The following is an 81,064-nucleotide window of genomic DNA, read 5'->3' as shown; positions in this document are numbered from 1 at the left end:
ACAGTTGGCAGCTGATGGCCTTCCACGCGAAGACCGATGCCGACGTCCACGCCGACCGCTGGGAAGTCCACCCCGCGGAGGAAGAGGTCAGGCTGGTGGCCGGCACCGCTGCCATCGTCTCGCGCGGACTGTGGCACCACGTCGAGCTGGACGTCCCCAACAACATCATGGCCGTCACCCTGCCGCGAGGCAGCCGCCTGGAGATGCGGACCGGAGCCTGGAAGCCCAGGCCGGCCCGCTCGCACCCTGCCCCTTCATCCACCGCCGCCCCCTCATCCACCATCGGCTCGGCCACGGGCCGGGTCGTGACGAGATCGACGCAAACCGGAGAACGATGACCAGCACCACCGACCTCGCTCAGACGATTGAGCAACCCGATGCCGATTCCGCGGCGGGACCGAGCATGACTCGGCTGTTGCGCCCTCATTTGCGGAGTTTCGTGGCTGTGGCGCTCCTGCAGGTCATTGGCGCGCTCGCGGGTCTGGCCCCGCTGCTGGCGGTCGTCGAGCTGGGCCGTACCCTGCTGTCGCCCGGCCCGATCGACCACACGCACGTCTGGACCGTCGTGACCGCGGGTGCGGCCGGCCTGCTCGTCCGGCTGCTGTTCACCGCCGCGTCGGCGGGAATCGGGCATCTTCTCGACAGCCGGGTGCAACTGACGTTCCGCCGGCAGCTGGCCGCGTCGCTGGGACACGTCCCGCTCGGCTGGTTCTCCCGGCGCCGCACCGGCGAGCTGGCCAAGGTGGTGAACGAGGACGTGAGTGCCGTGCACCCGTTCATCGCCCACGCCCCCGGCGAGCTCGTCGCCGCGTTCGTGGTGCCCCTGGTGTCGCTGATCTACTTGTTCACCGTCGACTGGCGGCTCACGCTGATCACGCTGATCCCGGTGGTGCTGGCGATAGCGCTGGTCCCGCTGCTGATGCTGCCCGCCAGGACGCGCGAGCAGGAGGCTTACGACGCGGCCATGGGACGGATCGCCAGTTCCGTAGTCGAGTTCGTGCAAGGCATCTCGGTGGTCAAGGCGTTCGGCGGCGGCGAGCGCGCCCACCGCGCGTTCCTGACGGCCGCCGACGACTTCGTCAGCATCTTCTCCCGCTGGGTGCGCGGCATGTCCGCGGTCGCCGCCGGGATGCAGCTGGCGCTGTCGCCGCCGTTCGTGCTGCTCGTCGTGCTGATCGGTGGCTCGGCGCTGATCGCGTCTGGTGGCCTGGCCCCGGCGGATCTGCTGCCGTTCCTACTCCTCGGGCTGGGACTGACCGCTCCGGTGGCGGCGCTCGGCCACGGCTTCGACGATCTGCAGAGCGCCGGCCGCGCGGTCGGCCGGATCAAAGACGTGCTCGCCGTTCCGCCGCTGCCCGAGCCTGCCCACCCGCGCCCGCCGCAGGGGCACCGGGTGGAACTGCGTGACGTCCGTTTCGCCTATGACGCCGATCACGAGGTGCTGCGCGGCATTGACCTGGTGCTGGAGCCGGGGACGGTCACCGCGGTCGTCGGGCCGTCGGGAAGCGGCAAGTCCACGCTGGTTCAGCTGTTGCCACGGTTCTTCGACCCCACTCACGGCTCGGTCCTTCTCGGCGGCGTCGATCTGCGTGAGATCGGCAGCCGGGAGCTGTATCGGCGGGTGTCCTTCGTCTTGCAGGACGTCCGTCTGCTGCACGCCTCGGTCGCCGACAACATCGCGCTGGCGATGCCACAGGCCGGCCGCGACGACGTGGTCCGCGCCGCCCGGTTGGCCGGCATCCACGACCGCGTCCTCCGGTTGCCGCGCGGATATGACACGGTGCTCGGTGAAGAGACCAAGCTGTCCGGAGGCGAGGCGCAGCGGATCTCGATCGCCCGCGCCCTGCTGGCCGACGCGCCCATTCTGGTGCTGGACGAGGCGACCTCCTTCGCCGACCCGCAGACCGAACAGGCGATCCGCCGGGCTCTGGCGACGCTGAGCGGCGACCGCACGATCGTCGTCATCGCCCACCGGCTGGAGACGGTCGCCGACGCCGACACCGTCGTGGTGCTGGAGGACGGAGCGATCGTCGAACGCGGCAGGCCCACTGACCTGCTGGAAAGAGGCGGGAGACTCGCCGCGTTCTGGCGATCCCGCCAATCCGCCGAGATCGAAACCCATGGTGGCGTACTGCGAGGAGACGAGCCCCGATGATCCGAATGCTGCTGCGCGTGCTCGGGGACGAGTACGCCTGGGCAATGCGCCGCACCGTGATCCTGATGACGGTCACCGCGGTGGTCGAAGGTTTGTCCTACGCGCTGCTGGTCCCGGTGCTGCGGGCGCTGCTCGGCAGCACGCCCGCGGACGCCGTGCCCTGGCTGGTCGCGTTCGGGGCCGCGGTCGCCCTCTACGCCGTGCTGCGCTACATCAGCGACTTGTCCGGCATGCGGGTCGGGACCACCATGTTGCGCGGCATGTATCACCGGCTTGGCGAGCACCTGGCCCGCCTCCCTCTCGGCTGGTACAACGCCGGTCGCATCGGCGAGGTGTCCGTCCTGGCCGGCCGCGGCCTCCTGCAAGCCATGGGCGTGGCCGCGCATCTGCTGGCACCGTTCATCTCCGCCCTGGTCACGCCCCTGACCATCGTGGCCGTGATGACCGCCTTCAACTGGCGGATGGGACTGGCCGCGTTGCTCGCCGCACCCGTGGTGGCGGCGATCCAGGCCCGGACGGCACGCGCGACGGCCGCCGCCGACGCCGAGCGTCACGAACGCGACCAGGAGGCCGGCGGACGCGTCATCGAATTCCTCCGGGACCAGCCGCTGCTACGGGCCGCCGGTCGGACCGGCGAACGCTTCCAACTGCTCGATGACTCGCTCCTGGATGTCCAGCGTGCCTCCCGCCGTACCGTGCTGGCCACGCTGCCCAGCGCCGTGGGACTGACGCTCACCGTGCAGGCGATCTTCACAGCGTTGCTGGTGCTGGGCGCCCACCTCGCGCTCGGCGGGAACATCGGCGCGGCGGAGATCCTGGCGATCCTGGTGCTGGCCGCCCGCTGCGCCGACCCCCTGCTGTCGCTGTCGGACATCGGCGGCAAACTCCGCGGCGCGCGTTCGGAGCTGGCCAGACTCGAGGCTGTGCTGCGCACCGAGCCGCTGCGGGAACCGCGCGAGCCGATCCAGCCGGCGCACCACGGCCTGGAGTTCGACGCCGTCACCTTCCGGCACGGCCAGCGCACGGTGTTCGACGAGATGTCGCTTACCGTCCCTGAGGGACAGCGGCTCGCGGTCGTCGGGCCGTCCGGCGCGGGCAAGAGCACACTGCTGCAGCTACTGGCACGCTTCTACGACGTGGACGCCGGCGCGGTACGCGTGGGAGGCGTGGACGTGCGCGCGATCAGCACCGAAGGGTTGATGGCGCGGATCGCCATCGTCTTCCAGGACGTCTATCTCTTCGACGGCACCATCGAGGAGAACGTACGTCTGGGCCGCCCCGACGCGGACGTCGCCGAGGTGCGGGCGGCGGCGACCGCGGCGCGGCTGGACGAGGTGATCGAGCGACTGCCCGCTGGCTGGGAAACCAATGTCGGCGAGGGCGGCACACTGCTGTCAGGCGGTGAGCGCCAGCGTGTCTCGATCGCGCGGGCGCTGCTGAAGAACGCGCCCATTGTCATGCTGGACGAGGTGACCTCGGCGCTGGACCCGATGAACGAGGCAGCCGTCCACGAGGGGATCGAGCACCTGATGGCCGGCCGGACGGTGGTCATGGTCGCGCACCGGATGCGGACCGTCCAACGCGCCGACCGCATCGCCTTTCTGGACGGCGGCCGGATCGTGGAGGAAGGCAGCCACGCCGACCTGCTCGACCATGGCGGCCGCTACGCCGACTTCTGGAACCTCTCCATGGCTCCCGCCGCGCGGGAATGAGCCCGCCAGGCCCGTGTTCCGGACTTGGGGACCTCGGTACAGCCGTTATGGCCACGGCCGCCGGTCTTCAACTCCACGGGAACATTTGTCCAAGACCGACGCTCGGCCGCCCGTGCATAGTCTCCGCATGAGTGAATACGACATTGAGCACTCGCATGGGATGCACGTGGTCCATGACGGCCCGCGGCAGGCGCCGCCGTTGTTGCTCATCCACGGGTCGGGGGCCTCGGGCGGCTTCTGGGGCCCGGTGGTCCCGGCGCTGGCCGGCCACCATCACGTCATCCGCGTTGACCTGCCGGGTTGCGGTCAGTCCCCGCCCGCGCCGTCGTATGACGTGCCCGCGCAGGCGGGCCAGGTGGCGGCGCTGCTGGACGACCTCGGGCTTCGTCACGTCGCCGCGGCCGGGCACTCCAGCGGCGGCTATGTCGCCACCGCGCTTGCCGAGCAACGTCCCGACCTCGTGGGTTCGCTTGCATTGATCAGTAGCGGCCCGAGTCCGGATGCGCTCCTCCGGCAGCCGTTCATCCTGCGGGCCCTGCTGGCCCCGCCGTTGGGCCCGCTGCTGTGGCCGAGGCGTTCGGATGCGATGATCCGCAAGGGGATCAGCGCGACGGCCGTTCGCCCGGTGGACCTCCCGGACGACGTGGTCGCCGACGTACGGGGCATCACCTACCGGGTGATGCGGGCGGTGCTGCGCCGCAACACCGCCTACATCGCCGAGCGGAGCGTGCCCGAGCGTCTGGCCGCTCTCGATGTCCCCGTGCAGGTGATCTTCGGCGCTGCCGACCCCCGTTGGGAGCCGTCGTCGGCGCACCGGTACGACGCGGTGCCGGACGCGCGGGTCGAGCTGCTGCCCGGCGTCGGGCACCTGCCCATGCTGGAAGCGCCCGAGACGGTCGGCGAACTGCTGCTGAGCTTCACGGCGACGGGCCGCCGACGACCGGTGATCCCCTGATGCCTAGACTGGCCGTGTGTTGTCGGCCGGTACGCCACCTGACCAGGCGTGGGTGGACGTCGCAGTCCCCCGCCCGTCGGTTCGGCTGCCGGGGGTCAGCATGGCCGGGTTCCGCCATCGTGCCCCGGCCTTGGTGGACATCGCCATGGTCGCGTACCCGTCCGTCACCCTGCTCGTCGATCTGAGCGAGGGAGAAGGCGTCGTCTACGAAACCCATGGCCGGCACGAGCGCGGCAGTGTCGTCGTCGGGCTCCTCCCCGGCGATCTCCGGGCGGCTGGCTGGGGAGCCGGCCAGTGCCTCCAGATCCGGCTGGAGCCGGTCGCGGCGGCTGCGTTGTTCGGCGCATCGACCGAGCTCAGCGGGACGGTGGTAGCCCTTAAGGAGGTCTGGGGCCGCGACGCCGAGCGAGCCGAGGACAGGCTGCGCACCGCCGCGTCGTGGGACGAACGATTCACGATCGCGGTGGACATCCTCGGCCGACGGCTGGGCGCCCACCCACCGGTCGATCCGCAGGTCGCCTACGCCTGGCGGCGGACGCTCACCAGCCGGGGACGGGTGCGGGTCGACGGCCTGGCGGACGAGGTCGGCTGGAGCCGCAAGCGCCTGTGGTCCCGCTTCCGGTCCCAGCTCGGCATCACCCCCAAACGCGCCGCCCGGCTGGTGCGCTTCGACCACGCCGCCCACCTACTCGCGGCGGGTCACGCCGCCGCCCGCGTTGCCGCCGAGAGCGGCTACGTCGACCAGTCCCACCTCCACCGCGAGGTCACGACGTTTGCCGGGCTCACGCCCACGGCCCTGGCCGTCGCGCCGTGGCTCGCGGTCGACGACGTCGCGTGGCCGGCTTCATCGCCGACCCAGCGCCCGGCGAAGGATGGCGAACGCATCCCCGACCTTCGTTGAACAGCTTGCCTACACGATGCGGCTGCCACGCGCCGCGCAGGTGGAGAGACCCGCCGCGTCAGGGCGGTTTCGTCAAAGTCCCCGCGGAAGGTTCGCTGGTCGTGGCCGCATCTCGAGAACTTCCGGCTGAGCCGGCGCGATCGTGAGCTGCCAAGCCGTGGCCAGGCCGACATCGACGCCTGGCGCCTACCTGGGGTGCCACCGGAAAACGAAACGGGCCGCGGGCTGATCACCGGTCGTTAGTATCTGGTGGTTCGCGCTGGTTGGTAACGGTTTCCGGGGGGTCGGGTGGCGTCGATCGATCGGACGGCCTATCCGAGGTTCGCGAGGGCGGTGTCTGCTCGGGACTCACCCTCCGGGTCATGACACCACCCGTGCTCGACGAGCAGGATGCTCATACCGGTGTGCGCCGGCTTCGCGTCGGGGGCGGTCTTGCACAGCCGCCGATATGGCCGCCCAGGCCGGTTCAGGCACGAAATCCGGGGAACATCACGGCCTCCAAGAAACCCGGCGCAGTTCACCGCCGCCTGGTCCGACAGTGGTGGACGTACCCGAACCGGCCAAGCCGCCCGAGGACGAGCAAGGAGATCCGGGACCTGGTAGCGCGGTTGGCGTGGGAGAACCCGGCTTGGGGATACCGCAGGGTGCACGGTGAACTCGTCCGACTCGGCTACCAGGTCAGCGAAGCGACCGTGCGGCGGATCCTGCGGCGCCGGCGGTTCGGCCCGGCTCCCCGGAACGTGACCTGGTCACCTCGGCGATCAGGCCGCTGCTGAACGTGCTCGCTGTCACGCTTCTCCACACACCGAGCGCTCGCCAGGAGCGACGGCACGCTCGCCGACATCCCCGAGCTGTGTCCGGCTCGACGGCGTCGATAAGTCGATGGCGAGGGTGGAACCGGCTATGGCACGGTGTGGGGGTGTCTGAGCAGTTCTCCCCGCCGCAAAGCATGGACGAGGCGATCGCCGCGGAACGGACCGGGCATCTCCTGCGCTACCTCTATTTCTGGGGGCATCGCCCGCCCAGGGGCGGCGGCGTCGGTCCCGGCTGCCTGTCGCAATGGTGGCCGGTCACCTTCACCGAGAACGGCCGCACCTTCGCCTCCGCCGAGCACTACATGATGGCGCACAAGGCCTGGCTGTTCAGCGACGCCCCAACCGCCGAACGAATCCTCACGGCCGGCCACCCGGGTGAGGCCAAGACGCTCGGCCGGGCCATACGCGGCTTCGATCAGCGGGTCTGGAACGCCCACCGTTTCGACGTCGTCGTGCGCGGCAACACCGCCAAGTTCGGCCAGCACCCCGAGCTACGGCGTTACCTGCTGTCCACCAGGAACCGGGTCCTGGTCGAGGCCAGCCCGAACGACCGTATCTGGGGCATCGGCCTTGCCGCCGACGACGACCGCGCCGCCTCCCCCGCCACCTGGCAGGGCCTCAACCTGCTCGGATTCGCGCTGATGGCGACCCGCGGCGCGCTGGAGACGGGGGCATGAGCTTCGGCACCTACGCCCGGCGCGTACGTGACCGGAATCTTCCGTACGGCGCGCGGTATTCCGCGCTGCGCTGCGCGGTCGAGCGGTATATGCCGCTGGGGTTCAACGCCACATGGGCCTACATCACCGGTCGCGCCGGCAACGTCCGCACCGACGAGGCCGCGCTCATCCGCGCCCTGAACGTATTGGAGGTCAGCCGGAAGGCCCGGCAGGCGGAGCTGGCCGAGTTCGCGTGCCGCCGCGGCGCGGACAAGGAACAACGGCACAGCCGTACGGTAACGGAGGAGGAGATTCGCTACCGATACGGCTACCGCTGGCCGGGCCCGGACGCGCACGAGGCGACGCTGCGGACCGTCACAGCGCTGTGGGACGAGCACACGCGCCTGCCGTTCCCCGACGTCCCGCCGGGCCCGAAGGGTGGCCTGGTGGAACTGGATACCTCCATCGCAGGCATGATCTGGACCTACCTACAACGCGAAGGGAACCTGCACCCCGACCACCGGCGCCTGCTGCGGGACTGCCTGGCCGACCTTCGGGGGCTTCGCCTCAGCTTCCCCGTCCCCTCTGGTTTCTTTCGATTGCGAAAGATGGCGGAACTGATCGCGCATGACGCCCTGCCGCTGATCCGCCTCGCATGGGCGGGCGATGCCGCTCACATCGCCGAGGTCTTCCTCGCCGCCCGCGCCCAGATGACCGGCCTGCCCCACCTGCGTTCCGACGAGCAGACCCGGGCCTGGGTCAGCGACGTCATGCTTCCGGCATCCGTGGTATGGGTCGCCGAGCTACACGAACGGGTTGTGGGTTTCGCCGCCCTGCGCGGCGACCTGCTGGAGCACCTGTACGTCACGCCCGACGCCCAGGGAAGCGCCATCGGCACCGCACTGCTGGACAAGGCCAAGAAGGCTCGACCGGGTGGGCTCGGCCTTTGCGTGTTCCAGCCGAACACCGGCGCCCGCCGCTTCTACGAGCGCCGCCGCTTCACTCTGATGGAGGAGGGGGACGGCAGCGGCAACGAGGAGAACCTGCCCGACGCCCGCTACCGGTGGCGGGAGATCGACGAACCCCGGCAGGTGGAGCCGTCCGGGCTCAACGAGGGTCTCACCTGCGCCTTCCCTGACGTGCTCGCACACGATGTCACCGCCGTGGTCAACGCCCTCCCCACCGCCAGGCACACCCCTTCTGCTTCCTTCCGCGCGATCGTGGGCGACGACAGCCTCACCATCCCGGCACGGATCTACAACCCCGAACCCGCCCCCTAGGCGCTCGGCGGTCTTTCTCCGCTCCGCCGGACGATCCTGCACTGCATCTACACCCGCCACCACGACGGCTACGTCCGCCGGCGCCACCTCCGGCAGATCATCGGCTCGCTCGAGCCATGGGTCCTCCCCTACATCGTGTACCTGATCGGGGAGTACGTCGTTGAGATCGTGACCGACATCCAGACCTCGCTCGGCGACCTCAGCACCGCGGGCTCCCCGACCCACCGCGCCTTCGGGCGCTTCCTCGCCGACAACCCCGGACTCCTCGCCCTCATCGACCAGCGCGTGGCCAGCTACTGGTCCTGCTACCACCGGTGGGATTTCCCCCGGCTGGCCGACTATCCCGGACGCCTGCTCGTCACCGCCATGCGCGCCGCCGCAACCTCTGCTGGATCCGCGCCCGTAGCCGGACCCACTCGCCTTCGTCGGCCACAGCCTCCACGAGCAGCGGCGACAATCCCGCAAACACCACCCTCATGAACTGGGAAAGACCATGCACGGCTCACTGCGACGCAGCAGGGTCCCCTCGCCACCACCCAATACCTGTGACAGAGCCGGAAGAGAGCCCCAGAGCCGTTGGCGCTGGACAGCCCCTTCGTTCGTGGGGTCTGTCCATCCAGGGCCAAGACCCGTACAGTCCCCGTCCGTCGAATCCAACGGGCCACCACTCGTGGGCCTGGTTCCTGGCACGGTGAGCGCTTCGCTGGTCCCGTAGGAACTTCTCGCTACGACCGAGGGCGGAGGGTCGCCCCCTCCTTGGAGATTTCCCGGACTCCTTCCAACGCGATAAGCCGTGGTGAACTCGGACTCGTAGGTGTCGAAATCTCCTGGATGGACGATCGCTCCCGAGTATTGAGCAGGCAGTGGCATCCGTTCGGCGGTCGCCGACCGCCCCCTCCGCTCCGGGAGAATGCAGGCATGGTTGAACAGAGCATCTGGATGCAGAAGGTCGCGGCCGACCCCGGTCACTCCACGTGGTTCATTGAGCGCTTCCGTTCCATGTCTCGCGCTGGTGACGACCTCGCCGGGGAGGCCCGCCTCGTGGACGCCATGGTGCCGCGCCGCGCCCGCGTCCTCGACGCCGGCTGCGGATCCGGCCGGGTCGGCGGCATGTTGGCCGAGGCCGGCCACGACGTTGTCGGCGTCGATGTCGACCCGGCTCTGATCGAGGCCGCCGAGCAGGACCACCCCGGGCCGCGCTGGATGGTCGGCGACCTGGCCGAACTCGACCTTCCTGCGCAGGGCATCACCACGCCGTTCGATGTCATCGTCTGCGCCGGGAACGTGATGACGTTCCTCGCGCCGAGCACCCGTCGTGAGGTGCTGAGACGGTTCCGTGCGCACCTCGCGCCGGAGGGCCGGGCCGCGATCGGCTTCGGCGCCGGCCGCGGCTACGAGTTCAGCGAGTTCTTTGCGGATGCGGCAGCCAGCGCGCTCGAACCCGACCTGCTGCTGTCCACCTGGGACCTGCGTCCGTTCGGGGACGACTCGAGCTTCCTGGTTGCTCTCCTCCGCCCTGCCTGACACGGCGGCTGAGGGCGGATGAGCAGGGACTGCGTGGAGGAGCAGCTTGGGCCTGCCTACCGTCATGCCCGGACGTGTGATGCGCCTCAACCGCTCGACATCGGCCCAGCTCACTTCGAGGGCGAGAATCTCGGCGTTGGTCCGCCATGGCTTCCCAGCCGGCGCCGGCCGCGGTAGCGGCCTTCGGCTTCCGCCGCGGTGATCCCCTCGGCGGTCAGCTCGTTTTGCGGGTCGCGCTGGAACTGCCCGACGGCGGCGATCAATGCGCACTGCTATGACCTCATATCGGGGGTTTTTCATGTCCGGCATCCATGTCCGAACCCAGCTCGTCCGTCCAGAGCCGCCCGCCCCGGGCGCCGGCCCGTATATGGGCCGCCTATCACGGCGAAGGCTCAGTCGGTACCCGCGAGGCCGTCGGCGTACGGCATCGGCGGCCCGCGTCCCGGCGCGGGCCGCACAGAAGGGAGGTCTCCTGGTCACGGCCTTATCGGCACGCCATCTCGGCCGGTACGTGAGGCTGCGGCTAGAACAACCGGCTGGCCCGTGCCTCGGCCGGCTCCTCAAGGTCCAGCAGGGTCTGCTTGCGCTCGAGCCCGCCGCCGAATCCCGTGAGCTTCCCGCCCGCGCCCACCACCCGGTGGCAGGGGATGACGATACTCACCGGGTTACGCCCCACCGCCTGACCTACGGACTGCGCGAGCCCCTTGCTCCCCAGCTCAACCGCGATATCGCCGTAGGTGATCCGCTCACCGTACGGGATCTCCCGCAGCAGCGCCCAGACCCGCTCCTGGAACTCGTCGCCGTTCGTCACCGCCGGGACATCGAACACCTGCCGGTCCCCGGCGAAGTACTCGTCGAGTTCGCTCTGCGCCTGCGCCAAAACCGGATCCGCCGATGCGGCGACGCGGCGGCCCCACGCCGACTGCGGGGGCGTGTACCGGTAGCGCGGAAAATACAGCCCCACCAGCGCGTCACCGTCGGCGACGACCAGCAGCCGCCCCACCGGGCTGTCCACATAGGCGTGTCGGACGTCCATTCTGATCTCCTGCCTGCAACCGCTGCCTGTCCACAACGTAGACGCGCGAGCGGCCTGAAACGTGAGACGCGTCCTGACGGTGAAGCGCTCCGGCTTCAGTGGAGGCTCACGCCGCTGACACTGTTGTGGCACGCGGGGGTGCGAGGTCTGCAGTAGCCCACCGTACGGAAAGCGGGCGCTGCGCGGTTCCGAGGGTGCCCGCCGTACGGAGACCCGTACGGCGGGCGCGACTCAGGGTGGGTCAGCCCAGCGACCGGCCTTCGGCGGCGTGCAGGCGCCGCCGGTGGTCGGCGAAGACCTCGTCATTGGAGGCCACCGTCGCCCCGGGCACCGTCGGCGAGACGAACGTGGGCAGCTCCACCCCGCGCCCGGCCAGCACCTTCGCAGTGCGGGTGACGATCTCATGGCTGACCACGCACGCGACCACGGTCGAGGCGCCGCCGACTGGCCGGTCCCAGCCCTCCACCGCGACGATCGCGTCCTCGACGGGCACGCCGGTGTCGACGGTCACGTCGCAGACCTCGGCGATGCGCTGCCCGCTGGAGTGCTCGGCGGGCCGGTCCAGGTTGGCCACCGAGGTCACGGCTACTGTGAACAGCCCGCGCTTGGCGCCGTACATGGCCGCCTCGACCGGCGCCGCATTCCGGCCGCCGTGCGAGTAGACGACCATCACGTCGCCGGGGCTCAGCGGCTCGTGGTCCAGGTACTGCTTCACGTAGCCCTCGGTGCGCTCAAGCCACAGCAGCTCGCGCACGCCGCCGGGCCCCAGCACGTTGTGCCACATCAGCCGGGGATCCGTCAGCGGGTGCAGACCGGAGAAGCTGCCGTAGCGGGGAAAGGCGTCCATGGTGGGGATGACCGAGTGGCCGCTGCCGTACAGGTGGATGAGGCCGCCGTTAGCGACGGCGTCGGCGCAGCGCTCAGCCACGGTGTCGAGCGCCGCACCCTGGGTGGAGTCAAGCCGGTCGAGCAACTCGATGATTTGCCGGGTGTAGGTCACAGAACCTCCTGGTTTCTTAGTGCGAGTCGCACCTGGTAGCGGTCGCCGCGCATCACGCTGCGGACGTATTCGAAGGGCCCGTGCGCATCGAAGGTGAGCCGTTCGACGTAGAAGGCGTGCGCGCCGGGCTCGACCCCGAGCGTCGAGGCGTCTTCGGCCAGCACTCCCCCCACGGTGAAGGTCTCCAGCGCCTCGCGCGGCACCAGGCCGTAGGTCTCCCTGAGAGTCTCGTAGAGGGACCGGCCGCCGAGGTCCAGCTCGTCGAGCCCGGGGAAGCGATCGAGCGGCAGCAGCGCCGTCTGCACACCGACGGGTTTGGCGCTGTCGGTGCGCAGCCTGCGCAGGAGCAGCAGCCGGTCGGCGGGACCCAGGCCCACCTCCTTGGGCAGGTCGCAGGCCGAAGCGCTGACGACGCGCTGCTCCAGGATCTGCGAGCCCGAGCGGTGCCCGAGCCCGGCCAGTTCGGCAGTGAAGGAGGTGACGCCGCGCGTGCCCGCCGTCAGGCTGGTGTCGCGGACGAACGTGCCCCTGCCCTGCTCGCGGACGAGCATGCCGCGGTCCACCAGCCTGGCCAGCGCCTGGCGGATGGTGACGCGGCTGACGCCGTACACCTTTCCGAGCTCGCCCTCGGTGGGCAGCTGGGCGCCCGGCAGCCACTCGCCGTCGTCGATGCGTTGCTGTAGAGCCCGCTCCACCTGCAGGTAGAGGGGCAGTCCAGAGGAGGGGTCCAGCCCCTTCACGATCACCATTCCGCTCCGATCCGGGCGGCCAGCAGCGCGCCCACCACCCCGGCGTCCGAGCCGAGTCCTGTCGCGGCCACCGGCACCAGGCCGCCGTCGGGGGAGGCGAACCGGGCAGTGTCCAACAGCGGCCCCAGCACGTCCATGGCGTCGGCCATCCCTCCGCCGATGAGCACGATCTCCGGGTCGATGACGCTGGCCAGAGCCGCGAGCCCGCGCGAGAGCCGTACGGCGTAGCCGCGCAACTCCTCCACCGCGGCGCTCTCCCCCGCCCTGGCGCGGGCCACCAACCCGGGGCCGCGGCCGCCGAGCGCGGAACCCGACGCGGCCGATTCGAAGTCGGGATGGTCTGGCATCGGCAGCCAGCCCCAGGAGCCCGCGCTGCCGTGCGCGCCGCGCCACACCCGGCCCTCGACCAGCAGCGCGCCGCCTATGCCCGTGCCGACGGCCACCAGTACGGCCGAGCGCCGCCCCTTGGCCGCGCCCTCGGTGGCCTCGGCCAGCAGGGTGAGGTGGCCGTCGAGGCCGAGCCGTACGGGGGCGTCGAGCAGTTCGGACAGGTCGTCAGCCAGTGGGCGGCCGGCCAGCCAAGGCAGGGCGGGCACGAAGCGCGGGACCCCGGCCGTGGAGGTGCCGGGCAGGCCGATCATGACCGCGTCGGCGTCGCGGCCGAGGCGAGCCAGCAGCGCCAGCAGGTCCTCGTAGTCGCCGGGGACGGCGTGCCGGACCACCCGGCCGCGTTCCCGGCCCGTCTCGGCGAGCGCGCGGACGGACGTGCCGCCGACGTCGATGCCGACGTGTCTCATCCCTTCACCCCTGTCCGCGACAGCGAGGCCACGAACACCCGCTGGGCCAGCAGAAACACCACGATCGTCGGCAGCGAGGCGATGAGCGCCCCCGCCATGACCACGTTCTGGTAGTGCACCGAGGTGCTGTAGCTGAGCAGCTGCGACAGCGCGAGCACGACGGGAAACTTGGCGTCGTCCTGCAGGATCGATAGCGGCCAGATGAAGTTGTTCCAGTAGAAGACGAAGGAGAAGATCGCCAGGCTCACCACCGCGGGACGCAACAGCGGCGTCACGACGCTCCATAGGATCCGCAGCTCGCTGGCGCCGTCCAGGCGAGCGGCCTCCAGCAGCTCGTCGGGCACGTCGGCGATGAACTGCCGCATGAGGAAGATGCCGAAGGCGTTGGCCAGCCACGGCAGCAGCACGCCAAGGTAGGTGTCGGCCAGCCCCATCGAGGAGACGAGCCAGTACAGCGGCACCAGCGTCACCACCGGCGGCAGGAACATGGTCGCCACCACGCCCCAGAACAGCACCTCGCGCCCGCGGAAGGTGTACTTCGCGAACACGTAGCCCGCCAGCACGCTGGTGACCAGCACCGACAGCGTCGCGACGCCGGCCAGCAGCAGGCTGTTGAGGAACGCCTGACCGAACTTCACCGTCTCGAAGACCTCGCCGAAGGCGGCCAGCGAGGGCGAGCTCGGGAACCAGGTCGGCGGGATGCGCTGCAGCTCCTGCGGCCCCTTGAGGCTGGAGGCGACCATCCAGTAGAGCGGGAACAGCGCCGGGATCAGCACCAGCGCGAGCCCCAGCTGGGCGAGTCTTCTCATGCCGATCGCCTCCGCACCACGGCCAGGAACGCCCCGCCCAGCGCCACCAACAGGAGCAGCAGGCTGAACGCCATCGCGCTGGCCTGGCCGGCCAGGCCGTGCTGGAAGGCGGCGCGCTGGATGGCGAACGACAGCACGGTCGTGCTCTCTGCAGGTCCACCCTGGGTGAGGATGTAGACGGGGTCGAAGACCTGGATCGCGTTGATGATCGCCACCAATCCGATGAAGATCGTGGTACGGCGCAGCAGCGGCAGCGTCACGTGCAGCGTCTGCCTCCACAGTCCGGCGCCGTCGATGCGGGCGGCCTCGTACAGGTCTCCGGGGATCTGGGTGAGCCCGGCGATCACCAGCACGGTGTAGTAGCCGGTCATCTGCCACAGGTGGAAGATCACCAGGGAGACCAGCGCCGTGTCGGGGGCGCTGAGCCAGGTGGGGTGCCAGGCGCCGAACAGCTGCGACAGCGGGCCGTACTCTGGGGCGTACAGGCCGCCCCAGACGATCGAGATGGCCACGGTCGGGATCACGTACGTTGAGAACAGGGCGGCGCGCACCAGGCCCTTGCCCGCCACGCGCGGGAAGTACAGCAGCATGCCGAGCGCAATCGACAGCGGCACGGTCACCACGACGACCAGCGCGACGTAGATCGCGGTGTTGGCCAGGGCGTTGTAGAAGCTGGAGTCGGCCAGCAGGCCCGCGTAGTTGTCCAACCCTCGCCAGGCCATGTCGCCCAGCGCGGTGTACATCGACCAGTCGTGCAGGCTGATCCAGAACGTCAGCCCGATCGGTACCACCGTGAACAGGCCGATGACCAGCATGGCGGGCGAGAGGAACGCGACCGCCGCCGCGCCCCTCCCGCGCCCGGCTACGCTCACGCGCCGGCCTTGGTCAGGATGTCGGACGCCTCTTTCTGCGCCGCGCTCATCGCCGCCTCCGGAGTCTCCTTGCCGAAGACGACGCTCTCCAGGTGCTTCTGTACGGCCTGGCTCATCGCCTCACCGCCGAGCACGGAGGGGAAGGGGACCGCGTTGGGCAGTTCCTTGATGTAGCCGGCCAGGAACGGGTCACTGTCGGCCGCGGCGTGCGCCTTCAGATCGGCGTTGCTGCTGGGCAGGATGCCCATGGAGGACAGGATGTCGCCAATGGCCGAGGAGCCGCCCATGCCGCTGGCCGAGCCGTTGAGGTAGTCGAGGAACTTCCACGCGGCCTGCTGCCTGGGCTGGTCGGCCTTGCCGTTGACGATGGTCAGCCAGGAGTAGGAGACCGGGGCGCTCTTGCTGCCCTGCGGACCGACCGGGATCGGGGCGACACCGACGTCCTGGTACTTGTCGCCCATGGCGTCCTTAAGGGCGCTCTGCCACCAGTTCGCCATGATGATCATGCCGGTCTTGCCGTTGACGAAGTTGTCCAGGTAGGGGCCGGTGGTGTTGGCGTTGGCGTTACTCATCTCCGGCTTGGTGGAGCCGGAGATGACCAGCTTGGCGTACAGCTGCGCGGCGGCGAGGGTCTTGGGGTCGTCCAGCTTGGGAGTGTTGCCGTCGAGGAGCTGCCCGCCGTTGGAGGTGACCAGGGACAGCCACGGGTGGACGGAGCCGGCGGGCCAGCTCGTGATCACGCCGAAGCCCTGCTTACCATTGCCGCTCAGCTTGGCGGCCGCGGCCTCCAGCTCATCCCAGGTCTTCGGCGGCTCGGCGATGCCCGCCTGGGCGAACAGCTTCTTGTTGTAGTTGAGCGCGTACAGGTCGACCTCGTTGGGGTAGCCGCGCGGACTGCCCTGCTTGGTGACGCCCTCGACGAGATTGGCCGGCCAGCCGGCGGTCAGCTTGCCGGCGGCGTCCTGCGGCATCGGCGCGGCCAGCCCGTCGCGGACGAGCTCGGGCAGCCACAGGTCGTAAATGCTGGCGATCGTGGGGCCGCTCGGGCTGGCGCCCTGGGTCCGCAGCGTGCTGAGCAGGTTACCGAACGGCACCGCCCTGATGTCCACGGAGATGCCCGGGTTGGCCTTCTCGAAGGCCGTAGCCGCAGCCTCAAGGGCCTTGACCTGTTCAGGACCCCAGTGGGTGAGGAACGAGATCTTGGTATTCCCGGATGACGATCCGCCGCCGCCACACGCGGCGGCCACCACCATCAGCGCGGCACCGGCCGCGGCTATCCGTATCGATTCCAAAGGGGGGCCTCCTGATTCATCAGGTCGTTAGGTTGTTATAACGAATATTTCGCCGCAAGGGAACCCCTCCGGATGAATCACCCAATAACCCACCACACCTGGTGTACCGGTCAGACCAATAGCCAAAGTGCCTGGTATGACATACGAGGGACCATTCCGGCTGGGGGACACCACACCGGACGGTATGCAGCATCTGCTGTCCCGGGCGGTCTGGGACGCCGACACCGTCCGCGATGACCTGCGCGACCATGTCGTGGAGGCCGGGGTCGGTGCGTGCTGGGTGGCTGGGGATGAGGTGTACGGGCAGAGCCCGCACCTGCGTGCTGAACTGCAGGAGCGCCAGGTCGGCTACGTGCTCGCCGTCGCCTCCAGCCATCGTGTAACCACCGGCGCCGGCGCCGACCGCGCCGATCAGGTGATCTTCGATCTGCCGGAACGGGCCTGGCAACGGTTAACGGCCGGTCCGGGCGCCAAGGGCCACCGCTGCTACGACTGGGCGTTGGTGAAGATCGACCCGAAACAGCCCGGACGCCACTGGTTGCTGATCCGCCGCACCCGGCGCACCAGCGAACTGGCCTTCTACCGCTGCTACGCCCCCGGCCCGGTCCCACTGCCCGTTCTTGTCCAGGTGGCGGGCCGCAGGTGGACGATCGAGGAGTGCTTCCGGACCGGCAAGGGGCTGACCGGCCTGGATGAGCATCAGGTTCGCCGCTGGAGATCCTGGTACCGGTGGACCACCCTGGCCATGCTGGCCCACGCCTTCCTCGCCGCGGCGGCTGTCTCCGAACGCGCGGCACAGCCGGCCGGCCCCGGACTGACATCGTTGACTCTCGGCGAGATCCGGCACATGCTCGTCCACCTGATCAACCGCACTCCCCGCGACGTGGCGGATGTCCTGTGCTGGTCCCTGTGGCGACGCCGGCATCAAGCGCGCCCAGACAGCAGGGTGGCTTTGAACGAGGGATACAGCACCAGCTTCCCGAAACTGTCCCCGGGCGTGAGTACTTTGAGCTGGTGACCGCCGACACTCTGCCCTCCGAATCCCCTGAGCGGCTGCGCGCCGCCATGGTCACGACGCTGACCGAGCAGGGATACATCCGTTCCCCGGAGGTTCAAGCGGCGTTCGCCGCAGTCCCGCGGGAACGGTTCGCCCCCGAAGCATCGCTCACCGCCGCCTACTCGCCCCAGGACGTGGTCATCACCAAGCGGGACACGACAGGGAGGGCGACGAGTTCGGTCTCCGCGCCGTGGCTCCAAGCCGAGATGTTGGAAGCCGCCCGCCTCTTTCGCGGAGCACGCGTTCTCGAGGTCGGGAGCGGCGGGTACAACGCAGCTCTGATCGCCGAGATCGTCGGCCCCGAAGGGCTGGTGGTCACCGTCGACATCGACCCGTACGTCACCGAGCGCGCAGAACGCTTTCTGGCCGAGACTGGCTACCCGCAGGTGAAGGTCGTCCTCGGAGACGCCGAACACGCCGCCGAAGAGCATGCCCCGGAGGGCGGATACGACGCCATCATCGTGACCGTGGGGGCCTGGGATTGCCCGTGGCGGCACCTGCTCGCCAAGAGCGGCCGCATGATCATCCCGCTCCGCTTCTCCACGATCACCCGATCGTTCACCTTCGTCCATGACGGCGACCGGTTGCGGGGCCTCGACCCGACCGTGTGCGGGTTCGTCGCGATCCAGGGCGCCGGCGCCCACCTCAATCAGGAGGCCGTCCTTGCGGACGGGGCCGTGACGCTGACCGTCGAGGGCGGCCCCACGGTCGACGTCGCCGCCCTCGATCAGGCTTTGATGGGGGAACGAGCCCAGCTATGGACCGGCGTGACGATTGCCCGCGGGGAACCGTTCGACTCGATGCACCTACGGATCGCGACGGTCGACGACAGGTTCGGCATGATCTGGCGAAACCCGGACCGGGGCGGTGACCTCGTCGACCTGGCGATGCGCTGGTTCTGCCCAGTTCTCGTCACCCCGAACAGCTTCGCCTACCTCACCCTCCGCGATGTTTCTCGCGATGAGGAGGCCGGGGAGCGCAGGTGGGAGTTCGGCGTCTACGGGCACGGTCCCAGCCGCACCGAGCTCTCCCGGCAACTCTGTGACCATGTGCAGAGCTGGGACCGCGACTGGCGCGACCACTCCGGCCCTGACTTCTCTCTCTATCCCGCCGACGCCACCGTGCCGGAACCCGCCGATGGCCGGATCTTCCGCAAACATCACACCCAACTGGTCATGGCCTGGACGTGACGATCGCATAGAAACAACGCCGCCTTTCATGCAACAGGAGCAGTGACGGGCCGGGCTCCCCTCCGTCGACCGCGTGCGGTCGGCGGAGGGATCCCCGCCGACCGCGTCGCCATTACTCGGACGAAGCCTTGGCACCTTGCAGGATGTCCAGCGCCTCGAGGAGGTGAACCCGGAACCGTTCGTGGTTCTCACTCATCGGGAAGTGCCCGATCTCCGGCATCGTGATGAACCTGCCGTTCTTGATCTGCCCAGCGGTGCGTGCGCTGTCCTCAGGCGTGGTGAGGTAGTCGTACTCGCCGGTGAGCATGACAACCGGACACCGGTCGCCGTCGATCTCGCCCAGTCGACCCCTCAGATCGTGGTCGACCGAGTAGAAGTGCAGGTCGCCCTTGAACGCCTCGGAGCCCTGGGAATAGTAGAACCAGGTCTTCCAGCGATCCGACTCGGGCGATTGCGGTGCCATCAGGTCCCAGACCCCGCTGGCGCAGACCTGCGCGGCGTTGGCCTGCGGATGCTGCCACCAGTCGAGGTAAAAGCCCGGCGAGTAGTCGGCACCCTCGACCGCGAGCACACCGGCGAACCGGTCCGGATGGCGCAGCGCCAGTTGCAGGGCGATGGTCCCGCCGAAGGACGACCCCATGAACAAGGGGTTCTCGAGTTCCAGGGCGTCACACAGAGCCACGATGAAGTTGGCGTAGTGGTCCGCAGTGAGCTTGTACTCCTCCTTCCACCACTCGGTGTTCTCCGGCGGATCCGACTTACCGTGTCGCGGCAGGTCATAGGCGATGACGCGGTACTGAGAGGTGATCTCTTCGTCCTCCAGCAGCCCGCGCCACTGGTGATTGTGACATCCGGCGGTGTGCTGGCACACCAGCGGCTGACCGGTGCCGTTCTCGAGGTAGAAGACCTTGTACTCGAGGCCGTCGACCTCAAGAGTGACGTAGTGCCCGGTGACCGGGGAGATCCTGCTCATGTCACTTCCCTTCTCAGACCGGCGAGCCGATGACGCGGAGCAGCTCGATCTGGCGCGTGATGCAGCGGAGGTTCTGCATGAGAACGAGCAGATCGCCCTCCAGTCGCATGTCGCGCTGGAAGCTGGCCGCCCAGATCCCGTGATACATGGGCGCCGGCACCGGCTTGCCGAACTCACGCCAGGTCTCCGCGCTCGCCCGGATGGCGAACTGGTAGGGCACGTCAAGCGGGCCCGGGTCGACCGCGACCTCCGTGACCTTCCCGGACTCGACCCGCACCACGAACGTGTGTTCGGTGGCGTCGATCAAGTACGAGCAGTTGAAGTACTTGCCATGCGCCTGGATCTCGGCGTCACTGTCGCTGGCATCGGCGAAGGCCTCGGCCCACGCCTGTCGCGACGGGGCACGAGTGGACACCGTCATCGGCTGCTCCTCTCAGGGGAAGGGATTGACCGGCTACCGACGTCTCACGCGGCGGCCTGTTCTCAATCCAAAGCCCCTGTCGGGCCAGCGGTCTAATACCGCTCATCAACCGATCGATAGGCCGGACGAATTGGTTAGAAGTACGTCACACGACGTAACATCGACGCGTGGTCGAACCGCCCGAGCTGCGCCTGCTGCGTTACTTCGTAGCTGTCGCTCAGGAGCTGCACTTCGGGCGCGCGGCAGCCCGGCTCCACATCAGCCAGCCGTCCCTGAGTGTGCAGATCCGCAAGCTTGAGCACCAGCTCGGCGCCCAGCTCCTGGAACGCAACAGCCGGCACGTGATGCTCACCCCCGCCGGCGAGGTCCTGCTGGACGAAGCCGAACGGCTCCTGACCAGTGCCGAACGCCTCGCCGTGGTCACCCGCCAGGCCGCGGACAACGGCGGCGGGGGCAGCCTCATCGTCGGATTCCAGGCCAATGCCGCAGCCGAGCTGACGCCGAAGATCCTGGCCGCCTTCCAGGCTCGGTATCCGCGCGTTCAGGTGGAAATGCGGTCCCACGACTTCGCGGATCCCTATGTCGGGTTGTCCAACGGAAGCACTGACGTGGCGTTCGTACGACCTCCCATCCTCTTGCAGGACTGGCTTTGCGTGGAGACCCTGTTCGTCGAACCCCGCGTGCTGGTGACGTCCGCAAACTGCCATCTCGCCGGGCGAGAACGCGTCTCGATCGAGGACGTTCTCGACGAGCCCTTCGTCGGGCGCCGCGCCCCCGAGTACTGGCGCGACTTCTGGCTCGCCGTCGACTGCCGTGGCCCACATACCGTCCGCCTCGGAGCCGAGGTCGGCAGCGTCGACGAGTGCTTCGAGGCGATTCTGTCCAGCCGCGGCGTGGCGTTCACGCAGGCCTCCACCCAGCGTTTCTACTCCCGCCCCGGGTTGGCGTTCGTCCCTGTGGACGGGCTACCCCCGTCCCCTCTGGCGATCGCCTGGCGCAACGACATGAACGCGCGGCCCGTGCAGCAGTTCGTCGAGACCGCCCGTATGCTCGCCACTCTCGATCTCGTTCCCGCCGCCACGCCCAGCTCGACGTCGGCCATGCCGGAAACAATCGCCAACATAACCCGATAGGGGCCTCCCCTTGATCGGGGGACAGCTCGAGACCGTGGTCTTGCTGTTCGAACCCTCCAATGCGCTCAGCCTCCGACCTCCTGTCCTCATCGCCCCTACGAAAGGCCTCGATCGGCACGGTGTGCGATGCGGCCGCGTCCACCCACGCCGCCGAGGAACTATCGCCAAGGGCACGCACGGCACGCGGGCGTCCTCCAGCCTCCAGTGGTGGGACAGCGACGTTCGGCCGCGCCCTTTACAGCGTAGATTTCCAGGTTCGTTTGAACACGGGCCACTCCTCTGGCTGGAGGACGGGCGAATGCGGCGACACGCCGGCCAGACATCTGTCACCGGCTGGCACTGTCCGACAGGGCGAGTCTTGGTGACACCTGGGTGACACAACGGAAGAGCCACGAAATCCGATCATGGACTCCGTGGCTCTGACCTGCGAAAACGCGGTCGGGACGACAGGATTTGAACCTGCGACCCCTTGACCCCCAGGCAAAACCGGTGGGGGCGGGACCATAGGCCATACCTACGGTCCACGTAGATGACGGGGGTGACGACCGCCTCCGGGTCGGGCCGCCCGCCGGCCCGCCCTCGCCGCCGGCAGGAGTTCTCGGGGTCGGCAGGGCGAGCCCGAGGGCGGGATCGCCGCCCGTCAGTGGTCGGTGCGCAGGGCCTCGGCGGAGAAGCCCGCAATCTCCTTGTACCGCTGCGAGATCTCCGCCAGCTCCTCCACCTTGATCACGTCGTCGATGGAGTCGAACGGCCGGTCCCCCGTCCGCTGCCACACCTCATGGATGATCACGTCCGGTGGCATGCTGCGGTTGGCCAGCACCACCTGGGCGGTCGCGGGCAGCCGCTCGGCCTCGTAGGCCCGCAGGGCGCTCATCGGGTCCGGCGCGGTGCTCAGATGATTGCGCAGCGCGCGGGCGTCGAGGATCGCCTGGCCGGCCCCGTTGGAGCCGCGCGGCACCATCGGGTGGGCGGCGTCGCCGAGCAGGGTGATGCGGCCCACGCTCCAGTGGTCGAGCGGGTCCTGGTCGACCATCGGGTACTCCAGGACGGTCTGCGAGCCGCGCATCATCGCCGGCACGTCGAGCCAGTCGAAGTGCCAGTCCTCGAAGGCGCCGATGAAGTCTTCCAGGTGGCCTCGCCGGTTCCAGTCGCGTTGCAGGTGGCGGGGGGTCTGGATCTCGACGACCCAGTTGAGGAGCTGGTCGCCGTCCGGCAGGTTCCTGATCGGGTAGGCGACGAGTTTGCCACGGTCGATCCAGCCGGCCCGCACCATGCTGGCCCCGGACAGGAACGGCCTGCCCTTGGTCACGCCCCGCCACATGTTGATGCCGGAGTAGCGCGGCTCGCCCTCGTCGGGGTGGAGTTGCTTGCGCAGTGCCGAGTGGATGCCGTCGCAGGCGACCAGGGCGCGGGCCCGTACGGAGGGCAGGTCGTCGCCGCCGGGGCCGGTGAAGTGGGCGGTGACGCCGTGTTCGTCCTGTTCGGCGCGGACGCAGCGGTGGCCGAGCACGACCGCGTCGTGGCCGAGGCGCTCGCGTACCGCGGCCAGGAGGAGGGCCTGCAGGTCGCCGCGGTGGATGGAGTACTGCGGGTGGTCGTATCCGGCGTGCCGGCCGGCGGGCTCGCGGTAGATGAGCTGGCCGAAGCGGTTGAAGAAGACCGATTCCCTGGTGACGACGGCGACCTGGCCCAGTTGCTCGCCGAGGCCGAGCCGGTGCAGGACGCGGGTGGCGTGCGGCAGCAGGTTGATGCCCACACCCACCGCACCGACCTCGGGCACGGCCTCGTAGACACGGCAGCCGATTCCGGCGTCGTGCAGTTCGAGCGCGAGCACCAGGCCGGCGATGCCGGCGCCGACGATGAGGATTTCGGTGGAAGGGCTCGCGGGATCGGGGGACCATCGCGGCATGAAGACTCCTGGCTCCTGTGCGGGGTGCGCCGGCCGGGCGGGAATGAGGGGCCGGCGTCGGCGCCGGGTCGGGCGCCGAGCACATGGTGCCATCGTGTTGTCTATTGTGCACGGATTCGGGGTGTTATTTCTGCTATACAGAACAGCATGTTTGACACCCTCCCTCCGTACACCATCGGATCAGTGGACAAGGCGCTACTCATCCTCCTCATGATCCGGGACCGAGGGGAGGTGCGGGTCACCGACGTCAGCGACGAGCTGGGGGTGGCCCGTTCGACGGCCCATCGGCTGCTGCTCACCCTGGCCCACCGCGGTTTCGTCGCCCAGGACCGGGTCAGCCGGGCCTACCGCGCGGGTCGGGTGGTGGTGGAGATCGGGCTGTCCGCGGTGGGCGGGCTCGACGTGCGGCGTAAGGCCAGGCGGCACATGGAGTGGCTGGCAGCCGAGTTGCACGAGACGGTCAACCTGCTCGTGCTAGAGGGCAACGGCGTCCGGTTCATCGACGGGGCGGAGGGTGACCGGCCGCTGCGGGTGTCCTCGCGTACCGGGGCGTTGTTGCCGGCGCACAGCACCTCGGGCGGGAAGGTCCTGCTCGCGGAGCTGCCTGACGAGGAGGTGCTGGCGTTGTTCCCGGACGGTCTTACGCGGGTCACCGACCGCACCATCACCGATCCCGACGCGTTGCGGGCGGAGTTGCGCAGTGTGCGCGACCTTGGCTACGGGGTGAACCATGAGGAGAGCGCGGCCGGGCTGGACGCGGTGGCGGTGTGCGTGCGCGACCATCTGGGGCGGGCGCTGGCGGCGCTCGCGGTGAGCCTGCCTCACCAGCGCATGACGCAGGGCAATCTGCACATGATGTTGCCCTTGCTGCGGGCGGCGGCCGAGGCCATCAGCCAGGATCTGTGACGCGATGGCCACAGCCGGCGACGGGGTTGTCCGACGGAGTTGTTCCGTCATACAGAATCTCTGACCGTTCGATTCCCTTTTACGCAAACCCGCCGTAGCTTCTGGCAACGAACCAGCAGATCCGGGCGCTGTGCCACGAAACGGGTAGATGTCATGATTCAGCATGAAAACGATAGAGTCCGCGAGCTTACGCGCGGGTGGCGCCGGTGAGCTACAACGACTACGACGCCCCCCACGCCGACCTGCGCGAGCTGATCGAGCGTATTGACCGCTCCGGGCAACTGATGCGGGTCGCCGGCGTCGACCCGCACCTCGAGCTCGGCACCCTGATCGAGCTCATCGCGCACCGCGGCGGCGAGGGCGGCCCGGCCGTCCTGTTCGACGAGCTAGCCGGCGCCAAGCCCGGCCACCGCGCCTTCTCCGGCGCCACCAACTCCGCCGCGCGGCTGGCGCTCACCCTCGGCCTGCCGGCCCCCCGCCATCCGCTCGACGTCGTGCGCGCCTACCGGGACCGGATGAAGACCCACACGCCCATCCCGCCGGTCACCGTGGACCATGGCCCCGTACTGGACAACGTCCTGCGCGACGACGAGGTGGACGTGACCGCGCTGGTCGCGCCCTTCCTGCACGAGCGGGACGGCGGCCGCTACATCGGCACCGACGACCTGGTCATCATGCGCGACCCGGACGACGGCTGGGTCAACATCGGCACCTACCGCAGCATGGTGCACGGCCCCGACCGGGTGGGGCTGTGGATCTCCCCCGGCAAGCAGGGCAGGCAGATCAGGGAGAAGTACTTCTCCCGCGGCGAGCCCTGCCCGGTCCTGATCTCCTGCGGCCACGACCCGCTGCTCTTCCTGGCCTCGGGCAACGAGCTGCGCTACGGCCTGTCGGAGTACGACTACGCGGGCGGCCACCGCGGGCAGCCGTTCGAGGTGGTGGCCTCGGAGCTTTACGGGCTGCCCATGCCGGCACGGGCGGAGCTGGTGCTGGAGGGCGAGATGTACCCGGGTGAGGTCGCGCCCGAGGGGCCGTTCGGTGAGTTCACCGGCTACTACGCCGGCGGCCGCTCGGATCAGCCGGTGGTGCGTGTCCGCCGGGTCTACCACCGCAACGACCCCATCGTGACGGTCGCCTCCCCGATCAGGCCCCCCTCGAACTTCTCCTACAGCAAGTGCGTGATGAAGGCCGGGATGATCTGGGACGAGGTGGAGCGGGCCGGGTTGTCCGGCGTGCAGGGCGTGTGGTGCCACGAGGCGGGCGCCGCCCGGCTCTTCAACGTCATCTCGATCAAGCAGGCGTACGACGGCCATGCCAAGCAGGCAGGGCTGCTCGCCGCGTCCTGCCAGTCGGGCTCCTACCTGGGGCGGTTCGTGGTCGTGGTGGACGAGGACATCGACCCGACCAACACCTTCGACGTGTTGTGGGCCATGTCCACCCGGTGCGACCCGGTGGACGACATCGAGATCATCCGTCGGGCATGGAGCGGGCCGCTCGACCCCCGCATCCCGCACGGGCAGACGCACAACTCGCGGGCCGTCATCATGGCCGTCCGCCCTTACGACCGGTTCGCCGACTTCCCGCCCGTCGCCGAGGCGAGTCCGGAACTGCGTGACGAGGTCGCGCGCAAGTTCGCCGACGTTCTGGCCGGGCTCGGCTCCCCATCCCCCCACGTATCAAAGGAAGCAGAATGAGCAGGCTCCGTCCGGCCGCGGTCGCCGCAGTGACCGCCACCCTGGCCCTCGGCCTCACCGCGTGCGGCAGCGACACCACCTCCGCCGACGCGTCCGGCGCGTCCGACGATGACGGCGCCACCATCACCTACGGCATCTACGAGCCCGGGGCCGACTCCGGCTACCTGCTGATGGGCCAGGAGAAGAACTTCTTCGCCAAGCACGGCGTCAAGGTCAACATCGTGCAGCTGAAGAGCGCTCAGCAGGCGTTCCCCGCGCTGCTGGCCAAGCAGGTCGACGTGATCCAGGGCAACCCGAGCGAGGCGCTGCTCGCCGTGCAGAAGGGCGCGAAGCTGAAGTTCGTCGGCTCCACCATGCCCGGCCAGAACTACGCGCTCTACGCCAAGAGCGACGTCGCCTCCCTGTCCGCCATGGCCGGCACCACGCTCGGCGTCTCCACCCCGACCGGCCTGCCGGCCGTGGTGGCCAAGGCGATGATGCTCCAGTCCTCCGTCGATCCCTCCTCGGTGAAGCTGGTCAACTCCGGCGGCTCCTCCGACCGGTACAAGGCGGTGGTCGCCGGGCAGATCCAGGTCGCCTCCGCGCCGCTGGACTACACCGCGCAGGCCGCCAAGGACGGCGTCAAACTGCTCGGCCGGGCCAAGGACGTGGTGCCCGACTTCCCCAGGTACGCGCTCATCACCCGAGACGACGTGCTGCAGGCCAAGGGCCAGGGGGTCACCGGTCTCATCACCGGTCTGGTCGAAGGTATCCGCTACGCCAACGACCACCCCGACGAGGCCCAGGCGCTGGCCGCCAAGACGCTGAAGGTAGCGGCCACCGACCCGATGGTCGCGGAGACGTACAAGGAATTCCGCGACGGCGGCTACCTGGCGCTGAACGGCGAGATCCCGGTCAAGCAGATCAAATACCTGGCCGACCTGCAGGTCAAGATCGGCATCACCAAGAGTGCGATCCCGGTGGACCCGATGGTGGACGACACCTACCGGCAGAAGGCCGTCGCCAAGATCGGACAGGTCGCCTCCCACTACTACGGGGACGCCCAGTGAGCGGCGACCTCGCGGTGGACGTCCGCGCCGTGTCGAAGGTCTTCCGGGACGACAAGGGCCGCGACGTCCAAGCGCTGCGGGAGGTGTCGTTCCAGGTCCGCCGCTCGCAGATCGTGGCGCTGACCGGGCGCAGCGGATGCGGCAAGACCACGCTGCTGCGCATCATCATGGGTCTGGAACACCCGACCTCCGGCACGGTCGACGTGGACGGCGAACCCGTGCACGGCCCCGGGGTCAACCGCGGCATCGTCTTCCAGAACGCCGAACTGCTGCCCTGGCGCACCGCGCTCGGCAACGTCGAGTTCGGCCTGGAAGCCCGCCGACTGCCCAAGGCGCAGCGGCGCGAGACCGCCGAGCGGGCGATCGAACTGGTCGGGCTGAAAGACGCGGCCCACCGCCGCCCGCACGAGCTGTCCGGCGGCATGCGCCAGCGCGTCGGCATCGCCCGCGCCCTCGCCATCGACCCCGCCGTGCTGCTCATGGACGAGCCCTTCTCCGCGCTCGACGCGCAGACCAGGGAGAAGATGCAGGCCGAGCTGCTGGAGATCCACGAGCGGACCGGCAAGACCATCATCTTCGTCTCCCATGACATCGACGAATCCGTGCTGCTCGCCGACCGCGTGGTCACCCTCGTACCCGACCCCGGCCGGGTGCACGGCGTGCTCGACACCGCCTTCGGCGCCTCCACTTCCCTGGAGGAGCGCCGCGGCTCGGCGCAGTTCGCCCAACGCCGCCACGAGCTGCTGCAACTCGTGCACGGCCGGGAGATCCAGCAGCAGGATGGAGTGTCCGTATGACCGCTCTGGCAGACCAGGCGGCACCCGTCGAAGACGAGACCACGCTGTCGAGGAAGATCCGGTCCCAGCGCCGCGGCGGGCGCGACCGGCTGGTCACCACCGCCGGCGTGGTCGTCCTGCTGATCATCTGGGAGATCGCCGCGCGGCAGGTCGACCCGATCCTGGCCGCGCCGCCCAGCGCCGTCTTCACGGCGCTGATCGGCATGGTCGGCGACGGCTCTCTGCCGACCGCGGTGTGGGAGAGCGCCCAGCCCTTCCTGGTCGGGTACGTGCTGGCCATCGTGGTCGGCGTGCCGGTGGGACTGCTCATCGGCCGGTTCCGGCTGGTCGAGGCGGCGATCGGCTGGCTGGTCATCGCCGGGTACGCCATGCCGATGATCGCGCTGACGCCGGTCTTCATGTTGTGGTTCGGGCTGGGCTTCGCGGTCAAGGCCGCGATGGTGATGACCATGACGGTCTTCGCGATCTCCATCAACACCTGGAACGGCGTGCAGAACGTGCCCCGCACTCTCATCGAGGTCGGCACCGCCTTCTGCACCTCGCAGCCGCGCATCCTGAGCCAGATCGTCATCCCCTCCGTCATCCCGTCGATCATGACGGGGTTGCGGATCGGCATCGGCAAGGCCGTGGTCGGCATCGTGATCGCCGAGTTCTTCACCGCGATCGGTGGGGTCGGCGGGGTCATCGTGGACGCCGGGCACAGCTTCCAGCCAGACCGCATGTTCGCCGCGGTCGTCGTGCTGATGCTCGCCGCCGTCGCGCTGACCAGTCTGGTCGGACTGATCGAGCGTTGGCTGGCCCCGTGGAACCGGTCGATCGCGGGAGGTGCGCGGTGAACACGCCGATCGCCGGGGCACCGCGCCGCGTCGTCGTCGGCGTCTCCGGCGCGACCGGCACCGCCTTGGCCGTACGGACGCTGCAACTGCTCGGCGCGGCCGGGGTGGAACGGCATCTCATCGTCAGCCCCTCCGCCCGGCGGACCGCGGCCTACGAACTGCCGGAGGCCACGTTCGACGCCGAGGTGGTGCACAACTTTCGCGACATCGGCGCCTCCATCGCCTCCGGGTCCTACCCGGTGGACGCGATGATCGTGATCCCGTGCAGCGTCAAGACCCTGGGCGCCATTGCCTCGGGGGTGTCGGAGAACCTGCTGGTGCGGGCCGCCGACGTCACGCTCAAGGAACGCCGGCGGCTGGTCCTGTGCGTACGGGAGACGCCGCTGCACCTGGGGCATCTGCGGGCGATGGTCACCGCGACCGAGATCGGCGCGATCATCGCGCCGCCGATGCCCGCGTTCTACTCCATGCCCGAATCGCTGGACGACGTGGTGGACCACATCGTGGCCAGGGCGTTGTCGCTGATCGGCGTGCACGTGCCGGGCGCGCCGCCGTGGCAGGGAGAACCCGCCTCGGCGTCGCGCGCCGAGGGTCGGCGCGCGGCGGCAGAGCCAGGCCGGTAGCGGCGGGCCTTGGCTGGCGCCCGGGCGTCCGAGCAGGTAGGACGTGACCTCCACCAGCTCCCCACGCACCCGCGCCGGGTACCGGGCGCCCGGCGCCCGGCGCCCGGCGCCCGGCGCCAGCGTGATGATCGTCGAGATGTAGGAGACCAGCTCCACCGGGGTGAGACAGGATGTCGGCCAGGTCGGTGCTCTGCATCACCTCGCCGTCCACCTCGCAGCTCATCTCACTGCTGGTGGCCGGCGCCTCGTCCGGGGTGACCGGCCAGGGGCCGATCAGGGTGGTGGCCTCGAACGTCTTGCCCTGCAGCCGCTGCAGGGCGGTACTGCCAGTCCCTGGCGGTCACGTCGTTGAGCACGGTGTAAGCGGCGATGGCGGCCCTGGCCTCGTCCTCGTCCGCGTTCCTGACCTCGGCGCCGATGATCAGGGTCAGCTCGGCCTCTCAGTCCATAGCCTCGGAGGCGGGGCAGAACGACGTCGTCGTACGCGCCGATCAGCGAGCGGCCGTACTTGGCGAAGAGCGTCGGGTATGCGGGCAGCTCGCGACCCATCTCCTTGATGTGGTTGCGGTAGTTGTGCCCGACACAGATGATCTTCTCGGGCCGGGCGCTGGGGGTGTCGTGTCGGAGAACACGGTCGCCGCCCGGATGGCTGAGCTCGGGCTGGCCGGCCGCCCGCCCAAGAAGCGCCGGTCGCTGACCCGGCAGGGCAAACGGCGAGCAGCGCCGGACCTGGTCGGCCGCACATTCACCGCGGTCGCGCCGGACGTGCTGTGGGTCGGCGACGGCACAATGATCGACACCGATGAAGGGCCGCTGTACCTGGCCACCGTTGAGGACCTGTTCTCTCGCCGACTGCTCGGCTACGCCATGTCCGAGCACCACGACGCGGCACTGACCGTCGCTTCACTCCAGATGGCGGTGGCCACCAGGGGCGGGAATGTGGATGGGGTGATTTTTCACTCCGACCGCGGGTCGGAATACACCGCTGCCCGCTACCAGGGCGAATGCCGCAAGCACGGCGTCGTGCAGTCGATGGGCCGGGTGGGATGCGCTCTCGACAACGCCGCAGCCGAGGCGTTGTCAAGAGCACGCTCAAGGTCGAGTACGTGCACCGGCAGCGCTTCCGCACTCGGGCCGAGGCTCGCGTGAAGATCGCAACCTGGATCACCGACTTCTACAACACAAGGAGGAGGCACAGCCCCAACGACGGACTGTCGCCCGTCACATTCGAGCATCAGATGGCCGAGAAGAGGCACACTTCAACGGCCCTGCTGAGGGCCGCTGTGGCATAGGACCGTCTCCACGATTTCAGGGGATTGACATCTGAGCGAATCGAAGGATTACGGAGTGGCCGTCTCTTGTCACATGGATCTCACCCGTGCCAGCGCCAGGTCTAGATCACCCGCACACCATCTCCCTGGACGTGAACTTGGAGTATGCGATTTCGCAGCTCAAGGGCATTCGGACTGCATCGATGGCATGCCGTGGCGTGCCAGCTGTTCAGGGGTGTGCATGACGTGTGGTCCCCATCCGATTTCCGGCCTCATCTGCACGGCGACTCAGTCGACCCCCTCGCGGCGTGATCCACCACATCAGCGGTGTTCGTCAAACCGGAGCAACACCAGTTGATCACTCACCCGACCTTCTGTTTACAAGGAAAGGGCAGGCCGCTCGTTGCTCGCTTGTCGCCCTGCTCGGCTGGTAGATACGGGCCGGTGGAGTGTGCTCGTGAAAGACGGCGTTGCTGTACGGACTGCTGTACAGCATCCCCGAGTTCCACGCCGGCGCCTCGCCCTCGACTCCTTCATTACGGCAATGCCGCGCTGATCCTCGAGTTGGCCTGCCGGTTGCTCTGTCTGCTTGCATCGTCCACTGTCGTGCGCGAGCATCCAGGGTAGTCCGGGGGCGTTGTCACGCAGCTCGTCACGCAGTAGGCGGCGTCCTTCTTAGTTCCTGGCCCCTCATCTGGGAGGTTCTGTGCTCGCCCTTAGCGAACTCTTCCTGGTTGTCGCTCAGTGCGGACTCACCCCATGACATCGACTGCAGCGCGCCTGGCGCTCGTTGCTCTGCTGTTGGCAGCAACAGCTGGTTGTGTGAACAATATAGAGGGGGCTGTGGGAGTCACCCGGGCTCCGAATGGGCACCTGGCGCTAGCTGTCGTCTGGTGCGACAGACCGTCGACCATGGGCGCCTGGATTTTAAAACAAAACCCCTGGAAAGCCGTCGTCGAATACAAGAACCCCGAGGTCGATAGCGTCTCCGACTTCCAAATTCTCGATATAGACTCTCCGGAAGCACCATGGCAGCTCTCATCTGGTCTAGCCAAACTGTATCCGGACGTCGACTATACGGCCGAAGCGTGGCCCGGAGACGGCAAGAACGGAATATTTGGCCAAGTAGGATTCAGACTGAAAGACGTCGAAAAGCTTAAGACAGGACAGGTCTGGCTCGGCACTCCAGGACATGTCGTTACGTGGAATTACTTTCTTGAATACGCCGAGAAAGACGCATGCTCCTAGCCAGGGCTCCGGCGTTCTCTCGGTTTATCCGGTTTGATCACGCTAGGCCGAGGGTTGCGAGGCAACGGACGGGGTCTTGGGCATGGCGGCGGTTGGCTTGGGCGATGTTGGTCCAGCCGCAGAGCTTCAAGATTCCGATGGCGACGTTGCGCAGGGCTGCCATGACGGCGGGCCCCGAGCCGGTACGAACCTGGGAGAAGTCCTCGCGATAGGTGACGTCCCGGATGTGATGCAGGGCTTCGATCTGCCAGTGCGCGCGGATCCATGTGGCCAGCTCCCCGGGTCGGGCCTGGTGTGCGGCGAGACTGGTGACGGCGTAGACGGTGACGGCCTTCCACCGTCCGCCAGAGCGGGTCCGGACTTTGCGGGTGATGCAGACGGCCTGGGCGGCATGCGGAAACAGCAGCCCGGGCCCGATGGCCACGGAGCAGACCTTGATCGAGCGTTTCTCGCTACGGCCATGCCCGTGAACGGTCTCGGTGTGGCCGACCTCGACCTGCCGCCAGGGCAGAGTCTTGAGCTGCTTGTGCAGGGCGGGCTGGTTCTTCTTCACGGTGAGGATGTAGTGCGCTTTCTCTGCTCGACCAGGAAGACGGCATGCTCGCGCTGGGTGTGCAGGGCATCGGCCGTGACCACTGCGCCGACCAGATCCAGCGGCTGGAGCAGCGGAGCGAACGCCGTCAGCTCGTTGCTCTTGCCATCGACCTCGACCTGACCAAGGACCGCCAACGTACGGCTGTCGGTCACCGCGAGCAGATGGGTGGCCCGGCCGGAGCCGGTGTGGTGCCGAGTGCCGCGCAACGCCTTGCCATCGACCGCCAGGCTCCGCCGTCGTCGGCGGAGAGCCGTCCGCCCGGCGGCCTGCTCGACCTCGATCCGGGCCGTGGCCAGGTCGTTCAGCCAGCTGCCGGCCGTAGCCGCGAACGCCACAGCGTCCAGTCCCTCCAGCGCATGCCGGATCGTGGACTCGTCCGGCACCTCATATCGGCGCCGCAGTGGGTCGTAGCGGATCCCCAGCGCAGAAAGGACCCGATCGGGCGCGTCCGCGATCCACTCACCGATCGTTGTCAACGAGGTCGCCCCGGTCAGTGACGCCGCCACCGCGGCACCCAGCAGCGACGTCAGCGAATGTCGCACTCCTCGCGGGTCCCGCGGATCGGGAACCCACGCCAGGTACGCCATCGGCTGCGGTATCCGTCCGGCCAGGGCGTCCCGTTCGGCCTGCGGCAACGCCGCCAGATCGCCAAGGACTGCACAGATCGGCGATGATGAGGGAGCAGGCACGGTCTTCTCTCACGATCAAGGCTTCGACAACCTCATGATCGCGAAGGTCGTGCCTGTTTATGTACTCCCAACCGATCGCCTCGCAAGATCCGGACAACAGGTCTCAAACCGCAACTATGCCGGAGACCTGGGGACAAAGACGGACGAAAAGTCAGAAAGCAGCACACCGAGGCACAGGATGACATTGATCAAGCGGACGAATAATCTGCTGGTTGCCGCAACTCCTCCACCCGGAAACTCTGCTGGTTCAGGGACGTAGCGACGCGAACCAGACGCGCACATCGGGCCGATGAACTTCGCCTCTGTAGTACCTGCGTGCTGGCCTGGACCTGCCCGCCGCCCCACTTGTCAGGATTCCGAGCGGTAGCCGAGCGCCGCATGGATGACATCGTGTCCGTCTCGGAGAGCGCTGTCAGGGACGCCACTCCGGGCGGTAGTCCTCGTGCCAGTCGTAGGCGATGGCCTCCAGGCGCAGCAGGTGCTCGGCCTGGGCGTGCTCTCCGGCATCGACCCAGCTCCCGCCAGCCACGTGAGCCAGGTACTTCAGACGGTCCTGCTTGGCGGCCAGATCGACCAGGACCCAGGCCGGGTCGTTGTGCACGATGTGCCGCTCATACGCAGCGTCCAGGGTGACCGCGATCCGCGGCTGAGTGCAGTCGGGCACCTCCACGTACTGGCGGCCGTACACGCCCTGACGAGAGAAGGACTTCGGATCGTCGGTCGTACGCGAGGGGAACCAGCGGCCCGGCTCGCACGTGGCGGCGATCTGCCAGGACTCGTCGATACGAGCCTGCACGAACGCGATCAGGTCATCCATCGGGGACGCGGACCTCATCACTCGCGGGGAGAGTTACGTATCCATCATGAGCCCGCACGGCCCGGCGCGGGGCGGCAATCCCCCGAAACACTTCTCTCTGCCTGAGGCCAGAGGTTGGTCGTAGTGCCCGGTTCATGACGAGCGAGACAGGCCCGCTGGCGCTTCCAGCGGGCCTGTCTCGCCTGAGGTTGGGGATCAGAGGCCGGGCACGACGGACAGCCTCGCGTGGGAACCCGTACGCCGACCCCTCTCCAGCCTGCGACTGTTCCGTTGACCGTCTGGCCCACGCGGCGGCGCCGACGGCGGTGGAGCCGAAGTGGCGAGTAGCGCGGCGGTGGACTCAGCCGCAGCCCGGGCGACTTCCCGATAGACGCTGGATTCATGCTGCTTTTTGCGGAATTTCACCTCGAATCGCCTCAGACCTCGGCGACATACATCACTGGCAGGGCGACACCTCAACGGCGCGAAACAACTGGCTGAGCCTGGATGCACCGCGTGATTTCTCGTGATCGATTCCTGATCCAATTCGGTCGCGAGGACCGCTTCGCCAGGTGAAGCGCTGTCTCCGGGCATGAGAGAGCCGCTGCGCGCGGGTCACAGCTTGTCCACGTGTCCAAAGGCTCGGGGCGGAGGTTCATGCGCCGGTGGCACGGGTGACCGTGGGGGTCGCGGTGGTGCGGGCAGTGACCGAGGGCATTCGGGCTGGTCAGGCCGCTTGCGCGGGCGGCGGGTCATGGACGGCGTCGAAGACGTTCATCCACGCCTGCTGCCAGTGCCAATGCTGCGGTAGGTGGAGGGTGATGTGACCGCGTCCGTGCCGGGCCAGGCGGGCGGGGGCAGCTACCAACCGGCGGCGGAGTGTGGCACCACGTGCCCTGGCGTGGACGGGACCGGCCAGGCAGCCGGTCGCGCGCAGCAGGTTGTGGGTGATCGTGGCGCAGGTCAGCCACGCGGCGTTCGCGGCGAAGTCACCTGAGGGCAGGTGCGCGAGCGGGCCGCAGACCAGGTCGGCGAAGACCTGCTCGACGATCGCGTGGTCACGATGCTGTTCCTCGGCCTGGGCCAGGTGGAACGGGCTGTCGGTGAAGACCGCGTGATACCGGTATGAGCTGAACAGCTCGTCCTGGCCGCCCGCAGCCTGCGGGTTGAGCCGCTTGACCCGGCGCACGATCAGTCGTGCCGTGACCGCCTGGCCCTTCTTCGAGGTGAAGGCCGTATAGCGGGTCTCGGCGATCTCAGCGTCGGACACCCAGTAGCCGGCCTGCTCATCGAAGATCGCGTTCGGGTAGGCGATCGCCTGCCAGGCGTCATCGTCGATGGCGGCGATCGCTGCTTTGATCTTGGGGTCCATCTTCGCGGTGATGGAGAAGTGCGCGCCCGCGCGGCGGCAGGCGGCGATCACGCCCGCTGCATAGAACGCCGAATCTCCGCGCACGAGGAGGATGCCGGTGGCGCCCGCCGCCCGCGCAGCGGTGATCGACTCGGCCACGAACGATTCCGCGCCACGGGCTGAGCCTGCTTTCCTGCCGCGTAGCCGGGTGCCGGTGATGACCGGAGCGGCCAGCGGCGTCGACAAGGTCGAGGCCAGCACGTTCAACCCGCCTGGGCAAGCCGCCTCGGATGTGTGGCTGCGCGACCTGGTGGCCCAGCTCGACCGCGGCCTCGTTGTCATCGCGAGCAGGGAGCCGCTGCCCTGGCACCAATACGCCTCGGAGTGGGGGCGGATCATCCGCCAACTTCCGTTGGAGGGGCTCCCGATGGATGCGCGGATGGAGTTGCTGACCGACGGCGGCGTCACCGATCCCCGTATGCGACAGGTGATCGCAAAGGCGAGCGTCGGCGTGCCGTTCTACCTGCATCTCGCCGTCGACAGTGAAAGCAGACGGCAGGTGGTCTCCCAGGACGAGATCATGCAGCGCTTCCTCCAGCACGTCGATCCGGACGAGCGCCGATACCTGGAACTGCTGAGCATCACACGCACCTTCGACTTCGAGTTGTTCACCCGACTGGCCCAGGCCTTCCATCTTCCTGCCGGGCAGATCGCGTGGGAGAGGCTGACGTCGTACTCCTTCGTGTATCCCGCGCCGGAGTCGCGGTTCCAGCTGCATCAGCTCATGACCAGTGTTCTGCGGGTGCGGCTGTCGGCTGCGATCAGCCAGGAGGCCCACAGGGTGCTGCATGACCTGTGGAACGAGCGGGCTCGCGGCAGCAACGCTCCAACGGCGCTCCGGGAAGCGGCCTATCACGGCCTCGGTTCCGGGGTGCTGTCCAGCGATCGGCTGCTGGACTACGCCGACCGAATCGCCGCCCTGGGCGGGTCGCAAGGAGTATCCGGCCTGGTCGCCGATCTAAGGGATTTCCTCGAGCAGGGCGAACCCGACGAGGCTCTGGACCAGACGGCGCGGTGCCTGGCCGCCGAGGCGGCCGTCCTGCTCGGGGACGCCGAGAAGATCAACACGTTGACGCCGGGACGATCGTGGTCCCTGACGAGCCGGGCGGGCGCGCGTCTCGCCGTCGCCGCAGGGCATGGACGGCGCATCGGCGGGCAGACGGCCGAGGCGTTGCACATCTACTCGAGCGTCTGGGATGGGCGCGAGGGACCAGAGCGCCACCCCGCAGGCCTGTGGAGCGCGGATCTCCACATGGCCCAGGGCAGATTCCGCCGGGCGTTCCTCTTGGCTGACGAGGTGACTGCCAGCAGTCCTGCGGATGCCCACGTCCTCCGAGGTGACCTCGCCCGGCTGCTGCACCTGGCGTCCCGCTTCAGTTACGACTTCGAGAGGGCCGAGCGGCATCTCCGCGATGCGGAAGCGCGCTACCGCCAAGCGGGAACGGTCATCGGGGCGGCGCTGGTCAAGACCAACCTCGCCGAACTGCTCGCCTGGACGGATCCGGTCTCGGCCATCGCGGTCGCGCGCGAAGCGGTCGAGGCCAACACCGACCTCGGCGCTCTGCACGAGGCAGGCAAGGCGTTCACCGCCCTCGGCCAGGCCCAGCTGGCCATCGGGCACTTCAACGACGCCCGTACATCCCTGGATCACGCTTGCCGCACCTTGGATACGGCCGGCTACCGGTCCGGTCGCGCCAGGGCGGAACTCGTCCGAGCCAGCCTCCACCTTCGCCTCAGACAGGCCGATCAGGCTATGGCCTCCCTCCGGTGGGCGGTGGACGAGCTGGTGGCCGTCGAGGTCTATCCGACGCTGCTCATGGTGGCCGAATACCTGCTCGGAATGCTCGAGCGCACCGACGAGACGATCAGCGCGGCTGCCCAGCAGGCCCGGAACGACATCGAGCCATTGGATTCGCTGGAGGCGTTGGAGGCACGGATGAACGATCACCTGCGGGGGCTGCTCACGTGATGCTCGACCTCTACAACACGGCTATCCAGGCCAGAAACGGCGCCAGCGGCTTCTACAACGACAACATCCGAGTCGACACCCCAAGCGGACCCGTCATCGTCCGCATCCCAATCGCCGGGGCCGACACCATGGACCTTCGGATCTGGCCTGAGCAGGACGTCCTCGCCGCACTAGGTCCCCAGGTCGCCCATGCCCCTCGGCTGCTGCACGTGTCGCAGGAACCGCAGTTCCAAGTTCACGAGTTCATCGCCGGAGACGTCCTCGACGGCATCGCCCCACGGGGCAACCGGGTGCCACCTGCTGTACTGGGAGACGTGGTCGAGCTGTTCGTCCAGCTCACCACGGTTCCATTGGATCGGCTGCCGGAGTTGCCGCCGTCATGGCCCGCCGACGCCGACACGCCCGCCTTCGCCAGGCGACTGTCCGATGTGACCGGACGCGTCTACGACACGTTCCGCGAGCCTTATCAGTCGCTGTTCACCGCGCTCGGCATCCCTGAAGACCCGCTGGCCCCGGTGCTCGGACGCTGGTCAGAACTCACACCGCGACCGTTCGCACTCGTCCACGCGGACGTCCATCGAAAGAACATGATCTACCGGGACGGGCACGTCGTGTTCCTCGACTGGGAGCTCGCCCTGTGGGGCGATCCCGTTTACGAGCTCGCCGTCCACTTCCACAAGATGAGCTACTACGACGACGAGCGGCAGGCCGTACTGGACGGCTGGGTGAAGAACATGCCGGCCGGGTATTCGCAGGGCTGGGAACAGGATCTCGACACCTACCTCGCGCATGAGCGAGTGAAGTCCGCCATCGTCGACACCGTGCGGTACACCCAGCTCCTCACAGGCGGACGACTCAGCACAGCCGAGGAGGATCAGCTGATCGGCAAGCTGACCCGCAAGCTCAACGCTGCAGGAGAGATCTGGGAGTGGAGCTCCCCTGTCAGTACCGCCTACGTCGAAACCCGGGTCCGGCAGAACGGGCGCCCCTGTAAGCCGTCAACAACCTGACTTTCGGATCCGAGGGTTGGGGGTTCGAATCCTCCGCTAACCAGCCCCACCCACGCTTTCGGCCGCGCCGCAATCTCACGCCCAACGGCGCACCGCCTTCTGCCCGGCGGCCAGGCCGAGCCACGGCCAAGATCGACCGCTCCCGGATTTGTCACCCCAACCTGGTAGGACGGAGCTCCGCACCCCCAGCCGAGGATGTCCACCGTGATGGCATATGACGAGGATCTTGAGGCGCTAAACGCCGAGACGCCGGCCGACCCGCGTGACCCGGGCCAGGTGTTCATCCCCGCCGACGGCGTCTACCGCTGGGACGCGGTGGGCTCCCACCGCGAGACCTTCGCCGGACTGCCCGTCGCCGACCCCGACGTGATCGACCACAGTCGCATACCCGACCCCTCCGACTTCGCCTGGCCGCTGTACGACGGCGGCGCGTTCGCGAGTGAACTGAGAGACCTGCTCCACCGGGTCGACGGCTCTCAGATCCGGGCCCTCGTGGTCGCCGGGGAGAATGTGCGTAACGCGCCCGAGGTGCTCGCCGCCCACGCCCACCGGCTGCCCCGGCTGCGCTCGCTCTTCCTCGGGTTCGTCGAACCGGAGCAGTGGGAGATCTCCTGGATCCAGCAAGGCGACATCACCCCGGTCCTGGAGGCCTTCCCCAGGTTGGAGCGGCTCGACGTACGCGGGGGCGAGGGACTGCTGCTGCGCCCCGTACGGCACGAGCACCTCACCGTCCTACGGTTCGAGACCGGCGGACTGCCCGGCCACGTCGTCCGCGCCCTCTCGACGTGCGAGCTGCCCGCGCTGGAGCACGTGGAGCTGTGGCTCGGCGTCGCCAATTACGGCGGTGACGCCACCGTGGCCGACCTGGAGGGAATCCTGTCCGGGGCGGGCCTGCCCGCGCTGCGGCGGCTCGGGCTGCGCGACAGCGAGATCCAGGACGACATGGCCGCCGCCGTGGCCACGGCACCGGTCGTCGCCCGTCTCGAGGCGCTCAGCCTCAGCATGGGCATGCTGTCCGACACCGGCGCCGAAGCGCTACTCGACGGTCAGCCCCTCACCCACCTGCGCCACCTCGACCTGCACCACCACTTTCTCAGCGACGGCATGGCGGCGCGGATCCGGAGCGCCCTACCCGGCGTCGACGTCGACCTCTCCGAACCTCAGCCGCGGGACGAGCGCTACGTCGCCGTCTCGGAGTGAGACCTCGCACCTGGGTGCGTGCCACGGGCAGACAGGTTGGCAGCTGTCCAATACATCTAAGAGGACGTTTTGCGAGCTACTGCCCACCCGTGTCCAACCGCATCGCTTGGCAACCCGGACGGCCGGAGCAGCCTTGACTTGGAAGGACACAGCCTGCCAGGCGAGCGTCTCCTCCAGTGCGGCTCCAGCATCTGGGACCACGGTTGCCCGAGCAGTGTCTCCGTTGAGGCTGTGATCCGCCCACCTGCTGTAATGCAATGAGCGAAACGGGCATCAACCCACGAAACGCCCTCTCAGGGGTCCCGTTCCTCTTTTGCCCAAGCCCTGCCGAACTCACGAACCGCTTGTCACGCGCCCGAGATCCTTAACTACGCGGCCTTGCGTCTTGGTTCCCAGTGGCAGTGGCTCGCAAGGACGTCACGGTGCAATATGGGTCATCTCGACAGGCTTAAACGGAGTATCGGTGCGTGGAAGTATGAAGTGTCCGGACTGCGGTGCGATGTTGTCCGGAACCGGGTTCCAGGAGCCGGGGTCCAGATGCCCGAGGTGTGCGCTGCCTCTGCAGGGACCCGCCGCGCACGAGCTCTGGCAGGTGGACCAGGCTCTCGCCGGGCTGAGGGATCAGCAGGCCAGGCTACAGGCCCGCCGTACGGAACTGCTCGGCGTCCTGCGCGCCGACGCGGCGGGTCAGGGGGCGGCAGGCGCGGGTGCGGCGCCTCCCTACGCGGGCGCGCTCCCGCCGTCCCCGGGGACGGCGGCCGGACTTGGAGCTGTGGGGCCCGGTGCCCCGACGCGGGAGGTCTCCCCGGGCACCGCGAAGAACGTCCTGCTCATCCTCGGCGGCCTGCTGCTGACGGTGGCGGCGGCGGTGTTCACCGTGGTGAGCTGGGGGCAACTGGGCATGGGCGGGCGCGCGGCCGTGCTGGCCGCGTTCACCGCGCTGGTCATGCTGGCGCCGGTCGTGCTGATCCGGCGCAGGCTCACCGCGACGGCCGAGACCATGGCCGGATTCGCGGTCGCGCTGCTGCTGCTCGACGGCTACGCGGCCAGGCGGGTGGGATTCCTTGGGGTGGGCTCCCTCGACGCGCTGCACTACACGGCGGGGGTGTTCGGGCTCACCGCGCTCATCCTGGTGGCCTATGCCCGGGTCACCCGGCTTCGCGGACCCGCTCCGGTCGCCGTGGTGCTGGCGCAGCCGGTCCTGCCGCTGCTGGCCGGTGACTTGTCGGAGACCTGGCTGGTGGCCATGCTGGTGGCCGCGGTGGCGCTGGACGTCGCCCTGGTCCGCTACGGCCGGGGAGCGGTGAGGGTGACGGCCGCCCTGGCCGGCAGCGGGGTCGCGACCCTCGCCCTGCTGGGCGGTGCGCCCTACGCGCTGGGGTCCCCTTCCGTCGGTCAGGCTCTGGTCAGGTCGGCGCCGCTGGTCGCGCTGGCTCTGCTCGGCGGGATCGTGACATGGCTGCTGGTCAGGCTGGGCAAGGCTGAGGGGGAGATCCGGGCCTCCGCGGTCGCCGTCGGAACCGCGCTCACACTGATTGCCGTGTTGGCCGCGCTGGCGCAGCCGGCGCTGGACGGCCCGGGCACGGACTGGCGTCCCCTGGCCTACCTCGTTCCCGCGCTCGCGGTGGTGCTCGCCGCCGATTGGCTGCCCTGGCGAAGGGTACGGCTGGCGGGCATGGGCACCGGCGGGCTGGTGGCGCTGCTGACCACGCTGGCGCTGCTGGCTCGGCTCGTGGCCACCCTGGTGGCGCCGTTCGCCTGGCTGGACGTGCTGTGGACGGGCACGTGGAACGGACGGCAGTGGCAGCCGTTCGAGACGGCGTCGCCGGCGGACGTGGTGGTGCTGGCCGTGTTGGCGGCCAGCCTCCTGGCGGCGGTCGTGCGCGGCACCGGCGGGCGGCCGAGGAAGGTGGCGGCGTCCGGTGCGCTGGTGTCCGGGGCGCTCATGGTCGTGGTCGCCTCCCAAGCCTTCGCGATGCCCTACCCGGCCGCGGTGGCGGTGCAGGCGGTGCTGGCCGTCGCGCTGGCGGTGGCCGCCACACTGGGCCGGGTGCCCTGGTGGGCGGTGGCATGCGCGCTCGTCGCCGGTCCGATCTCGGTACGGGCGGCGGCGTACGCGTTCGGCAGCGAGCCGGCGACGCTGATCGTGCTGCCGATCCTGGCGGTGGCGGCCGCCGCAATGGCGCTGGTGGCCAGGCTGAAGGAGCTCCGGTTCTGGGGGGTGGGCTTCGCTGCGCTGTTCCTCGGGCTGGAGGCGGTGGCGGTGGGTTTCTCACTGGGCCTGCGCGTCCTGGTTGCGGCGAGCGTGGGATTCGCCGTGGCCGGGGTGCTGGTGCTGCTCATGTCGCTGTGGGCGGGGTCGGCCAGCCGAGGCGGCGTGAACGGCCTCAGGTACACCGGCGCCACCCTGCTGTTGCTGGCCTCGTGGCTGCGGCTGGGGGCGGACGAGGTCACCGTCGTCGAGGCGTACACGGTGTCGTGCTCGCTGGTCCTGCTGGGATTCGGCTGGTGGCGGCGGCGCGGTGCGGCGGTTTCGTCCTGGGCGGCCTATGGTGCGGGCCTCTCCTTCACGATGCTGCCCAGCCTGGTGGCGGTCTACTCGGACACCGAATGGCGGCGGTCGCTGGTGCTCGGCGTGCTGGCGTTGGCGGTGTTGTTCGCCGGAGCCCGGTTCCGGCTCCAGGCGCCCACGGCGATCGGAGCCGTCGTGGTCGCCGGGGTTGTGGTGCGGGAACTGGCCCCGTACGTGTCGGAGATGCTCCTCGCGGTGCCGCGCTGGGTGCCGATCGCCGTGGGCGGGCTGCTGCTCGTGGTGGTCGGGGCGACGTATGAGGCCCGCATGCGTGACCTGCGCCGGTTGCGTGACACCCTGGCGGCGATGGGTTGACGTTCCGCCATCGAAAGATGTGCTGGTTGTAGAACTCCCCGTATTCGCGCGGAGCATGCCGTAGGTGGCGTTCGTTCCAACTGTGGACCCCACCAGCGATTGATAGTCCGGAAGTTGCAGCCTGAGTATGTCGCGTTTGTCATTCGTGGCCGGTGGTGCGCCTCAGCTGCTCAGTCGCGTCATGCTCGCAGGTGCTTATCACCCGAGAATGTTTCGGCCCTGACTCCGACCCGCTGCGGCTGAGCTAGCGGTCAAGCATCGGATCCGTCGATTACTTCAGTGGGGCGGGCGCTGAGCGTGGCCATGGACGGCCTCGGCGGCACTGCAACTGCTCTCCCCGGGCATTGCCTGCACGCGGGAGGGGCGCCAGACCTCGACGCCCTGCTGGCGGACACGGGCGAATAGGCATTCTCCCGGGCGCGCGCGCAGCGCGATGCCGATCACGCCGTCGATCTCGGCTACGTCCTTACCGATGCGGTCGTCAAGGTCTAGATGGTCGACCGCCTTACGGGCGGCTATCAGGTCGGGGGTCTTGGGGAGGTGCATCTTCAGCCACTCGAAGGCGTTGTCCGGGATCGACGCGGGGGCGCGGAAGGCTCGCGGCTCGCCCGTCGGGCAGTCGACCTCGTCCACGTCGGTGTCGGAATAGGAGACCGAGATCTCGAAGCATGCGGATGTCACCGGGTAGGTGCTCGGGGATGGGCCATGGGTCGCTTCGTAGGCGCGGGTGGCTTCGTTCACTGGTTGCGGCTGGCCGTCTGCGCCGACCCGGCTGGTGGCGCGGATCCTCAGCAGAACACGCCCCTGATCGGTGGTGCTGTACCTGGTGCCTGTCACGGAGTACACGTCGACATCTTCGTCACGGGAGAGCACCCAGCCAACGTCCTCGGCGTTCCAGCCGAGGCCGCGGCCGAGTTGCTCGGCGATCTGGTCGGCGTGGGCGCGGGCGGCCCGCGCAGCGGGATCCTCAGCGCAGGCGCCGAGAGCGAGAAGAGCGACCAGGAACAACGGGGGGAGCCGGCGCACTCTTTCTTCTCTATCGCACCACGGCGGCAGGGCCGGTCGGCATGCTCAAAAGGTGACCTTACGAGAGGGCGTTTTGAGAGTATTTGCCGGTTCGAGTCCAGCCATGTCGCCTGGCAACCCCGGAGCTCGGAGCGACCTTGACCTGGGCGAACGCAACCCGGCGGTCGCCTCCACCAGGCTGGCCCCACCGATTGGGATTGCGAGGGCTCGAGTGGTTTCTCCGTTGGGCCTGCGATCGGGTCACCTACGGCAACGCAAAGAACAAATCGGGCATCAACCCGCGAAACGGCCTCTAAGGTCTTGCTTTCCATCCCTGACGAGCTGGGCTGCGAGCGGGAGATGCGAGCCACTCCTGGGTTTCCGGCATCGGCTCGACCTGGAGGCTCTGCATGTGCGCGCGCAGAAGCCGCCCGGTCTGGCGCGCTTGATCGGCACGGCCAAGCTGTACTTGGAGGCGGATGAGGCGGCACCAGGTGTCCTCGGTGTCCGGGTCGAGGCGACGGGCCTGGTCGAGGAGCTCCAGAGCCCGTTCCGCGTCATCCCCTTCAACCAGATCGGCGAGCTGCGTGAGCGCGTCGACCTGAGCCACGATCAGCGGGTAGCGCTCGTCGAGGACCCATTCCTCGCTGATCCCCGCACCGATCTCGCCACCGCACAATCCAGCGGTGCGTGTTAGGCACGCGATCCGGGCAGCCTGGATCCCCGGCCGTACGCGCCTGCTTGACGGCGGCCCGGAAATCCCAAAGATCGAAGCCGATCACCTTCGGATCAGCCCGGTAGGTCTCGTCGTCCCCGAGCTGGATGAACGGCTCGCAGGACAGCCCGATCGATTCCTCCAGGGCGTGCATGGTCCATCCTCAGGGGCGCAAGGCACGGCACCTTTACGATGTAGATCACGACGACGATGGGACGTGTGCCCCGAATCCATTTGAACAACCGCCGCCGTACACGCCCTCGGCCCCCTGGAACAGGCGGCAGCCTGCGACAACGACAGTCACCAGGGTGTCAGCAACTGACGCCTCGTCCGAGCAACAAACGAGCAACGAACAAACAGAAAGCCGTGATCACATTCCTTGTGATCACGGCTCCGACCTGCGTAAACGCGGTCGGGACGACAGGATTTGAACCTGCGACCCCTTGGCCCCCAGGCAACCTAACCCATCCACCCCTGCGGCACTAAAGCTACTCTGAGCGGGGAAAACAGTCCCTGCTAGTCCACCAGCATCCACACGCGTCCGGGTGCGTTGTCACTCAGTTGGTCACTCAGAAGGCCACATCGCCCCGCCCTGAGATCAGGGCGCTTTCAGCGGAACTGGTGGTCGAGCACCCGCCTGCGAACGGCGGCGTTTCGCCGCTTGAGCTCTGCCGGGTCGACGCCGATCAGCACCCCGTCCCGTTTCCGGACGACACCGCCGATCACCACAGTGTCCACATCGTGCGCGGAGGCCGCGGTAAGCACGACGTGGGCCACCGGGTCGCTCAGGGCCGCGTCCACGTCACGAGGCCGGAGAACCACGAGAGTCGCCCGCCCGGGTGGCTCTCGCGCTGGTATTGCACCAGCCGGCCGCCCCGCCGATGCGGTTCGCGGCCGGCGGGACTGGAAATATGCGCTCGGCCTGGAGCTCGAAGGCGCCGGGTTCGACTTCTCGGTGTTGAGCGAGTTCCGGGACTGTGTGCGCGGGGTTCACTCCACCACCCGCGTCGGGTGCCCTCGACCGCCGGACCGGTCGCGCGCACCGCTGTCAGACCTTCCCCGGGTCGCCGACACGCTCGTAGACATCGGCCTCGAACTGGTCGAGGAGCCGTTCGCACTCCGCGACCTTCTCGTTGGCGAGTTCCCTGCCCGGGGCGCTCATCCAGTCGCGCCCCTCCACCTTGCGGAGCCAGCGCCGTAGCTTCTCCAGGTCCTGCCGGATCTCCTCGGCCTCCTCGAACGTGTAGTTCTCGCGGAACGACTCCAGCGAGTGGTGCTCGCGCCCCTCGACCTCGGCCAGCACGAAGATCAATGCTCTCGCCGCCGAGCTCGTCGATGCGCTCGCGGACCTTGTCGAGGCGTTCCCGTACTCCCGGGCGATCCGGCAGCACGCATACGGCCTGCTGGATGTAGAGGGCGCCCAGGCGCTTCAGCTCCCGCCACACCGCCACCCGAGCACGCGAGGTCGTGGACGGCACGCGGTACACGAGCTGCAGGAATCGCTCGTCGATCGTCATGGCACCCGAGGCCACCCAGTTGACATGTCGGATATGAGTAATGAAGCATATGATTCATTGAAGCATCTGTTACACAGAAGGAGCCGCCGTGACAGGCGCAACGTGGGGCCTGGTGGCCTCGACCTTCGCCGCCTCGTTCGTCGAGTTCGTCGAAGCCCTGACCATCGTTCTGGCCATGGGTGTGACTCGCGGCTGGCGCTCGGCCCTCGCGGGCACCCTCGTGGCGCTGGTGGCGCTGACCGCGTTCACCGCCGCCGCCGGGTACGCCCTGAGCACCTGGCTGCCCGAGGCGCTCCTCCAGCTGGTTGTCGGCACGCTGCTGCTGATCTTCGGCCTGCAGTGGCTGCGCAAGGCGGTCCTGCGATCCTCCGGGCTGAAGGCCATGCACGACGAGGACGAGGAGTTCGCCAGCCAGACCGAGGCCGGGCGCAAGGCAGCGGCCAAGAGCCGGTTCGGCATCGACACCTTCGCGTTCGTGGTGTCGTTCAAGGGCGTGTTCCTCGAGGGCGTCGAGGTCGTCTTCATCGTGATCACGTTCGGGCTGAGCGCCGCGAACATGCCCGCGGCCATCGGAGGCGCGGCCGTCGCCGGCCTCCTCGTGCTGATCGCCGGGCTGATCCTGCACCGCCCGCTCGCGATGATCCCCGAGAACGCCCTGAAGTACGGCGTGGGCCTGCTGCTCGCCAGCTTCGGCGCGTACTGGGCCGTCGAGGGTCTGGGCGTGTTCACCGAGAGCGGCGAGAGCCTCGAATGGCCGGGCCATGACTGGGCCATCCTCGCCCTGATCGCCGGCTGGCTGCTGATCTCCCGCGTCCTGGTCACGTTCCTGCCCCGACTCAAGCCGGAGGTCGCCCGATGAGATTCATCAAGGGTTTCGGACAGTTCTGGTACGACTTCATCATCGGCAACGACTGGAAGATCGCCGTGGCGGTCGTCGCCGCCCTCGCCGTGACGCTCGTGGTCGTGCTCGCGGGCGTGTCCACCGCGGCAGCCACCGTCGCCGGCGGCGTGCTGCTGCTCCTGTTCTTCATCGCCAGCGTCGTGATCGATGTGAGGAGCTAGCCCATGACCGCACAGGCAGTGGAACTGCACTCCCATCACCGCGACGTCACGGGCGGCTGGCTGCGTCCCGCCGTGTTCGGCGTGATGGACGGGCTGGTCTCGAACGCCGCGCTCCTGGCCGGAGTGGTCGGCGGCGGGGCTACGGGGACCGCCGTGACGGTCGCCGGGCTCGCCGGGCTCGCGGCGGGCGCCTTCTCCATGGCGACCGGCGAGTACACGTCGGTCGCCTCGCAGCGGGAACTCACCCAGGCCGAGATCGCCGTCGAACGCCGCGAGCTGGCCCGCAACCCCGAGGCCGAGGAACGGGAACTCGCCCTGCTGTACCAGTCGCGCGGCCTGACGCCCGAACTCGCCGAGGAAGTGGCCAGGCAACTCCACCGCGACGACGAGGTGGCCTGGCGGGTACACGCCCGCGAGGAGCTCGGCCTGGACCCCGACGACCTGCCCTCGCCCTGGGTCGCCGCGGGATCCTCCTTCCTGGCGTTCGCCATCGGGGCGCTGATCCCGGTGCTGCCGTTCCTGCTGGGGTCGTCCTCGATGTCGGCGGTGATCGTGCTCACGGCGGTCGCGCTGTTCGCCACCGGCGCGCTGGTCGCCCGGCTCACCGCCAGGTCCCCCCTGTACGGCGGGGGCCGCCAGCTCGTGCTCGGCGCCCTCGCGGCGGCGGTGACGTACGGGGTCGGCAGCCTGGTGGGAACGTTCATCGGCTGACCCGGCGGGCCGGTGATCCTCCACCGCCCGCGGCTCCAATGCCCCCTCAGCGGCGGCCCCGCGAATAGCGGCCGCCGCTGAGGGTTCCCAGATCGCCCTACCGCCGCGCGGACGCGCGGCCCTGACCAGACCGGCGGTGTGACGATGGACCAGCGCAGTTCGCGGCCGACACGACTTCACGCGGACCCGCCGCCCGCCCCTCCCTCGGCCGTCTTCCAGGCGGTCGCCGACGTCTCCTCCATGGGGGACCGCTTCGAGCTCGGCGTCGGCCGGGTCGAGACCGGATGGCGCCCGTTCACCGACCTGCTCACCGATGCCGGCGTCCTGGAACAGCGGATCGGGGACGTCGCCGAGCGCCTGGGCACCGCCGAGACCCGGGTAGCCGCCTCGATCTTGTTCCAGAAGCTCGCCTCCCGGCTGTGCTCGCCTCTCTTCGGCGCGGCGGTCGTCCACGGCCTGCTCATCGAGCTGCTCCCAGGGCGCGTCCACTGGCGGCCGGCGCCCGACGGCGTGCCGCCGCCGCTGCGCACCACCGATCTCGCCGGCTGGGAGATCCGCGACCCGGCGCGGACAGCCGAGCGGATGTACCACACCGTGGTGCCCGGGTTGCTGGAACCGCTCGCCGAGGCGGTCCAGAGGGTCGTGAAGATCGCTCCGGGCCTGCTGTGGGGCAACGTGGCCTCCTCGCTGGCCGGGACCGTCCGCGCCCTCGCCCGCGTACGCCCCGAGCTCACCGGAGCGGCCCTCTCGCTGGCCCGCGAGCTGCTCGACCTGGGCCTCCTCCGGGACAAGGGCGAGCTGGCGGAACCGGCGCCCGGCCACCCGTTCTTCGTCCGCCACAGCTGCTGCCTGTACTACCGGGCGCGGGACGGCCACAAATGCGGCGATTGCGCGCTGGAGGACCCCGGCGCGCGCCGCGACCGGTGGACTCGTGCCGTATGGGAATCTCGGGGAGCCCGATGAGCCGTCGCTGCCCGGCATCACGGCTAGCCGGAGAAACGGAAGCTGTCCACGAGGACGGCGGGAACGGTGATGTCGCCGAGCACCGACACCCCTCCGTACCAGCCGCGCAGCGTCTTGCGCTCCTTGCCGACCGCCGCGACGCCCCGCAGCACGTCCAGGTAGCTCACGCTGAAGCGCAGGTCGCGGACAGGGGAGACGATCTCGCCGTGCTCGACGAGGAAGACGCCGTCCCGGGTCACCCCGGTGACGATCCCGCGCTTCGGGTTCACTGGGTTGGTGTAGTAGAAGCGTGTGACGAGGAGCCCCCGGTCCAGCCGCCCGACCAGCTCTTCCCGTGTTGACGCGCCCGGCGCCATGAACATGTTCGTCGGAAGGGGCCCGACCGGGTTGGGCGCGGGCAGCGCATGCCCGGTGGACCTGATCCCGGCCCTGGCTGCGGTGCGGGTGTCGTGGACCAGTCCGACGCATCTGCCGCGATCGATGAGGCTGACGCGCTCTTTCCCGACGCCCTCGTGGTCGAAGGCCGTGGGAAGCCCCGCGGGGTCGGTGCCATCGTCCCAGACGGTGACGAGATCGCTGGCCACGCGGAGGCCGGGGGCCGCGAAGGACTGCCCCTCCTGCGCGGCGAGCGCGTTGAAGCCGCACCTGCCGAGCTTGGCCAGCAGGTCCACCACGGCGTACTCCTCCAAGACCACGGGATACTCCCCCGGCGCGAGGTCGACCGCGTGATCGTCGGCGCGCGCCTTGCCGGCCGCCTCCCGGCCGAGGGCCGCGCCGTCGACGTCCGCCACGTCCACCGCGCAGGTCTCGGCGTAGCCGGTGCCGCCGCCGGGCGACATGTGCACGGTAACCAGCCAGGCGTCGCTCCTGGTCTGGACGGCTCGCACACCCCGTGTGCTGATCACGGCCGTGGTGACGGCGCCGGTCGTGAAGGAGCCGAACGCGGCCACGCCGGCGGCGTCCGCCGCGGCGACGACCTCGCGCACGGTCTCGACCCGGCGCTCGGCTGTGGCCTCGCCGGTCGATGCCGCGTAGGCGCCTGTCACTTCCGGGATCGGACCCGGTTCCGGAAGGCCGGGCCAGTCGTCGCTCTCGGCCGTGCTGCGCGCGTTCGCCGACGCGCGCTCGACAAGGGATTCGAGCGCGGCGTCGTCCAGGCGCCCCGTGGCGGCCATGCCGTACCGCCTGCCGTGGACGTAGCGGAGAGTGACCCGAACGGTGTCCTCGGCGACACTCTGGTGGATCTCGGAGTTGGCGAACCGGGTCAGCGCGGCGACCCGGGCCTCCACGCTCACCTCGGCGTCGGTCGCGCCGTGCCGGCGCGCCGTCTCCAGCACCCGATCGGCGTATCGTTCGAGGTTCATCGTCCCGCCCCCATCCGCACGCCTCGGAACCGTGCGCCCGAAGTGCCGTGGCCGACCTGCACGCATTGCGGCGGAAGGCCCTTGGCGCAGTTGGGGTTGCCGTACATGACGTAGCTCCGCTCGTCGGCGACCGCGTCGCAGGAGCGCCAGAACTCCGGAGTGATCCCCGAGTAGACGGGGTTCCTCAGGATGCGCCCCAGCCTGCCGCCCTTGATCTCGTAGGCGATCTCCGTGCCGAACTGGAAGTTCCATCGGCGGTCGTCGATCGACCAGCTGCGGTTCTGGGTCAGGTAGAGGCCGTCGTCGGTGTCGGCCACGATGTCCTGGAGGCTCATGCCGGGCACCGGCACGAGGTTGACGTTGGTCATGCGGACCAGCGGGAGCCGGTTCCAGCTCTCGGCGCGCACGGCGCCGCCGGACTCCCTGCCGATGCGGGGAGCCGTGTCCCGCGAGGTCAGATAGCCGGTGAGGATCCCGTTCTCCACCAGGGTGGTCCGCTGCGCCGCCACCCCCTCGTCGTCCCAGCCGAACGATCCCGGGCCGCCGGGCACCGTGGCGTCGGCGACCAGGGTGACCAGGTCCGAGCCGTACCTGAAACGCGAGTCCAGCAGGCCTGCGGTCAGGAAGCTGGTCCCCGCGTAACTCGCCTCCGCGCCGAAGACCCGGTCGAGCTCGGTGGCGTGCCCGCACGACTCGTGGATCTGCAGGTAGAGCTGGCTGGGGTCGATGACGACCGTGGCGGGGCCCTCGGGGCACGGCGGGGCCGTCAGCAGAGCGACGGCCTCGCCTCCGCATCGGGCCGCGTTCCCCTTCAGGTCGAGCTCGCGGATGAACTCGTATCCCGCCTGCTGCCAGCGGCCGCCCCGCGCCTCGGGGTAGCTGCGCCGCTGGTGCTCGCTTCCCTTCACCGCGTGCGCCTCGATGCCCGCGCCCACGTGCGTGAACACCTGCTCGGTGAGGCTGCCGTCCGTCGCCGCGAAGGTCTTCCACTCCCGCTGGGCGGCGTACGTCGACGCGGTCGACACGACTCCGGGGACGGCCAGCGCGGCGTCGGCGTCGAGCAGGTCGGCGACCTTGACCTCCAGCGGGAGCGCGAAGGGATCCTCACGCACGGGCGTGGCGTACGTGCCGTAGGCGCGGGGGCGCTCCGCCAGGCTGACGCGGCGCCTGAGTGAGGGCGCCGCGCCCTTCGCGAGCCGTACCGCCTCGGCCGCGGCCCGGTCGATCGCGTCCGCGTCATACCGGTGTGTCGCCGCGAAGCCCCATGCTCCGTACGCGAACACCCGGACGCCGACGCCCTCGCTCTCGTCCGAGGCGATGGACTCCACCCGGCCGGTGCGCACCGTCACCGACTCCTCCACCCGCCGTACGACGCGAACGTCCGCGTAGTCGGCGCCCGCGCTCACGGCGGTGTCGAGCGCTCGATCCGTGATCTCCCGCATCGCGCCCGTCGGCGTGCCGTGTGGCTCCATCGCACTCCTTTGTCCATTTCGGGTGAGACAACGCGGTTGCTAGGCGTCCCTCTCGCGGGCCGCCAGATCGCGCCGGCGTCTCCAGAAGGGGTCCCGCTCGTAGTAGCCGGCCCAGTAGGCGTCGTTCTGCTCGCGGGCGGTGGCGAAGTGCTCCGTCTCGGACACCGTCCGGCCCGTGGAGAGCCGCGGGCGCGGCCCGGGACCGGGCCTCGTCAGGTAGTCGTAGGCTTCGGTGCGGTTGTGTGCCAGCATGTTGCCGCCGAGTACGGACTCGCGGTACGCGCGCACCCGGTTGGCGTCGATCCTGGCCATGATGATCTCCTCGCCGCGCTCCGCCTCGCTGAGCACGCGGCCCTCGAAGTCCACGATCGAACTGCGGCCCGGCCACGAGAACGGCGGACCCGTCCGCGGGCTGGACCCGCGCTGCGCGCTCACCGTGTAGGCGAGGTTCTCCAGGGAACGCATCCGGTCGGTCATGACGCTCGCGCCGGTCGGCCCGGAGCCCCAGGGGTCCATGATCGCCGAGGCGCGCACGAAGATCTCCGCGCCTTCGGCCGCCAGTTGCCGCGTGACCTCGGGAAAGAATCCGTCGTAGCAGATGAGCCCGCCGATGGTGCCGATCTCGGTGTGGGCGACCGGGAACAACGGGAACCTGGCGGTGTCGTACCCCTCGCCGAGCAGGTCGATCGGCGACTGGGTCGTCTCCAGCGGATACCAGACGTTGACCTTGCGGTAGCGGAGCGCGATCTCCCCGGACGGCGCAAGCATCACCAGCGTGTTGAATACCGCGTCGTACTCCGGCTCATACTCGAAGACCGTGCCCGCCACGAGATAGACGCCGTGGGACCTGGCCTTCTCGGCGAGTTCCTCGATCTCCGGCCCGGGGAGCTCGATCGCGTGACGCCGCTTGTCCGCGTAGGTCGCGCCGACCGAACCGTGGATCGCCAGCTCGGGAAAGACGATCAGCCGGACCGGGACGCCGAGGGCCGAGTAGCCCTCCATGGCCCAGTCGATCATCGTGACCATCTGCTTGAGGTTCTGGCCGACGGCGCCGTCCACGGTGTCCATCTGACAGGCGACGGCGAGGAACTCGCCGGGGTCGAGGCTCAACGGTTCACCTTCCGGTTCGAGCGGAGCAGCCAGATCATGTACGGGGTCCCGACCAGCGCCGTCATCACACCCACGGGGACCTGCCGCGGGTCGATGACGAGACGGCCGATCGTGTCGGCGACGACCACCAGGGCGGCCCCCAGGAGCGCGGCCACGGGCAGCATCCTCCGGTGTGAGGAGCCGACGAACCCCCGCGCGAGGTGCGGCGCGATCAGCCCGACGAAGCCGACCGCGCCGATCGTCGCGGCGGTCCCAGCGGCGAGGGCCACCGCGCCCATCAGGACGAGGAGGCGGACCCGGCCGAGGCCGAGCCCGAACGCGCGCGGCAGGTCCTCCCCCAGCGCCAGCATGTCCAGCGGCCGGGTGCCGATGATGAGAAACACCGTGACGACCAGCGGGACGACCAACCAGAGCAGATCCTCGCCCGCGCGGCCGTAGGTGGAACCCGCCAGCCAGGTCAGCACCGCGCCGATGGTCATGGTGGAGCGCAGGGCCAGTACCTGGACGACAGCCGAGGTCGCCGCGGCCAGGCCGATGCCGACGAGCACCACACGGGTCGGATCCAGGGTGCCCTTCCGTCGTGCCACGGCCATCACCAGCAGGAGAGCGAGGAAGCCGCCGAGCGACGCCGCCGCCGGGATCATCCAGTGCGGGGCGGTGGACGCCATCGTGATCACTGTGACGGCGCCGATGGCAGCTCCACCGGTGACCCCCAGCAGGGACGGCTCGGCGAGTGGGTTGCGGATGACGGCCTGTACGGTGCCGCCCGCCACCGCGAGGCAGGCTCCGCCGCCGGTCGCGGCGAGCACCCGCGTGAACCTCTGGGACAGGACGCTCTGAATCAGCGGATCGGGGTTGAGCATCTGCGACAGGTCGATGCTCAGTGTGCCGACGGAGAGTCCGACGAGCATCGCGGCGACGAGCAGGACGGCCGCCACCGCCACGACCGTGGTGTAGCGCCTGCCGGTCAGCGGCCTGGACTCGGTGACCGAGGCCCCGGTCTCGGCGTCGCCCGTGGTCAGTCGGCGGACCAGCACCAGGAAGACGGGGCCGCCCACCAGCGCGGTGACGACGCCCACCGGGATCTCGCCGCCCGCGGCGGTCTGGAGGGCCTGTCCCGCGCCGTCGGCGAGCAGCACGAGCAGCGCGCCCACCGAGCCGGAGAGGGGGAGCAACCAGGCGTGCCTGTGGACGCCCACCATCCGGACCGCGATCGGGGCCACCAGGCCGACGAAACCGATCGGTCCCGCGACGGTCACCGCGACGGCGGCGAAGGCGACGGAGAGCAGCAGGACGTAAAGGCGCATGCGTCCCGCGTTGATCCCCATGGCCTCCGCTGTGTCGTCGCCCAGGGAGAGCAGGTCGAGCGGGCGGACCAGCGCGGGTACGGCCATGGCGAGGACGAGGGTCGCCGCACCGGTCCAGAGAGGGACGGTCAGCCCGGTCTGGATCAGCGATCCGTTGCCCCAGAAGAACGTGCCCCGTGCGGTCTGCTCGTCGAGCATCTGCAGCATCAGCGCGAGGGATGTGGCCGCGAGCGCGACGGCCGTACCGGCCAGGAGCACCCGCCCGGGAGCGTACAGTGACCGCCCCGCCAGCGCGTACACGAGGGCCGCGGCGCCGACGGCTCCGGCCAGTGCGGCGGCGCCGGTGCCGAGCACGCCGACGCTCAGTCCGGTCGCGCTGGCGGCCGTGACCGCCAGATAGGCGCCCGCGTTCACGCCCAGCGTGTCGGGAGCCGCGAGCGGGTTACGTGTCCCGCCCTGGACCAGGCCTCCCGCGAGTCCCAGGGCGAGTCCCGCCACCAGTCCCGCGAGCGTCCGGGGCAGTCGTCCGCTGAAGACGATGTCGTCCGCCAGCTGGTCACCGCCGCCGGTGAGCACCCTGAGCACGTCGCCGACACCGAGGTGGGAGGCGCCCTGGCCCAGGTGCCAGAGGAAGACGAGGGCCAGCAGGACGAGGGCGAGACCGCAGGCGACCGGGGCGGCCGGCCGCCGGGTGGGTCGCATCGGGGCGGGGGCGGAGGATGCGAGGACGGCGCTCATTTGACCAGCGTCGCCACGGTCTGGGTGAGCAGCTGCTCGGCCGAGGTGGGACCGCCGTAGAACCAGGGGGTCGGGTCGAGCTTGTAGGTGTGGGTCGCCTTGACGAAGGGCAGTCCCGTCCACACCTTGTTGTCCGCCAGCTTGAGGAAGGTGTCGTCGGAGGACGGCGAGACGTAGAGGAAGTTCACGTCGGCGGGCAGGCTGGTCAGCGCCTCGACGCCAACCGTGCTGAGCCCGTCCGAGTCGGCGTTGCCGGTCCACGCGTTGGTCATACCGGCCTCCTCCAGGATCTGGGAGGCCAGGGAGGTCTTGGCGAAGATCGTCACGGTCGCGGCGCCGGCACCTCCCGCGGGGTAGGCCAGGGCGAACGTCCCGCCCACGGCGGAGAGCTTCTCCTTCGCCGACGCCGTGGTCGCGTCGAGCCCGGCGAGCGTCTTGGCGGCCTCGGCGTCCTTCCCGACGGCCGTGCCCAGCGACGTGAAGGACTCTTTCATGGCCGCGAGCTGCGCCTTGGCCGGATCGTTCCAGCGGAAGGCGACGACCGGAGCGATGGCCTTGAGGCTCTCGATGTTGTTGGCGAGCCGGTCGGCGTTGCCCACGATCAGGTCGGGCTTGAGGGAGGCGATGGTCTCCAGGTTCGGCTCCTGGCGGGTGCCGACGTCCACCGTGGACTCGGCCACTCGCGTGCCCGCGGTCACCCAGTCGTTGTAGAGGGCCTTGTCGGCGACGCCGACCGGGACCACACCGAGCGCGAGCAGCTCTTCGGTGAAGGTCCATTCGAGGGAGACGACGCGGGTGGCGGGGGCGGCGAGCTCCACGGGGCCGAAGCCGTCCTGTATGGTGATCTTCGCCGCGCCCGGGGCAGGGGCGGCGCCGGACTGGCCGGTGGTGGCGGGTGTGGAGCCACACGAGGCGAGGGCGAGCACCGCGACCACGGTGCTGAGAAGGATGGCGGATTTGCGCATCGTCGTCTGCCTTAGCTGGTGGGGGGTAATTCCGTGCGGTCGGTCGTGGGGTCGGCCGTGCCGGTGGGTCCTGCGGATCAGTTGGGTGAGGTGCGGGGGAAGCAGGCGATCCCACCCGTCTCGGGGTCGTGGACGACCTTGACGTCGAGGCCGAAGGCGCGGGCGATGCTCTCGGAGGTCAGCACCTCGGCCGGCTCGCCGTAGCCGAGGATCTCGCCCCCGGCGGTCAGCATCACCCGGTCCCCGTAGGACGAGGCCTGCCCCAGATCGTGGAGGACGAGGCCGCAGGCCATGCCGTACTCATGGGCGAGTGCCCGTACCACCTCCAGCACCTCGACCTGATAGCGCAGGTCGAGATAGGTGGTGGGTTCGTCGAGCAGGAGGATGTCCGCCTTCTGCGCGAGAACGGCGGCGAGCCAGGCGCGTTGCCGCTCGCCGCCCGACAGTTCGTTCATCCTCTTCTCCGCGAGCGGAAGCGCGTTGGTGACGCGCAGCGCCCACTCGACGGCTTCCAGGTCCTCGGTGGTGTGCCGTGAGAACGCGCCGCGATGCGCGTAGCGGCCGTTCCTGGCCAGCTCGCGTACGGTGATCCCGGCGGGGACGAGGGGGGTCTGTGGCAGGAAGGCCAGCCGGCGTGACAGCTCCCTTCTGCTCAGCTTGTCCAGGGGGTCGCCCAGGACGCGTACCTGCCCGCCGGTCGGCCGCTGGAGGCCGGCGAGCGTACGCAGCATGGTGGATTTTCCGCAGCCGTTGGGGCCGACGAGTACGGTGACCGCGCTCGCGGGGAGGGTGAAGTCGACATCGGCCAAGATGGTGCGGCCGTCGTGACCGACGCTCAGTCGTTCGGCGACCAAGGGACCCGACATTGTTCCGCCTTTCTCATCGCCGGCCGCCGTCAGGGGGCTGACAAGGTAAGACAGCTCGCGCGAGGTGGGGGGATTCGGTTGGTAGCCCGCAAATTAGGCCGAATTTGGACCTGTTGTCAATGGGTTCGACTAATCGTAAAATTCTCGTTGCCGGACCCGCACGGCCCGTCCGGGTGCATTCCACTGATTCCAGTGCGATTCCGGTGATAGACCAGCGAGATTCCCACAAGATTCCAGTGAGGTTCCAGCGAGAAAGGACAATCCGATCAGCCAGAAATCTTCGGCCGTCGACCCGTCGGTGGAAGCCGAGGCGCTGTTCGCCGCCATGCGTCCGGTCGTCGACGGGATCCAGGCGACGTTCGGCCGCAAGTGCGAGGTGGTTCTCCACGACTACCGGCGCGTGGAGCACTCGGTCATCGCCGTCGCCGGCGATGTCACCGGCCGCCGCGTGGGGTCGGCCATGAGCCAGATCGGCCTCAGCATGCTGCGGCAGGGCGACGACGCCAAGGACGACCTCAACTATGTGACGCGGCTTCCCGACGGCCGCGTGATCAAATCGTCGACCATCCTGCTGCGCACGTCCGACGGCCACGTGGTGGGCGCCGTCTGCATAAATCTGGACGTGACCGAGATGCGCGTGGCCGGCCGGCTCCTCATCGAGATGGCCGGCGACCTCGACCCGCTGGAGTCCCCTTCCACCACGTTCGGCACCGACATCGAGTCCGTCGTCGATGGGGTGCTCGCCGAGGTGGAGGACGCCCTGGGCCACCCGCTCACCCGGCTCACCGTGGCGGAGCGGACGGAGGTGTTCCGCCAGCTCGACCAGCGAGGTCTGTTCCAGCTGCGCCGGGCCGTCCCCATGGTCGCGGAGCGGCTCGGGATGTCACGCCAGTCGGTCTACAACTACATCACCCGTCTCAAGGAGGAGTCCGCTGGATCTTGATCACGGAGTCGGCGGACGGGCACGGCGCGCGAGATCGGGGGCGCGGCCTCACGCTCATCGGACGGTCGCGGACTCGTGGTGGCGTGCGGTGACCGGCTCCACCCTGACCCGGCCGTCCGGGCCTATCACATGCATCTCGCCGAACTGGCTGACGGCCGTGTCCACGTGGCGCGGCACCAGGGTGACCAGCTCGCCGATCTCGGGTTCGGCCCCCGGCGCGCAGGACAGCACGAGGTGTTCCTGCGCCGCCGAGACCGCCACCAGTCCCGCGCTTTCCGCGTGCGGCCGGCCGGCGTCCACCTGGATCGACGTGAGCCCCGCGTCCACGGTCACCCGTCCCGCCGCGGGACGGCTCACCACACGTGTGAGCACGGCCGCCGCGGCCGTGAACCCGATGTCGCCGAACCTCGCCAGGCTGCGGGCGTCGTTGTAGACCACCGTGCCGGCGCCCACGGTCACCCGGTCGCTCCACGGCGTGGGCGTGGCCAGGATCTCCCGGAACGTGTGGCTCCCGCCCACGACCAGCTCTCCGATCACGTGCCCGGCGGCCTGGAGCGCCTCGGCCAGATCCGTCATCGCGGCCAGGCCGTCGGCCGCCGTCCGCGCCCGCTCGGGTGTGGGCAGGTCGGCCAGGTGCCCGTCATATCCATGCAGGCCGCGCAGCAGGATCCCCCGTCGCGCCAGCTCGTCGGCCACGGCGAAAACGGTAGCGTGATCGTCCACGGGCACGCCGGTACGGCCCATTCCGGTGTCGACGTCGATGAACGCCCCGACCCGGCCCGGCCGCCAGGTGCGGATCCCCGCCACGCTGTCGGCCAGCACGGAGACCGCCGCGCCTGGATGGGCGGAGGCGAGCTCGGCCGCCCGCCACTGTGTCGGCCCGACCACCGGGTAGGCGAGAAGCACGTCGGCCACGTCGAGGGAGAGCAGGGTGGCGAGCTCGGCGGTGGTGGACGCCTTGAACCTGGTCACCCCGTGCGCGATCAGCCGCTCCATGACCCAGCGTGCCTTGGCCGTCTTCACGTGGGCCCGCCACCTCTCCGGGGATCGGGCGAGCTTCGTCATCAGCCGGAGATTCAGCTCCACCGCCGCCTCGTCGACAACGAGCGCTGGTGTCCTGACGTCGGCGAACATGGCGGCGAACGCGGCCGCGAGTTCGGGAGCCGGTCGGGCGCCGAAGCCCGGCCCGCCCCGGGAGACCGGGGGCGTCACGACAGCCTGGCCCCGAGCCGGAGGCCCAGCCTGATCACAGGGGACCCGGGGAAGAAGACCAGCCGTGATCCGAGGCTCGGCCCGTGGACGATCTCGAATTCGGTCTCGGACGTGGCCCGGCACAGCGACTCCCCGGCCGGCGCCGCGTTCTTGACCAGCTCGAGGCGGAGACCGCCTTCGTGCGGAGACACCCGGATCCTGTCCACGCCCGGGATCGCGTAGTCGCCCGCGTACGCGGCGAGCACGTCGGGGCCGAGGTCGGCGTACTCCACCTCGGCGGTCCGCCACCCGGTCAGGAGCTCCAGGGCGGCCTCCTTGACCGCGCGGCACAGGCGGCCGCCGTCGTCGCTGTTGGTCAGCACCGCGACGGCGACCCCCAGGTCCGGCAGGAGGGTCAGCCTGGTGCAGTACCCCTTGTACGACCCGCTGTGCTCGACCACCGGCGTGCCGCCCGGGGCGGAGGTCATCCAGCCGAGGCCCTGGTGGTCACCCGCGGAGTCACCCGGGATCAGGGGTTCCCGCATCATCGCGCGGCCGGCCTCGGAGATGACGGCGGGGCCGTTCCCGAGATGGAGACCGGCGAACTTGAGCAGGTCGTCCACGCCCGCGATCACGCCCCCGGAGGGCACGCGCGCTCGCGGGAAGGCGAAGGACGGGATCAGGACGTGCTCCGGAGAACCCGCCGAGGCGCGGCGGTGGGGCAGCGCGACCCGGCCGAGCACGGCGTCCTCGGCCAGGAAACAGCTCCCTGCCATGCCGAGCGGTTCGAGTACGCGCCGCGACACCGCGTCTTCGAACGACGTCCCCGCGAGCCGCCCGAGCGCGGCGCCGGCGAGCCAGTAACCGGTGTTGCAGTACCCCCAGATCTCACCGGCCGGGGCGAACTGTCGGAGCGAGCCGTACGCCGACACGACGCGGTCGAGAGCGTCGGCGTTGCGTCCGAACGTCTCCAGGTCTCCGCGCAACTCGCTTTCGAGGCCGCTGGCATGCGTGAGCAGGTGGCGCATGGTGACCGACGCCCGAGCGTCCGCGTCGGCGAGGGACAGCTCCGGATAGTAGGCGACCACCGGCACGTCGAGATCCAGCACGCCCTCCTCGACCAGGGTCATGGCGAGCGTGGCGGCGAAGATCTTGGTGATGGAGCACAGGCGGAACAGCGTGTTCGTCGTGACCGGGAGCGGATCGGCCACGCTGGTGACCCCGAGCCCGGTCGAGGCGACCTCACCACCGGCGGCCACGCCGAGCGCGACGCCCGGCACCCCGATGTCGAGGCGGTGCTTCTCGGTGGTCTCGGTGAGCGAGGCGAGCAGTTCGGAGGCGGTCGTCATGCGCTGCGTTTCCCTTTCTGTCTGTCTCAAGCCTTGGCTGTCTTGCTCTCCGGCCGGCTCAGGCGGCGAGGCCGTCGCCGGTGTAGAAGCCGCTGCCCGCCGGTTCGAGAAGCTCATGGACGCCGCAGGCCTCACGCGCGGCGGGCGCGCCGCGTTCGGTGCTGAGGAATCGGGTACCGCGACCGAGGACGGCGCCCCGGTGCCAGATGAGCCGCCCGGCGCTGATCGTGCTCGTGACCGTACGGCTCACCGGGTCGATCACCGCGATGTCGGCGTCCACGAGGCGTCCCTTGCCGGGCAGCCCGAGGATCCGCGCCGGCGTCCAGGACGCCTTGGTGACGAGCTCCCGAAGGGTGAGCAGGCCCCACTCGACCATCGACAGGCCGGCGGACACCGTGACGTTGCGGGGGTAGGCGCCGCCGTCGGTGGCCAGCGCGTGGACGTCGAAGCCGCCGTCGGCCTTCCTGGACGAGCCGAGCACCAGCCGGGAGATGGCCGGGTTGACGGGCAGGCAGATGGGCGTCCGCGTCTCCGCCTCCTCCCAGAGGGCGACGCCCTCGTCTCCGGAGAGCAGGAGCACGTCGTCCGGCTCCATCCGGGTGACGTGGGCCCAGCCCTCGCGGATCGCGCGGCGCAGGCCGTCCTCGGTTCCGGGATAGCCGGCTCCCTCCAGCCAGGAGCGGACGCGCCTGTTCTTGGGCAGGCCGTCGACGCAGGTGCCGTTGGACCCGTTGATCTCCGCCAGGTATGACTCGGCGAAGACGTGCGGTGACTTGCGAAGCAGCTCGACAGCGGCGTACGCCTCGGCACCCGCGTCCTCGACGTCACCCCGGCAGTAGCTGTTGACGTGGGCGACGTGCAGCCGGTTGTCCCCGGCGAGTTCCAGGGTCTCGCGCAGGCCGATGATGTCGCTCCCGGTCGCGGTGGTGCCGCAGTGGCTGGCGATCCACACGCCGGCGCGGTTGCACTCGTCGATGATCATCCCGGTCGGTTCGGGTTCCCAGCCCTTGTCGACGTGCAGCTTCACTCCGATGCCGCCCGCGGCGAGCACCCGCTCGACGGCCCGCCGGATCTCGGTTCTGGTCGGTCGCGCGGGCAGCTGCTGTCCCGGACGGAACGCCTCGACCGCCGCGATGTGCAGCCCGACGCCCGACTTGGCGGCGGCGGTCAGGACGCCCGTGACCGGGCCCGACAGGTCGAGGGCGGTCGTCACACCCGCGCGGGCCAGCATGGCGTGCCCGGCACCACCGCCGGCATGGTCGGGGATGTGGACATGCAGGTCGACCAGACCCGGGATGACGTATCGGCCGGCGACGTCGATGACCGTGGCGGCGTGCCCGGCCAGATCGGGGCCGACCGCCTCCACCTTTCCCCCGGCGACCGCCACGTCGGCGACCCGGTCGATGCCCGCGGCGGGGTCGATCACCCGACCACCGCGCAGCAGAATGTCGTACTCCATGCCAACTCCTGAGACTGATGTGGCAGAACGCCTCGGCGAGAGACGCCTGCGTTCGGATCCGCCCCTCAACAGGCGGCGCGATGGACCACGACGCCGTCGACGATCGTCGCCATGACTCCGGCCCCCCGGACGTCCCCGGCGTCGAGCAGGTCCCGGTCGAGCACGACGAGGTCGGCGTCCATTCCCACGGCGACGTCGCCCCGTCGGTGTTCGGCGTGCGCCGCGTAGGCCGACCCGCGCCCGTACGCGGTGAGCGCCTGTGGCAGGGTGAGCGCGTGGTCCGCGGACATCGCCGCGTGCAGTGTCATAAAGGGGTCGAAGTCCACCACGGGCCAGTCGGACCCGAGGGCGATGACCCCTCCCGACGCGTGGATCGCGGACATCGGCCAGTTCGCGGCCGCGCGCTCCGGCCCGATCACGCCGTGCCAGTCGTGCGCCCGGTCCGGAGCGGAGAAGGCGTGCGCGGGTTGCATGCTCGCCACGACGTCCAGTGCCGCGAAGCGCTTGACGTCCTCCGGATGGATGACCTCGACGTGCTCGACGCGGTGCCGGCGCCGCCCCGCCGCCTCGAATGCGTCCAGGGCCATGCGGACGGCGCGGTCGCCGATGGCGTGCAGCTGGACCTGCCATCCCCGCCGGTGCGCCTCCACGGTGAACGCCGTGAGCTGTTCCGGCTCGAAAGCGGGCACGCCGCTGCTCTCCTCGCCTTCGTACGGCGCCAGCATCGCGGCCGTCCGGCTCTCGATCACGCCGTCGACGAAACCCTTGACGATCCCGCTCGTCAGCCAGTCGCCGCCGCGGAGCGGCGCCACCAGTTCCTCATGCTCGTCCAGAGTCGTCCGCCAGTCCGCGAGCGATTGCTCGGGCGCCATGGGCAGGGCGATCCTCGAACGCAGCGTCAGCCCGCCCTCGGCCAGCACCTCCCGCCATACCGGCACCTCGCGCGGATCGGTCCGGGCGTCCTGCACGGCGGTGAACCCGGACGCGTTCAACGCCTGTACGGCCCGGCGTAGGGCGAGCTTCAGGTCATGGTGGGTCGGCTCGGGCATCACCCGGTAGATGAGCTGGCCCGCCTTCTCCTTCAACCAGCCGGTGGGCTCACCGGTCGCCGGATCGCGCACGATCGTGCCGTTGACGGGATCCGGGGTGTGGCGGTCGATGCCCGCGGCGCGCAGGGCGGCGGAGTTCACCCAGTAGCTGTGACCGTCCATGCAGGTCATCATGGCCGGGCGGTCAGGCAGGACCGCGTCGAGCAGTTCCTTGGCGGGCTTGGCGTCCCCCCAGGCGGCATAGTGCCACCCTCCGCCCCAGATCCACGGCAGCTCCGGGTGCGCCGCACCGTACTCCGCGATGCGCGCCTGCAGCTCCGGGACCGTGGCGGCGCCTCTCAGCGCGAGCAGGCCGTCCCACTGGCCGCCGGGGATCACGTGGATGTGGGCGTCGTCGAACCCCGGGAGGACCGACCCGCCCGCGGCGTCGATCACCTCGGCGCGGGGGTGGCGCAGACGCAGCGCCTCGTCGTCGGAGACGACGGCGGAGATCCTGCCGTCCTCGATCACCAGGGCGGTGGGCGCGTCGCCGGACCGGGGTCCCATCGATGCGCCGGGTAGGAACAGGCGGCCGTTGATGATGGTCAGATGCTTGGGGGTGGCGTCCATCATTCCTCCTAAACGGCGCCGAGCGGTCAGCCGACCAGGGCGGTGGCCTCGATCTCCACCGGGGAGTCCATCGGCAGCCGAGCGACGCCCACCGCGGAGCGCGCGTGCTCGCCCACGTCGCCGAGCGCCTCGATGAACGCCTCCGAGGCACCGTCAGCCACCAGATGGTGTTCCAGGAAGTCCGGCCCGGTAGCGACGAACACCGTCACCTTGACGAGCGCGCGGATCCTGGACAGATCGTTCACCTCGCGCTGCAACGCGGCGAGGACGTTGAGCGCGCATTGCCGCGCGGCCGCCCGTCCCTGCTCCAGCGTGAGTTCCGCGCCGACGCGGCCACGCAGCGGGAACTCCCCCTCGCGCGCCGCGACCTGCCCTGAAACGTGCAACTCGTCACCGCTCCACCGGCACGGCACGTAGCGCGCGAAGGGCACCAACGGCTCGGGCAGTGCGAGAAATCCGGTTTCCATGCCGACCTCCTGGGCACTTCACGGGGCTCGCCTCGCGAGCCGTGAAGGCCGAGGCTACCCAAGATTTAGACTGTTGGTCAATGACTTGGACGTTTTGTAAATGCTCGCCGGGCGGGTGGGCGCCTCCCGGCGAGCCGGGCGTCAAATCCCGCTGATCAGCCCACTGATCAGCCCACTGTCCGGTGGGTCCACCGGCCGCCCACGAGCGTGCCGAGCACGCTCGGGCGGCGCAGCTCCCCGGGCGCGAGGAGCGACGGGTCGCGCTCCAGGATCATCAGGTCGGCCGGCTCCCCTTCCCGTACGGCGGAGCGTCCCCTGGAGGCGGCGGCGAGCGCGTCCTGGAGCGAGATGACCTGCTCGGGATGCCATGGCGGACGCTCGTCGTCGGTCCTGGTCACCGCCGAGGCGATGCCGTCCCAGGGGTCGAGCGTCGCGACGGGCGCGTCGGAGCCGAGTTCGAGGGTCGCGCCCGCCGCGAGCAGGTCGGCGTATGCGAAGGCTCTTGCGGTCCGGCCGCACCAGTGGGTGTCGGCGACCTCGCGGTCGTCCGGGGCGTGCGCGGGCTGCACTCCGGCGACCAGTCCCGGCCGGGCGAATCTGGCGAAGTCGCCCGCGCGGACGAGCTGCGCGTGCTCGATCCGCCCGGGGCAGCCGACCCGTTCGAAGGCGTCAAGCGCGATGGAGGAGGCGAGGTCCCCGATCGCGTGCACAGCGGGGTGCAGGCCGTGGCGGGCGGCGTGCCCCATGATCGCGGCCAGCTCGTCCGGCGGCGTCTCCAGCCGCCCGCGGTCGCCGGAGCCGGGATACGGGTCGTCGCAGTAGGCGGTGCGGGTGTTGAGCGAGCCGTCGACGAACATCTTCACCGGACCGACCTCGAGCCATCCCCCCGAGCCCGCCACCGCGTCGCCGGTGCGCAGCCCATGGGCGATCGCCTCGTCGAGGCCGCTGCGCGGGATGGAGCAGGCGACGCGTACGGCGACCTCCTGCTCACGGAACCGCCGCAGCCAGTCCGTGACGTTGTCGGCCAGCTCGAAGTCCAGCATGCCGGTCACCCCGATCCGGGCGGCGGCGACGGTCGACTCGGCCACCCACCTGTCCAGCAGCTCGCGAGGGGGCGGCGGCAGCGCGACCAGCGCGTTGTAGCACTCCGATTCGCGTAGGACCCCGGTCGGGTGGTCGCCCCTGCCGATGAGGGCGAGCGCGGCGCCGCTGAGCCAGGCCGTGTGGAGGTCATTGCTGATCAGCACGACCGGGTGGGCCTCGGGGAGCAGCGACCTGTCCGGCACGTCCGCCCAGAGTGCGTCGCGGAAGCCATACCCCATGATCAATTCGGAGGCCGGCCCGGACGGCCGCAGGTGCGGCAGGACCAGCTCGGCGGCCTCCCGCGCTGAGCGTGCGCCTCCGAGGTCGATCCGGCGGCGGGCCTGCGCCCACTGCACGGAGTGCACGTGCGCGTCCCACAGCCCCGGCAGGACGGTCGCGCCTTCCAGATCGACGTCCTCGACCGCTCCGGCCCGCGTGTGACCGGCCGTCTGGTCGCCGATCTCGGTGGAGCCGGGCGGCTCGTCGAGCACGGCGGCCACCCGTCCACCGGTGATCAGGATGTGCCGGAGCGGGCCGCGGAGCCCGACCCTGGCGTTGCGCAGCACCAGGCCGGGACGCTCCTCGGACGCCGAAGGCGCGGGCGGGGAGACGGCTGAGGAAAGGGACGGGGGAACGGGAGGCGTCGACGGCGCCGAAGGTGAGGACATACGGCAGACGCTAGGCGGTGTCCCCGCGATCACTCATCGTTGAGAACGGACGTTCCGTCCCGGGACTCTTGTGGGCATCGACGAGAACTCCGCACGCATGTGGAGCAGACGGAGCTGGAGCCAGATGACCAGCCGTTCGGTCGGATCGGCGAGGTCCACTCCGAACAGCTCCTGCAGGCGGCGGATGCGGTAGCGCAGCGTGTTCTCGTGGATCGACAGTTCGGCCGCGGTCCTGGCCGCCTCGCCGAACGCGTCCAGGTAGGCCAGCAGCGTCACCGCGTGCACGCTGGAGTGCGCGGCGTCGTACTCCAGCATCCGCCGGACCGGTTCGAGCAGCCGCTCGGCTGCGGTGTCGCCTCTGTCGACGAGGTCGAGCAGGGCGATCCGGCTGCGCACCTGCTCGTCGGTGGCGACGCGTGTGGCGCCACCCGCGGTCTCGGCCAGTACGCGGACGACGCGGTCGGCGAGCCGGCGGGACTCCGGGACCTGCTCCAGCCTCGCCGCGAGGGGGCCGATGCCGACGTGCAGGTCCATTCCGGCGGCCTTGCGTACGGAGGCCGCGGTGTCGGTGGCGAACCGGACCAGCCGGTCGGGTGGCGTGCCCTCCGGCACGGGCACCAGGGCGTAGAGCACGCTCCGGCTCGTGGTGCAGACGGCCTCGTGGTGCCACGCCTCGCACGCGAGGCTGACCAGGTCGACGACGGTCGTGACGGCGGCCTCGGCGGCTACAGGTTCGGGGGCCGGCCACGCGGGGGCGAACGCCATGATCGCCACGGATGAGTCCGCGGGCAGCCCCAGCCGCGCCGCCGCGACGGACTCGGAGACGTCGCCGTCGAGCAGGAGGCGCAGCGTCTCCGCCCGTTGCCAGCGCCACGGGTCGCCAGGGTCGCGCGAGCGCAGCATGTGCGCCGCCGCGATCCGGCCCGCGTCCCCGAGCAGCCGCATCGCCCCGGGGGCGACGGGCGGCGTGCCGTCCAGCACCCAGATGAAGCCCAGGAGCCGGGCTCCGGCACGCACCGCCGTGGCCAGCCGCCGCATGTGCCCCGGCCCGAGGCTCGGGAAGCGTACCGGCCCGTCGGCGCGGAACACCCGGCTGTACTCGAGCCGGTTGGTCGGCCGCTGCGGCGTCTTGCGCCCCAAGATTCCCAGCTTGCGTATCTCGTCGATCTCCTGCCCCGGCACGTTGGAGTACGCGAGCACGTTGCCCTCGGCGTCCTCGATGCAGGTCGCCCCGCCGATCGTGGTGGCAATCGCGTTGGCCAGGGCGAACAGGTCCCCGATGCCGCCGGAGGAGAACGTCGCGGTGGCCGCTCCCGGGCCCGAGATCGCGGCGGTCAGCAGCGCGTCGAGCTGGCGCCACGGGATCCGCGCCGACGCCACGAGAAGCGCCACCCCCGCCTCGCGGGCGGCGTCGATGAGCTCGCCGAGTTCGGCGCCCCGGTCCTTGATGACGACCGCGTGGTAGTCGTGGGCCCCCGCCAGCCGTACGAGATCGCGGGTCTCCGGCGCGGACGGCCGCGCGCCGACGGCGAGCAGCACACCCGCGGGACGGTCGTCGAGCTGATCGTCCGGGTCGTGCACGACGGGCTCGCCGATCGGCAGGCCGGCGTCGGGGACGTGGACGGCGGAGAGCACGTGCGAGCCGAGCGTCTCCAGCACCTGGCCCAGCGGGGGCCGGTACGGGCGGGCCATGGTGCCGTCGGGGATCAGGTCGGTTTGGGACATAAGCGCCCCTTCCTCAACACGGGGGAGTAAATCACCCTACGGCACCGTGCACGACACCCTGCGCCCGTCCTCGCCGGCATCTCCTCGCGGACGCCTCCTCGCGAGCCCCTTCTCGGGGGCCGCCGTCCTCACGGGCGCGGGCACACGGTCAGCCGGCCGCGACGCCCGTTCACGGCGCGCTGGTCACGGCGCGCATCGCGTCGGCGAGCGCCGGGTTTCGGTGGACGTCGTCGGCGTCCAAGGCGTGGATCACCCGCTCGACGATCTCCGCCGGCTTGTCCTGGCTCAGCTTGGCCTTGCCCACGACCCTCGACGGCACCAGGCGGAAGCCTGTGGTGCCGGGGGCGATCCGCCGGGCGTACCCCTCCACGTCGGCCATCCGGAACGGTTCGGGCCGCGCGGACTCGAAATGGTCGACGGTGGCCGAGAGCACCTCGTACGTCTCCCCGGGACCGAGCAGACCCGGTGTTCCATGCAGATGAAGGGTGACGTGGTTCCAGGTCGGGACGTACGGCCCCGCCTCGTAGAACGTGGGCGAGACATACCCATGCGGGCCCTGGACCACCAGCACGACCGGCCGCTCCCCCAGCCCGCGCGCGGCCGGGTCCGTACGGGCGAGATGCCCCACGACGGCGGGCCCGGGCGTCTCCGGATCGGGGATCACAGGCAGATGCGTGACGACGGGCTCGCCCTCCGCCGAGACGGTCACGAGCGTCGCCCAGCCGTGGTCGCGGATCAGCCCGCGCAGCGCCTCCGGATCGTCGAGCGTGTATATCTCCTGTTCCAGCATACGAATGATGAAACAGGTGTTACACATCCTCTGTCAGCGTGGAAGCCACCAAGGCCCCACAGGGAACTTTGGGCGTCCCGACAAAGAACCCGTGCGGTCACTGTTCGCGCATACCCCACGGGGTGCCGTACTCGGTCAGCAGGTCGAGGACCGGGGCGGAAGGGCTTCCGGACCCAGGACCCCGGCGCCGGACCAGGTACCCTCGGCGATCAGTTCCAGGGCCACGACCGGGTTGACGGCGGTCTGCCACACCACCGCCCGGGAGCCGTACTCGCCCATGGACCACTGGTTGTCGACCCGCGCTCGGGCGTCGTCCGGGGTCAGGCGGGTGACTCCACGGCTTGCGCCCGTGTGCCGTGCGCCGCCAGGGAACGGTGGAAGCGCCGGAGCAGAAGACCGCCCGTGGCGGCCAGTCCCGTCAGCAGCCCCAGCCAGGCGCCCACGGTGTGCGCACCCGCGACGGCGCCGATCAGCCAAGCCGCAGGCAGCCCGATCGCCCAGTAGCCGACGAGGGTGATGCGGAAACCGCTCCTGGTGTCATCGAGGCCGCGCAGCAGGCCCACGCCGATGTTCTGCGCGCAGTCGACGTACTGGAGAACCGCGGCGACCAGGAGCAGCGAGGTGGCGATGTCGAGCGTCTGCCGATACTGGCCGCCGGACGGGTCGAGAAACGGGCGCAACACGAGCTCGGGCACGGCCAGGTACACCAGCCCGACTACGGTCATGACGGCGGCCCCGCACACGAGGGCGGTGCGGGCGATGCGCGCCGCGGCCCCGGCCCGGCCGAGGGCGACCTCGCGGCTGACCCCGATGGAGGCCGCGTGCGAGAGCCCGACCGAAACTTGGAAGACGATGTAGATGAGCTGGTTGACGGCGGTATGCGCGGCCAGCGCGGAGCTGCCGAAGCTCCCGATCAGCAGGGCGACGACGGAGAAGAACCCGGCCTCGGAACCGTACGTCGCCGCGATGGGCGTCCCGAGTCCGAGCAGCCGGCGCAGGGTCGCGGGCCTGACCCGCCAGATCCGCAGGGACAGCATGGGGGCGAGGACGGGGTCCCGCCGCGCGGAGGCGTACAGCGCGATGAACGAGAGCAGGTACACCAGAGAGGTGGCGACGCCGATGCCGGCCAGACCGACCTTGGGCAGCCCCCACCACCCGTGGATGAGAACCCAGTTGAGGCCGGCGTTGACCGCCACCGACGCGAGCGTGATGCGCAGGAGCGCCTGCGGGCGGCGCATGCCGACGGTGAATTGGCGCACGGCCTGGAACCACAGGCACGGCAGCAGCCCGGGGGCGAGCGCGACCAGCATGGGCTGCATGCGCCGCACCACGGCGGCGTCCTGGCCGAGCCAGGTGAGCGCGTGCCCGGAAAGGACGAGCAGGACGGCGCCGACGGCGCCGGCGAGGGTGGCGACGGCCAGTGCCGCGCGCAGCAGGTCGCGGACGTCGTCTCCGGCCCGATCCATATCCTGACCATGCCCCTCGACCGACCCGGCCTCGGCGGTCTCGGCGCGGGCCGCCGCGGCGGCGACCTGGTTCCCGACGGCGGTCACCAGGCCGACGCCCATGGTGCGCAGCTGGTTGAACAGGACCAGCGCGAGCCCTCCGGCGGCCAGGGCCTCGATGCCGATCAGGCCCATCATGACGGTGTCGGTGGTCGTGAGGGCGACCTGCGCGAGCTGGGTGAGCGCGAGCGGCACGGCGAGGGCGGCCAGGGGCTTGGCGTCCTGGCGGAGTCGGGAAAGGGGCATGGCTCCTCACATAGTGCGGGGCAGGGTCACGTCGGCCGGATGCCCGGCCGTCCCGCGGGATCGGTACTCCGGGGGGAACCGGTCACGCCGGTGTCGTCCGCCTGAGTGACCCTAGCGGTGCCGCGCACGGAGAACCCATGGAGGGCGGCCTCCGGCCCGGTGTGCACGCTTCCGCCCGGTCAGGTCGGTCGTGGACGCGGCCGTCTCCCACCTCTCGCCTCAGGTAAAGCATGTGTTTAGGATAGGCAAACCTAAATCGGATCGCATCATTTGAGGAACGAGGGCGACGTGCTCACCAGACGACAGCTGCTGTGGACCGGCGCGGGGATCGGGCTGGCCGGTGTGCTCGCCGCCTGCGGAAACGGCGGGCAGACCGGTCCGGCGGCGGTCTCGGCGTCCGGCTCGGCCGCGGAGCAGCCGCGTACGGGTGGCACGTTGCGGGTCGGCGCCCTCGGCCGCGTTTCGGCCGTCACCCGGGACCCGCACGGCACGCAGACAAACGAGAGCGACTACCTGATCATCAGCCTGCTCTACGACACGCTGACCGTCCCCGGCGAGACGACCAACACCGCGCCGCGCCTGGCCGGCGCGTGGAAGGCGTCCGAGGACCTGAAGACCTGGCGTTTCACGATCGCCGACGGGGCCTCCTTCCACGACGGCACGCCCGTCACCGCCGAGGACGTGGTCTGGTCGCTCAAACGGCTGCGCGCCACCCCGGCCGGCGCGAGCCGGCTGCCCGGCATCCAGCCCTCCGGCATCACCGCGGAAGACGCGAAGACCGTGGTGCTGGTCTCGGACTATCCCAACGCGGACCTGCCGCTGCTCACCCGCCTGACCACGTTCGTGCTGAAGAAGGACACCAAGGACGACGCGCTGGCCACCGCCCCCGGCACTGGCCCGTTCAAGCTGGACTGGTTCCGCGACGGCAACGCCCGCCTGGTGCGCAACGAGAACTGGTACGGGGGGAAGGTGTTCCTGGACGCGATCGAGGTGCGGATCTTCGAGAGCCCGCAGGCGATGGCCAACGCCCTGCTGGCCGGGCAGATCGACGTGGCGTCCAATGTCGGCGCCGTCGCCGCCCGCACGGCGGAGTCCCGCCCGGACATCCAGATCCTGCGCCGGCCCAACGACATGGCGATGCCCATCGTCATGCGTACCGCCGACGGGCCGTTCGCCGATCCCCGGATCCGCGAGGCCCTGCGCCTGGCGGTGGACCGTGAGGCCATGGTCAAGCAGGTCCTGTCCGGGTACGGCACCGTCGCCAACGACGTCCTGGGCACGGGCGACCCCGCGTACGCCAAGGACCTCCCGCAGCGCACCCGCGACCTCGCCAAGGCGAAGAGCCTGCTCGCCGAGGCCGGCTTCGACCTGTCCAAGACCTACGACCTGGTCACCACCGAGGACATCTCCGGCCTCGCCGAGTCCGCGACCCTGTTCGCGACGCAGGTCGGCGAGGCCGGTGTGAAGATCAACGTGGTCAAGCAGGACTCGGCCGTCTTCTGGGACAAGACCTGGCTCAAGGCGCCGCTGTACACCACGTACTGGGGCACCAACGACTCCGTCGTGTTCTTCGCCAGCAAGACGATGCTGTCCGACGCGGGCCAGAACGAGTCGGGTTGGAAGGAACCCTCCTTCGACGAGGCGTACCGCGAGGCCATGGCCACCGCCGACGCCGCGAAGCGGTCCGAGGCGCTGCGCAAGCTGCAGCAGATCGAGTACGAGAAGTCCGGCTACCTGCTGTGGGGCATGGCCGACGGCATCGACCTGGCCGGCAGCGCCGTACGCGGCCTTCCCAAGCTCCCCGGCTACGGCCGGGTGCAGCTTGAGAAGGCGTGGCTGGCCCGTTGAGCCGTCGCGAGCCCCCGGCCCCGCGCCGGGGCCGCTCCGGAGCGGAGCCGCGGCCCGGAGCGGAGACCGGGGCCAGACCGGAGATGTGGAGCGGAGCGGAAACCCGGGTCGATGGAAAACCACGGGCTGACGGAGAGGCGCGGTCTGCGGAGAAGCCACGGTTCGTCCTGATCGCGGGCCACGTCGTCTGGTCGGCGCTACGGCGCCTCGCCGTCCTCGCGGTCCTGCTCGGGGTCGTCTTCGCCGCCGTCGAGCTGCTGCCCGGCGACGCCGCCTCCAGCACGTCCGAACGCGGCGAGAGCGCCGCGGATTTGGCCGCACGCCGTACGGCGTTGGGCCTCGACCGCCCACTCGCCGAGCGTTTCTGGGACTGGATGACCGCCCTGCCGACCGGTGACCTGGGCACCTCCGCCCGAGGGGAGCCGGTCACCCGGCTGCTCGCCGGGCCGTTTCCCAACACCCTGCTGCTCGGGGGCCTGGCGCTCGCCGTGAGCCTGGCGGGCGCCCTGGCACTGGGAAGCTGGGCCGCGCTGCGCCCGGGCGGCCGCACCGACCGGGGCATCGCCGTCGTGGCCACCATGGCGTTCGCGCTCCCGGAGTTCGTGGTGGCCATCGCGCTGCTGCTCGTCCTGTCCCTGCGGCTCGGCTGGCTGCCCGCCGTCACCCTCATCGGTTCCGACGGCGCTCCGGCCTCGTGGAGCATGCTGCTGCTCCCGCTGCTGGCCCTGGCCGTCCCGCAGATCGGCTGGAACACCCGCATCGTGCGCGCCGCGCTCGCCGACCAGGCCGCGCTGCCGCACGTGAGCGCCGCGATCATCGACGGGCTGCCTCGCCACCGCATCCTGACGCACCATCTCCTTCCCGGCGCGTTGCCCGCGATCGCCGTCGGCGTCGCGACCTCGGCCGGAATGCTGCTCGGCGGCGCGGTCGTGGTGGAGACCCTGTTCAACTACCCCGGCGTCGGCGCCGTCCTGGCGGGCGCCATCGCCGACCGGGACACCCCGGTCGTCGCCGGGGTGGTCGCGGCGACCGGCGGCGCGATCAGCGTCGTCCTGCTGCTCGCCGACCTCGTCCGCGCCCGAACAGTAGGAGTGCGCCTGTGACGACCGCCTTCCCTCACCGCAGCCCTGATCAACGGGAGCTTCACGGCGCGCTTGACCAGATCGCATCCGGCCGATCCCGCCGCAGGCGCGCACTGCGCGCGGCGCCCGCCCTGGCTCTCGTCCTACTCGCCCTGGCCGGCCCGCTGCTCGCGCCGCACCCGATCGACCGGCCCCTCGTCGCGCCGTTCGCGGCCCCGGACGCCACCGCCATGCTCGGCGGCGACCTGCTCGGACGCGACGTTCTCAGCAGGTTCCTGGCGGGAGGAGGGCCCCTCGTCCTCAACGCGCTGGCGATCGCCGCGCTCGTCACCGCCGCCGCCGCGCTGCTCGGCGTCCTCGCAGCCCTGCGCCCTGGGCTCGGCCGCTGGGTGGAACGCACCGCCGACCTCGCCATCCTGGTGCCCGCCGTCCTCGGCATCATGCTCATCGCCCTCGCCTGGCAGGACGGCGGACGCCTCGCGGTCGCCGCCGCCGCCATCGTCCTCGGTATCCCGTACGCCACCCGGGTGGTCGCCGCGGCCGCCACACCCGTCGCCACGGCGGGCTACATTGAAACCGCCGCCGCCTCCGGCGAGCGCCTCTGGTACCTGATCGTCCGCGAGGTCCTGCCCAACCTGCGGGCAACCCTGCTCGCGCTATTCGGCCTGCGCTTCGTCGAGGCCGTCTACGTGGTGTCCGTCGCCGCCTTCCTCCAGCTCGGCCCGCAACCGCCGACCGCCGACTGGGCCCTGATGATCAGGGAGAACTCGCCCGGCATCATGCTCAACCCGCTGGCCGTCGCCGCCCCCGCCCTCGCCATCGGCGTGCTCGCGCTCAGCGTCAACCTCGCCGCCGACGCCCTCATACCCAGAACCGGCACGACCACGGAGGTTCCCCTGTGACACTCGCCGAGCCGCCCTCTGTCGAAGTCACCGATCTGGAGATCCGCCTGCCCGACGGCCTTCCCCTCCTCTCCGGAGCCACGCTGACGCTGTCCCCAGGCCGCGTGGTCGCGCTCACCGGCCCGTCGGGCGCGGGCAAGACCACCCTCCTGCGCGCCGTCGCGGGTGCGCTCCCCGCTGGTGCATGCCATACCGGGGGGCGGGTCACCGTCCTCGGCCACGACGTCCTGGCCCTTGAGGAACGGGACCTGCGGCTGCTCCGCCGCCGGAGGCTGGCCTACGTGGGCCAGGATCCCGGCTCCGGCCTCAACCCCCGGATGAAGGTCCATCGCCTCATCACCGAGACCGCCGTGGACCGAAGCCGCCGGGCCATGCTCGACCTGCTCACCCAGGTACGGCTGCCCGCCGAGGAGCGCCTGGAGCGCCGCCGTCCTGGTGCCCTGTCGGGCGGGCAGCAGCGCAGGGTCGCACTCGCCCGCGCCCTCGCGCGGCGTCCCGACGTCCTGCTCCTCGACGAGCCGACGGCCGGACTGGATCCGGAGCTGCGCGACGAGATCGCCGACCTGCTGTGCGAGCTGGCCGGCCGCACCGGCGTCGCCGTCGCGGTAGCATGCCACGACCCCGACCTGGTCGCCCGGTGCGCCCACGACGTGGTGACGCTCCAGCCTCCAGCGGGAGCGGCGCGGCGCCTCGTCCCCGCCTCCTCAACCGCGCACGAAACGGCCTCCGCGACTCCGGTAGCAGCCGTCTCAATCACGCCTGAATCGGGCCACGCATCTGCGTCGGTCCCCGTTGCCGCACGCGCGCCATCCTCCCTGTCATCCAAGGCCAGCGAGATCACAGTACGGAACCTCAGCGCCGAGGTGGGCAGCCGGGGCGCACGGCGAACCGTCCTCGACAACCTGAATCTCGACCTCGCTCCCGGCAGCGCGACCGGGGTCATCGGCGTCTCAGGGTCGGGAAAAACCGCCCTCGTCCGCGTTCTCGCCGGACTGCACCCGCCCAGCACGGGCACGCTCGCCCTCGACGGAGCCCCGCTGCACCGCTCCTACCGGCGCCGCACCCGCGAGCAGCGCCGCGCGCTGCAACTCGTTCCGCAGAACCCCCTGGGCGCGCTCAACCCCGCGCGGACCGTGGGCGCCACGCTCGCCCGGCCCCTGACATTGCATGGTGTGGCGCCCGCCGGACAGGTCTTCGCGCGCGTCGCGGAACTCCTCGAAGCGGTTGACCTGCCCGCGGACTTCGCCGGAAGGTACCCGCACCAGCTCTCCGGCGGCCAGCGCCAGCGCGTCTCCATCGCCCGCGCCCTGGCGGTGCGTCCCGACGTGCTGCTATGCGACGAAGTGACCTCCGCGCTCGACGCCGACACCTCCGCGAGCATCATGGACCTGCTGTCCCGCCTTCGAGGCGAACACGGCGTCACCCTGGTCCTGATCAGCCACGACCTGTCGGTAATCGCCGCGCACACTGACACCACGATCGTGCTGGAGCGCGGCCGGGTCATCGAGCACGGGCCCACCCCGCGCCTCTTTGACTCGCCATCCCATCCAACGACCAGGACCCTCATCACTTCGGCGAGCACGCAGCGAGAGGCACTCGAAGCTTCGGTGCGAATGTCGCCATCGCCGAACCTAGCCTGATCGGCCGGATCATCGCCGCCTTGCAAGCGCTGCCCTGATCGGGTGCCATGAACTCTTGAAGTCCCGGATTCTCCGGCCGGGAGTTCGCCCGTATGATCGCCGACAGCCTGTACCGCTTCGAACCCCATCGCGCAGGGCTTGAGCTGGAACTTCTCCGCAGTGGTTACGCGGCTCGGTGGTACTCGTTGATCAGCCCGCCGAGCACCTTCCGATGCTCGATCCGTCCCTCCAGCGGTACAGCGGCCCGCTCGTCATGATTTCGGATGGGTCTGTCCAATATCAACGGCTCTGTCCCGTAATCGGTGGTGACGCTGAGTGATCACCTGCCAGCCTGAGGCGTGCTGAAGATCAACGATCTGATGGGCGTGGTGTTCTCGGGGCTGTCTGACCTGGTCATCGAGGATGTGGTGGACGAGAACGACCTCATTAAGGTCATAGCCCGCACTCGGGATGAGCCTGTGCCGTGCCCGGTCTGCGGGGTGCTGACCGGCCGTGTACACGGCTTCTGCGGCCGGACAGTCACGGACGTCCCGGTCGACGGGCGAAAAGTGGTGGTGTCGGTGACAGTACGGCGCCTGGCCTGCCCGGCGCTGGGGTGCCCACAGCAGACGTTCCGTGAACAGGTGCCAGGGCTGCTGGAGCGCTACCAGCGCCGCACCAACAGGCTCACCGGCCAACTGGGAGCGGTGGTGAGAGAGCTCGCGGGCCGGGCGGGCGCTCGTCTGTCACAGGCGCTGGACATCGCGGTGTCGAGGTCCACCGCGCTGCGGCTGCTCATGCGGTTGCCGCTGCCGCCACCGCGGGTCCCCCGAGTGCTCGGAGTCGATGACTTCGCTCTCAAGCGCCGCCACCGATACGCCACCATTCTCACCGACGCCGAAACCGGCGAGCGCATCGACGTTCTCCCCGGCCGTGGCGCCGATGCCCTCGATGCGTGGCTGCGTACCCATCCCGGGGTGGAGATCATCTGCCGGGACGGGTCGGGTGCCTACGGCGAGGCGATACGGCGGGCGTTGCCCGACGCGACGCAGGTCAGCGACAGGTGACACATGTGGAAAAACCTCTGCGACAAGACCCTCGCCGAGGTCCGCTCCCACAGCTCCTGCTGGGCCGCGGTCAACCCGGCCCGGCCCGCCGGCGTCCGAGAGCAAACCACCCGGGAACGCTGGCAGCAGATCCACAACCTGCTGGATAAAGGCGTTGGCCTGCTGGAATGCGCCCGCCGTCTGAATCTGTCCCTGAACACCGTCAAGCGCTACGCCCGCACCCGTGAGCCCGAGGCCCTGCGCCGCGCTCCACGCTACCGGCCCACCCTCGTCGATCCCTACCGCGATCACCTGCGGGAGCGGCGCGCCGCCGAGCCGGCCGTCCCGGTCCTCCAGCTGTTCCGCGAGATCAAGCAACTCGGTTACACGGGCAGCCTCAACCTGCTCTACCGCTACATCACCCAAGGCCGAGCCGAGGGCGATCGGCCCGTCATCACACCACGCCGTCTCGCTCGGCTTCTGCTCACCCGCCCCGACAGGCTGCGTGAGGCCGACACCACATTGCTGCAGGAACTCGCGGTTACGTGCCCCGAACTGGCCGAACTCGCTCGCCTGGTCCGTACCTTCGCTGAACTCCTCACCCCGGCCGCAGGCAACGACGCCAAGCTCGCCGCCTGGATCACCGACGCCCGGGCCGCTAACCTGCCCCACCTGCACGGCTTCGCCAACGGCCTTGAGCTCGACCGCGAGGCTGTGAACGCCGGCATCACCTTGCCGCATCACAACGGCCGAACCGAGGGCGTCAACACGCGAACGAAGAGAATCATGCGGCAGATGCACGGCCGGGCTGGGTTCGACCTCCTGCGCCACCGCATCCTGCTGCAATGAAGATCACTCAGCGCCACCACCGATTACGGGACAGAGCCGTTGTTTTTACAGTCCCGCGCTTTTTTCAGCGCCGGGGTGCTGCTGAAGCCTGCGGTTCCTCGGTAGCTGTCAGTAGTGCCGGATTCAGCCGGCGGAGGGGGTCCAGTCGGCGGGCAGTCCCGACTGGGCCAGGACATCGGCGAGGTTGTAGAAGTCCTGGTTGGCGGTGATCCGGCGGCCATCGGTGTCCAGCAGGGTGACGCTCGGCACCGCGAAGGGCTTCGGCGCGCCCTTGATGTGCCCGGCGTACACGCCCCGGATCGTGATGTGGTGCCCGCCGTCGCGCCATGCGGCCCTCACCGTCACGTGGACGTTCTCGATCATGGAGTCGGTGCGGGCCTTCCAGCCGGCGATCTGCTCCCGGCCGGTCATGGTGGCCCCGATCGCGTGATCGGTGTACGTGCCGTTGGCGGTGAACAGCTTGCCGAGCGCGGCAGGGTCGGTGCCGCTCCAAGCGGCGCTCCAGGCCTTGACAGTGCTGGGCAGGTGCTTGGCAGGCTGGTGTGCGGCCTGCACTGTGGTGGCGGCCTGCACTGCGGTGGTGGAGCCGATGACGGCAGCGGTGGCCGCAACCGCGGCTGCGACGATCATACGGATCTTCATGGTGTGGTGTTCCTTTTCTGATCAGGGCTTTTGATGGTTCGTGGCCGGTGGCGCCGGTCGGAGCGGCGCTCGGGCTGTCCGGGGCGGGCGCGGCAGTTGCGGGGTGTGCCGAATCGGATTGCCGGGTGTCAGGAGGTGGCCGGGCCCTTCTTTGATAGGGGCCATTGCGTTCGTGAGAAGTTATAACTCGCATTGAACGCGATAGCAAATCACCTTCGTGATAGCCTTTAACTGTGGCTGGATGAGGGGAGGAGTTCTAGTGGCCGAGTCGGACGCGACGTCACCCAGGGAGCGCTACCGCACCCAGGTGCGCGAGGAGATCAAGAAGCAGGCGTGGGCGCAGATCGCCGAAGCCGGGGCGTCGGCACTATCCCCCAACGCGATCGCCAAGCAGATCGGCATGACCGGACCGGCGCTGTACCGCTACTTCGCAAACCGGGACGAGCTGATCACCGAGCTGATCAGGGACGCCTATCGCAGCCTGGCCGATGTCTTCCATGCCCGCGCCGAAGCCGGCGCCGGTCTCGCAGAACTGGCGCAGGCCCTGCGCGAGTGGGCACTGGCCGACCCCCAGCGGTATCTGCTCATCTAGGCCCCGTCTACGGCACCCCGGTCCCCGGATACCAGGCGCCACCGGACTGCTGGCCGGCGTGGCGGGAGGTGCACAGCGCGCGGCGCTGTCCGCCCGGCCCGACCAACTCGCCGCAGCCGTATGCGCCTACGCGGGCGGCCGAGCCGCCCCTACCGATAGCGGTGGCCTCGACCAGGCACGACAGCTGGGGCTCACCAGCAGGCAAGCCGCGAACGCCAAGACCATCGTCGACATGGCCGCCGAACTGGGGCTGCCCGAGCGCGCCGCCGTCATCGGCGTGGCAACCGCGCTACAGGAAAGCGAGCTCGACGAAAGCGTCGTGGGCGACCACGGCCGCGCCTTCGGCCTCATGCAGCAGCACCCCGAGTACGGCTGGGGCAGCCGTGAGCAGGTAACCGACCCTCGCTACGCCGCCCGCGCGTTCTTCTCCCGCCTCGCGAAGGTGGAGGGCTGGGCGGGAAAGCCGCTCACCGTCGTGGCCCAGGCCGTCCAGCGCTCCGCCCACCCAGACGCGTACGCCAAGCACGAGGCCCGCGCGGGGCAAATCGTCACCGCTCTCACCACTTCGACGACCGGGCCCCGTGACGACGTGCCGAAATCCGGAGACGACCACGCGGATCTGCGCAACAGCATCGAGGCCGCCGCGGCTCTTGGGATGCCGCTGGAGGTCCTCGTGGACGAGGTGGCCGCGAACCTCGGGGGCTCCGATGCGGACAGGGAGCGGGCCAAGGAGATCGTGACATCGGTCGCGCGGGACCTGTGTGACGAACTCTCGGCGGCCGATCTCGCAGGTCCCGACCTCGCCTCCGTCTCGGCGCGGGGTCTGGAGGTCGTACGCGCCGCGCTGGCGATGCGTGGCATCCCGTACTCCTGGGGCGGCGGAGGCCCAAACGGCCCGAGTTACGGCATCGGCCGCGGCGCCAGGACCAAGGGGTTCGACTGCTCAGGGCTGACCGAATACGCATGGGCCAAGGCCGGAGTGCGGATCGGGACCACCACCTACGAGCAGTGGCGGGCAGGGGCACGCGTGCCGCGCTCCCAAGTCCAGCCGGGCGACCTGCTCTTCTACGAGACCGACTCATCCATCCCCGGCCCCGACCATGTCGGCATCGCGATCGACGCCACCCGCATGGTCCACGCGCCCTTCACCGGCAGCACCGTGCGTATCGACACCTGGGCGGGCGTACCAAGCCGGGAACGACAGTTCGCTGGCGCCGTCCGGCCCTCGTGACACCGAACCCCGAGCAACCGCACCGCGGTTGAGCTCCCGCCGCTGCCAGTTCTGGCAGCGGCCGGCCCCGCACGCCTGGATCCGGCGACTCTCCGCGCTCAACAGATCTCGCTTCGCATTCAACGGCTCTCCGGGACGACCGGAGGCCCGCCACATCAACCGAACACACCCAACGAATGGAGTAATCGATGCGGAAGTCCATCACCGTTCTCACCACGCTGTTCCTCCTGCTCGCGATGACCGCGACCGCCTCGGCGAGCGGCAACGGCTGGCGCTCGGACAGCCCGGAAGGCTCGGTCAAGGTCAGCTCAGATCGCAAGCACATCACCGTCTGCGACCTACAGGACGACACCACCGAGGTATGGGCGGAATACGCAACATCGTTCCTGCTCATGCACACGGTCAAGGCCGAGAAGGCCGGCGGCTTCGAGTGCGGCGAGGACACCGTCTTCTTCGGTTACATCACCGTCTTCAAGCTCTGCTTCCGGTACAACCACGCCGTCAAGCAGTGCAACCGGTCCATATGGATCAAGTGATAATGATCCGCCGAGGCGGGCGGGTTCTCCCGCTCGGCCGGTACCGCGCGCGGTAGCTTGGGAGTGCCCTTCTCCGCCCTTTCTTTCGTCAGCAAGGTTGGAAACAGGGTCAGGAGCCGGCTCCTCCGGGGGTCGGCTCCGTTTCGTCTTCGTCCAGGAACGCTTGGAGCAGCGTGTATCCAGCTGACGCTTCCGTCGGCCGGATGCCGACGCGGAACATCTCCGGCTCCTCGAAGACCGGCTCCCCACTCGGCCGACGCGCGTAGGCAACTCGCCCGTAATCCACGCCCTCATCCTGGTCGAAGCTCATCCAGGTGATGGCCTCCTGCTCGCCCTCACGCAGCGGATGATTCGACACCGCCCGCACCGACACCATGCTCGGCGGGGTGAACACCCACACCTGAGGAACGGCGATGACCCAGCGGACGGCGCCGACCTCCCGCGCCTTGCTCGCGGCCCTCTTCTCGAAGGCCACGGCCGACGCGTCGTCGCGAAGGTAGTCGTAATCGCTCAGCACCAACCTCCGCCGCCCTTCAACGGCGACGATCGCAGGGCAGTCACGGGCGACGATGCTCTTCTCGAGCCGCTCGACCACCTCGAAGAGCAAGTCCGCCGTCTCAGCATGAAGCGCTCCGGCTTCGGTGGAGGCTCGTTCCCTTGAGAGGATCGAGTCATGGCAGCCAAGTCCCCCTATCCCGCAGAACTGCGTAAGCGCGCGGTGCGTATGGTCGCCGAGGTCCGCCCGGACTACCCGACCGAGTGGGCCGCGATCAACGCCGTCGCCGCCAAACTCGGCATCGGCACCGCCGAGACGCTGCGCAAATGGGTCCGTCAATCCCAGATCGACGAAGGCACCCGACCAGGCACAACCAGCGATGAATCGGCGGAGCTGAAGCGGCTGCGGCGGGAGAACGCCGAGCTGCGCCGGGCGAATGAGATCCTGAAGGCCGCCTCGGCTTTCTTCGCGGCCGAGCTCGACCGGCCACACACGCACTCGTGACCTTCATCGACGAACACCGTGAGCTGTTCGGTGTCGAGCCGATCTGTCGTGTGCTGAGCGAGCACGGCCTGTCGATCTCTCCCAGCACCTACTACGCCGCCAAGACCCGGCCACCCTCGGCACGGACGATCCGCGATGCCGAGCTGGACGAGCACATCCAGCGGATCCACACCGCCAACTACGGCGTCTACGGCGTCCGCAAGGTCTGGCGGCAACTGCTGCGCGAGGGCCACCAGGTGGCCCGGTGCACCGTCGAGCGGCGGATGCGTGCCCTGGGCCTGCAAGGGGCCCGCCGCGGCAAGAAGATCCGCACCACCACCTCCGACCCTGAACATCAGCGGGCCACCGACCTGGTGAAACGGGACTTCACCGCATCCGGGCCCAATGCCGTGTGGGTCGCGGACTCACCTACGTTCCCGCCTGGTGCGGCATCGTCTACGTCGCCTTCGTCGTGGACGTGTACTCCCGGGCGATCGTCGGCTGGTCAGCCTCGATGTCCAAGCGCGCCGGCCTGGTGCTGGATGCCCTGGACATGGCGTTGTGGCGGCGTGACCGCTCCGGACGCCCCGCCGGTCCCGGCCTCATCCATCACTCGGATGCCGGCAGTCAATACACCTGTTT

General features: G+C 69.7%; 73 protein-coding genes and 7 pseudogenes. 40 read left to right on the top strand and 40 right to left on the bottom strand.

Annotated features, from left to right (window positions below):
* The 10 genes and pseudogenes from AWQ71_RS44130 to AWQ71_RS35985 form a co-directional block, all read left to right on the top strand.
* Window positions 1-338: pseudogene (locus tag AWQ71_RS44130) on the top strand (hypothetical protein); the annotation flags it as partial.
* 101 nt (window positions 339-439) lie between these two features.
* Window positions 440-2,155 (top strand): ABC transporter ATP-binding protein, encoded by a 1,716-nt coding sequence (locus tag AWQ71_RS36015; RefSeq protein WP_245658857.1) that lies wholly within the window; start codon window positions 440-442, stop codon window positions 2,153-2,155.
* Complete coding sequence (locus AWQ71_RS36010; RefSeq protein ID WP_067142589.1) at window positions 2,152-3,867, top strand: ABC transporter ATP-binding protein; 1,716 nt, start codon at window positions 2,152-2,154, stop codon at window positions 3,865-3,867. Before AWQ71_RS36015 ends, AWQ71_RS36010 begins: the two co-directional genes overlap by 4 nt.
* A 127-nt stretch (window positions 3,868-3,994) precedes the next feature.
* Window positions 3,995-4,822 (top strand): alpha/beta fold hydrolase, encoded by an 828-nt coding sequence (locus AWQ71_RS36005; protein WP_169806712.1) that lies wholly within the window; start codon window positions 3,995-3,997, stop codon window positions 4,820-4,822.
* A 16-nt stretch (window positions 4,823-4,838) separates the two neighbouring features.
* A complete protein-coding gene (locus AWQ71_RS36000) occupies window positions 4,839-5,723 on the top strand; it encodes a helix-turn-helix domain-containing protein (RefSeq protein ID WP_245658845.1) in 885 nt (294 codons plus the stop codon).
* Between the two features lie 362 nt (window positions 5,724-6,085).
* Window positions 6,086-6,499 carry an IS3 family transposase gene (locus tag AWQ71_RS44780; protein ID WP_157570776.1) on the top strand — a complete coding sequence of 138 codons (414 nt, stop codon included), beginning with the start codon at window positions 6,086-6,088 and terminating at the stop codon, window positions 6,497-6,499.
* 173 nt (window positions 6,500-6,672) lie between these two features.
* Window positions 6,673-7,215 (top strand): riboflavin biosynthesis intermediates N-glycosidase, encoded by a 543-nt coding sequence (gene ybiA / locus AWQ71_RS35995; RefSeq protein ID WP_067142580.1) that lies wholly within the window; start codon window positions 6,673-6,675, stop codon window positions 7,213-7,215.
* Window positions 7,212-8,474 (top strand): GNAT family N-acetyltransferase, encoded by a 1,263-nt coding sequence (locus AWQ71_RS43490; protein WP_067142577.1) that lies wholly within the window; start codon window positions 7,212-7,214, stop codon window positions 8,472-8,474. Before ybiA ends, AWQ71_RS43490 begins: the two co-directional genes overlap by 4 nt.
* A gap of 135 nt (window positions 8,475-8,609) precedes the next feature.
* Entirely contained in the window at window positions 8,610-8,954 is a 345-nt protein-coding gene (locus AWQ71_RS42270) for a hypothetical protein (RefSeq protein ID WP_157570775.1), read from the top strand.
* A gap of 351 nt (window positions 8,955-9,305) precedes the next feature.
* On the top strand, window positions 9,306-9,998 hold the full coding sequence (locus tag AWQ71_RS35985; protein ID WP_245658838.1) for a class I SAM-dependent methyltransferase: 693 nt from the start codon (window positions 9,306-9,308) through the stop codon (window positions 9,996-9,998).
* Window positions 9,999-10,108: 110 nt separating this feature from the next.
* Here AWQ71_RS35985 and AWQ71_RS42265 read toward each other — a convergent pair whose 3' ends face one another.
* The 8 genes from AWQ71_RS42265 to AWQ71_RS35950 form a co-directional block, all read right to left on the bottom strand.
* A complete protein-coding gene (locus AWQ71_RS42265) occupies window positions 10,109-10,261 on the bottom strand; it encodes a hypothetical protein (protein WP_157570774.1) in 153 nt (50 codons plus the stop codon).
* Window positions 10,262-10,521: 260 nt separating this feature from the next.
* A complete protein-coding gene (locus tag AWQ71_RS35980; RefSeq protein ID WP_067142572.1) occupies window positions 10,522-11,034 on the bottom strand; it encodes a methylated-DNA--[protein]-cysteine S-methyltransferase in 513 nt (170 codons plus the stop codon).
* Between the two features lie 241 nt (window positions 11,035-11,275).
* A complete protein-coding gene (locus AWQ71_RS35975; RefSeq protein WP_067142570.1) occupies window positions 11,276-12,034 on the bottom strand; it encodes a sugar isomerase domain-containing protein in 759 nt (252 codons plus the stop codon).
* Window positions 12,031-12,783: a GntR family transcriptional regulator gene (locus tag AWQ71_RS35970; protein WP_067142567.1), complete on the bottom strand. Its 753-nt coding sequence runs from the start codon at window positions 12,781-12,783 to the stop codon at window positions 12,031-12,033. Before AWQ71_RS35970 ends, AWQ71_RS35975 begins: the two co-directional genes overlap by 4 nt.
* Entirely contained in the window at window positions 12,777-13,580 is an 804-nt protein-coding gene (locus AWQ71_RS35965; RefSeq protein WP_067142564.1) for an ROK family protein, read from the bottom strand. The genes AWQ71_RS35970 and AWQ71_RS35965 overlap by 7 nt, the downstream gene beginning before the upstream one ends.
* Window positions 13,577-14,389, bottom strand: a complete 813-nt coding sequence (locus tag AWQ71_RS35960) for a carbohydrate ABC transporter permease (RefSeq protein WP_067142560.1) — start codon at window positions 14,387-14,389, stop codon at window positions 13,577-13,579. Before AWQ71_RS35960 ends, AWQ71_RS35965 begins: the two co-directional genes overlap by 4 nt.
* Entirely contained in the window at window positions 14,386-15,261 is an 876-nt protein-coding gene (locus AWQ71_RS35955) for a carbohydrate ABC transporter permease (protein ID WP_157570773.1), read from the bottom strand. The genes AWQ71_RS35960 and AWQ71_RS35955 overlap by 4 nt, the downstream gene beginning before the upstream one ends.
* Complete coding sequence (locus tag AWQ71_RS35950) at window positions 15,258-16,553, bottom strand: extracellular solute-binding protein (RefSeq protein ID WP_218002097.1); 1,296 nt, start codon at window positions 16,551-16,553, stop codon at window positions 15,258-15,260. Before AWQ71_RS35950 ends, AWQ71_RS35955 begins: the two co-directional genes overlap by 4 nt.
* 163 nt (window positions 16,554-16,716) lie before the next feature.
* Here AWQ71_RS35950 and AWQ71_RS35945 point away from each other — a divergent pair.
* A pseudogene (locus AWQ71_RS35945) lies at window positions 16,717-17,571 on the top strand (IS701 family transposase); the annotation flags it as partial.
* A complete protein-coding gene (gene fxlM / locus AWQ71_RS35940) occupies window positions 17,568-18,800 on the top strand; it encodes a methyltransferase, FxLD system (protein WP_084259686.1) in 1,233 nt (410 codons plus the stop codon). The pseudogene AWQ71_RS35945 and the gene fxlM, both read left to right, overlap by 4 nt.
* 112 nt (window positions 18,801-18,912) lie before the next feature.
* On the opposite strand, the gene AWQ71_RS35935 is transcribed toward fxlM, so the two are convergent.
* Window positions 18,913-19,773 carry an alpha/beta fold hydrolase gene (locus AWQ71_RS35935; RefSeq protein WP_067142547.1) on the bottom strand — a complete coding sequence of 287 codons (861 nt, stop codon included), beginning with the start codon at window positions 19,771-19,773 and terminating at the stop codon, window positions 18,913-18,915.
* A gap of 13 nt (window positions 19,774-19,786) precedes the next feature.
* Entirely contained in the window at window positions 19,787-20,194 is a 408-nt protein-coding gene (locus AWQ71_RS35930; protein WP_067142544.1) for a hypothetical protein, read from the bottom strand.
* A 167-nt stretch (window positions 20,195-20,361) separates the two neighbouring features.
* On the opposite strand from AWQ71_RS35930, the gene AWQ71_RS35925 reads away from it, so the two are divergent.
* The gene (locus tag AWQ71_RS35925) at window positions 20,362-21,327 is read left to right on the top strand and encodes a LysR family transcriptional regulator (protein WP_218002096.1); all 966 of its coding nucleotides are present in this window, start codon (window positions 20,362-20,364) and stop codon (window positions 21,325-21,327) included.
* A 640-nt stretch (window positions 21,328-21,967) separates the two neighbouring features.
* Here AWQ71_RS35925 and AWQ71_RS35920 read toward each other — a convergent pair.
* Window positions 21,968-23,236 carry a flavin-dependent oxidoreductase gene (locus AWQ71_RS35920; protein ID WP_067142541.1) on the bottom strand — a complete coding sequence of 423 codons (1,269 nt, stop codon included), beginning with the start codon at window positions 23,234-23,236 and terminating at the stop codon, window positions 21,968-21,970.
* Between the two features lie 147 nt (window positions 23,237-23,383).
* Between AWQ71_RS35920 and AWQ71_RS35915 the strand changes: the two genes are divergently transcribed.
* The 6 genes from AWQ71_RS35915 (at window position 23,384) to AWQ71_RS35890 (ending at window position 29,141) form a co-directional block, all read left to right on the top strand.
* Window positions 23,384-24,142 carry an IclR family transcriptional regulator gene (locus tag AWQ71_RS35915; protein ID WP_067142538.1) on the top strand — a complete coding sequence of 253 codons (759 nt, stop codon included), beginning with the start codon at window positions 23,384-23,386 and terminating at the stop codon, window positions 24,140-24,142.
* Between the two features lie 206 nt (window positions 24,143-24,348).
* Window positions 24,349-25,836, top strand: a complete 1,488-nt coding sequence (locus AWQ71_RS35910; protein ID WP_157570772.1) for a UbiD family decarboxylase — start codon at window positions 24,349-24,351, stop codon at window positions 25,834-25,836.
* Complete coding sequence (locus tag AWQ71_RS35905) at window positions 25,833-26,885, top strand: ABC transporter substrate-binding protein (protein WP_067142536.1); 1,053 nt, start codon at window positions 25,833-25,835, stop codon at window positions 26,883-26,885. Before AWQ71_RS35910 ends, AWQ71_RS35905 begins: the two co-directional genes overlap by 4 nt.
* A complete protein-coding gene (locus tag AWQ71_RS35900) occupies window positions 26,882-27,682 on the top strand; it encodes an ABC transporter ATP-binding protein (RefSeq protein WP_067142533.1) in 801 nt (266 codons plus the stop codon). Before AWQ71_RS35905 ends, AWQ71_RS35900 begins: the two co-directional genes overlap by 4 nt.
* On the top strand, window positions 27,679-28,518 hold the full coding sequence (locus AWQ71_RS35895; protein WP_067142530.1) for an ABC transporter permease: 840 nt from the start codon (window positions 27,679-27,681) through the stop codon (window positions 28,516-28,518). Before AWQ71_RS35900 ends, AWQ71_RS35895 begins: the two co-directional genes overlap by 4 nt.
* Complete coding sequence (locus AWQ71_RS35890) at window positions 28,515-29,141, top strand: UbiX family flavin prenyltransferase (RefSeq protein ID WP_067142527.1); 627 nt, start codon at window positions 28,515-28,517, stop codon at window positions 29,139-29,141. The genes AWQ71_RS35895 and AWQ71_RS35890 overlap by 4 nt, the downstream gene beginning before the upstream one ends.
* Window positions 29,142-29,310: 169 nt before the next feature.
* On the opposite strand, the pseudogene AWQ71_RS44775 reads toward AWQ71_RS35890, so the two are convergent.
* Both AWQ71_RS44775 and AWQ71_RS44770 read right to left on the bottom strand, forming a co-directional pair.
* Window positions 29,311-29,572 (bottom strand): annotated as a pseudogene (locus AWQ71_RS44775) (fumarylacetoacetate hydrolase family protein); the annotation flags it as partial.
* A 40-nt stretch (window positions 29,573-29,612) separates the two neighbouring features.
* Window positions 29,613-29,729, bottom strand: a pseudogene (locus tag AWQ71_RS44770) (fumarylacetoacetate hydrolase family protein); the annotation flags it as partial.
* Window positions 29,730-29,759: 30 nt separating this feature from the next.
* On the opposite strand from AWQ71_RS44770, the gene AWQ71_RS35885 reads away from it, so the two are divergent.
* From AWQ71_RS35885 to AWQ71_RS42255, 3 genes are all read left to right on the top strand, one after another.
* The gene (locus tag AWQ71_RS35885) at window positions 29,760-30,290 is read left to right on the top strand and encodes a DDE-type integrase/transposase/recombinase (RefSeq protein ID WP_157570771.1); all 531 of its coding nucleotides are present in this window, start codon (window positions 29,760-29,762) and stop codon (window positions 30,288-30,290) included.
* Window positions 30,188-30,433, top strand: a complete 246-nt coding sequence (locus AWQ71_RS44765; RefSeq protein ID WP_369407236.1) for an IS3 family transposase — start codon at window positions 30,188-30,190, stop codon at window positions 30,431-30,433. The genes AWQ71_RS35885 and AWQ71_RS44765 overlap by 103 nt, the downstream gene beginning before the upstream one ends.
* Window positions 30,434-31,171: 738 nt before the next feature.
* Window positions 31,172-31,660: a hypothetical protein gene (locus AWQ71_RS42255; protein WP_157570769.1), complete on the top strand. Its 489-nt coding sequence runs from the start codon at window positions 31,172-31,174 to the stop codon at window positions 31,658-31,660.
* 37 nt (window positions 31,661-31,697) lie between these two features.
* On the opposite strand, the gene AWQ71_RS44515 is transcribed toward AWQ71_RS42255, so the two are convergent.
* The 4 genes from AWQ71_RS44515 to AWQ71_RS35870 form a co-directional block, all read right to left on the bottom strand.
* Window positions 31,698-32,213, bottom strand: coding sequence for an ISAs1 family transposase (locus tag AWQ71_RS44515; RefSeq protein WP_218002095.1), 516 nt, complete (start codon window positions 32,211-32,213; stop codon window positions 31,698-31,700).
* Complete coding sequence (locus tag AWQ71_RS44510) at window positions 32,210-32,842, bottom strand: ISAs1 family transposase (RefSeq protein ID WP_281196480.1); 633 nt, start codon at window positions 32,840-32,842, stop codon at window positions 32,210-32,212. Before AWQ71_RS44510 ends, AWQ71_RS44515 begins: the two co-directional genes overlap by 4 nt.
* 514 nt (window positions 32,843-33,356) lie before the next feature.
* Entirely contained in the window at window positions 33,357-33,761 is a 405-nt protein-coding gene (locus tag AWQ71_RS35875) for a DUF6221 family protein (protein WP_067142524.1), read from the bottom strand.
* Between the two features lie 706 nt (window positions 33,762-34,467).
* The gene (locus AWQ71_RS35870) at window positions 34,468-35,310 is read right to left on the bottom strand and encodes an IS1380 family transposase (protein ID WP_245658859.1); all 843 of its coding nucleotides are present in this window, start codon (window positions 35,308-35,310) and stop codon (window positions 34,468-34,470) included.
* Between AWQ71_RS35870 and AWQ71_RS35865 the strand changes: the two genes are divergently transcribed.
* The 4 genes from AWQ71_RS35865 to AWQ71_RS35850 all read left to right on the top strand — a co-directional run bounded on the left by AWQ71_RS35865 (window position 35,210) and on the right by AWQ71_RS35850 (window position 42,217).
* Complete coding sequence (locus tag AWQ71_RS35865) at window positions 35,210-37,120, top strand: tetratricopeptide repeat protein (RefSeq protein WP_245658861.1); 1,911 nt, start codon at window positions 35,210-35,212, stop codon at window positions 37,118-37,120. The two genes, AWQ71_RS35870 and AWQ71_RS35865, sit on opposite strands and share 101 nt — an antisense overlap.
* Window positions 37,120-38,130 carry a phosphotransferase family protein gene (locus AWQ71_RS35860; protein ID WP_067142517.1) on the top strand — a complete coding sequence of 337 codons (1,011 nt, stop codon included), beginning with the start codon at window positions 37,120-37,122 and terminating at the stop codon, window positions 38,128-38,130. Before AWQ71_RS35865 ends, AWQ71_RS35860 begins: the two co-directional genes overlap by 1 nt.
* A gap of 207 nt (window positions 38,131-38,337) precedes the next feature.
* A complete protein-coding gene (locus tag AWQ71_RS35855; protein WP_169806713.1) occupies window positions 38,338-39,330 on the top strand; it encodes an STM4015 family protein in 993 nt (330 codons plus the stop codon).
* A 592-nt stretch (window positions 39,331-39,922) separates the two neighbouring features.
* Window positions 39,923-42,217 (top strand): SCO7613 C-terminal domain-containing membrane protein, encoded by a 2,295-nt coding sequence (locus AWQ71_RS35850; protein WP_157570768.1) that lies wholly within the window; start codon window positions 39,923-39,925, stop codon window positions 42,215-42,217.
* Between the two features lie 276 nt (window positions 42,218-42,493).
* On the opposite strand, the gene AWQ71_RS35845 is transcribed toward AWQ71_RS35850, so the two are convergent.
* The 5 genes and pseudogenes from AWQ71_RS35845 to AWQ71_RS44755 form a co-directional block, all read right to left on the bottom strand.
* Window positions 42,494-43,225 (bottom strand): hypothetical protein, encoded by a 732-nt coding sequence (locus AWQ71_RS35845; protein WP_067142512.1) that lies wholly within the window; start codon window positions 43,223-43,225, stop codon window positions 42,494-42,496.
* 310 nt (window positions 43,226-43,535) lie between these two features.
* Window positions 43,536-43,901 (bottom strand): bacterial transcriptional activator domain-containing protein, encoded by a 366-nt coding sequence (locus AWQ71_RS44760; RefSeq protein ID WP_369407235.1) that lies wholly within the window; start codon window positions 43,899-43,901, stop codon window positions 43,536-43,538.
* A 645-nt stretch (window positions 43,902-44,546) separates the two neighbouring features.
* Window positions 44,547-44,738 (bottom strand): hypothetical protein, encoded by a 192-nt coding sequence (locus AWQ71_RS42925; protein WP_067142507.1) that lies wholly within the window; start codon window positions 44,736-44,738, stop codon window positions 44,547-44,549.
* 247 nt (window positions 44,739-44,985) lie between these two features.
* Complete coding sequence (locus AWQ71_RS42915) at window positions 44,986-45,240, bottom strand: Chromate resistance protein ChrB (RefSeq protein WP_369407237.1); 255 nt, start codon at window positions 45,238-45,240, stop codon at window positions 44,986-44,988.
* A 52-nt stretch (window positions 45,241-45,292) separates the two neighbouring features.
* Window positions 45,293-45,454 (bottom strand): annotated as a pseudogene (locus AWQ71_RS44755) (Chromate resistance protein ChrB); the annotation flags it as partial.
* 88 nt (window positions 45,455-45,542) lie between these two features.
* Here AWQ71_RS44755 and AWQ71_RS35825 point away from each other — a divergent pair.
* The 4 genes from AWQ71_RS35825 (at window position 45,543) to AWQ71_RS35810 (ending at window position 48,190) form a co-directional block, all read left to right on the top strand.
* On the top strand, window positions 45,543-46,313 hold the full coding sequence (locus AWQ71_RS35825) for a COG4280 domain-containing protein (RefSeq protein ID WP_067142501.1): 771 nt from the start codon (window positions 45,543-45,545) through the stop codon (window positions 46,311-46,313).
* Window positions 46,310-46,516: a hypothetical protein gene (locus AWQ71_RS35820; protein WP_067142498.1), complete on the top strand. Its 207-nt coding sequence runs from the start codon at window positions 46,310-46,312 to the stop codon at window positions 46,514-46,516. Before AWQ71_RS35825 ends, AWQ71_RS35820 begins: the two co-directional genes overlap by 4 nt.
* 3 nt (window positions 46,517-46,519) lie before the next feature.
* On the top strand, window positions 46,520-47,227 hold the full coding sequence (locus tag AWQ71_RS35815; protein ID WP_067142495.1) for a VIT1/CCC1 transporter family protein: 708 nt from the start codon (window positions 46,520-46,522) through the stop codon (window positions 47,225-47,227).
* Between the two features lie 144 nt (window positions 47,228-47,371).
* Window positions 47,372-48,190 (top strand): (2Fe-2S)-binding protein, encoded by an 819-nt coding sequence (locus AWQ71_RS35810; RefSeq protein WP_067142492.1) that lies wholly within the window; start codon window positions 47,372-47,374, stop codon window positions 48,188-48,190.
* Window positions 48,191-48,213: 23 nt separating this feature from the next.
* Here the strand turns inward: AWQ71_RS35810 and AWQ71_RS35805 are convergent, their stop codons facing one another.
* The 6 genes from AWQ71_RS35805 to AWQ71_RS35780 all read right to left on the bottom strand — a co-directional run bounded on the left by AWQ71_RS35805 (window position 48,214) and on the right by AWQ71_RS35780 (window position 56,012).
* On the bottom strand, window positions 48,214-49,554 hold the full coding sequence (locus AWQ71_RS35805; protein WP_067142490.1) for a TldD/PmbA family protein: 1,341 nt from the start codon (window positions 49,552-49,554) through the stop codon (window positions 48,214-48,216).
* Window positions 49,551-51,026, bottom strand: coding sequence for a TldD/PmbA family protein (locus tag AWQ71_RS35800; RefSeq protein WP_218002093.1), 1,476 nt, complete (start codon window positions 51,024-51,026; stop codon window positions 49,551-49,553). The genes AWQ71_RS35805 and AWQ71_RS35800 overlap by 4 nt, the downstream gene beginning before the upstream one ends.
* Before the next feature lie 39 nt (window positions 51,027-51,065).
* On the bottom strand, window positions 51,066-52,136 hold the full coding sequence (locus tag AWQ71_RS35795; RefSeq protein ID WP_067142487.1) for a nitrilase-related carbon-nitrogen hydrolase: 1,071 nt from the start codon (window positions 52,134-52,136) through the stop codon (window positions 51,066-51,068).
* On the bottom strand, window positions 52,133-54,181 hold the full coding sequence (locus tag AWQ71_RS35790) for an iron ABC transporter permease (RefSeq protein ID WP_067142484.1): 2,049 nt from the start codon (window positions 54,179-54,181) through the stop codon (window positions 52,133-52,135). The genes AWQ71_RS35795 and AWQ71_RS35790 overlap by 4 nt, the downstream gene beginning before the upstream one ends.
* Complete coding sequence (locus AWQ71_RS35785) at window positions 54,178-55,146, bottom strand: ABC transporter substrate-binding protein (protein ID WP_067142481.1); 969 nt, start codon at window positions 55,144-55,146, stop codon at window positions 54,178-54,180. The genes AWQ71_RS35790 and AWQ71_RS35785 overlap by 4 nt, the downstream gene beginning before the upstream one ends.
* 77 nt (window positions 55,147-55,223) lie before the next feature.
* The gene (locus tag AWQ71_RS35780) at window positions 55,224-56,012 is read right to left on the bottom strand and encodes an ABC transporter ATP-binding protein (RefSeq protein WP_067142478.1); all 789 of its coding nucleotides are present in this window, start codon (window positions 56,010-56,012) and stop codon (window positions 55,224-55,226) included.
* Between the two features lie 298 nt (window positions 56,013-56,310).
* On the opposite strand from AWQ71_RS35780, the gene AWQ71_RS35775 reads away from it, so the two are divergent.
* Window positions 56,311-56,955, top strand: coding sequence for a helix-turn-helix transcriptional regulator (locus tag AWQ71_RS35775; RefSeq protein WP_218002092.1), 645 nt, complete (start codon window positions 56,311-56,313; stop codon window positions 56,953-56,955).
* 54 nt (window positions 56,956-57,009) lie between these two features.
* On the opposite strand, the gene AWQ71_RS35770 is transcribed toward AWQ71_RS35775, so the two are convergent.
* The 10 genes from AWQ71_RS35770 to AWQ71_RS35730 all read right to left on the bottom strand — a co-directional run bounded on the left by AWQ71_RS35770 (window position 57,010) and on the right by AWQ71_RS35730 (window position 69,096).
* On the bottom strand, window positions 57,010-58,167 hold the full coding sequence (locus AWQ71_RS35770) for an alanine racemase (protein WP_067142475.1): 1,158 nt from the start codon (window positions 58,165-58,167) through the stop codon (window positions 57,010-57,012).
* Window positions 58,164-59,495 carry a serine hydrolase domain-containing protein gene (locus AWQ71_RS35765; protein ID WP_067142472.1) on the bottom strand — a complete coding sequence of 444 codons (1,332 nt, stop codon included), beginning with the start codon at window positions 59,493-59,495 and terminating at the stop codon, window positions 58,164-58,166. The genes AWQ71_RS35770 and AWQ71_RS35765 overlap by 4 nt, the downstream gene beginning before the upstream one ends.
* A gap of 58 nt (window positions 59,496-59,553) precedes the next feature.
* Window positions 59,554-60,954, bottom strand: a complete 1,401-nt coding sequence (locus tag AWQ71_RS35760; protein ID WP_067142469.1) for an amidohydrolase family protein — start codon at window positions 60,952-60,954, stop codon at window positions 59,554-59,556.
* A 65-nt stretch (window positions 60,955-61,019) separates the two neighbouring features.
* Window positions 61,020-62,612: an amidohydrolase gene (locus AWQ71_RS35755; RefSeq protein WP_169806707.1), complete on the bottom strand. Its 1,593-nt coding sequence runs from the start codon at window positions 62,610-62,612 to the stop codon at window positions 61,020-61,022.
* A gap of 26 nt (window positions 62,613-62,638) precedes the next feature.
* A complete protein-coding gene (locus tag AWQ71_RS35750; RefSeq protein ID WP_067142464.1) occupies window positions 62,639-63,079 on the bottom strand; it encodes a RidA family protein in 441 nt (146 codons plus the stop codon).
* Window positions 63,080-63,246: 167 nt separating this feature from the next.
* Window positions 63,247-64,830 (bottom strand): amidohydrolase, encoded by a 1,584-nt coding sequence (locus AWQ71_RS35745; protein WP_084259678.1) that lies wholly within the window; start codon window positions 64,828-64,830, stop codon window positions 63,247-63,249.
* Between the two features lie 33 nt (window positions 64,831-64,863).
* Complete coding sequence (locus tag AWQ71_RS35740; RefSeq protein WP_067142457.1) at window positions 64,864-66,555, bottom strand: PucR family transcriptional regulator; 1,692 nt, start codon at window positions 66,553-66,555, stop codon at window positions 64,864-64,866.
* Between the two features lie 169 nt (window positions 66,556-66,724).
* The gene (locus AWQ71_RS35735) at window positions 66,725-67,345 is read right to left on the bottom strand and encodes an FMN-binding negative transcriptional regulator (protein WP_067142454.1); all 621 of its coding nucleotides are present in this window, start codon (window positions 67,343-67,345) and stop codon (window positions 66,725-66,727) included.
* 135 nt (window positions 67,346-67,480) lie between these two features.
* Window positions 67,481-67,624 carry a hypothetical protein gene (locus tag AWQ71_RS40995; RefSeq protein ID WP_245658829.1) on the bottom strand — a complete coding sequence of 48 codons (144 nt, stop codon included), beginning with the start codon at window positions 67,622-67,624 and terminating at the stop codon, window positions 67,481-67,483.
* A gap of 41 nt (window positions 67,625-67,665) precedes the next feature.
* Entirely contained in the window at window positions 67,666-69,096 is a 1,431-nt protein-coding gene (locus tag AWQ71_RS35730) for an MATE family efflux transporter (protein WP_067142452.1), read from the bottom strand.
* 288 nt (window positions 69,097-69,384) lie between these two features.
* On the opposite strand from AWQ71_RS35730, the gene AWQ71_RS35725 reads away from it, so the two are divergent.
* The 5 genes and pseudogenes from AWQ71_RS35725 to AWQ71_RS35705 all read left to right on the top strand — a co-directional run bounded on the left by AWQ71_RS35725 (window position 69,385) and on the right by AWQ71_RS35705 (window position 76,442).
* Window positions 69,385-70,944, top strand: coding sequence for an ABC transporter substrate-binding protein (locus tag AWQ71_RS35725; RefSeq protein ID WP_218002091.1), 1,560 nt, complete (start codon window positions 69,385-69,387; stop codon window positions 70,942-70,944).
* Window positions 70,929-72,047, top strand: a complete 1,119-nt coding sequence (locus AWQ71_RS35720; protein WP_245658828.1) for an ABC transporter permease — start codon at window positions 70,929-70,931, stop codon at window positions 72,045-72,047. The genes AWQ71_RS35725 and AWQ71_RS35720 overlap by 16 nt, the downstream gene beginning before the upstream one ends.
* Window positions 72,044-72,928: an ABC transporter permease subunit gene (locus AWQ71_RS35715; RefSeq protein WP_245658826.1), complete on the top strand. Its 885-nt coding sequence runs from the start codon at window positions 72,044-72,046 to the stop codon at window positions 72,926-72,928. Before AWQ71_RS35720 ends, AWQ71_RS35715 begins: the two co-directional genes overlap by 4 nt.
* On the top strand, window positions 72,925-74,568 hold the full coding sequence (locus tag AWQ71_RS35710; protein WP_067142449.1) for an ABC transporter ATP-binding protein: 1,644 nt from the start codon (window positions 72,925-72,927) through the stop codon (window positions 74,566-74,568). Before AWQ71_RS35715 ends, AWQ71_RS35710 begins: the two co-directional genes overlap by 4 nt.
* Window positions 74,569-74,927: 359 nt before the next feature.
* A pseudogene (locus AWQ71_RS35705) lies at window positions 74,928-76,442 on the top strand (ISL3 family transposase).
* Window positions 76,443-76,565: 123 nt separating this feature from the next.
* Here the strand turns inward: AWQ71_RS35705 and AWQ71_RS35700 are convergent.
* Window positions 76,566-77,084: a nuclear transport factor 2 family protein gene (locus tag AWQ71_RS35700; protein WP_067142447.1), complete on the bottom strand. Its 519-nt coding sequence runs from the start codon at window positions 77,082-77,084 to the stop codon at window positions 76,566-76,568.
* 259 nt (window positions 77,085-77,343) lie between these two features.
* Here AWQ71_RS35700 and AWQ71_RS35695 point away from each other — a divergent pair, with 259 nt between their 5' ends.
* The 3 genes from AWQ71_RS35695 to AWQ71_RS35685 all read left to right on the top strand — a co-directional run bounded on the left by AWQ71_RS35695 (window position 77,344) and on the right by AWQ71_RS35685 (window position 79,443).
* Complete coding sequence (locus AWQ71_RS35695; protein WP_084259674.1) at window positions 77,344-77,676, top strand: TetR/AcrR family transcriptional regulator; 333 nt, start codon at window positions 77,344-77,346, stop codon at window positions 77,674-77,676.
* Between the two features lie 58 nt (window positions 77,677-77,734).
* Window positions 77,735-78,907: a C40 family peptidase gene (locus tag AWQ71_RS35690; RefSeq protein ID WP_245658824.1), complete on the top strand. Its 1,173-nt coding sequence runs from the start codon at window positions 77,735-77,737 to the stop codon at window positions 78,905-78,907.
* Between the two features lie 188 nt (window positions 78,908-79,095).
* A complete protein-coding gene (locus AWQ71_RS35685) occupies window positions 79,096-79,443 on the top strand; it encodes a hypothetical protein (RefSeq protein ID WP_067142440.1) in 348 nt (115 codons plus the stop codon).
* Window positions 79,444-79,552: 109 nt separating this feature from the next.
* Here AWQ71_RS35685 and AWQ71_RS35680 read toward each other — a convergent pair whose 3' ends face one another.
* Window positions 79,553-80,038, bottom strand: a complete 486-nt coding sequence (locus tag AWQ71_RS35680; protein WP_174550783.1) for a hypothetical protein — start codon at window positions 80,036-80,038, stop codon at window positions 79,553-79,555.
* 78 nt (window positions 80,039-80,116) lie between these two features.
* Between AWQ71_RS35680 and AWQ71_RS42250 the strand changes: the two are divergent.
* A pseudogene (locus AWQ71_RS42250) lies at window positions 80,117-81,064 on the top strand (IS3 family transposase); the annotation flags it as partial.

This window comes from Microtetraspora malaysiensis (genome assembly GCF_001528665.1).
Classification (GTDB): Bacteria; Actinomycetota; Actinomycetes; order Streptosporangiales; family Streptosporangiaceae; genus Microtetraspora_A; species Microtetraspora_A malaysiensis.
This window is presented reverse-complemented; position numbering and strand designations above follow the sequence as displayed.

Bases quoted from the DNA above. Each gene is read 5' to 3' on its own strand.
- AWQ71_RS36010 (WP_067142589.1), top strand. From the start codon at position 2,152: ATGATCCGAATGCTGCTGCGCGTGCTCGGGGACGAGTACGCCTGGGCA.
- AWQ71_RS36005 (WP_169806712.1), top strand. From the start codon at position 3,995: ATGAGTGAATACGACATTGAGCACTCGCATGGGATGCACGTGGTCCAT.
- AWQ71_RS44780 (WP_157570776.1), top strand. From the start codon at position 6,086: ATGACACCACCCGTGCTCGACGAGCAGGATGCTCATACCGGTGTGCGC.
- ybiA (WP_067142580.1), top strand. From the start codon at position 6,673: ATGGACGAGGCGATCGCCGCGGAACGGACCGGGCATCTCCTGCGCTAC.
- AWQ71_RS43490 (WP_067142577.1), top strand. From the start codon at position 7,212: ATGAGCTTCGGCACCTACGCCCGGCGCGTACGTGACCGGAATCTTCCG.
- AWQ71_RS35985 (WP_245658838.1), top strand. From the start codon at position 9,306: ATGGACGATCGCTCCCGAGTATTGAGCAGGCAGTGGCATCCGTTCGGC.
- AWQ71_RS35980 (WP_067142572.1), bottom strand. From the start codon at position 11,034: ATGGACGTCCGACACGCCTATGTGGACAGCCCGGTGGGGCGGCTGCTG.
- AWQ71_RS35970 (WP_067142567.1), bottom strand. From the start codon at position 12,783: ATGGTGATCGTGAAGGGGCTGGACCCCTCCTCTGGACTGCCCCTCTAC.
- AWQ71_RS35965 (WP_067142564.1), bottom strand. From the start codon at position 13,580: ATGAGACACGTCGGCATCGACGTCGGCGGCACGTCCGTCCGCGCGCTC.
- AWQ71_RS35960 (WP_067142560.1), bottom strand. From the start codon at position 14,389: ATGAGAAGACTCGCCCAGCTGGGGCTCGCGCTGGTGCTGATCCCGGCG.
- AWQ71_RS35935 (WP_067142547.1), bottom strand. From the start codon at position 19,773: ATGAGCAGGATCTCCCCGGTCACCGGGCACTACGTCACTCTTGAGGTC.
- AWQ71_RS35930 (WP_067142544.1), bottom strand. From the start codon at position 20,194: ATGACGGTGTCCACTCGTGCCCCGTCGCGACAGGCGTGGGCCGAGGCC.
- AWQ71_RS35920 (WP_067142541.1), bottom strand. From the start codon at position 23,236: ATGCCGCGATGGTCCCCCGATCCCGCGAGCCCTTCCACCGAAATCCTC.
- AWQ71_RS35915 (WP_067142538.1), top strand. From the start codon at position 23,384: ATGTTTGACACCCTCCCTCCGTACACCATCGGATCAGTGGACAAGGCG.
- AWQ71_RS35905 (WP_067142536.1), top strand. From the start codon at position 25,833: ATGAGCAGGCTCCGTCCGGCCGCGGTCGCCGCAGTGACCGCCACCCTG.
- AWQ71_RS35895 (WP_067142530.1), top strand. From the start codon at position 27,679: ATGACCGCTCTGGCAGACCAGGCGGCACCCGTCGAAGACGAGACCACG.
- AWQ71_RS44765 (WP_369407236.1), top strand. From the start codon at position 30,188: ATGCGCTCTCGACAACGCCGCAGCCGAGGCGTTGTCAAGAGCACGCTC.
- AWQ71_RS42255 (WP_157570769.1), top strand. From the start codon at position 31,172: ATGACATCGACTGCAGCGCGCCTGGCGCTCGTTGCTCTGCTGTTGGCA.
- AWQ71_RS44510 (WP_281196480.1), bottom strand. From the start codon at position 32,842: ATGGCGTACCTGGCGTGGGTTCCCGATCCGCGGGACCCGCGAGGAGTG.
- AWQ71_RS35875 (WP_067142524.1), bottom strand. From the start codon at position 33,761: ATGGATGACCTGATCGCGTTCGTGCAGGCTCGTATCGACGAGTCCTGG.
- AWQ71_RS35860 (WP_067142517.1), top strand. From the start codon at position 37,120: ATGCTCGACCTCTACAACACGGCTATCCAGGCCAGAAACGGCGCCAGC.
- AWQ71_RS35855 (WP_169806713.1), top strand. From the start codon at position 38,338: ATGGCATATGACGAGGATCTTGAGGCGCTAAACGCCGAGACGCCGGCC.
- AWQ71_RS35820 (WP_067142498.1), top strand. From the start codon at position 46,310: ATGAGATTCATCAAGGGTTTCGGACAGTTCTGGTACGACTTCATCATC.
- AWQ71_RS35815 (WP_067142495.1), top strand. From the start codon at position 46,520: ATGACCGCACAGGCAGTGGAACTGCACTCCCATCACCGCGACGTCACG.
- AWQ71_RS35810 (WP_067142492.1), top strand. From the start codon at position 47,372: ATGGACCAGCGCAGTTCGCGGCCGACACGACTTCACGCGGACCCGCCG.
- AWQ71_RS35805 (WP_067142490.1), bottom strand. From the start codon at position 49,554: ATGAACCTCGAACGATACGCCGATCGGGTGCTGGAGACGGCGCGCCGG.
- AWQ71_RS35800 (WP_218002093.1), bottom strand. From the start codon at position 51,026: ATGGAGCCACACGGCACGCCGACGGGCGCGATGCGGGAGATCACGGAT.
- AWQ71_RS35790 (WP_067142484.1), bottom strand. From the start codon at position 54,181: ATGAGCGCCGTCCTCGCATCCTCCGCCCCCGCCCCGATGCGACCCACC.
- AWQ71_RS35785 (WP_067142481.1), bottom strand. From the start codon at position 55,146: ATGCGCAAATCCGCCATCCTTCTCAGCACCGTGGTCGCGGTGCTCGCC.
- AWQ71_RS35780 (WP_067142478.1), bottom strand. From the start codon at position 56,012: ATGTCGGGTCCCTTGGTCGCCGAACGACTGAGCGTCGGTCACGACGGC.
- AWQ71_RS35765 (WP_067142472.1), bottom strand. From the start codon at position 59,495: ATGACGACCGCCTCCGAACTGCTCGCCTCGCTCACCGAGACCACCGAG.
- AWQ71_RS35760 (WP_067142469.1), bottom strand. From the start codon at position 60,954: ATGGAGTACGACATTCTGCTGCGCGGTGGTCGGGTGATCGACCCCGCC.
- AWQ71_RS35755 (WP_169806707.1), bottom strand. From the start codon at position 62,612: ATGGACGCCACCCCCAAGCATCTGACCATCATCAACGGCCGCCTGTTC.
- AWQ71_RS35750 (WP_067142464.1), bottom strand. From the start codon at position 63,079: ATGGAAACCGGATTTCTCGCACTGCCCGAGCCGTTGGTGCCCTTCGCG.
- AWQ71_RS35745 (WP_084259678.1), bottom strand. From the start codon at position 64,830: ATGTCCTCACCTTCGGCGCCGTCGACGCCTCCCGTTCCCCCGTCCCTT.
- AWQ71_RS35740 (WP_067142457.1), bottom strand. From the start codon at position 66,555: ATGTCCCAAACCGACCTGATCCCCGACGGCACCATGGCCCGCCCGTAC.
- AWQ71_RS35735 (WP_067142454.1), bottom strand. From the start codon at position 67,345: ATGCTGGAACAGGAGATATACACGCTCGACGATCCGGAGGCGCTGCGC.
- AWQ71_RS40995 (WP_245658829.1), bottom strand. From the start codon at position 67,624: ATGGGCGAGTACGGCTCCCGGGCGGTGGTGTGGCAGACCGCCGTCAAC.
- AWQ71_RS35730 (WP_067142452.1), bottom strand. From the start codon at position 69,096: ATGCCCCTTTCCCGACTCCGCCAGGACGCCAAGCCCCTGGCCGCCCTC.
- AWQ71_RS35700 (WP_067142447.1), bottom strand. From the start codon at position 77,084: ATGAAGATCCGTATGATCGTCGCAGCCGCGGTTGCGGCCACCGCTGCC.
- AWQ71_RS35685 (WP_067142440.1), top strand. From the start codon at position 79,096: ATGCGGAAGTCCATCACCGTTCTCACCACGCTGTTCCTCCTGCTCGCG.